Annotated in this window: 87 protein-coding genes and 7 pseudogenes (2 of these 94 only partly in view); 45 read left to right on the top strand and 49 right to left on the bottom strand. The window is 53.1% G+C overall.

The genetic code is table 11. From position 1 onward, the window contains the following. The 6 genes from K6K13_RS04105 to K6K13_RS04080 all read left to right on the top strand — a co-directional run. Nucleotides 1-1,034, top strand: partial view of a transporter substrate-binding domain-containing protein gene (locus K6K13_RS04105; RefSeq protein WP_252120418.1) — the 3' portion only. It extends 214 nt beyond the left edge of the window; only the last 1,034 of its 1,248 coding nucleotides appear in the window; its start codon lies beyond the left edge, outside the window; its stop codon occupies nt 1,032-1,034. Continuing rightward, entirely contained in the window at nt 955-1,587 is a 633-nt protein-coding gene (locus K6K13_RS04100) for a sensor histidine kinase (RefSeq protein WP_222159655.1), read from the top strand. The genes K6K13_RS04105 and K6K13_RS04100 overlap by 80 nt, the downstream gene beginning before the upstream one ends. Next, nucleotides 1,577-2,431 carry a sigma-54-dependent transcriptional regulator gene (locus K6K13_RS04095; protein WP_222159654.1) on the top strand — a complete coding sequence of 285 codons (855 nt, stop codon included), beginning with the start codon at nt 1,577-1,579 and terminating at the stop codon, nt 2,429-2,431. The genes K6K13_RS04100 and K6K13_RS04095 overlap by 11 nt, the downstream gene beginning before the upstream one ends. After that, nucleotides 2,412-2,930, top strand: a complete 519-nt coding sequence (locus tag K6K13_RS04090) for an AAA-type ATPase lid domain-containing protein (protein WP_222159653.1) — start codon at nt 2,412-2,414, stop codon at nt 2,928-2,930. The genes K6K13_RS04095 and K6K13_RS04090 overlap by 20 nt, the downstream gene beginning before the upstream one ends. Nucleotides 2,931-3,178: 248 nt before the next feature. Next, on the top strand, nt 3,179-3,430 hold the full coding sequence (locus K6K13_RS04085) for a hypothetical protein (RefSeq protein WP_222159652.1): 252 nt from the start codon (nt 3,179-3,181) through the stop codon (nt 3,428-3,430). Further along, nucleotides 3,402-3,734, top strand: a complete 333-nt coding sequence (locus K6K13_RS04080) for a low molecular weight protein tyrosine phosphatase family protein (RefSeq protein ID WP_222159651.1) — start codon at nt 3,402-3,404, stop codon at nt 3,732-3,734. The genes K6K13_RS04085 and K6K13_RS04080 overlap by 29 nt, the downstream gene beginning before the upstream one ends. 66 nt (nt 3,735-3,800) lie before the next feature. Here K6K13_RS04080 and K6K13_RS04075 read toward each other — a convergent pair whose 3' ends face one another. From K6K13_RS04075 to K6K13_RS04055, 5 genes are all read right to left on the bottom strand, one after another. Next, the gene (locus K6K13_RS04075; RefSeq protein ID WP_222159650.1) at nt 3,801-4,247 is read right to left on the bottom strand and encodes a hypothetical protein; all 447 of its coding nucleotides are present in this window, start codon (nt 4,245-4,247) and stop codon (nt 3,801-3,803) included. 1 nt (nt 4,248) lies between these two features. After that, nucleotides 4,249-5,481: an MFS transporter gene (locus tag K6K13_RS04070; RefSeq protein WP_222159649.1), complete on the bottom strand. Its 1,233-nt coding sequence runs from the start codon at nt 5,479-5,481 to the stop codon at nt 4,249-4,251. Nucleotides 5,482-5,486: 5 nt separating this feature from the next. After that, complete coding sequence (locus K6K13_RS04065; protein ID WP_222159648.1) at nt 5,487-7,928, bottom strand: TonB-dependent siderophore receptor; 2,442 nt, start codon at nt 7,926-7,928, stop codon at nt 5,487-5,489. A gap of 160 nt (nt 7,929-8,088) precedes the next feature. Continuing rightward, complete coding sequence (locus K6K13_RS04060) at nt 8,089-9,063, bottom strand: FecR family protein (protein ID WP_222159647.1); 975 nt, start codon at nt 9,061-9,063, stop codon at nt 8,089-8,091. Next, nucleotides 9,050-9,565 carry an RNA polymerase sigma factor gene (locus K6K13_RS04055; protein WP_222159646.1) on the bottom strand — a complete coding sequence of 172 codons (516 nt, stop codon included), beginning with the start codon at nt 9,563-9,565 and terminating at the stop codon, nt 9,050-9,052. Before K6K13_RS04055 ends, K6K13_RS04060 begins: the two co-directional genes overlap by 14 nt. Nucleotides 9,566-9,839: 274 nt before the next feature. Here K6K13_RS04055 and cbpA point away from each other — a divergent pair. Both cbpA and cbpM read left to right on the top strand, forming a co-directional pair. Next, nucleotides 9,840-10,767: pseudogene (gene cbpA, locus K6K13_RS04050) on the top strand (curved DNA-binding protein). Beyond that, complete coding sequence (cbpM, locus tag K6K13_RS04045) at nt 10,767-11,072, top strand: chaperone modulator CbpM (protein ID WP_222159645.1); 306 nt, start codon at nt 10,767-10,769, stop codon at nt 11,070-11,072. The pseudogene cbpA and the gene cbpM overlap by 1 nt, the downstream one beginning before the upstream one ends. A 60-nt stretch (nt 11,073-11,132) precedes the next feature. On the opposite strand, the gene K6K13_RS04040 is transcribed toward cbpM, so the two are convergent. From K6K13_RS04040 to K6K13_RS03995, 10 genes and pseudogenes are all read right to left on the bottom strand, one after another. After that, on the bottom strand, nt 11,133-12,038 hold the full coding sequence (locus K6K13_RS04040; RefSeq protein WP_222159644.1) for an Rpn family recombination-promoting nuclease/putative transposase: 906 nt from the start codon (nt 12,036-12,038) through the stop codon (nt 11,133-11,135). Between the two features lie 138 nt (nt 12,039-12,176). Next, a complete protein-coding gene (locus tag K6K13_RS04035; RefSeq protein WP_222159643.1) occupies nt 12,177-13,649 on the bottom strand; it encodes a glycoside hydrolase family 1 protein in 1,473 nt (490 codons plus the stop codon). Between the two features lie 20 nt (nt 13,650-13,669). Further along, complete coding sequence (locus tag K6K13_RS04030) at nt 13,670-15,580, bottom strand: beta-glucoside-specific PTS transporter subunit IIABC (protein WP_222159642.1); 1,911 nt, start codon at nt 15,578-15,580, stop codon at nt 13,670-13,672. A 103-nt stretch (nt 15,581-15,683) separates the two neighbouring features. After that, nucleotides 15,684-16,538, bottom strand: coding sequence for a BglG family transcription antiterminator LicT (gene licT / locus K6K13_RS04025; RefSeq protein WP_252120417.1), 855 nt, complete (start codon nt 16,536-16,538; stop codon nt 15,684-15,686). A gap of 216 nt (nt 16,539-16,754) precedes the next feature. Then, entirely contained in the window at nt 16,755-19,010 is a 2,256-nt protein-coding gene (locus K6K13_RS04020) for a TonB-dependent receptor domain-containing protein (RefSeq protein ID WP_222159641.1), read from the bottom strand. A gap of 24 nt (nt 19,011-19,034) precedes the next feature. Continuing rightward, nucleotides 19,035-19,891 (bottom strand): annotated as a pseudogene (modD, locus tag K6K13_RS04015) (ModD protein). Continuing rightward, entirely contained in the window at nt 19,888-20,700 is an 813-nt protein-coding gene (locus K6K13_RS04010; protein ID WP_222159640.1) for a class I SAM-dependent methyltransferase, read from the bottom strand. The pseudogene modD and the gene K6K13_RS04010 overlap by 4 nt, the downstream one beginning before the upstream one ends. 12 nt (nt 20,701-20,712) lie before the next feature. Beyond that, on the bottom strand, nt 20,713-21,468 hold the full coding sequence (locus K6K13_RS04005) for an ABC transporter ATP-binding protein (protein WP_222160958.1): 756 nt from the start codon (nt 21,466-21,468) through the stop codon (nt 20,713-20,715). Further along, nucleotides 21,468-22,451 carry a FecCD family ABC transporter permease gene (locus tag K6K13_RS04000; RefSeq protein ID WP_222159639.1) on the bottom strand — a complete coding sequence of 328 codons (984 nt, stop codon included), beginning with the start codon at nt 22,449-22,451 and terminating at the stop codon, nt 21,468-21,470. Before K6K13_RS04000 ends, K6K13_RS04005 begins: the two co-directional genes overlap by 1 nt. After that, nucleotides 22,448-23,473, bottom strand: coding sequence for an ABC transporter substrate-binding protein (locus tag K6K13_RS03995; protein ID WP_222159638.1), 1,026 nt, complete (start codon nt 23,471-23,473; stop codon nt 22,448-22,450). The genes K6K13_RS04000 and K6K13_RS03995 overlap by 4 nt, the downstream gene beginning before the upstream one ends. Before the next feature lie 208 nt (nt 23,474-23,681). Here K6K13_RS03995 and K6K13_RS23100 point away from each other — a divergent pair, with 208 nt between their 5' ends. Beyond that, nucleotides 23,682-24,401 (top strand): hypothetical protein, encoded by a 720-nt coding sequence (locus K6K13_RS23100; RefSeq protein ID WP_252120416.1) that lies wholly within the window; start codon nt 23,682-23,684, stop codon nt 24,399-24,401. Between the two features lie 29 nt (nt 24,402-24,430). Here the strand turns inward: K6K13_RS23100 and K6K13_RS03985 are convergent, their stop codons facing one another. Beyond that, nucleotides 24,431-25,393 (bottom strand): GlxA family transcriptional regulator, encoded by a 963-nt coding sequence (locus tag K6K13_RS03985; RefSeq protein WP_222159637.1) that lies wholly within the window; start codon nt 25,391-25,393, stop codon nt 24,431-24,433. Nucleotides 25,394-25,453: 60 nt separating this feature from the next. After that, on the bottom strand, nt 25,454-26,230 hold the full coding sequence (locus K6K13_RS03980; protein WP_222159636.1) for an MBL fold metallo-hydrolase: 777 nt from the start codon (nt 26,228-26,230) through the stop codon (nt 25,454-25,456). Between the two features lie 335 nt (nt 26,231-26,565). On the opposite strand from K6K13_RS03980, the gene K6K13_RS03975 reads away from it, so the two are divergent. The 21 genes from K6K13_RS03975 (at nt 26,566) to K6K13_RS03875 (ending at nt 55,392) form a co-directional block, all read left to right on the top strand. Beyond that, on the top strand, nt 26,566-27,675 hold the full coding sequence (locus K6K13_RS03975) for a 4Fe-4S binding protein (protein WP_222159635.1): 1,110 nt from the start codon (nt 26,566-26,568) through the stop codon (nt 27,673-27,675). Nucleotides 27,676-27,912: 237 nt separating this feature from the next. Then, the gene (locus K6K13_RS03970; RefSeq protein ID WP_222159634.1) at nt 27,913-28,140 is read left to right on the top strand and encodes a Flp family type IVb pilin; all 228 of its coding nucleotides are present in this window, start codon (nt 27,913-27,915) and stop codon (nt 28,138-28,140) included. Nucleotides 28,141-28,147: 7 nt separating this feature from the next. Beyond that, nucleotides 28,148-28,699, top strand: a complete 552-nt coding sequence (locus K6K13_RS03965) for an A24 family peptidase (RefSeq protein WP_222159633.1) — start codon at nt 28,148-28,150, stop codon at nt 28,697-28,699. 104 nt (nt 28,700-28,803) lie between these two features. Then, nucleotides 28,804-29,736 carry a Flp pilus assembly protein CpaB gene (gene cpaB / locus K6K13_RS03960; RefSeq protein WP_222159632.1) on the top strand — a complete coding sequence of 311 codons (933 nt, stop codon included), beginning with the start codon at nt 28,804-28,806 and terminating at the stop codon, nt 29,734-29,736. Between the two features lie 81 nt (nt 29,737-29,817). Further along, nucleotides 29,818-31,248 carry a type II and III secretion system protein family protein gene (locus K6K13_RS03955; protein WP_222159631.1) on the top strand — a complete coding sequence of 477 codons (1,431 nt, stop codon included), beginning with the start codon at nt 29,818-29,820 and terminating at the stop codon, nt 31,246-31,248. Nucleotides 31,249-31,272: 24 nt separating this feature from the next. After that, nucleotides 31,273-31,950: a CpaD family pilus assembly lipoprotein gene (locus K6K13_RS03950; RefSeq protein WP_222159630.1), complete on the top strand. Its 678-nt coding sequence runs from the start codon at nt 31,273-31,275 to the stop codon at nt 31,948-31,950. A gap of 14 nt (nt 31,951-31,964) precedes the next feature. Continuing rightward, nucleotides 31,965-33,164: a CpaE/TadZ family protein gene (locus tag K6K13_RS03945; RefSeq protein ID WP_222159629.1), complete on the top strand. Its 1,200-nt coding sequence runs from the start codon at nt 31,965-31,967 to the stop codon at nt 33,162-33,164. Between the two features lie 28 nt (nt 33,165-33,192). Further along, complete coding sequence (locus K6K13_RS03940; RefSeq protein WP_222159628.1) at nt 33,193-34,596, top strand: TadA family conjugal transfer-associated ATPase; 1,404 nt, start codon at nt 33,193-33,195, stop codon at nt 34,594-34,596. Between the two features lie 17 nt (nt 34,597-34,613). Then, complete coding sequence (locus K6K13_RS03935) at nt 34,614-35,594, top strand: type II secretion system F family protein (RefSeq protein ID WP_222159627.1); 981 nt, start codon at nt 34,614-34,616, stop codon at nt 35,592-35,594. 12 nt (nt 35,595-35,606) lie between these two features. Further along, entirely contained in the window at nt 35,607-36,566 is a 960-nt protein-coding gene (locus K6K13_RS03930) for a type II secretion system F family protein (RefSeq protein WP_222159626.1), read from the top strand. 100 nt (nt 36,567-36,666) lie between these two features. Further along, on the top strand, nt 36,667-37,455 hold the full coding sequence (locus tag K6K13_RS03925; RefSeq protein ID WP_252120488.1) for a tetratricopeptide repeat protein: 789 nt from the start codon (nt 36,667-36,669) through the stop codon (nt 37,453-37,455). 8 nt (nt 37,456-37,463) lie between these two features. Further along, nucleotides 37,464-37,991: a hypothetical protein gene (locus tag K6K13_RS03920; RefSeq protein WP_222159624.1), complete on the top strand. Its 528-nt coding sequence runs from the start codon at nt 37,464-37,466 to the stop codon at nt 37,989-37,991. Further along, nucleotides 37,984-38,580 (top strand): TadE/TadG family type IV pilus assembly protein, encoded by a 597-nt coding sequence (locus K6K13_RS03915; RefSeq protein WP_222160956.1) that lies wholly within the window; start codon nt 37,984-37,986, stop codon nt 38,578-38,580. Before K6K13_RS03920 ends, K6K13_RS03915 begins: the two co-directional genes overlap by 8 nt. 126 nt (nt 38,581-38,706) lie before the next feature. Then, the gene (locus K6K13_RS03910; protein WP_222159623.1) at nt 38,707-40,344 is read left to right on the top strand and encodes a pilus assembly protein TadG-related protein; all 1,638 of its coding nucleotides are present in this window, start codon (nt 38,707-38,709) and stop codon (nt 40,342-40,344) included. Between the two features lie 84 nt (nt 40,345-40,428). Beyond that, nucleotides 40,429-42,045, top strand: coding sequence for a lactonase family protein (locus tag K6K13_RS03905; RefSeq protein WP_222159622.1), 1,617 nt, complete (start codon nt 40,429-40,431; stop codon nt 42,043-42,045). 15 nt (nt 42,046-42,060) lie between these two features. Beyond that, complete coding sequence (locus K6K13_RS03900; RefSeq protein ID WP_222159621.1) at nt 42,061-48,552, top strand: beta-propeller fold lactonase family protein; 6,492 nt, start codon at nt 42,061-42,063, stop codon at nt 48,550-48,552. 105 nt (nt 48,553-48,657) lie between these two features. Continuing rightward, nucleotides 48,658-50,424, top strand: a complete 1,767-nt coding sequence (locus tag K6K13_RS03895; protein WP_222159620.1) for a TolC family protein — start codon at nt 48,658-48,660, stop codon at nt 50,422-50,424. Next, entirely contained in the window at nt 50,424-51,170 is a 747-nt protein-coding gene (locus tag K6K13_RS03890; protein ID WP_222159619.1) for an efflux RND transporter periplasmic adaptor subunit, read from the top strand. The genes K6K13_RS03895 and K6K13_RS03890 overlap by 1 nt, the downstream gene beginning before the upstream one ends. Beyond that, nucleotides 51,170-52,522, top strand: a complete 1,353-nt coding sequence (locus tag K6K13_RS03885) for an efflux RND transporter periplasmic adaptor subunit (RefSeq protein WP_222160955.1) — start codon at nt 51,170-51,172, stop codon at nt 52,520-52,522. Before K6K13_RS03890 ends, K6K13_RS03885 begins: the two co-directional genes overlap by 1 nt. Continuing rightward, nucleotides 52,522-54,651: an HlyD family efflux transporter periplasmic adaptor subunit gene (locus K6K13_RS03880; RefSeq protein WP_222159618.1), complete on the top strand. Its 2,130-nt coding sequence runs from the start codon at nt 52,522-52,524 to the stop codon at nt 54,649-54,651. The genes K6K13_RS03885 and K6K13_RS03880 overlap by 1 nt, the downstream gene beginning before the upstream one ends. Before the next feature lie 150 nt (nt 54,652-54,801). Beyond that, nucleotides 54,802-55,392, top strand: coding sequence for a hypothetical protein (locus K6K13_RS03875; protein ID WP_222159617.1), 591 nt, complete (start codon nt 54,802-54,804; stop codon nt 55,390-55,392). 42 nt (nt 55,393-55,434) lie between these two features. On the opposite strand, the gene K6K13_RS03870 is transcribed toward K6K13_RS03875, so the two are convergent. The 9 genes and pseudogenes from K6K13_RS03870 to K6K13_RS03835 form a co-directional block, all read right to left on the bottom strand. After that, nucleotides 55,435-56,766, bottom strand: coding sequence for an HlyD family type I secretion periplasmic adaptor subunit (locus tag K6K13_RS03870; RefSeq protein ID WP_222159616.1), 1,332 nt, complete (start codon nt 56,764-56,766; stop codon nt 55,435-55,437). Next, a pseudogene (locus K6K13_RS03865) lies at nt 56,763-58,420 on the bottom strand (type I secretion system permease/ATPase). The gene K6K13_RS03870 and the pseudogene K6K13_RS03865 overlap by 4 nt, the downstream one beginning before the upstream one ends. Before the next feature lie 456 nt (nt 58,421-58,876). Further along, nucleotides 58,877-60,787 (bottom strand): calcium-binding protein, encoded by a 1,911-nt coding sequence (locus K6K13_RS23425; protein ID WP_286206780.1) that lies wholly within the window; start codon nt 60,785-60,787, stop codon nt 58,877-58,879. Between the two features lie 150 nt (nt 60,788-60,937). Beyond that, nucleotides 60,938-61,549, bottom strand: coding sequence for a hypothetical protein (locus K6K13_RS03855; RefSeq protein ID WP_222159614.1), 612 nt, complete (start codon nt 61,547-61,549; stop codon nt 60,938-60,940). 32 nt (nt 61,550-61,581) lie between these two features. Further along, nucleotides 61,582-62,148: a hypothetical protein gene (locus tag K6K13_RS03850; protein ID WP_222159613.1), complete on the bottom strand. Its 567-nt coding sequence runs from the start codon at nt 62,146-62,148 to the stop codon at nt 61,582-61,584. Then, nucleotides 62,145-62,591, bottom strand: a complete 447-nt coding sequence (locus K6K13_RS03845; protein ID WP_222159612.1) for a hypothetical protein — start codon at nt 62,589-62,591, stop codon at nt 62,145-62,147. The genes K6K13_RS03850 and K6K13_RS03845 overlap by 4 nt, the downstream gene beginning before the upstream one ends. A gap of 378 nt (nt 62,592-62,969) precedes the next feature. After that, nucleotides 62,970-63,065 (bottom strand): annotated as a pseudogene (locus tag K6K13_RS23085) (IS5/IS1182 family transposase); the annotation flags it as partial. Between the two features lie 359 nt (nt 63,066-63,424). Beyond that, the gene (locus K6K13_RS03840; RefSeq protein WP_222159611.1) at nt 63,425-64,471 is read right to left on the bottom strand and encodes a calcium-binding protein; all 1,047 of its coding nucleotides are present in this window, start codon (nt 64,469-64,471) and stop codon (nt 63,425-63,427) included. Next, nucleotides 64,441-65,088 (bottom strand): hypothetical protein, encoded by a 648-nt coding sequence (locus K6K13_RS03835; RefSeq protein WP_222159610.1) that lies wholly within the window; start codon nt 65,086-65,088, stop codon nt 64,441-64,443. Before K6K13_RS03835 ends, K6K13_RS03840 begins: the two co-directional genes overlap by 31 nt. 619 nt (nt 65,089-65,707) lie before the next feature. Here K6K13_RS03835 and K6K13_RS03830 point away from each other — a divergent pair. Next, a complete protein-coding gene (locus tag K6K13_RS03830; protein WP_222159609.1) occupies nt 65,708-66,085 on the top strand; it encodes a cytochrome b562 in 378 nt (125 codons plus the stop codon). A 52-nt stretch (nt 66,086-66,137) separates the two neighbouring features. On the opposite strand, the gene K6K13_RS03825 is transcribed toward K6K13_RS03830, so the two are convergent. The 3 genes from K6K13_RS03825 to K6K13_RS03815 form a co-directional block, all read right to left on the bottom strand. Further along, nucleotides 66,138-66,629, bottom strand: coding sequence for a GNAT family N-acetyltransferase (locus K6K13_RS03825; protein ID WP_222160954.1), 492 nt, complete (start codon nt 66,627-66,629; stop codon nt 66,138-66,140). 227 nt (nt 66,630-66,856) lie between these two features. Continuing rightward, nucleotides 66,857-67,516, bottom strand: a complete 660-nt coding sequence (locus tag K6K13_RS03820) for a metallophosphoesterase (RefSeq protein WP_222159608.1) — start codon at nt 67,514-67,516, stop codon at nt 66,857-66,859. A gap of 310 nt (nt 67,517-67,826) precedes the next feature. Further along, on the bottom strand, nt 67,827-68,255 hold the full coding sequence (locus K6K13_RS03815) for a hypothetical protein (protein ID WP_222159607.1): 429 nt from the start codon (nt 68,253-68,255) through the stop codon (nt 67,827-67,829). A gap of 350 nt (nt 68,256-68,605) precedes the next feature. On the opposite strand from K6K13_RS03815, the pseudogene nifJ reads away from it, so the two are divergent. Next, nucleotides 68,606-72,139, top strand: a pseudogene (gene nifJ / locus K6K13_RS03810) (pyruvate:ferredoxin (flavodoxin) oxidoreductase). A gap of 60 nt (nt 72,140-72,199) precedes the next feature. Here nifJ and K6K13_RS03805 read toward each other — a convergent pair. Beyond that, the gene (locus tag K6K13_RS03805) at nt 72,200-73,531 is read right to left on the bottom strand and encodes an aminotransferase class I/II-fold pyridoxal phosphate-dependent enzyme (protein ID WP_222159606.1); all 1,332 of its coding nucleotides are present in this window, start codon (nt 73,529-73,531) and stop codon (nt 72,200-72,202) included. 165 nt (nt 73,532-73,696) lie between these two features. Between K6K13_RS03805 and K6K13_RS03800 the strand changes: the two genes are divergently transcribed. The 6 genes from K6K13_RS03800 (at nt 73,697) to K6K13_RS03775 (ending at nt 79,515) form a co-directional block, all read left to right on the top strand. Continuing rightward, nucleotides 73,697-74,653, top strand: a complete 957-nt coding sequence (locus tag K6K13_RS03800) for a substrate-binding domain-containing protein (protein ID WP_222159605.1) — start codon at nt 73,697-73,699, stop codon at nt 74,651-74,653. Between the two features lie 42 nt (nt 74,654-74,695). After that, nucleotides 74,696-75,499, top strand: coding sequence for a deaminated glutathione amidase (locus tag K6K13_RS03795; RefSeq protein ID WP_222159604.1), 804 nt, complete (start codon nt 74,696-74,698; stop codon nt 75,497-75,499). Nucleotides 75,500-75,577: 78 nt separating this feature from the next. After that, nucleotides 75,578-76,450, top strand: a complete 873-nt coding sequence (locus K6K13_RS03790) for an ABC transporter substrate-binding protein (RefSeq protein WP_252120486.1) — start codon at nt 75,578-75,580, stop codon at nt 76,448-76,450. Nucleotides 76,451-76,514: 64 nt separating this feature from the next. Then, nucleotides 76,515-77,417, top strand: coding sequence for an amino acid ABC transporter permease (locus K6K13_RS03785; RefSeq protein WP_222159602.1), 903 nt, complete (start codon nt 76,515-76,517; stop codon nt 77,415-77,417). Further along, nucleotides 77,417-78,217 (top strand): amino acid ABC transporter ATP-binding protein, encoded by an 801-nt coding sequence (locus K6K13_RS03780; RefSeq protein WP_222159601.1) that lies wholly within the window; start codon nt 77,417-77,419, stop codon nt 78,215-78,217. Before K6K13_RS03785 ends, K6K13_RS03780 begins: the two co-directional genes overlap by 1 nt. Nucleotides 78,218-78,477: 260 nt before the next feature. Beyond that, entirely contained in the window at nt 78,478-79,515 is a 1,038-nt protein-coding gene (locus K6K13_RS03775; RefSeq protein ID WP_222159600.1) for a L,D-transpeptidase family protein, read from the top strand. A gap of 89 nt (nt 79,516-79,604) precedes the next feature. Here the strand turns inward: K6K13_RS03775 and K6K13_RS03770 are convergent. Further along, nucleotides 79,605-80,887 (bottom strand): annotated as a pseudogene (locus tag K6K13_RS03770) (O-acetylhomoserine aminocarboxypropyltransferase/cysteine synthase family protein). Nucleotides 80,888-81,090: 203 nt separating this feature from the next. Here K6K13_RS03770 and K6K13_RS03765 point away from each other — a divergent pair. Next, nucleotides 81,091-82,581, top strand: a complete 1,491-nt coding sequence (locus K6K13_RS03765) for a mannitol dehydrogenase family protein (protein ID WP_222159599.1) — start codon at nt 81,091-81,093, stop codon at nt 82,579-82,581. Between the two features lie 41 nt (nt 82,582-82,622). On the opposite strand, the gene K6K13_RS03760 is transcribed toward K6K13_RS03765, so the two are convergent. Next, on the bottom strand, nt 82,623-82,832 hold the full coding sequence (locus K6K13_RS03760; RefSeq protein WP_222159598.1) for a helix-turn-helix domain-containing protein: 210 nt from the start codon (nt 82,830-82,832) through the stop codon (nt 82,623-82,625). 566 nt (nt 82,833-83,398) lie between these two features. Here K6K13_RS03760 and K6K13_RS03755 point away from each other — a divergent pair. Further along, the gene (locus K6K13_RS03755; protein WP_222159597.1) at nt 83,399-84,925 is read left to right on the top strand and encodes an MFS transporter; all 1,527 of its coding nucleotides are present in this window, start codon (nt 83,399-83,401) and stop codon (nt 84,923-84,925) included. Nucleotides 84,926-84,975: 50 nt separating this feature from the next. Here the strand turns inward: K6K13_RS03755 and K6K13_RS03750 are convergent, their stop codons facing one another. The 5 genes from K6K13_RS03750 to K6K13_RS03730 form a co-directional block, all read right to left on the bottom strand. Beyond that, the gene (locus K6K13_RS03750) at nt 84,976-85,986 is read right to left on the bottom strand and encodes an AI-2E family transporter (protein WP_222159596.1); all 1,011 of its coding nucleotides are present in this window, start codon (nt 85,984-85,986) and stop codon (nt 84,976-84,978) included. Nucleotides 85,987-86,180: 194 nt separating this feature from the next. Then, on the bottom strand, nt 86,181-87,116 hold the full coding sequence (locus tag K6K13_RS03745; RefSeq protein WP_222159595.1) for a DUF4880 domain-containing protein: 936 nt from the start codon (nt 87,114-87,116) through the stop codon (nt 86,181-86,183). Between the two features lie 8 nt (nt 87,117-87,124). After that, nucleotides 87,125-87,649 carry a sigma-70 family RNA polymerase sigma factor gene (locus tag K6K13_RS03740; RefSeq protein WP_252120414.1) on the bottom strand — a complete coding sequence of 175 codons (525 nt, stop codon included), beginning with the start codon at nt 87,647-87,649 and terminating at the stop codon, nt 87,125-87,127. A gap of 141 nt (nt 87,650-87,790) precedes the next feature. Continuing rightward, on the bottom strand, nt 87,791-90,139 hold the full coding sequence (locus K6K13_RS03735; protein WP_222159593.1) for a TonB-dependent siderophore receptor: 2,349 nt from the start codon (nt 90,137-90,139) through the stop codon (nt 87,791-87,793). A 291-nt stretch (nt 90,140-90,430) separates the two neighbouring features. Continuing rightward, the gene (locus K6K13_RS03730; RefSeq protein WP_222159592.1) at nt 90,431-90,829 is read right to left on the bottom strand and encodes a transcriptional regulator; all 399 of its coding nucleotides are present in this window, start codon (nt 90,827-90,829) and stop codon (nt 90,431-90,433) included. Between the two features lie 786 nt (nt 90,830-91,615). Between K6K13_RS03730 and acs the strand changes: the two genes are divergently transcribed. The 3 genes from acs to actP all read left to right on the top strand — a co-directional run bounded on the left by acs (nt 91,616) and on the right by actP (nt 95,881). Then, the gene (gene acs, locus K6K13_RS03725) at nt 91,616-93,577 is read left to right on the top strand and encodes an acetate--CoA ligase (RefSeq protein ID WP_222159591.1); all 1,962 of its coding nucleotides are present in this window, start codon (nt 91,616-91,618) and stop codon (nt 93,575-93,577) included. A 340-nt stretch (nt 93,578-93,917) separates the two neighbouring features. Beyond that, complete coding sequence (locus K6K13_RS03720; RefSeq protein WP_222160953.1) at nt 93,918-94,226, top strand: DUF485 domain-containing protein; 309 nt, start codon at nt 93,918-93,920, stop codon at nt 94,224-94,226. Further along, nucleotides 94,226-95,881: a cation/acetate symporter ActP gene (gene actP, locus K6K13_RS03715; protein ID WP_222159590.1), complete on the top strand. Its 1,656-nt coding sequence runs from the start codon at nt 94,226-94,228 to the stop codon at nt 95,879-95,881. Before K6K13_RS03720 ends, actP begins: the two co-directional genes overlap by 1 nt. A gap of 43 nt (nt 95,882-95,924) precedes the next feature. Here the strand turns inward: actP and gntT are convergent. After that, a pseudogene (gene gntT / locus K6K13_RS03710) lies at nt 95,925-97,237 on the bottom strand (gluconate transporter). Between the two features lie 297 nt (nt 97,238-97,534). Here gntT and K6K13_RS03705 point away from each other — a divergent pair. Then, on the top strand, nt 97,535-98,062 hold the full coding sequence (locus K6K13_RS03705; protein WP_222159589.1) for a gluconokinase: 528 nt from the start codon (nt 97,535-97,537) through the stop codon (nt 98,060-98,062). Between the two features lie 4 nt (nt 98,063-98,066). Here K6K13_RS03705 and gntR read toward each other — a convergent pair whose 3' ends face one another. Next, complete coding sequence (gene gntR / locus K6K13_RS03700) at nt 98,067-99,062, bottom strand: gluconate operon transcriptional repressor GntR (RefSeq protein ID WP_222159588.1); 996 nt, start codon at nt 99,060-99,062, stop codon at nt 98,067-98,069. A gap of 824 nt (nt 99,063-99,886) precedes the next feature. On the opposite strand from gntR, the gene edd reads away from it, so the two are divergent. Further along, nucleotides 99,887-101,701, top strand: coding sequence for a phosphogluconate dehydratase (gene edd / locus K6K13_RS03695; protein ID WP_222159587.1), 1,815 nt, complete (start codon nt 99,887-99,889; stop codon nt 101,699-101,701). Between the two features lie 27 nt (nt 101,702-101,728). Here edd and K6K13_RS23080 read toward each other — a convergent pair whose 3' ends face one another. The 10 genes from K6K13_RS23080 to arnD all read right to left on the bottom strand — a co-directional run. Further along, nucleotides 101,729-102,250: a sensor histidine kinase gene (locus K6K13_RS23080; protein ID WP_252120413.1), complete on the bottom strand. Its 522-nt coding sequence runs from the start codon at nt 102,248-102,250 to the stop codon at nt 101,729-101,731. 21 nt (nt 102,251-102,271) lie between these two features. Beyond that, complete coding sequence (locus K6K13_RS23075; RefSeq protein WP_252120412.1) at nt 102,272-103,228, bottom strand: sensor histidine kinase family protein; 957 nt, start codon at nt 103,226-103,228, stop codon at nt 102,272-102,274. Beyond that, on the bottom strand, nt 103,218-103,910 hold the full coding sequence (locus K6K13_RS03685; protein WP_222159586.1) for a response regulator transcription factor: 693 nt from the start codon (nt 103,908-103,910) through the stop codon (nt 103,218-103,220). The genes K6K13_RS23075 and K6K13_RS03685 overlap by 11 nt, the downstream gene beginning before the upstream one ends. A gap of 373 nt (nt 103,911-104,283) precedes the next feature. Then, nucleotides 104,284-105,930 (bottom strand): Na+/H+ antiporter, encoded by a 1,647-nt coding sequence (locus K6K13_RS03680; protein WP_222159585.1) that lies wholly within the window; start codon nt 105,928-105,930, stop codon nt 104,284-104,286. Between the two features lie 328 nt (nt 105,931-106,258). Continuing rightward, on the bottom strand, nt 106,259-107,626 hold the full coding sequence (locus tag K6K13_RS03675) for an NCS2 family permease (RefSeq protein ID WP_222159584.1): 1,368 nt from the start codon (nt 107,624-107,626) through the stop codon (nt 106,259-106,261). Nucleotides 107,627-108,350: 724 nt separating this feature from the next. Continuing rightward, nucleotides 108,351-111,026, bottom strand: a complete 2,676-nt coding sequence (locus K6K13_RS03670) for a hypothetical protein (RefSeq protein ID WP_222159583.1) — start codon at nt 111,024-111,026, stop codon at nt 108,351-108,353. Nucleotides 111,027-112,044: 1,018 nt separating this feature from the next. Continuing rightward, nucleotides 112,045-112,434 (bottom strand): 4-amino-4-deoxy-L-arabinose-phosphoundecaprenol flippase subunit ArnF, encoded by a 390-nt coding sequence (arnF, locus tag K6K13_RS03665; protein ID WP_222159582.1) that lies wholly within the window; start codon nt 112,432-112,434, stop codon nt 112,045-112,047. A gap of 15 nt (nt 112,435-112,449) precedes the next feature. Then, nucleotides 112,450-112,776, bottom strand: coding sequence for a 4-amino-4-deoxy-L-arabinose-phosphoundecaprenol flippase subunit ArnE (gene arnE, locus K6K13_RS03660; RefSeq protein WP_222159581.1), 327 nt, complete (start codon nt 112,774-112,776; stop codon nt 112,450-112,452). Further along, nucleotides 112,773-114,431, bottom strand: a complete 1,659-nt coding sequence (gene arnT, locus K6K13_RS03655; RefSeq protein WP_222159580.1) for a lipid IV(A) 4-amino-4-deoxy-L-arabinosyltransferase — start codon at nt 114,429-114,431, stop codon at nt 112,773-112,775. Before arnT ends, arnE begins: the two co-directional genes overlap by 4 nt. Continuing rightward, nucleotides 114,428-115,343: the 3' portion of a 4-deoxy-4-formamido-L-arabinose-phosphoundecaprenol deformylase gene (gene arnD, locus K6K13_RS03650; RefSeq protein WP_222159579.1), read on the bottom strand. The gene runs 5 nt beyond the window's last position; the window shows 916 of its 921 coding nt (coding positions 6-921); the start codon falls outside the window, past its right edge; the stop codon is at nt 114,428-114,430. Before arnD ends, arnT begins: the two co-directional genes overlap by 4 nt.

Raw genomic sequence — 115,343 nt, 5'->3', positions numbered from 1 at the left:
GGGCAGCGCTGCGTAAAAAGCGTGTCGCCATTAAACAAGCCTCTTCGGTAGAGATGTACCTTAAGGCTAATCCACAGGATTTTACCCTTGTGCCCGTCGTCACCAATGAGCAGGGATTTGAACTGTTATCCGCCGGCAAAGTGGATTTCGTCTTGGCCGAATTCTACTGTGCCCGTCGCCTGTTGCAGCAATTCCCAATGACCAAAACGGCGAGCAATCCATTATTTCTTAGTCAGTTTTATTTAGTCATGTCCGAAAAAGACCCGCTGTTCTCCAAGGCGGTAAGTGACGTTCTGGAGCAGAATTATCACGGTGGCTATTTCGATGATTTGATTTATAAATGGGTCGGTTTCGGCAAGGAAAAAATCGAATTAGGGCAAGTACGTAACGATTTTTTTCAATGGGCGCTATTTGCTGCCATCATCTCCAGCATTGGCTTGTTGATCACCCTTTATATCAGTCTGGTGCTTAAGCAAAAAACCCAATCCCTTAAACAAGAACTTTACCAACGACAAAAAGCCGAGGCTGAAATTAACCGAGTATCGGCCCAATTCCATTCAGTATTAGACGGCCTTCCCTGCGGCGTTATCCTGCTGGATCAATATCTGAAAATAATCTGGCAAAACGGTAAATATCAATGGCTGTTAGCACCAGAAAGGCTCGAACAGGCATATCCAAAGGTCGCGCTCACACAACTTATCCAGTCCGGGTTTAATGGTGAAGAATCACAATTGATTGAATTTTCTCTCGATAATAAACGCTGGAAACTGAATTTATACTTAATCTCCAGCAATATGATCGCCTTATTTATCGAAGACTACACCGAGCCCTTTGAGTTGAAACAGGTGAGCGAACTTTCCAGTCGCCTGGCATCCCTTGGAGAGTTGACCACGGGCATCGCCCACGAAATTAATAATCCTGTGGGGCTCATCAATCAATCAATCAATGAGTCTAATGCAGGATATTATCGACGATCTGAAACGTGCGTCGCCGTCCACGGCGTCGCAACCGCCCACGCTGCAACAAGGACTTGAAGAACTCAATTATACCAGCCAATCAGTGCAAGAATCCGCCCAGCGCATTGGCTGTATCATTCACGATCTTAAACACTTCTCACGCTATGGTCTCAGCAATGTTAAGCCTGTCGCGCTCAACCACATTGTTGAAACCGCCTTGCGGTTAACCCATAACAATGTCAAACGGTTGCAGTTGCAGCTTTCACTCCATCCTCAACTTCCTGCAATTAAGGGGGACGAGCTGCAACTCCAGTTGGTGCTTATCAATTTGATCCAAAATGCCTGTCTGGCGATGGACAAACCCCATCCACTGCTGACGATTGAAACCGGGATCGAAGAAGGACGGGTATACCTAAAAGTCATCGATAATGGCTGTGGTATGCAGCCTCACATTCAGGCACGTATTCGCGAACCCTTTTTCACCACTCGTCGTGAGCAAGGGGGGACTGGGCTTGGGCTTTCAACCACCAATAAAATTCTTGTCGAACACGGAGCCCAATGGCTTATCCATTCGCAACCCAATATTGGCACCGAAATGAAAATTTTGTTAGGAATGTGCAATGAAGCTTAGTCGCAATATTCTCGTTATCGATGATGAAACTCGCTGGTTGCGCACCATCGATATGTTGCTCAATCGGCATATTCCCGAGGCCAGAACTTACACCTGCGAAAATAGCCGCCAGGCTTTGCAACTTATCAATGATTTAGATATTGCGTTGGTGCTACTCGATCTCAATATGCCCGCCCTTGATGGTCGGCAATTACTGAGGGATATTCGCGAGCATGCTCCCTATGTGCGAGTGATCGTATTGACGGGACTCAATGAAACCGAAATCGCAGTAGAGTGCATGAAGCAAGGTGCCTACGATTTCATTACTAAAACCAGTTCAACCGATCAGTTATTGATAGGCGTGCGCCGCGCCATGGAGATGATTGGGCTGGAACGGCGTTACCATCAAATTAAAGAGGGTTTCTTTAATCGCATGAATCTGAGTGCGTTTGACCGAATCCTCACCACTGACATCAAAATGCACGACTGCTTTACTTTCGCGGCCGCGTTGCACGATAGTCGTGAGCCTATCTTAATCGAAGGGGAAATTGGCACGGGTAAACATATGTTTGCGGAGGCGCTGCAACAACAGGTTTGTCCAGAATTCCCCTTGTTAACACTGTCAGTGGCCGATATCTCCCCGCAGATGTTAGAGCAAAAACTGTTTGGCGTTACCAATCAGGCGGGCTTGCTCGATATGGCCGGCTCAGGCTTTTTGCTGCTCGCACATCTCTCATTGGCAAGTGAGGAAACCCAAAGAGTGCTCACTCAATTGTGCCAGCGCAAACGCTATTTTCCACAAGGCTCATTACGGGAAACCGCTCTCAAGTGTCGATTGCTGTTTAGTGCCACTGGAACAACTTGAGCAAAAGGGTTTTTCCCACGGATTGCTCTACTGCCTGCAACCACAACGCATCCGATTACCGCCGCTTAGGGAACGGATCGCCGATATTGGTTTGTTATTGCAGCATTTTAATGAGATGGCCTGCCAGAAGTTGGGGCGGGATTATCTCGCATTGCCCCACGATCTCGCAAGCCGACTGGAGCATTACGCCTTCCCCGGAAATATTGCCGAATTAAAGTCGTTAACCTTTACCGCAGCGGGGATCAGCAACGGTCAGGAACTGTCCCTCGCACCTTTCTTTAAGGCGCTAGAACAAACTCAACTGTTACTGCACAGTGAAAGGATTACCTTTCCAGCGAATTTGCCCACCATTAGAGAAATCACAGAGCAGTTGATCCATGACGCACTTATTCGCACCAATAACAACCAGAGTGCCGCAGCCAAACTGCTCGGGATAACGCAAAGTGCTTTGAGCCGCCGCTTGGGCAATGCGGGCATAAGCAAAGAAACGGGTACTTAAAGGCGAATAGCCAATCAAAACACCGGATACCGCTTAACGCACATCTGCATTGATGACGGGACTGAGGTTTCGTCAATTATTCTTTAGTACCCGTTTAATGGTTGTAGCCCCCTCGCTTTCCTCACTCAGGACATAGCATTTACAATCCACTCATAACATTACACTGGAATCACTCCCAGTAATCAAACCATTCGCTCTCTTCGTATTATCGCGGCTGCTGAACCCGATCAATCTGAGAGAGAAAAACAATGGTAATAACCCGCAATCAGGATTGGCGTATTGCTCAAAAGCAGCGCAAGAAATCTCGTGATGTTCATACCGCACTTTCACGTTTTCATGGCGAAAAAAACGGGAAGATGTTGTATACACGTTCCGACAAAGTAGTACGTGCCGCGCAACTGGGAATGGCGTATCCGCGCATGACAAACCCGTTACGGGCGAAGCGCGGTCAGGAAGAGTATCAGCTTGCCAATGAATGTTCTTTTTATATGCAGCCGTAATCAATGGCGAAGCCCCACGGCGGAACAGGTGTTCCGCCGCTATCCGTCACTTACCGTTCGTTCCGCTGGCACCCGCCGGAATGCCAAAAAAACGGTATCCCATGACCTGCTGCACTGGGCTGATGTTATCTGTGTGATGGAGCAACAACACAAGAATCGGTTAATAGCTGAATATCGTCGTATCATCGAGCGCAAGCCACTGCATGTGCTCGATATCCCTGATGATTATCGTTATATGGACCCTGAGCTGATCGCACTTTTGGAAGCTGTCGTGCCGGAAAGGTTAGGCATTAACGACCATTGAATCAATGTGCCGTTAATGACCACCTTATCCTTGCCAGTCCCACCCTGAGAACGGTTGGCAATGCACCTACTCAGCCACTGCCCCATCCAGCGCAAGAAACGCCGTCGCTTTTCGATAAGCGTCGTCCATATCGTCCGCTAACGTTTTGGGAAACGGCAGGATCTTTTTCACTTTAGGAAACATGGCGCTCAGACTCTCACGAACTTCAGGCTCACAGGTCAAATACACATAACCCGCGCAGTAATCCCGCAGCTCATTTTTATATTGCTTCATCCACCGCGATGCCTGTTTCTCTTGTTCATGGGGTTCTCTCTCATGACCATGCCGCGCTGGAATCCACACCAACGCCACGCGCTGCTGCTGTGTCAGAATGTGCGTCAATCCAGCCAGTAACCTGTCCGTGCGATTCGGCATCTCCAATGCAGGAAAGCGCAGGAATACCACGGGCCAGCGCGAACTGTCGAAAATCTCACTGTCCAGTGTCTCACCGGAATAATGATGTTGTTGGTTCATGTTATTCATCCTTTTCTGCCATGGGGGCACGCAATAGCCCCGTGATAATCAGTAATGCCAACGCACCCGATGCGTAGAACCAGGGCCAGCTAATCCAGCTCACCATTTGCGCCCCTGCAATGGTGGCCAGCGTGCTGGCAAACCGCCCTACACCGTAAAAAGCCGCGTAATCGGTGGCGGGTTGCGCACCGCGTGACCACCCCAATATTCTGGCACTCAGCGCCACAAAAATGCCGCTCACCGCCGCGCCCACCGCTATCGCTCCCGACATGGCGAGCCACGGCTGTCCGCGAACAAAACCGATTGTCATCGCGGCAAATGCCAGCAAGGCCAGCGCGGTGAACGCCATTAGCGCACCGGAAAGTCCGCACCGGCGCATTAACGGCATAGAGATAACAGCAGTGATCAGCATGGCGATGGGCCCGAGCGTACCGACGATCCCACCGATCTGTACTATTGGCACATTGAGGTCAAGCAGCATCAGGCGGTTCAGTCCCGCAATCGGGAAGATAACGCAGCACGTTAGCGTCAATAGTGTGAGTCGCTTGAGCTGTACGGGGTTACGCAGCAGCGCATTTAGGCTCGCGGCGTACCGGCGCATAGCGTTCGGTAGGCCAGCGTGTGGTACCTCTTTCATTAACAGCAGCACCGGTAATACCAGCAGTAAGAGAGAGGCCGCATAACACAGGAAGATGGCCTTCCAGCCATAGGAGTGAAACAACGCGACAAAAGCGCCGCCGCCAATCATCGCACCTGTGGATAATGCACCCAGTTTGCAGGCCGCAGCGCGCGGCCGCCAGGTTGAGTGAATGCGTTCTACCGCCACCCCGTCCAGCGCAATATCCATGGTTGCCATGGTGAATGCCACAAAGAGCCCCATCGAGAACAGGATGCCCATGGCGGCACCTTCTAACAGCGCCACCATGGCTACCGTCAATGCCGCCAGCAGTTGCATTGGCACAATCCACGCAAGCCGAGGCGGCAATAACGGTGGACGCCAGCGATCCACCAGCGGTGCCCACAAAAAGGCGACGCCTAACGGCAGATAGAGCGCGTAGAGCCACCCGGCGGCCCCCAAACTGATGCCCTGCGCACGCATAATGGCAGGGAAGCCTCCCTGAATTAACCCCATAGTCATACCAAAGCCGATGTACAGCGCGCTAATGCCCAGCAGTGTGGCTAGCTGCTCACGCGTGCGCGGTGGCAGCGTGTCAGACAGTGTTGCTTGTTCCATTGGCATTACCAGCGATAAGCCAGTGAGGCATACACCACGCGATCGTTGCCGTAGTTACAGAAGTTATTGGACAGGCACGTAACATAGCGTTTATCGAACAGGTTATTGACGCTGACCTTGCCGCTTAACCCATTAAGCGTTGGCGACCTTTTGCCGAAATCGTAACTGACTGACGCATCGAAAACGGTGTAGCTCGGCACATCCAATCGCGTGGCGTTGACGGTGTAAACGTTAGGCGAATATCCCCCCACCGTGCTGCCGACATAGCGCACGCCGCTGCCCACGGTAATCCCCTCCAGTAGGCCGGAGCGGAAGCGATAATCTGCCCACAGCGAAGCTGTGTAATCCGGAATGCCGATAGGTGCCTGCCCGACATCTGCCCCTAATCCTTTAACCACTTCGGCGTTGGTGTAGGTCAAGGCACCGGTCACGTTGATGTTGTCCGTAATCGCCATCTTGCTTTCAAATTCAACGCCGCGTGAACGCTGTTCCCCGGTTTGGTAGGTGGTGTAAGGGTTGGCGGAGGTCACGACGTTACTTTGTGTGATATCAAAATAGGCGAGCGTAAACAGCGCATTAAAATTCGTAGGTTGGTATTTTACCCCCACCTCGCGCTGCTTCGCCGTGGTCGGCTTAAAAGCACTGCCGCTTGCATCAGTACCATTGACCGGCAGGAATGACGTGGAATAGCTAACATAAGGAGCAATCCCCATGTCAAAGTTGTAAATCAGCCCGAGCTTACCGCTCACCGCTTCGTCATCTTGCACACTGCGGGTGTCATTCAGTCGGTTATCGGTTCTGGTCCGAAGGGTGTCATAGCGCATGCCACCCACCAACGTCCAACGATCGAGATCGATCTGATCTTGTGCGTAAAAGCCCGCCTGATTGGTGTGCTGCTTCTGATTGGTGATGCGCGCCAGCGTCAGGTTGGTCGCTACGCCATACACCGGGTTCAGGAAATCAATAGAGGGTGCGCCGCCGTAATCCCGAATTTGCGTCCAGTCAGATTGCTGATAATCAAAACCGAATAAGACCGTGTGATACAAACGCCCGGTATCAAATTCAGCCTGAAGTTGCAGATCGGATGTCAGACCGCGCAGCGTTTCATCCGTTCCCAGCGCGTAACGCGAGATAGTATGCCCATCGGCCCCCATGCTGGACGTCCCTACGCTTTTAGTCACCGTAGCGTGATCGAGATAGCGGAAGTTGTGGCGCACGCTCCAGGTGTCATTGATGCGGTGCTCAAACTGATACCCCACCATGCTCTGCTTACGATCGAACTGGTCAAACGCCGGATCGCCGTCGTTGAAATTACGGGGGATTTGCCCTGCCGGACTGGGCCACAGTGAACCAACCGTGGGTAACACGCCGTAGTATCCCCCTTCGGGATCGTGCTGATAGCTCATGTTCAGCGTGAATGAGGTGTCGGTATCGGGGATCCAGGTCAGAGAGGGGGCGACATAGATGCGTTCTTCTTTGGTATTAACCACCTGTGTATCAGATTTCCGGCCAAGCGCGACAACACGATAAAGCAACGAGCGGTCATCGTTGAGCGGCCCAGCGGAATCAACACCGAGCTGCATCCGGTTATGGCTGCCGTAGAGCACCTCAACCGCGTGCTGCGGCTCGCTGGTGGGCACCTTGGAAATCGCATTGATCAACCCGCCAGGCGTCACACCACCATACAGCGTGGACGATGGGCCTTTGAGGAATTCAATTCGCTCGATACCATACGTTTCAATCTGCGGAATGGCATAACCGCCACCGCGCAGTAAACGTAGGCCATCAAGATACTGGTTGCTGTCGGTCGGTGAACCAAAACCACGGACATAAGGCAAATCATAACGCGATGCCGAGCCGCGAACTTCTGCCGCCACGCCCGACGAATAGCGCAATGCCTGAACCAGACTTTGCGCGCCCTGCGCGTCAGCCTGCTCGCGGGTAATCACGCTGACCGACTGCGGTGTTCTCATCAGCGGGGTATTGGTTTTGGTACCAGAGGTACTGTTGCTGGCAACATAACCCACCACCGGGCCCAATCGGTTATTTCCCTGCGCCTGAACCACCATGGTGTCGGGCGTTCCCCCGGATGCAGTCCTCGCTGACGGAGGCAATACATAAATCTGCACCGTGGTTGCATTGCTAAAGCGGTAGCCCAACCCGGTGCCATTGAGCAGGGTTGCCAACGCCTGCTCTGCGCTCAACGTGCCACGCACGGGTTTGCCACTAACAGCCATTTCCGGCTCTTCACGGAAAACAACGGACAGGCCAGTGATACGCCCAATGTCGTTCACCGCCTGAGTGACGGGTTTCGCCGGAAGATTGAAGCTGAATTGCTGCGTGGCGTGCTGTTCAACCGGCGCTGCGGCGCTATGCGCACCACTAAAGCTGGTCACTAAAAGGGTGGCAACTACGTAGCCTACCTGGTGTGCTCTTTTTTGTTTCATTAGAAGAGATCCTTATCTCGTGTCATGAACTGCGAGCGCGTTAATAATAGTAATTATCATTTGCACTCTCACTACGTTCACGAATGAGAAAACGGATCACTGAACCCTGAAAATGAATTTTTTAATCAAAAAATCACAACACATTGTAAAACATACTATTTTATGGAGAGAGAATCACCAGCCGTTCAGTGACTTTGCGCATCTGAAACCCGACACTGGCCTGCAACGACGCCAATGCCGCCTCGCTATCCACCAGCAAAAAGCTGCCAGTCACCGTTTGATTGGCCAACGCCGATGACGGGATGAGAATACGACCGGGACGATAGCGTTCCACCTCACGTACCACATCCGCTAGCCGAGCGCGGTAGAACACATAACGTCCCTCGCGCCACGCCATTTCGTCTGCAACATTCACGCTGACAGGTGCATGGGTTCCGCTGGCGCTAAACCATACCTGCTGTCCGGGTTTAAGCAGGATGGGGGTCACAGACCCACCCGCTGTCACCGCGACACTCCCCTTTGCCAGGGTCACCAGAGCCGCGTTATCCATCATACGTACATCAAATTGGGTACCAAGCACCCGCACATCACCCGCTGCCGTCGCCACCACAAAGGGCGTTTGCGAAGGCGTGACATCAAAAAAAGCGGCACCGCGCAGCAAGTGAACGCGCCGCCCTTGCGGCGTAACGTCAACGTCGAACGCACTATCCGCATCCAGCAATACCCGTGAGCCATCTGCCAGCGTTATGTCTCGACGTTCGCCTTTGCTCGCCACATAGCTTGCCGTAACATCCTGCATCCAGTAAGGATTTTCCAGCCAAAGCACTCCCGCCAGCACCAATGCACAGCAAGCGCAGGCCGAGACCAACCACCGCCTTGCGCGTTGATGGCGTTTTTCCTGTTTGATTGCCGTGAGATAAACCGCCAACGCATCGGACTCCTTTTCTGCCAGTCGCTTGCCCGGAGCAGCGGTTGCCTGCCATACCGCCTCGACCGCGCGATACGCTTCATCGTGCACAGGGTTGCTCTGTCGCCACTGGTCGCAGGCGGCACGTTGAGCGCGCGAAGGATTATCCCGCAGAGTAATAAACCAGTCGCGCGCTTGTTCGCGGATCTGGATCTCAGTCGGTGTCATCGTGCTCGCCTCCTATGCGCGCTTCGCAGGCAGCTACGGCCCGCGCCATGTGTTTTGCCACCGCGCGTGATGAAATTCCCATCACCGCCGCGATTTCCGAAAAGCTGCGACCATGAACCCGATTGAGCAAAAAGATATGCCGCGTTTTTTGCGGTAAGGCAGCCAGGATTTCATCGATATGATGGATGTTCTGCTGGGCAGACACAATGTCTTGCGGCGACTCGACTTCCTCAGCGTAGTGCTCAGGCAGCACGCCTTGAAGGTAGTCTGCTTTGGTTTTTTCCGCCCGCAAATGGTCAATGGCCGCATTACGCGCACAGCGGGTGAGATAGGCGGCAGAGTCACCTTTCCACTCAACAGCCTTTTCCCACAAGCGCAGAAAAATATCCTGCACCAGGTCACTGGCGATATTTCGACACCCCACTCTGCGCCGGATCTGTCGTTCCAGACGCTCATGCTCAGTGAGGTATAACGCGGCGAGATCCTTGCTTTTGTCGGTCATGACGTCGAGCCCCGAACGGTAGTAAAACGGTGCCGAACCGCGCAAGGATCCTGAGCAACAACGCGGGAAGCATGGGCTGAACGGACGGCAATTATTGCTGATGTTATCAACCGTTTCCAGCAAATAAAAATGATAATCAATGCATTACGTTTAGTGCGGTTATCGTTCCGGTGGCTTGCAGTGGAGATATACATTGCATGGGATTATCCTACACTTAGCGGTGAAAACACGCGCAGGAATCCCATTTACCGATTGAATGACGCGAGATTACGTTATGGAATTAAAGGATTATTACGCCATCATGGGCGTAAAATCGACAGACGATCTCAAGACCATTAAGACCGCCTATCGTCGATTGGCCCGCAAATACCACCCGGATGTCAGTAAAGAGCCCGACGCCGAAGCACGGTTTAAAGCCGTGGCTGAAGCCTGGGAAGTGCTGAGTGACGAACAGCGGCGAGCAGAGTATGACCAACTGTGGCAACATCGTAATGATCCGCCGTTCACCCGACAACCGCAACAGGAAAGTGGCCAGCGTTATAAGGATGAAGACGTTGAGGATCTCTTTTCCTCTATCTTTGGTCAGCACGCACGCCAGTCACAGCAGTCCCGCGCGACCCGTGGTCATGACATTGAAATCGAAGTTGCGGTATTCCTCGAAGAAACCCTCAGCGAGCATAATCAAACCATCAGTTACCGGTTACCGGTTACCGGTGTATAACGCCTTCGGCATGGTAGAGCAGGAAATACCTAAAACGCTCAATGTGAAAATACCAGCAGGCGTGGGCAACGGCCAGCGCATTCGCCTCAAAGGTCAGGGCGTGCCGGGTGAGCATGGCGGACCGAATGGCGATCTGTGGTTGGTTATCCATATCGCGCCGCATCCGCTGTTCGATATCGTGGACCACGATTTGGAAATCGTCGTCCCGCTTGCCCCTTGGGAAGCAGCGCTGGGCGCAAAGGTCACCGTACCGACCCTGAAAGAGAGCATTCTGCTGACGATCCCTGCGGGCAGCCAAGCAGGCCAACGGTTACGTATCAAAGGCAAGGGGCTTATCGGTAAACACCATACAGGCGATCTGTACGCCGTGATAAAAATCGTGATGCCACCGAAACCGGATGACAACACCAGCACCCTGTGGCAACAGTTGGCAGACGCCCAACCCTCCTTTGATCCTCGCAAAACATGGGGGAAATCATAATGTCTACAGTAACCATCACCTTTACCGTTACTGAGTTTTGCCTACATACCGGCGTTTCGGAAGATGAACTGAATGAAATTGTCGGCCTCGGGGTGATTGAACCGCATGAAGATGAACACTCATGCTGGCAATTTGACGATCGTGCAGCCGCGATTATGCAACGCGCCCTGCGTTTAAGAAGGGAGTTAGCGTTAGATTGGCACGGCATCGCCGTAGCCCTGACATTATTGGAAGAGAACGCGCAGTTGCGCCAAGAAAACCGACGACTGCAACAGCGTCTGTTCCGCTTTATTTCACATGTTTGATAAAACCAGCCTGCGTAGCACGGTTTAAATCCGTAGTAGCCTGCTACGCGGCACAGTGCATCAATGATGAAGTTGCGCCAGATCGTCTTCAGTAAGGCTGGTCATTTCCATGATGATGAAGTGATCCATTCCTTTTTGCAGCATCGCCCGGGCGATTTTTAATCGGGCTTCGCGTTCGCCTTTTTCGATGCCTTTCTCAATGCCTTTTTGCTCCAACTGTTCCGCTATGGTCATCAGTTCATCTCCATGTTGCGGCACCCGTTGTGCCAGTTGCCTCACATAAGTATCGGCATCCGCCGTATTACCCATCTGTACCATGTAGTTTATCAGCGATCTGACCTGTTGTCTGGTCATGCTATTTGTCAGCATAATTGTCACCAATCTGTCCATTAGCTCAATCAAATCTCGCTGACGGATATGCTTCTGCACCAACGTCAGCGCAGCCATACTGCGATGTTGCATAATTTCATCATCGGGAATGACGGTGACATCAATCAGATAGAAATTTTCGGTGTAGAGTCGATAAGCAACTACCGGATCGTCAAACAGCTGCAACCAGTTAAGCGGATAGGGATATGGGCTTGTTTCACCGGCGTAAAACACCATCGGGATAACGAGCGGTAGCGTTTTATAACCCGCATCGAGATGTCGTTGCATCGCGGCAATAGCATATCGCATCAATCTGAACGCCATCATCTTATCCGGTGAACTCTGGTGTTCAATCAGCACATGGATATACCCTTCCCCTACCGTTGTCTGCACGCTGTAAAGCACGTCGCTGTAATACGCCCGCAGATTATCTTCAATGAAAGATCCGGACTCCAATTTTAGCGTATCCAGATCGCAATATTTCCGTAAGTGGTTGGGCAAATGCAGCTGCATGAAATCTCTTGCGGTGTCTGGATGAGTCAAGAACTGCTTGAACATGGCATCATGGGGAGTGGGGGTTATCGTAGACTTTTTCATCAGTGCAGGCTCTGAAATGTATCCGCAATGATTCTAATCATCCGTCCTTATCGGCTTATTCAATGGCAACGGTAAATGTTGTCATTCACGACGATCACGGGCGAGAAATGACTCACCCGTAATAGCCGCATTCACACCTTAGAGCGTTTCACCGTTAGTGGCGATAACATCCTGATACCAATAGAAACTCTTCTTACGGTAGCGGACCAACGTGCCGTTGCCGTCGTTATCCTGATCGACATAGATAAAGCCGTAACGCTTGTTCATTTCTGACGTCGATGCGCTGATAAGATCGATGGGAGCCCAAGAGGTATAGCCCATCAGTTCCACGCCATCTTTCACTGCTTCTTTCATCTCTTTCAGGTGCGACTGGAAGAAGGCAATACGGTAGTCATCATTAACCTGATGATCGTCGTCGATCTGATCTACTGCCCCCATGCCGTTCTCCACCACGAACAACGGGATCTGATAACGATCGTACATATCGTTAAGCGCAATCCGCAGCCCAACCGGATCGATCTGCCAGTCCCACTCGGTGGTTTTCAGGTAGGGGTTCTTCACGCCACCGGCAATGTTACCGCCCACTTTATCCATCTTGTCGGCATTGACGCTGGTGACCAGCGACATGTAGTAGCTGAAGGAGAGGAAATCCACCGTATGCTGTTGCAGGATCTCTTCGTCACCCGGCAACATGTCGATGTGAATGCCTTTTTCCGCGAAACGGCGCGTCATGTGGCGCGGATAACGTCCGCGAATCTGCACATCACTAAAGAAATAGTTGAGCTGGTTTTCGCGGTATGCCAGCAAAATATCTTCCGGCGCACAGCTTTCCGGGTAGGTCAGCAAGCGCGTCAGCATGCAGCCAATTTTCGCCTCTGGGCAGAGGCGGCGACAATGTTTCACCGCCAGCGCACTGGCAACAAATTGGTGGTGCAGCGCCTGATAAATCACGGTTTCAATCTCATCCTTCGAGAAGCGATCCGGCACAATCCCGCCCGTGGTAAACGGGTGACGGATGATGCTGTCGATCTCATTGAATGTGAGCCAGTACTTCACTTTATCTTTATAACGTTCCAGCACGGTAACGGCGAATTTTTCAAAACAATCCACCGTTTTTCTGCCATTCCACCCGGCAAAATTGTTGACCAGATAGATCGGCATTTCGTAATGGGACAGCGTTACCAGCGGCTCAATACCGTTGCTGCGCAGCGCATCAAACAGTTCGTCATAGAAACGCAACCCCTCTTCATTCGGCTGTTCTTCGACACCGGTGGGGAAAATACGTGTCCAGGCAATAGAAACGCGCAATACCTTGAAGTTCATCTCGGCAAACAGGGCTATATCTTCACGAAAGCGGTGATAAAAATCGATACCGCGGCGTTTAGGGTACGCACTGGCGTCAGTAGCGGCGATAGCATCGGCAATCTGTTCATCGGTGATTTTATAGTGCTTTTCATACTCTTCACGCTTCAGATTCTTTTTGTGAATCGCCATGTCTGCCGTGGAGAGCCCTTTGCCTCCCACATTCCATCCGCCTTCCACCTGATTGGCCGCCACGGCGCCGCCCCATAAAAACCCTTTTGGAAAACCGGTAATGGCTAAATCTTTCATGTTCTCTCTCCCCTTGATAATTAAGCGGTGGCGCTAAACAGCGTCATTAAGGTGTTGCTGTTATTTACGCGGTGTTGTTCGGTGGCTGAAATCGACTGATAGTCATCGGTATTAGCGATCACCACGGGCGTTGTCACATCGAAGCCTTTGGCGATCAGCGCCTCAAGCTCGAAGGTCACCAGCAGTTGCCCCGTGGTCACTCGATCGCCTTCATTGATGTGGCTGGCAAAATGCTCACCGTTGAGTCGCACTGTGTCGATCCCGACGTGCACCAGCACTTCCACCCCCTCATCAGAGGTGATCCCGATGGCATGTTTGCTGTGGAACAGTTTTGATACCACGCCGTTTACCGGCGACGTCACTACGCCCTCAGAGGGGAGAATCGCGATGCCTTTCCCCATGATTTCGCTGGCGAAGACCGCATCCTTAACCGAGGTGAGCGGCACGATGGTGCCATTGAGCGGCGCCACCAGCGTGATGCCCGGTAACAGGCTTTGGCTACCCGCTGTCGTCAGAGGGGCAGAAGGCGTTGTCGTTTTTGGCGTTTTTGCCGTTGCTGTCGACGACTCGCCGAGGGATTCGTCAAAGCCCAGCAGGTAGGTCAACAGCGCCGAGAGCGTAAACGACATGCCGATACCAATCAGGTAATAGGCAAACGTGGTGGTCATAAAGGCAGGCAACGTGGTCAACGCCGGGAAGACATAGGCCATAACCGTGGTGCCCATCGAACCGATAAAGCCACCTGCGACCGTCCCGGCAATCAGCGATGCCACCAGCGGACGCTTATATTTGATGGAGATACCGTAGACGATAGGTTCGGTCACGCCAGCAAACAGTGCAGGCACCATGCTGGACAGGGCAAAGGATTTCAGCTTTTTATCCTTGGCTTTCAGGAACACGCCAAACGCCGCCCCCGCCTGAGCAAAGGTCGCGGCGGCCGTCGCCGGTTTGATGGTGTCGAAGCCGCGCAGCGCCAGGTTATTGAGCATCACCGGCACCATGCCCCAATGCAGGCCAAAGATCACCAGCAGCGTCCAGCCACCGCCCAGGATCGCCCCGGTCAGCATGCCGCTCACGCCGTTCATGTAAGCAATACCCGCACCGATACCGTCCCCGAAGTAGACACCTATCGGCCCAACAGCAATAACAATCACCGGCACCATGATCAGCATTCCCAACATCGGCACAGCCACCATCTCGATGCTTTGGTGAATCAGGCGTTTGAGCAATCGCTCCAGATAGGAGTAGGCCCAGATAGCCAGTATCGCCGGAATCAGCGTGGAGGAGTATTTCATCAACACCACCGGAACGCCCAGAAACTCGACAATATCCCCCTGCTTTGCCATCAACCCGGTAAACGTCGGCTCCAACAATGCACCGACAATTGCCACGGAAACAAACGGATGCGCATTGAACGCCTTGGCACAGGAAAATGCCAACAGCAGCGGCAGGAAATAGAACACGCTGTTGCTCGCTGCCGCCAGAATCTTATAAGTACTGCCTGCGGTATCCATCAAGTGGTAAGTCGATAGGATCACCAGAAACGCTTTCAGCATCCCGGCACCGGCCAATGCAGGCACAATGGGCACTAATATGGAGGACATTTTATTGAACAGACGTCCGACAATATTGCCTTTCTTGCCATCGGATTCGCTGTCGCTGTCCGAAGGGGCATCACCTTTAATGCCAAACTCATCCACTAAAAGGCGATACACCGTAGAAACATCATTACCAATCACAACCTGGTATTGGTTATTGCTTTCGACAGCCAGAATAACGCCATCCAGCTTATCCAATGCAGCTTTATTAAATTTAGAACCATCTTTTAGTGAAAATCTTAAGCGTGTAATACAGTGAGTTAACGAACCAACGTTCTTTTCACCACCAATAAGCTCAAGTATTTCCCCGGTAAGTAAACGAAAATTACTCATGGGCTGACCTCGATAATAGTCATCGTCGTATTTTTTCACAAAATGAATAAGCAACTGTTTAAGCGCTTGTAGTAAAACCCATCATGAGAATGGTCTTTAAACGTTATTTCCTCACATGTTCAATATGTATAGACAGAAACATCATTTCATCGTCGGTTAGCGAGCGGCCATAATCATGGCTGATAAATTTATTCACACGTTTGGCGCATTCATAGGAGGCAGAGTATTTTAACGCCACAACATCATGCAACGAACTGTCATCGCTAGTGACATACGTATTACTCAGCAAGCGATGCGCGAAAAATTTCAGGTGAGTAACAAACCGTTGGAAATTTATTGAGTCTTCTTCATATTCGATTTTGAAATGGTATTTAACAATATTCAGAATATCCTGAATCACTTTCGACACCGCTTTTATATCCGGCATAGCGCCGTCTTTCTGCGAGTTCAGCAGATGCAGGGCAATAAATCCGGCTTCGTCTTCAGGCAACGCCACGTGGAGTTGGGCATTAATTTCTGCAATCGCCCATTGGCCGATAGTAAACTCATTGCGGTAAAGACGCTTGATATCCCACAGCAGCATATTTTCGACATAAGTACCCTGCCGGGTTCTTTCAATAGCAAAACTCAAGTGGTCGAGCAGAGAGGCATAAACGCTTTTGTGAATTTTTCTGTCAAGTTTGCTGGTTGCCTGCTTAACGATATCGAGAACAATATTAAACAGCGCATCAGGAACATCTTTAAATGCCTCACTGGTTTTATCGATGCTGTTTTCTTCATCGAGCCGAAATATTTTTTGAATACAGGCTTCATCGACCAGGTCATCGGCTTTTTTGTTAAAACCAACGCCTTTTCCAATAACAACGCACTCCTTGCCGCTAAAATCGCGAGCAACGATGACATTGTTATTCAGAACCCGTTGTATTCTCATATTCCACCCAAAAAAAAGGCAAAACATAAAAGAGTCTTGTATCTCTTTTAGGTTTTGCCTGTTATTCAAACAGTAACAATCCATGCCTGAGAATACACCATAACCCGGTATACCTTGCAAGCGGGGGATGTTTGATTTTCGTTTTATTGTGATGATTATCACGCATTAATAAAACGTTCACACCGCCCCACAGCCAGCATAAAACGTGGCAATAAAAACATCCTTGTCTCAGTGTCTTCGCGCTCAACGTGGGTCGAGCAGTGCCAATCGATCCCGAATCTGTTCCCGCCAGGTACTCGACAAAGTTTCAATCTGATACACCGCTTCCAACGCCTCACGGTCGGCGGCCAGATCGAAAATGGTATCTTGGACGCGACTGAGCGGCCATTGGCCGTAAGGTCGCTCCAACAGATCAAACGCGGCCCCCGCGTAAACCTCCCCCTCCTGCAACACGCGATAGAACCAGCCGTTGCGGGATTGCGCGTGCATCAAGGCCGGTGCAGCATCATCTTCCAGTCGTCCCGCCATGGTATTGCAGGCAATCCCCGCCCAGAAATTGCGCCCTTGTTCAATGAACCCGTCGTTATAGGCATACTCAGTATCGAACAGGTTATTGACCGAAGCATTGACGCTAACGCCACGGCCCACGTCGTAATCCGCACGCAGATTGGTCACGGTGAAGCCAGAAGCACGCTGTTTCGCGTCACTGCTGTTGTAAGCCGAGGAGCGTGCCTCCTGCGACAGGGTGAGGCTTAAGGGTTCCCAAGGCTTAAAGGTCATCCATGCCACCAGCGTATGCGTCGGCAAATCGGTCACTTTACCGACTTCATCCTGTTTCACATCCGCATGAATCAGGCCATAGTTCAGGCCAAGGTCCAGCAACTCTGTCACACGCCCTTTCACACCGAGATCCAGACCGGTGTAGTCCACGCGCCCACTGTTACGGTTTTGCAGGGTATTGGCATCAATGGTATGCCCCAGAATCGCATCATTGACGCGGTTATAATAGACGCTGACATCATAGCCCCAGTCGCGGGTAAAGGTGCCGTTCCAGGTCACATCAACCGTTTGCGCCCGTTCTGGGTTCAAGTGTGGGTTCACCAGTACCGTCTGGCCGTTATAAGCGGGTTTCGAGGTGGTGTAACGCTCTTTGAGCGTAGGGAAACGCGTACGATCCGAGAAAGAGAGCGACAGCGTATCTTCATTGGCGAAGTGATATTTGGTCATCAACTGCCAGTTAAAGGCATTCTGGCTATTGTTGGCGTAATGGGTAATATCGCCGCTTTTCTCGTGTTTCATGCCCTGACGGCTGTCGCGCCAGTCATAGCTGATACCGGCCACCACGTCGAGATTATCGGCCGCAGCCCATTGGTATTCACTCGCCAAAGACCAGGTGCGATCTTTGTAGCGATCAAACGGCGCATCGACAGCACCCCGTTCCCGATGCACATCGTCCTTCCAGTTCACTGCAAACGAGAGTAAATCACTGGTGCGCACATCGGCAGCAAGTTGCAGCCCAGCCCCGTTAGTGAAATCGGAGTAATGACTGTAATTTCCTTTACGGTTCTTCAGGTCGGCCAGCGATTGATACATCATCAGCGTATTTTCGAAGGTATCGCGATAGAGACGGCTCTTCAGGGTATAGCGATCGCCCAACTGCGTGGTGCCCTGATAGTAGTAGCTCTCTTTGTCATACTGCGGCCACTGCCAGTAGCGGGACTGCTGGCCGCTGGTGCCCGAGTAGGGAGGGTTCTCTTTGCTGCCGTCCTGATTGATGTAGGTAAACACGTATTCGTCATTTTCGCGCGGGGTAAAGCCCACTTTGACGATCCCTCGTTTATCATCCGCCGCAGAGTTGATCATCTTGCCATTCTGACCGGCAATCGGGTTGTCTACGCTGCGCGGCAGGCCGAGGAAATCCTGTTTTACCCGACTACAGCTGAGCTGGATATAGCCCATGTCATTACTGGCACCCAGGGATGCCTGGGTGTCGAAGGCGTTGGTTTTGCTGCGGCTCCAGCCCTGACGATATCCCACGCTGGCTTCCAGCGGTTTGGTTGGCTTTTTGCTGGTAATATTGATGGCACCGCCCATCTGATTCGGGCCTTGCAGCAACGATGAATAGCCTTTGGACACTTCCAACGACGCCAGATCGGAGGTGAGAAAGCGTCCTAAATCCAGATTGCCATCATATGGAACATAAACCGGTACTCCGTCAAAATAGACCGGCACCTGGCGGCTATCAAAGCCACGCACTTTGACCTGCTGCTCATTGCGTGCGCCCGATTTTTGCAATACCACGCCAGGCACCACGCTCAGCGCCTGCGCCACATTGCGTTTATCCAGCTTTTGTATGGTTTCCTGGTTAAGCACCGTGGTGGTAGCCGCAGGCACCGGGCTCGACCACACGGTCATGGTGTCGCTTTCCAGCCCAGCAACAGCGTTATGCGCGAAAGCAAGCGACAGCGCGGTGTAAAGATAATTTCTCTTGAATATCATTGTTATTATGTCCTTTTTTTATTGTCACTCATGCGGCGAGTCTGGCTCCAGACGCACCTTGATATCCGCTGGTGGCGCGTAATAAGGCGCCGAGGTCACAAACAGCGTGATGCCACAATCGAGATAATCCGGCAGGGTGGCGAGCGTGATGCCGCCAGTCAGCGCCAGCGTGCAGGCCGGCGCGAGGGTCGGGGCGAGGCGGACAATATTCGCCGCCTGCTCAGGGGTAAATTTATCGAGTTGTAGGCAATCCGGTGCCGCAAGCAGCGCGGCCAACGCCTCATCCGGCGTGTCCGCCTCCACCACGATCTTTCGTTCCGGCGCATGGCGGCGCAGTTGGCTGACCATGGCAGGCCAGTCATTAGCATTCGCGAGAAAACGGCGGTGATTGGCAAACAGCAAGATGGTCTCACTGCAACCAGCGCGATGAATCAACCCGCCAGCGGCCTGCACGGCCTGCGTGGCAAGCAGCTTGGTGCCGGGGATCATTTTACGCGTGCAGGCGATATGCCCGTCAGGATGGCGCTGGCGCAGCAGTCCCAGCATGCGCGCCAGATAGCCAGATACGCCGCAACTCCATTCCAGTACATTCTGTACCGCCTTCCATCCCTGATGCAGCGCCGCCGCTGAGCCGCTGGCACACAGCAAAGGCTGCCCGGCAACCACATACTCGCCATCATTTACCGAGGCCGTCACACTCACCCCGAGTGACGTGAGCATCTGTCGTGCAGCGACAATCCCACTGGCACCCCCCCCTGCCGATGAAAGAAGGTGATATGTCCCGGCTGTGCGCCAATACCGAGCGCTTGGGTCGTCAGATCGCCCCCCTGAATATCGTCGAGCAGCCAGGCGTCGGTGAGCGCTTGCGGAAGGAAAATCATGATGTCGCTCCGAGCGGCACGCTGTCCCAATAGATCAGCGCCCAGTCACGGCTTGGTGGCGCAATCGTGCTGGCATTCTGCTGCTGATACCAACGATACAGCCGCTCACGCTCCTCATCGCTGAGTGAGCCGAAGCTCCATTTCACGTTTTCTTCGAAGCGTGCATAAGTACGATTATCCTGCTGGCAGTTGGGTCCACGGATAAAATCGACTTGTGCATAAATCCCCATTTGATACAGCACATTGAGGGCATAAATATAGTTAGGCAGTTCCACTACCTCGCGCCCTAACGCCCGCTGAATCACCGGCGACATAAACGAGGTGCTGACCAGATGTGTGGTATACACACGCAGTCTTGCCTGCCGGTTCAACTTCGCCATGGCCTGTCGCATATCGGCCACCAGCGTCGAACGCGACGCCACCGCGATATCGCACATCGGCAGCTCATCCCAGTTATCTTCCCAGGCTCGGCGCACCCAGCTCACATTATCTACGCCTTGCTGCTGCGCACGGCGGGCTGCCACCGCCAGCATACCCGGGCTGTAATCCACGCCGTATACCGTCTCCAGGTTACCCGCCAGCGCCAACGCCACGGTGCCCGGACCGCATCCCATATCAAACAGCGACTGCGCACCGCGCAAATCAATTTTCGCCACCAGTTGTTGCAGATAGCTGTCCTGAGGCGAAGCGCAGTTTTCGGCCATCTTCTCCGCCCGTTTATCCCAGTGATCGGGCGTTTTTTCGGTGCGATGCGCCAGCGCCAATTGCTGGCGATAAAGGTCTGCGAAATCAATATCATCAATCAGCATTGCTATCCCTTCTTAATGAGTGCCATACAAATGGCGGTGAATCTGCGCGGGGGATACCCGGTACAACGCGGCGAGTCTGTCAGTGTGCAATTGCATTGCAGGTTCGCCCTGCGTCACTCGGCCATCGGGCTCCACCATCACCACGCTGTCAGCAATCGCGCGGGCATGAAGAGGATGGTGCGTAGCCATCAATAGCGTCATCCCCTGCTGTTTCAGCGCCACCAGCGTTTCCAACAGATCGATTTGGTGACCAAAATCCAAACTGGAAGCCGGTTCATCCAGCAGTAACAAACGTGGTTTTTGTGCTAACGCACGTGCAATCAGCACCAGTTGCCGTTCGCCGCCGCTCAGCAGGTTCCAGCGTCGCTCAGCCAGATGGGCAATCCCCAGCGCAGTGAGCTGCTGCAAGGCGGCGTCTTGCTCACGCTGGCCCGGCACGGCAAACGTGCTCATGTGCGGGGTTAGCCCCATCATCACCATATCGAGCACGCTAAACGCGAACGCGCCCTCATGCGCCTGCGGCACCCAGGCCATCACGCTGGCGCGCTGCGCATCTGAATAACGGTCCAAGGGGGTATCGGCCAGCACAATTTCGCCGGAAAGCAGCGGCAACACGCCAAGAATGGCGCGCATTAACGTAGTTTTCCCGCAGCCATTGGCACCCAGCAAACAGCAGGCACTGCCCGCTGGCAGGGAAAACGCCACATCGCGCAATACCGCGCGGTGGGCATAACCGACCGTGGCCTGCCGCACCTCGAGCAGCGACATCATCGGCCTCCTCGTAACAACAGCAGCAGGAAGAATGGCGCACCGATAAAGGCGGTCAGAATGCCGAGTGGAATTTCAGTCGCGCTCAGCGCACGCGCCAAGGTATCAGTCAGCAGCAGCAAAATGGCACCGATGCTCATGGCAACCGGCAACAAACGCTGGTGATTATTTCCCGTCAGTAGACGGCCAATATGTGGCACCACCAGCCCGACCCAACCGATAACACCGGACACGGCCACCGCGCTGGCGGTCATCAGCGTGGCACAGACAATCAGCCCCATGCGCAACCGTGTGACATTAATTCCCAGGGCACGTGCTTCATCGTCTGCCAGCGTCAGCAGATTCATGCGCCAGCGCAGCAGCAGCAATGGCAGCATGCCCAGCAGGATGATCGGTGCACACAGGTCAAGATCGGCGCGCGTCACTGTGGAAAGCCCACCGAGCAGCCAGAAGGTAATGGAGGGCAGTTGGGTGTAAGGATCAGCGAGGGTTTTGATCAGCGAGATCCCCGCGCCGCACACCGTTCCCAGCGCAATGCCGACCAGCACTAACGTCAACACCGGATCGTGACGCGTCACCTGCCGGGTGATCAGCCAAACCCCAGCCACCACCAGCAATCCACCAGCAAATGCCAGTAACTGGATCAATAGCAGCGGCAAACCCAGCCAAATCGCGACGCAGGCACCGAGGCCCGCCCCCGCTGCCACGCCCAGAATATCCGGTGAGACCAATGGGTTACGAAACATCCCCTGATAGGTAGTACCTGCCCCTGCCAGCGCAGCGCCAATCAGCAGAGCTGCCGCAATGCGCGGCAGGCGGATCTGCCAGAACACCACCTGATCTTGCGGCAAAAGGCTGTCAGGGCTGAAAAGCAGCCCGATCACCTGATGAAGACTCAACGGATAGGCACCGGAAAACATCGCCAGCGCAATGCACAACAGCGCCAGCGTACTTAACAGCGTAAACAGGGTTGCCGTTCTCATTTTGCGTTAACGGTACGGTTAAACTGGGCCTCGCTCAGCGGTGCATGCCAGAACAGCGTGGCAAAGCGCATCATGTCGGCTTCAAAGGAACGCGCCACGTCCTTATCCAGCCAGGCGTGCAGGCGTCGCAAGCCGAGCAGCCGATTGATGCCCGGCGGCGCATCCAGCCAGCCAAACGGCAAGCCGCTAAGAAACAGGATGCGTTTTTGCGCAACGGCCTTCACGCCCTGCCATACCGGATCCTGAGTCAATGTGTGCAGCGTCGCCGCTTCTTGCACCAAAATGATATCCGGCTGCCAGACCAGCAGATTTTCCAACGACACCTGCGCCAATCCCTGGCGTCCCGGCAGTTGCGCGACATTTCGCAACCCCAGCAGTTCGGCCGCTTCAGTATGCAGGGAACCGGCCAGTCCGGTTTCCAACCCACTGGCCCCGCGCGCCGCATAAAAGCGCACGTTAGCTGCATCCGAGTGGGCGAAGGACTGCGCCTCTTCAATAAACTGGCGCGCTAATTCCGCCTGCGGCTCGGTGCGAAACGTCACGCCGAGCGCGTTCCCGATCGCCTGTAACTGCTGCGGCGTGCGCGCCAGCGTGCCGTTGATCAATAACCACGGGGTTTGTGTTTGGCTGCTGATACGTTGCGCTTGTGAAGTCCAGGTTTCATCCGCATTGCCACAGTCGACAATCAGATCGGGTTTCAAGGCGAGCAGTTTTTCCAGTGACAGCGTGGTCGCACGCCCCGCCAGACGGCCCAACTTCGGTAAGCGGGTAATCACTTCCGGCAGCAGTTCGCTACCCGTTTGAGAAAAATCGAATGAAGAGAAACCCAGCAATTTTTCCGGTGCCGCCGCCATCAGCAACAAATAGGCAGGCGCGCCTGCACTGATCACGCGCTGAATATTCTGCGGTGCAGGTAAGTTTCCCACCGAAAATGTCATAGTATCGGCGGCAAAGGCGGGCCATCCTCGCAATAACCCTGCGGCAGCCATCGCCTGAAGTAAGCGTCGTCGTGTTACTGGCATAACATCATCCTGAATACGCAATATTTCGTTATATATTTACACACATAACGAAATGATCGTTGCTCAATGTCAACATTTGCTAACTCAGGTAATCATTCACTGCGTAACTTTTCAGATTCCACCGACGCTCAAAGACAGGAAATGCCAATACACTAACCTGGCCGTATTTAAGCTAATATCTTAAAAATAAATATAAAAGAGGGTGGTTATGGCATGTTATCAATGGCGTTCACGCGCCGTCATGGCGGCACTGATTGCGGTATCGCTCAGTGCCTGTGTACCGATGCAGCGCCAACGCGCCGCCTACACGGATCTTTGCCAAAGTGAGTACAGCTTTAAAGTACCAGGCCCACAGGGGGAAACCACCCTGACGCTCGAAGCCTATCTCTACGATCACGCGATCTCCTATGACCCTTCCCGCTACAAGCAAGCGCTATTCTCCATCCCTTACGTGAATGGGCCTGAAGCCAAACCGGAGTTTTATGTCCAACTGATCGCCTATAACAAAAACCGTCTGCGCCCTTCCCGCCCGGGTAAAAAAGGCGAACCCGCCATTCCGGTGATCTACGACAGCAGGCAAGCTTATGTCACGCTGGAGGATGGCACGCGGGTAAATGCGCGGCCTGAACTGTTTCTCGGCACGCTAACCTACGATTTTCCGATTCCCGATATGAAATACGCACGCCCGTCCCCTTACGACATCAACAGTGATGAAGTGCACCGTCGTATCCCGAAACTCACGAACAACGATGATTACGGCTCGGTCTATGTGATTTTCAAAACGCCACGCTTCACGGAAAATGCCAAGTGGACCATCCATTTAGGCGAAATGACGGTGGCGGGTCAAAAAGTGGCGATTCCGCCGATGCCGTTGTGTTATCACCCTCAGAAGGAGTGGATAGGCATTGAACCGCTAATGCGCCCGTAGCGAACCAAGCCCTGCGTATCACCGATGCATTAGGGGTGAGAGACAGGCCCACGAAACGCCCGACGCCATTCGCTCGGGCTTAGGTTAAAACGTGCTTTGAAACGTTGTCGGAATGAAATCGGCGAGGCAAATCCCGCCATATGCGCCACCGCCTCGACGCTATGATCGCTGCTTTCCAACAGCATCTGGCTGCGCTGCAACCGTTCCGCAGTAAGCCAGTCGCCCACCGTCATGCCGGTTGCCTTGATAAAGTGGCGGGTAAAGGTGCGGCGACTCATGCTGACAAAAGCCGCCAGCGCGTCCAGAGAGTGCGGCTGCTCGAGATGGCTGCGCAGATAATCCAACAGCGCATTAATATGCGTGTCTCGCGTGGTTTCCGGCACCGGACGTTCAATAAACTGCGCCTGACCACCGTCCCGATAAGGAGGCACCACCATGCGACGTGCCACGCGATTGGCCAATGCACTGCCACAATGACAACGGATGATATCCAGACAGCAATCAATCCCTGCCGCCGTTCCGGCCGAGGTGATCAGGCGATCGTCACGGGTATACAGCGCATTGCTGTCCAACTGGACATCAGGAAAACGACGGCTGAAATCGCGCTCAAACTCCCAATGGGTAGCCGCGCGTCGTCCTGCTAATAATCCAGCATAGGCCAGCACGTAAGTGCCGAGGCATAGCCCCACCACTTCCGCACCGCGCTGCCAGGCGCGAACCAGCGCCGCCAGCAGTTCAGGCGCGGGTTTCTCATCCGGATGATGCCAAAACGGAATAATAATGATATCGGCGGTTTCCAACAGCACCAAACCGTGCTCCACATCGATGGAAATCCCACTATCGGAGCGCACCTTTCCCGGCATTAGTGCACAAATCTGCATCTCAAACCGACCCGGCTCCGGCAATGCCTTGCCGAAGACCATACTGGGTACAGAGAAATGAAACGGGCTGAATCCTTCAGTGGCAACAATGACAACGCGTAACGCGGGCATAGGCTATTTCCTGTGGCATATCGGTTTGCGGGTTACGGGCCATTGTCGTCACCAACGCCTTCAAAGCGCGAGCATTTCCCCATCGTCGGGAATCAACACACGTTGTTCGATGCTGTTTTTATGACAGTATTCTCGCAGTTCGGCGCGGCTGAGCAGACAATGGTTCACCGCCTCCATGTGTGAGGCCACGACAATGCTCTGCGGCAGCAAATCGAGCGTTCGGCTGGCATCCTCTTTTCCCATAATAATCGGGCCAAAACCCTCCACGGTCGCGCACCCGATATTCAGCACGATCACCTCGGGTTGGTAACGCTCCAGACTGTCGACATAAGGGGGAGCCCATACGGTGTCCCCCGCAATATAAAGGCGCTTTTCTCCCGCACTGTCAAACACCAGTCCGCTGGTTTCTCCCATACGCGCAGCCAGACCTGGGTTAGCATAGAGGGCATCGCTGCCATGCTGCCCGCCGGTTTTCCAGAGGGTGATACCCGCCAAAGTATTCTCCTGTACCAATGCCTGCACCTGTGAGAACCCTTGCGAGCGGATCAACGCGGCATCTTGTAGATTCTGGGTATAAATCGGCATGTCTTTGGGGATATGACGTTGGGCAGCATCGTCCCAATGGTCAGAATGAGTGTGTGTCACGATCACCGCATCCACATCCAGCAGTGCTTCTAACGACAAGGGCAGCGACACCATTGGATTGCGCAGCCAGGAACGAGCCGTTCCGGCAAACCCCTCCCAGGCATCCTTCTCCGCCAGCATAGGGTCGATCAGGAAAGTGGTTCCGGCGTAGTCCAACTTCAGCGTGGCATTACGAATTTGCGTCAATTTCATGGAAAACTCCCGTGGATAACATCCAGCAAGACAGTGTGGGCTTCAATGATTTGCAGTGTAAAGCGCACAAAGAAAACGCGTAAGTTGCCCGAAGGCCATTGATCGATGGGATTGGGTCAATCCGATTGACACAGCGTGACGGCGTCATTTTTTCAATCCCTAAAAAGGTGTATTTTTATGCCTGAACGCCAATTTTAATTAAAAACAGGATAGAGATTAATAATTTGATTCACGCTGAATGCGCACACACATCAATTATTCTCCGACAGTGACATGATAATTTAACTTTACCTTTCCACAGTGTATTCACAGACCCGATAATAAAGAAAAGCGCAATGAGTGAAAAAACAAGAAAACGCTGGCAGCGCCGCCCCGGCACCACGGGGGGGAAATTGCCATGGAATGACTGGCGCAACGCGTTAACCTGGCGCAGAGCGACGCAAATACTGTTATTAGCCATCAACATCTATATCGGCGTGACCTTCTATTTCTGGGTGCGCTACTTTGAAACCGGCGGTGCCAGCGTTTATCTGCCCAGACCCGGCGGTATCGAAGGATGGTTACCGATTGCCGGACTAATGAATATCAAATATCTGTGGGAAATGGGACGTTTGCCACCGATCCATGTTGCCTCGATGCTGCTGCTCGTTGCCTTTATTATCAACAGCCTACTAGTGAAAAAATCATTTTTTTCCTGGCTGTGCCCTATTGGGACATTTTCAGAATTGATTGCTGCTGTCGGCAAGAAAATATTCAAACGGCATTTCACGCTGCCACCCTGGCTGGATATTCCACTACGTGGTCTTAAATATTTGCTATTAGGTTTTTTTCTTTATATTGCGTTATCCATGCCAGCACAGGGAATTTATATGTTCCTGATGTCCCCCTATGGTCTGATTGCCGATGTCAAAATGCTCGGTTTCTTCCGTAATATTGGCAACATCACCTTGGGCGTTATTATTGGTTTCACCGTTATCAGCCTATTTATCCGGCATTTCTGGTGCCGTTATCTCTGTCCCTACGGTGCACTGCTGGGCCTGTTCTCACTATTGTCACCGGTAAAAATCCGTCGTGATGCCAACCGCTGTATCGACTGCGGTAAGTGTACCAAGGTGTGCCCATCCCATATTCCCGTCGATAAACGCATCCAGGTGAGAACCGCCGAATGTAATGCCTGTATGACCTGCGTCGAATCCTGCCCGGTAGCATCAACGTTAAGTTTATCGCTGTTGAATGCCCCGCGCTCGGCGGCAAAAAGCGAGGATACGCATCGCCCGCTGTGGCAGCGGACTGCGCTCTCCGGCGCGATGATGGCATGCCTGATTCTCGGCATCCTTTTCGCCACCGTTGGCTTCGCCATGTTGATCGGTGGCTGGGACAGCCCCATCCCCGAACAGATGTACTTCAAGCTTATTCCTGAATCACAATCCATCGGTCATCCCTAACCTCAGTATCCCAAATCCCCCTTAAAACAGGGGGAATCCCCCTTCATTAAGCTTCACGTAAAGATTGCTTTACCTTCTGATTAATAAGGACAATTTTACGCAATAAAAGATGAAAAAATATTAATGTTACGTCACTTGCGATGTTTGATAATAAGTCTCATTATTGCTTTCGTTATCATCATGGCCGCTCAAGAATTAGCCATGATTTCTTTGGCTGCGAATAAAGAGAGTCTTCCCATGAGAAACATGAAAGCAAAATGTCGTTCTTTCCTGCGCGATGAGAGCGGTGTTACTGCCATTGAATACGGCATTCTGGCGGCAGCGATGGCAGCGGCCATTGGCGCTATTTTTGGCGGCGATGGCATCTTCGTGAAAGCACTGAATGAGAAATTCAGCGCTATCGCCGATCAGATCACTAGCGCTGGCACCAGCGCCGGTGGCGGCACGGCCTCCGGCGCGAAATAAACACGAGATGGCGGTCAACGCACAGTGGCTGCAAACGGCACTGCTGCTCGGGTGTCTGGCGTGGTGTATCAGTACCGATTTGCTCGTGCGGCGCATCGCCAACCGGGCGGTAGTGATTCTGCTGTTGGGCTGGTTGCTGTTTGGCATCACGGATGTGGTACGACTCGGCGGAGGAAACAACGCCGCGTTACAGGGAATGCTGTGGGCGCTACCGGGTGCCGCAGTGGTACTGGTGGTCGGGTTTATCCTGTTTCTCACCGGACGGTTAGGTGCTGGCGATGTCAAGTTGATGAGCGTGCTGTGCCTGTGGGTAGGCTCGGGCCATCAGATCGTTTTTGTGCTGGTGACCGCGCTGGCAGGGGGCGTTCTGGCGCTCACACTGCCGCTGTTCAATACCGTTCCCACCGCCGTGGCACTGGGCATACAGGCAACCAATCGGCTGTTTAACAGCCGATTACCGTTACCTCCCGCTCTGCCCGCCGATCTCTCTCAGGGCATACCCTATGGCGTCGCCATTGCCTTTGGCGCGATGTATGTCCTTATTTTCCCGTTGTTTTAATTTCGATTGTTTTAATTTCGATTGTTGTAACGTCGATCGTTTTAAATTTGAACGTTTTATTCCGTCGCAACATTAAAACGCACACGCTAAAGCAGGCAAGCTGAATGAAAGTAAACGCTACCTATGTACTGGCAGGCGCGCTGGTACTGGCAGGACTCGTTGCGCTAATGGTTCGCAGCCATCTCTCCGCAACGCCCCCCGCACCGCCGCCGGTGGTGATTCAAGCCCCGGAACAAACCGCTATTTTGGTGGCGGCCAAGGATCTGCATCCCGGTGATTTTATTGACACCGCCTCGCTGCGTTGGCAGGTGGTGGAAGGGACGGTTTCTCGCAATTTCAACTTTATCCGTGGCAAAGACCGCCAGTCAATGCTGCTGGGTGCCACGTTGCGTGAACCCGTTGCCCAAGGCGCACCGCTGACCAGCAATGTATTGGTCAAGCCCGGCGAACCGGGTTTTGTCGCCGCCGTGCTGCGTAAAGGCATGCGTGCCATCTCCATTCCGACCAATGCGGTAGCCAGCAACTCCGGTCTGGTGGCCGCGGGCGATCGCGTCGACATCATTCTGAGCCTGCGACGCGATGAGCAGCCGGAACTGCCGCCCAGCCGCACGCAGCCTGTCGTCAGACCGATGCTGGCCTCCCAGACCATCGCGCGCGATCTTCGGGTACTGGCGCTGAATAACCAAACCGACACCGATGTGCGTCCGCGCCGCGATGTGGAAGAGGACAGCGAGCAGGACGCCAACGTGCTCAGCCGCACGCCGGCCAGTACCAGCAGCACACGAACCTCAAGCTACCAAACTGTCACCGTTGAAGTGACCCCGGAGCAGGCAGAAGTGCTGGCGGTGGCGAAAGAGGTGGGGATGTTACACCTGGCGCTACGCAGTGCGACACCCGATGCCCAGGATGAGAAACAGGGCCACTCTCGCGTCACTACCCTGTCGCAAAGCACTACTATTTACAACGGGTTATCCAGCCATCAGGTGAAAGTCTATCACGGCGAGCAGAAAGGCGTTCTGGTGTTCCCCGCCCGCTGACGAACTGCATTCAGGCAGCCTGACAATGCCGCACGGCGGGCTGTTGATGGAACCATAAAAGCCATAACGGAATTAACGTAAATGACGATGTTTTTGCTGTATTTGAAATCGCACCTTCGGGAAACATGCAAACGATTACTCACTGCAAGTCTGCTCAGTACCGCGTTGCCCATCGCCGTCGTGATGCCCACCACCGCTCTGGCGGCTGGGGTATCAGAAGTGGCGGAAACCAATGTGGTGCACCTGACGGTTCATCAAGGACGCCTGTTGCAACTTGATGGCCTGCCGGACAGCGTACTGGTCGCAGACCCTAATATCGCCAGCTTCGAGCTGCCTTCACCGGGCAACCTGTTTGTCTATGCCAAAAGCGTCGGCACCACCACGCTCTACGCCATGGATGAAAACGGCACGGTGATCAACGCCATCCGTCTGGTGTCCGAGCACGATTTAAAAGCGCTGGGCGAGCGGATCAAACGCGAGTTTCCCGGCGCGGATATCCAGTTGGAAGCGTCTATTCCCAGCGGCGTGATTGTGCGTGGCAGCGTAGATACCCCGCAAGATGCGAAACGCGTCATCGACAGCGTGCAGGCCTACATCAGCGCATCCGCCGGTGCACAAGGTGGCGGCGGCGGTGGCGGTGGTGAAAAACTGCCGGGCAGCAGCGAATCCTCCGCCAAAGTGATTAACCAGCTCAAGATCAAAACCCCGTCACAAATCAACATTCAGGTGCGTGTGGTGGAAGTCTCACGCAAATTAACCAGCGAACTGGGCTTTAACTGGGCGGCCTCACTGAGCACCGGCAGCGGCAACATCAACGCGGGCAGCGGAACGCGATTGGGGCTGTTTGACTCGGCCACCGGGCGCTTTAGCAACCCCACCGATGCCGGTTTCTTAAGCTTTGGCCGCTCACGCTTAAGCGGCTTGTTAACCGCGTTAAACCAGCAGGGCATGGCAACCGTATTGGCAGAACCTAACCTGACCGCGATGTCCGGCGAGACGGCCGCTTTTGCCGCCGGTGGCGAAGTGCCTATCGTGCTTATCACCAACAACAGTGTCAGCATCGATTACAAATCTTACGGCGTGATCCTGCGTATGACGCCAACGCTGCTCTCTGCCAACCGCATCAGCCTGCACATTGCGCCGGAAGTGAGTGAACTGACGGACGTCGGTGCAGTAGATATCCCCGGCGGCTCGCGCGTACCGGCACTCAAAGTGCGCCGCACCGATACCACGGTAGAGCTGGCCAGCGGACAAAGCTTCGCACTGGCAGGAATGCTGCGCAGCGCCAACGGCCAAACCGTGACCGGCGTGCAGGGATTAAGCAGCATTCCTCTGTTGGGACGCGCCTTTGAAAACGAATCCACCAGCCATGAAGAAACCGAACTGGTGATCATCGCCACTGCCTATGTCGTCGAGCCGGTCAATGCCGGAGAACTGCAAACGCCAGGGCAAGGGGTAAGAACGTTGGATGCCGTTACACCGAGCTTCGGCTCCGTCGGCTACCTCTACTAACCCTGGATGACAACGGTGAAAAACATGAATAATCACACTACCACACGCACGTCGCGCACGCTGTTCTCCCTGTCGCTCTGCGCCTGCGCGCTGTTATTGGCGGCGTGCGGCGACAGCAGCATCAATAAAATGCGTACCGACCGTTTCGAACAACCGGCACTCAAACCGATCGAGGTCCGCCCGACGTCTCTGGCGGTCACGCTGGCGGTGGCGCCCAACGGACGCGGCTTTACGCCCGAATCGCTCAAGCAGCTTAATGTCATGCTGAAAGATCAAGGGCGTCTCGCCAAACAAACCCTGACGCTGATCCCGCATTCGGTACGCGGTGAGCAGATGGCAGATCGCCTGGCGGTGGTGCTGAAAAATGCCGGGGCTGACGCGCGCAACGTGAAGCAATTACGTCGTTCGACAGCAAGTGGCCAAACCGGCGATCTGGAAGTGATTTCAGAAGCGCTGGCGGTGAAAACCACGCGCTGCGAAGTGAACAATCCCGATCAGTTGATGGTGAAACCTTTTGAAGGCATTGGCTACCTGGGCTGCGCCACACAAAACAACCTGGCGAAGATGGTGGCTGAACCACGCGATTTGATCCAGGCCAAGGCGCTGGACGCTGCTGATGGCGTCACTGCGGTGAACAGCATCGAACGCTATCACAAAGGTGAAGTGAAAGAGCTCATCGACATTAACTTTGACGAAGATTAAAGGCGAGGCATTCCATGAGCGACATTACCCTTACCGATGGCGAAGCGTTGGCACAACCGCTGGTCGCCTTCGTGCATGACGCCCGCGAGGCGGCTGACGTCAGCGATCTGCTCTCGCGCCTGAACCAGCAGGCCGTGCCAGTGCTGTCCGGCGGCATAGCGGCTGCGCGCCAATGGTGCGAGCTAAATGTACCGCCGCGTATCCTGCTGGTGGACCTTGATGACACGCACTGGCCGCTGCCCGCGCTGGAAGAGTTGTTGGGCGTGTGTGGCCCGACGACCCAGGTGGTGGCGGCAGGCAAAACGCAGGATATCAGTCTGTACCGCGCCCTGCTCCAGATTGGCGTGGTGGATTATCTGGTCAAGCCTTTCACCCTCGATCTGCTGGCGACGACGCTCTCCAAATGCGAAGGCCAACAGGCCGGGCCGGAATACGCCCGCATGGGCAGAACCATCGCAGTGGTCAGCGCCAGCGGTGGCTGCGGCGGCAGCACCGTGGCGATGGGATTGAGCCGTTTGCTCTCCGGTGAACGCCATTTGCCCGTTGCGCTGGTGGATTACGACCGCCGTAACGGCGATCAATTGCTGCTGCAAGGACAAACGGAAGACGGTGGGCTCGCAGCCGTGCTGGAAACGCAGGAGCTGGATACCCGATTACTGCAACGCGCCCTGCTGCGCGTGGATACGCGCCTGCATATGCTGGCCCAAAAGCCAGCGCTGGGCGAGCTGAGTCCGGTTGAGGTGGATAACGTGCTCAATCTCGGCGGCGTGCTGTGTCGCATGTTTAATCAGGTAATTTGGGATCTGCCGAACAGCTACCCAACCGGTGCGCTGGAAGTCCTGTCCTATGCGGATCTGCGCATTATCGTTACCGAATTGACACTGCAAGATGCGCGCAATGTGCGCCGTATCCTGCACGAGATCGGTGATGAAAGCGAAGGCCAGCGCCTGCTGCTGGTACATAACCAGAGCCGCTTTGCCAACGCCGCCCCGCTCACCCGCGACCAGTTTGAACAGTTCACCGGGCGCAAGATTGACGTGGTGTTGCCGCATGCCGGTCACGCGCTGGCACACAGCCTGACGCTGGGTGCACTCAATCTGACCGCGGCCCCCGCGTTCTTGCAGGGCTTGCGCCAACTGGTCGATCTGGCCTGCGGCGTGCGTGCCAGACCGGCAGAAAAGCGCTGGTTTACACGCTGGTTAAAACGCGCCTGATGCGGCGTTTTCGAAAAGGTAACTGACCATGTTGATTCGCAGAAGCCAGCAGCAAAAGCAGGACGCCAGCAAAGGCGCACCGCAAGCCACACCGGCGGCCACCGTCACCGAGCTGAAAGCGCGTCCGGCAGCAGACGCTCGCCCACAAACCACCGCCAGCCCAGCGGCAGCTCCCAGCGCGGCCACGCGTCAAACGGACAACCGCACCAGCCAACGCCGTCTGATCCGCGCACAGCTCTACGATCAGATCGATGCCGGTAAAGCGGCCATGATGGGCCGCGACAAGCTACTGGCACAAATTGAAACGGTGATTCGCCGCATTTGCGACGAACAGCGCCTCCAGCTTTCGCGCCAGGAAGAGGAAGCCATCGCCGCCGAAATGCTGGATGAAATGACCGGTATCGGGCCGATCCAGCCGCTGCTGGCAGACGACACCGTCAACGATATTCTGGTGAACGGCGCACAGCAGGTATTTATCGAGCGTTTCGGCAAACTGGAACTGTCACCGATCACCTTTATCGATGAAGAGCACGTGTTCAACACCGCGCAGCGCATTGCGGCAGCAGTAGGGCGGCGTATCGACGAGGCCAGCCCGATGGTGGATGCGCGCTTGCCCGACGGCAGCCGCGTTAACGTCATCACTTACCCGCTGGCAATCGACGGTACCACCATTTCGATCCGTAAATTCATGCGGCGTAACCTGTCGCTGGAAACGCTGGCAGAGCGCCGCTGCATGTCCTACGCCATGGCGGATGTGCTGAACAAAGCGATGCAGGCCCGCGTGAATGTCATCGTGTCCGGCGGTACCGGTGCCGGTAAAACCACGCTGCTCAACGCGCTGTCGCAGAAGATCGGCAGCACCGATCGCATTATCACCATCGAAGATGCCGCTGAGCTGCAATTGCAGCAGGAGCACGTGGTGCGGCTGGAAACACGCCCGGTCAGCGCCGAGGGCACCGGACGCGTCGATCAGCGCGATCTGATGCGTAACGCGCTGCGTATGCGCCCGGATCGCATCATTCTGGGTGAAGTGCGCGGCGGCGAGAGTTTCGACATGTTGCAGGCGATGAACACCGGCCACGACGGCTCGCTCTGTACCGTGCACGCCAACACCTCGCGCGATGCCATCCAACGTCTGGAAAACATGGTGATGATGGCCAACATGCAGTTGCCGCTGATGGCTATCCGCCGTCAGATCGCCAGCGCCGTGCATTTGATTGTGCAGATTGAACGTATGCGCGACGGCATGCGCCGCGTGGTGTCGATTACCGAAGTGTGTGGCATGGAAAACGAAGTGATCCAGCTTCAGGATCTGTTCAGCTTCCAGATCCAGGGCATGGATGGCCAAGGCATGCTCACCGGTGAATATCTGCAGCACATTCAGCGCCCGCAGTTCTACAGCGACAAAGCGCACCTGTTTGATGCGCAGTGAGGATTGAAGGAGAGCCGATGAGTGATGCACGCCTGAATCTGATCACCCTGCTGATATTTTGCTGCGTTTTTGCGCTGGTGCTGACTATCGCCGCCTGGCAAAAAGCACGCCGGCAGCGCCAACAGCGTGAACAGCGCTGGCAACAGGTGTTAAAAGAGGTTAGCCCAGCCGCCGCCGAGATAACCTCCGACTCCATCCTGCGTGATGAAGTCACGACACCCTTTATGCGTGTGCCGCTGCTGGGGCGTGCGCTGGCGATCCTCTGGGCGCAGTTAGCGTTTATCGGCTGGAAAAAAAACCTGGTACAGCGCGCACTGTCGTTAGGCGCGGTCAGTCTGGTGATCGGCATGATCATGGGGCAGCGTACGCTGCTGCCGTTGACCATGGGATGGGTCTTTTCCCTGTTGCTGTTTGTCAGCACGGCCGTGTTGCTGTTCCGTTCCACGTTACAGAAGCACCTGAAAGCGCTGCGTGAAAGCCTGCCGGAAGCGATCGATGCCATTACCCGCAGTTGCCGTGCAGGCGTCCCGGTAGCGAATACCTTCGCCATCGTGGCAGAACACCTGAGCGGCCCACTGGCCAACGAATTCAAAACCATCGATCACTGGCTAAAACTGGGTATTCCCTTACGTCAGGTGATCCAGACCTCTGCCACACGGGTGCCGATGGCGGAATACCGCTTCTTCGTGGTGATCCTGATCATCAACCAGGAGGCCGGTGGCCGGTTGGGTGAGACGCTGGAGCGACTCTCTGCCACGCTGCGCGACAGGCGTGAACTGCAACTGAAAGTGCAGTCGAAAACCTCAGAAGCGCGCGCGTCCGCCAAGATTGTCGCCGCACTGTTCCCCTGCTGTCTCGCCTATTTGTATATAAAGTCACCGGAGGATTTCAGCTTTTTGTTCTCCGACCCGGTGGGCACTTCGGTGCTGATTTACGCCCTGTGCAGCGTTTCGCTGGGGATGTTGGTGACCCATTTGATGGTCAAGCGAGTTGGATAAGAGAGAGCAGAAATGACGTTATTGAGCGACCCCTTACTGCTGCTGGCCCTGATACTGATTATCACCGGGATCCTGCTAGGCCGTGCACAACATCAGGCACGCCAGTACAAGCTGCTGGAAAACCGCCTGCGCGGGCACCTGCCTGAGGTGAGCCGAGAGACAGATTCACAAGACTCTATCCTGCGCGGTCAGGGCAGCGCGTTATCTCCCTGGCTGGAAGCGCTGCTGCGCCCGCTCGCGCCACAGGGCGAGCGACTGGCAGGTTCAGAACGCGATCGCCGCAACCTGCGCCGCATGTTGGATCTGGCGGGTTTACGCCGCCATGAAGCGGTGGGCTGGCTGGTGATGGGCAAATTTATCACCGGTGCACTGATTGCCATACTGCTGGTCTGGGGATGGCTACCCGCTGCCGATCGCCTCGGCCTGACGGGCGTCGCCACCGGCCTTATCGGCTTTTTTGTCGGCACGCTGTTGCCCGAGTGGTGGCTACGTTGGCGTGCTACCAGCCGGGGCGAAAAACTGGCGCGCGCGGTACCGGACGCGCTGGATCTGATGGTGGTATGCGCCGAAGCGGGCTTGCCTATCGGGCGTGTCCTGCACGTGGTATCGAAAGAGCTGGGACTTTCCTCACCGGAAATGGCGGATGAACTGCACTACACCGCCGCCGAGTTGCAGATCTTGTCCGATCGTACCTTAGCGATGACGCATCTGGCAGAGCGCACGCGGGTCAGCGAAATTGAAAGCATGGTCGCTACCCTGATTCAGGCGGAACGCTACGGCACCCCGCTCTCTCAGGCGCTGCGCACGATTGCCGACGAAAGTCGAAAAACACTGATTTTAGGGCTGGAAGAGAAAGCGGGAAAACTGCCCGCACAGCTCAGCGTGCCATTGATGACGCTGATCCTGCCACCGATTATCGCCATTATGGCCGCCCCCGCCTTAGTGCGCGTGGTACGCCTGTTGTCACAATGAACCACCGATGGAGTCCGTGAAGATGTTTGGTCAGATAACCTTGAGTAACAAAACGGCTTACCGCCGCCGCACCTTCTCATTGACCGTGTTGCTGCTCAGTATGGTGCTGGCCGGTTGTGGCAGTTCAATGGCGATCAAGGGCAACAAAGACGAAGGTCTGCGCCTGGCACGTTTGCTGCGCGATCAGGGCCGGGTGGAAGCATCTACCGATGTCTATACGCGTTTGGACAGCCGCAACATGTTGAAAGGCAAGGAGATGCTGGAATATGCCAGCGTTGCCGCACTGGCACGCTCCCCACAGCAAACGCTGGAGCTGTATAGCCGGGCTCGTCAGGCATTAGGCGGCGACACGGATAAAATGTCGCCCGAAGAAGCACTGGCCGTGTGTCTCGGCATGGGTCGCGCCCAGCTCGCACTGGGGCGTAACACCATGGCGCAGAAAGATTTTACCTGTGCCCTGAAAGCGCAGCCCAACAACACGCTGGCGCTCAATGGCATGGGCGTGGTGATGGACAGCGCAGGGCAGCACACGCAGGCGCGTCAGATGTTCGAAAAAGCCTTGCAAGTGAATCCGGCTGATGTCTCCGCCATCAACAATCTGGCGCTCTCCTGGCTTGCCAGCTGCAACCCGGACAAAGCCATTCCGTTGCTACGCTCGCTGGATGACGGCAACACCACCGGCAAACTGAATCTGGCGCTGGCCTATCTCGCCAGTGACCGGGAAGAGGACGCACGCACGGCACTCGGTGCCATCGCCCAACCGCAGCGCATTGATGCCCTGATTGCCTCACTGCACCAGCGCTTGCAACAGATGCAGCAGGATAAAACCCGTGGCGAAACGCTGCTGGCTTCCAGCCGCCAACGCCTGCAACTGAGTAACCCGGAATAATGGCACGCATGCGCGATAAGTTCCGACATCACGCCGCGCGCTGGCGCGCCGCGCACGGCGTGGTCGCGACCGAAGTGGCCTTTTTGGTTCCGGTCGCGATGGTCGGCGTGATGATGCTGTTTGAGCTGGCGCGTATCGGGCTGGTGATCGCGGTCGGCAGCGCGGCGCTGGATAAAGCGGTGCAGAGTTTCCGCCTCGATAATCTCGGTGCCGCCAGCCCGGAACAGATGAGCACGCGCCTGAAAACGCGCATGGTGGATTCGGCCTATGGCTACCTTAGCGCGGACAACCTTACCGTCAACGTGCTGCATTTTGAAAATCTGAACCAGTTGGGCGGGTTTACCGCCAGCGGCACGGTATCAAACGACACGCAAAACGACGAAGAGAACACCACCACGCTGCCGGTGTGGTCCGTCACGGTGCAGATTGAAAAGGCGTTTATCACGCCGCTGCCGGAAGTGTTAACACTGGGCACCACCTTCCGTTACCAGTACAAACACGTGTTCGGCACGGAGTTACGCAATGACAATGACTAAGACGCTGTTGCGCTATGTGAGACGCTTTCGCGCCTCATGCCGTGGGGTTGCCGCCGTGGAAACCGCGTTGGCATTTCCGATTGTTCTGGCGATTGGCTCGCTATGTGCCGACATGTACAGCGTTGGTCTGGAGCGCTCTCGTATGGAGCAACGTGCGGGTGCCATCGTCTCAATACTGGCGATGCAGCAAGACCTGACAGAAACCGGGTTGCAGGGTTTGTTGGATACCGTACTGCCCATACAGGGATTGGGGAATTATCAGTTGCTGATCAGCAACGTGCGTCAAACCGGCGATCTCTATTGGCAGCTGAGCCGTGGCACGGCGACAGGGCTGTGCGTGGGAAGCGAAACCCAGCCGAATACCCCCTATTTGCCAGACCTGCCCGAGCGCAATGCCAAAGAGGGCAACAAGAGCATCTCCATGCTGGTGGTGGAAATTTGTCGCCAGGGCAAAGACGTCGGCCTGCTGGGCGGCATGTCATTAGGCGGTTTGTTGCACGCCACGGCAATCAATCGGGTTGCCATTGGCGTCGTGGATTTAGATGAAACCCTGAGCAAAGAAGCCGGGTTGGATAACGATAAAACATAACGACGCGTGACGGGCAAAAAGACCCACCATAACCACGCGCACTGATACAGAGCCATGTCGTCTTTTTTCCCGCTTATTCGGGCGGGATAGCTATGCACTAAATTTGGTCAATCAGGATAACAAACGATGAAAAAAGCGATTAAAAACAGTGAACTAAAAAAATACAGCCGTCGCATGTGCCCCTTTTGGCGCACCGCACTGTCCGCTTTTATGCATCAGGAAACCGGCGCTGGCACAGCGTTCTACGTGCTCGGCACCATGGCACTGCTGGTCAGCGCCGCCTTCATTGTCGATACCTCAACCGCCACTGGCGATGCCACACAGATCAAACGCGCAACGGACGCCGCGGCACTGGCTGTCGCGCATCAGGCTACGCTCAACGGCGACGAGTATGACCCAGAACAGATTAAAGAGCTGGCCTATCAATACGTCAAAAATAACCTCGGGTTGAATAACGCCCTCGATAACAAACTCACCCGTGAAGACGTCACCGTCACGGAAGGGCGTAAAAACAACACGCGCAAAACCTATACCGTCGAAGCCAGCTTCAACACCCAGCCCAGCCTGTTAAAACTGGGTGCCCGAAAACAGACGGTTTACTCCACGGCAGAAGTGATCAATCGCCCGACGGAAATTGCGATGGTGCTGCCCGTTATTAACGGTATGAGCGCGCGCGATCTTGCTGCGCTCAAGCGGCTGAGTAAGGATTTTGCCAAGCGTATGTTGGACAGCGCAGACGGCAAACGTGACAACCTGTGGATCTCGTTGGTGCCGTTCAGCCAGGCGGTGAATGTCTACGACGCACAGGATGCCAACCGTATTCGCCGTTGGGCAAGGCCAGGAGCGCTGAACCCGATAGAGCTGAGCTCGCTGTTTCGTACCGGTTACGCCAGCCTGGCCGATCGCCGTATTCCCGATAGACGCGCCAATCTGTTGTGCATGTATCGCGGGCTGGGAGAAGAAGAGAATTTCTTCTGGGATGAACCTCCGGTGGCGCAATTCAGGGTGTATTACCGCGCCGACTTGCCACAAAACGGTAGCCCCGGCGCAGAACCCATCTCATGGGTTGGCCCCAATCCTTTCTTTGGTCAAGCCACAGGGGTTAACGACACCCGCTGGATGGTCGCGGATAAAGGTTGCCCCAACGCCGCCCTGTTGCCGCTCACCAACGATCTGAACAAGGTGGACGAACGCGTCGATCAGTTCTCGATCCGTTTTAACGTCAACTACGCCATTGCGATGTCATGGGCGGGGGCGGCGTTGTCACCCAACATGCGCGGCAGCGAAGGCTGGGGCGACGCAAAACTGCCGCTGGACTTCAATGTCGACGGCAGCGGTGAAGGCCAGAAAGTGGTGATCATGCTGGCGGACACCTATTCCGATCCGGAAGGCACGGGCGGGCACGGCCAGTTCGACACCGACAGCTACAACTTCAATCCCGGCCAATTCGCCGGGGAAACGGGCAGCGACGGCTCACGTGAGTTCGCAAGGCGCCGCTTTGAGGACCAGTGTACCAGCTTTCGCGCACGCAATATCAAATTCTATTTTGTCGGTGTCCGGCCGGGGGACCCCGATAACTACGGTCAGAATCTGTTTGATGACATTGCCACACCTGGGTTGCTGATCTGCACCGAAGGCGATAAACGCATGAGTTTTATCGACGGTCGAGGGTTTGGTGCAGCGGAAGACCCGCTGGCAGCGCGTCTGGAACGTATCGCCGGCCAGATCGAAACGGAAGGCGGCTATGTGCGCCTGATTGAATAACCATCTGACGTTACAAGAAATGATGTGATTCATCCTCAACGTTGGCACGTTAATTTTGGCACTTTAACTACAGGACACGACACCATGACATTTTCCCGTTCCAAAGCCGGTAATACACCTGCGCGCCCACCCCGTCAGGCATGGGTGTTGGAACCGCGCATGATGTTCGACGCCGCTGCCGTCGCCACCGCTGATGCCGTCGCGGCTCAGGTTATCGCACCGACCGACAGCGCGCCGGGGGTGGATGCCACGCCCACCCACGGTACGGTAACCATCAACGAGGGAGAAACCGGCTTTGCCGCCGTGGATCTGTTCAGTAAGGTGACCGTGTCCACTGACACCGGTGCGGATAGCAGCGGCAAGGAATTGAGCGAGTTAGTGATCACCGTCGATCGCACCGGTGCCAATCAAGTGCTGATGATCGATGGCAGTGAAATTGCCCTGAAACCCACCACCACCGGAACCGAAGCCACCCTCAACAACGGCTACAGTTATAAGGTCACCGTCAGCGGTGACACCACCACCATCACGCTGAGTATTGCCTCGTCAGAGGCTTATCAACCCGCTGATGTTGCCACGCTGATCGACGGCATTGCCTATAAACCGCTGGACAGCACCGTGGCAAGTGGTGATGTCACCGTTACGCTTAAAAATCTGAGCGATCAGGATGCGACCGCTACACTAGACATTCACGCCACCGTAACGGTAGACAACAAGGTTAACGTGCCACCCGCGCTTTCCGGCAGCATATTACAGGAAGCGGAGGCCTTTACCGCAGGCACACTGGCGAAAGCGACGGAAATTGCCTACTCCGCAGATGGCAGCCACGTTTATGCCGCCGGCTCCGATAACACCCTCACCGTTTTCGCGGTTGACAGCACCGGGCGTTTAACCCAGCAACAGAGTCTGGTAGTTGAAGACCTCGGCACCGTAAACCATCTGGTGGTCAGTGCCGATGGCAAATCGGTCTACACCATTGCCGGTAACGGTAACCTGATTCAACTGAGCGTTAACGACGGCACGCTGACGTATGTCAGCACCACCAAGATGGAGGGCGGCGGCTCAACCGGCGGGCTGGCGATTTCGGATGACGGCAAGCAAGTCTATGTCGACGCCAGCAGCAATTCCGGGCGTGAGGTGTATGTCTACAACCGCGATGCCGACGGAGCATTGACTCAGGTGCAGAAACTGGATGCCCACCGTAACGGTATGATTGCCACCTCCGGTGACTATGTCTACGTGATCCACAGCGGCGCTTCGTTCATCGCTCCCCACGAGATCAAGGTGTATCAGCGTAATGCAACGACGGGCACATTGACGCTGATCGATGACCTGATTCTCACTAAAACAGGGCAAAGCGCCGTCGACTACGCGCTGACCACCGCCAACGGTGGCAAGCTGCTGTACGTCGGCGACCCGACCAGCGCCAATATCGCCGTTTACCAACTGGGCAGCGACAACAAGCTGGCCCTGATCAACACCGTCACCAGCGGCAACATTGGCAGCCTGACTCTGAGCAGCGATGGCACCCAGCTTTACGCCGCGACCACAACCGGCACGGTGAATATTTACGCCGTGGGCGAAAATGGCAGCCTGACGCTCACCGGCAGCAGTACCGGCACCACCAACGGCGGTGATATCGCCGTCTCCGCTGATGGCAACTCCATTCTGGTTTCTGGCAACGGCATCAGCCGCTATTAGCCCATCCAAACGCTGTTGCGCGGTGGCGAAATTACGCTGGCGCACGGCTTGACGCTGTCTGATGCCAACAATGACCGTCTGGCAGACGGCAATGGGGATTATAACGGCACCACATTAACGCTTTCGCGCGCCACCGAGGCCCAAGCCGACGACCAGTTCGGCCTTGCGCAAGGCAGTGACCTGCAACTGATCGACGGGAAAGTGATGAAAGGCGATACCGCTATCGCCACCTTCAGCCAAAGCGCAGGCACCCTGACCCTGACCTTCCTGGCGGGTGCCAGTAAGGCCGATGCCAACGCGGTATTGCATCAGATCACCTACAGCAACACCGGTACCGACACCAATGGCACGCTGGTGAAACTGGCCCTGCGCGCCAATGATGGCAAAGCAGACAGCCAAACAGTTACATTGGATGTGCTGATCACCAACAACACCGCCCCAACGCTCGATGCCATCCCCATTGGTAACAAGACCTATGATACCCACGGCACGGTGGTTAACCCGTTTAGCAACACCACGATCAGTGCCGGTGAGATAGGCCAGTCAATTATCGAACTGACGCTGACCATTGAGGGCGTAGACAACGCTGCAAATGAATTTATTGTCATCGCTGGCACACGCATCGATCTGGCGAGCGACAGCAGCGGTCAGGCCGGTGACTATCACTACACTTACACCCGTAGCTACGAAACCGGCACACTGACGATCAGCCATGAAGCAGGCGTAACCGCCGCTGCGGCACAAACACTGGTCAACGGTATTGCTTACGTCAATGACACCGAACAGGCCACCACGGGGACGCGCACCATCACGCTGACCAGCCTGCGCGATAACGGTGGCACCGAAGGTGAAGGTAACGACACGGGCGATCTGGCGATCGCAGCCACCATCACGTTAGCCATCAATAATGCACCTGGCTGGCAAAACAGCATCACCAACCCCGATGCTACGCTCTACTACAACAACGGTACGCTGAGCGGATACGGTGAATATGTCACCGCGATCACCGTGTCGGCGGATGGTAAAACGCTGTTGGTCAGCGGCAGCGACGGCGCCAATGCGGGCGGTAACAGTACCCTGCGTATCTATAGCCGTGACAGCACCACCGGTGAATTAACCCTGGTGCAAACCTTTATTCAGGGTGAGAGCGACAACCCGGATACCACAGCGATCGAAGCCAACGGCCTCAGTGGTATCACCACGATGACGATGCATGGCAGCGATTTGTACGTCGCCGGGCACAGTGGCGATACGACAACCTACTCACTGGTGCGCTTCACCTACGATGCCACCACGGGTCAATACACCTACGCAGGCATCGTCGCCACCCAAGGGGTGGACGGTGCAACAGGGCTGGATGCACAGATCACCGACATCGTGATTTCAGCGGATGGTACATCGCTCTATACCATTAATGGCCTGACGACGGTGGATGGCACGACCGGCAAATCGGTGTTGGCCCAATTCTCTCGCGATCCGAATACCGGTGCCCTCACCTATTTAGGGGAGTATCAAGGGGGTTCCGCAGCGCTCGGCATGAATGCACCAAGCGGTATGGTTATCTCGAACGATGGCAAATCGGTTTACGTTGCCAACAGCAGCAACAGCATGATCACCGTGTTTTCTCGCGATACGCAAACCGGCGAACTGACTTACGTCGGCCTGATCAATGATGCCAGCATTAGCGCCGACCCAAACAACGCCGCGCGCCCCAGCGATAATCGCTATTTAGCCAATCTGCAAGACATTACCCTCTCCCCCGACGGTAATTTTGTTTATGTCGGCTCCGGGCAGCAGGCCACGCTGTCTATTTTCAGCCGCAACACCAGCGATGGCAGTTTGACCTATGTCGGCACGCTGGATCTCTATAACAAGGGTTACACCCCCAGCAATGCGCTTTCCGTGCGCGAACTGGTTATCTCTCAAGACGGCACAGCACTTTATGCAGGCATGAACGGCGGCTCCGTACTGGTGTTCAGTCGCGATGCGGTTACCGGGGCGCTAACGTATGTCAGCGCCCTCAATACCGGATCGCGCACCAACCACATTGCGGTCAGTGCCGATGGGCTCAATCTCTACAGCGGACGCAGTTCCGGCGGAACCGGGTTGGCGATCGCGGCGGCATTGCCGCATGCGACTTACACCACCAATGGCTCAACGCGCTTCGCTGAGGGATTACACTTCTCCGATGTCGATGCCGATCAAATCACGGATTACAAAGGCACGACGCTGACCCTGAATCGCGCCAGCGGTGCCTCGGCAGACGATCAGTTCGGCTTTAACAATGGTTCCGGATTGCGTCTGGAAAACGGCACCATCATGAAGGGCAAGACAACCATTGCTACCTTCGCGACGCAGGATGGCGTACTGACCATCACCTTTAGCGCTAATGTGGACAACGCCACCGCCAATCAGGTATTGCAGCAGGTCACCTACCTTAACACTGGCACCGAAGCGCCCGCGCGGGTTGATTTGAGCATCGCCGTGCGCGATAGCGGCGGCAAATCTGCCACAACTACCGTGGCGCTGCTGCTAACCGCCCCACCGGTTGAACCCACGCTAAGTGCAGAAGGTAAGCAGACCACCGCCATCATCTCTACCAGCGGTCTGCCGGCGGCGATCGACCTGTTCGATAATGTGGATGTGCGGCTTGGCAACGCAGGCGCCGCGCTCTCTGAACTGACCTTCACCATCAACCGTTCCGGCCCCCATGAAACACTGGTGATTGATGGCACGTCCCTCTCGTTGACCAGCAGCGAGGGAGAGACCGCGCAAGGCCATCACTATAAGGTAACGGTCAACGATGGTACCACTACCATCACCCTCGCGCTGAAGGGTGGCAACAACACGACAGATGCAGTAAATACCCTGATCGACACGCTCCAATATCAGGTTACCAGCAGCGATGTCACCGTGGGCGCTGTCACCGTCACGCTGACACAACTGGTTGATGCCGAAGACAATACCACCACACTCGATATCCACAGCACCGTTGCCGTGCTCGACACACGTTTGACGCCACATCTGGGGGCCGAAACCGGCGCACTCGATTATGACAGTCTGTTCGATGTGAAAGATGATCAAGGCAATTCGATCTTTACCGGCGTTCAGGGCATCACGGTGGTGGGGGATAAAATTTACCTGGTTCGCACACACAGCGATTGGGTTTATGACGAAACAACAGGCACCGGACAGGACGTTGAGTCCAACGTTCTGTATCTGGTCGAGCGTGATACCGACGGCACGCTCTACATGACCAAAAGCACTAACATCACCGGCTTGACGGGCGCGGCACAAGTCCGCGTTTCCAGCGATGGCAACAGCCTGTATGTCATTGGTGCGGATAATATCGCTCTGTTCGATGCCAGCGATCTGCATGAAATGGGTACCGTTGGTGGCGATCTCGGCATGGTGCGCGATGTGTTGGCGCTGGGCGATAACGTCTACGTCACCAGTGGCGACAGCCTGCTGGTGTTTACCCGCAGCGAGGATACCTTAACGCTCAGCGCTACGCTCAACGATGCGGGAGACGATGGCATACAACTCGACGGTGCCAACGCCTTAACCCTGTCACCGGATGGCAAAACGCTGTATGTCGCGACATCCGGCGGCGATACGGTGGTAAGTCGATTCAGCGTGAGCGATGACGGCACGTTGACCTATCAACAAGCTATCGCCGGATCGACGGCCAGTGAAGAGGGTTACTACGCGTCTGCCATCACGGTTTCACCCGACGGGAAATCGCTGTATGTTGTGGATAACAACACCTCGCTGCATATCTTTGCGGTGGAACAAGATGGCACGCTCACCGCAACATCTACCTTACCGATTGGCGACGATGCCACCAGTGTCAAACAGGTGCTGGTCTCCCCCGATGGCACCTCCGTGGTGATCACCGGCGAACTGGGTCGCAGCGAGAATTACAACACCTACGGCGTCATTCTCTATGCACGCGCCGCCGATGGCAGCCTGACACAGCGTCAGGCGGTGGAGGGTTTTGGTGACTTTGCCAACTACAATGGCACAACGTTAAACGAGGTGCGCTACGCGTCATTCAGTGCCGACGGCAAGCAGTTGTACCTCACGGGAAGCCTGAATTACGGTACACCGGAAGGGATCATTGTTCTCGATCTCATTCCCAGCAGCGAAACCTTTACGGAAAAAGGCGATGCTGTCGCTCTGATCCCCGGTGGCACCTTGTCTGCCCCGGTCAACGATCAAAACAGCTATCAAGGCGCCACGCTGACGATTGAACGCACCGGTGGCGCGCAGGCAGGCGATCGGTTAGGACTTTCCACTGACAGCGGTCTGACCCTGGCAGAGAATGGCACGATCTCGCAGGGTGACAAGGCTATCGCCAATGCCACGACCGATGCCAATGGTAAACTGACCCTCACTTTCCTGGCAGACGTCACACAAGCGGAAGCACAGCAGGTGCTGCGAGCCATTACTTACCAATCCACCAGTAATGACCCGACGGCTGCGGGCACTGAGGCCACTTTCATTATCCATTTCAATGACGGGCAAGATCATACTGCGGAGTTCACCACCGTGGTAAATCTCGTCGGCATTAACGATCCGGCAGTGGTCAGCACAGAGCCCGTGAACGCGACCTACGTACCGGGCAACGATGCGGTCACGCTGTTCAAGAACACGGTCATATACACTATTGAAGCTGGCCAAAAAATCCATCGGCTTGAAATTTCTGTGTCCCCCGTCAGTGTCGGCGATGTGCTGCATGTAGCAGGTGGAGACATCTTGATCGACAAGACTATCGACTATCAGGCTTTTGTGGGTGAAAGCGGAATGGAATACCGCGTCAGTGTCAGCAACGGCGTTGCTACCGTGACGCTGTATGTTGCCCGTGATGGAGCCAGCACTGCGCAGTTGATCGATGGTATCACCTACAGCCACAGCGCTGCGGACGCTACGGGTAGCCGCACGATGGGCCTGACGGTTTATGAGGAAGGGGACTGGCGGCAGGATCTTAAGACAGAATTCAGCGAAAAAACCGTCATCACCTTCAAAGGCAGTGATGTCCCCGAAAACAGTGCCCCCGTCTACAACGATAACGCCGGATTGAACCTGGGCGCACTGCAAGCGGGCAGTCCGTATCGCTACACGTTGCCGGAAAACCTGTTTACCGATGCCGATAACGACACGCTAACCTGGAGCGCCAGCGGCTTGCCGGACGGGCTGAGCTTTGATGCGCAAACCCGTACGATTTCAGGTACACCGACAGCGTCCGGTCAGTTTACCGTGACCCTCACCGCCAGCGATGGCAACGCACAAGCCACCCACACGGTCGAGGTGACGGTAGCGCAAGCACCCGATATCGAACCGGACAACAGTGCACCGGAGTACAACGACCAAGCCGGATTGAATCTGGGCGCACTGCAAGCGGGCAGTTCGTATCACTACACGTTGCCGGAAAACCTGTTTACCGATGCCGATAACGACACGCTAACCTGGAGTTCCAGCGGCTTGCCGGACGGGCTGAGCTTTGATGCGCAAACCCGTACGATTTCAGGTACACCGACAGCGTCCGGTGAGTTTACCGTGACCCTCACCGCCAGCGATGGCAACGCACAAGCCACCCACACGCTCAACGTAATCGTCGCGCAAGCCCCTGTGGAGCCGCAACCGGAAACGCCAGATAGCACAGCGCCGGCACCGGTGATCCTGACCACCTCATCAGTAAGCGTGCCTGATGCGTTGAATGAGCAAGAGCAGGAACAGCCCTTAAGCGCGATCGTAGCGGCACTGTCTCAAACACCTTCACCGACAGCGGCACACGCTCAATTACCGGCGCAATTTTCGGCAGCACCCTCTCACTCGGTAGCAGAACGCACCGCCGCGCCCTGGGTGCTCGATCCCGTGATGCAAACGCTACTCCCGCCGCTGGAAACGGTGAATTTTGCCGCGCGGGGCAACGCGGTTCAGCATGACAGCTCGCCGGGACAAGTGACGGATTCATCGCTGTTCCAGCGCATTCCCAGTCAAACCACGTCATTGGAATCGGCCTACAGCAGCCTACAAGGGTCGTTGCAGCGCGACAGCGCTGGCGCACTGGTGTTTACCCTGCCGTCACGCCTGTTCAGTGCGCGTGATAACGGCGTAGCACTGTCGTTACAGCTCGCCAATGGTCGCCCTCTACCCGCTTGGATTCAGTTTGATGCCCGCAGCGGTCAGCTACGCATCACCGACCCTGACGCGGTGCAGGTAAACCAGATCCAGTTGGCGCTCAGCGCGCAGGCAGCCGACGGTGCGCGGCGCACGATACCCGTCACGTTGCAAACCGGACACGAGGCATCGGCAAGCCAGCCAACGGATCTCGGTGCTTCCACCGACCTGCCGCCGTTAACGAACGAAAGCGTGCAGGATAGCCGCATTGAAATCGCATTGCCCACGGGAAAAACCGCGTTTAGCGAGCAGCTTAACGCACCGCGTGCCGAGCAGGATGCCCTGCTGGCCGCACTGAGTGAATTGAGCCGTCTGCGCGCGTGACAGGTGCGGGACATATTGCAGCATTTAACCATACGTTCAGTCGGTTGCGAGCCGTTCAGCCCACAACCGACAGCGAATAAACCCATTACAAGAGGGAATAACCCGGTGAATCAGCACACAGCCACTTTCTGGGATAGCCAGCACCACCACCATCAGTCTGTCACTGCCGTGCCGCAACGGCTTTCTGGCACCAAAGCACTGCGTATCGCCGTCGCCCTTGCCTGTATCGGGCTGGCGGGCTGCGCCGTCAAACCAGAACCGATCACCACCGAGCAGCAGGTGACACAAGCCCTGAGCGACAGAACGCAGATGTTCGCCAATCAGGAGCCGGTGCGAGGCACCATTACGCTGGAAGAAGCCATTGCGCGTGCGTTGAAATACAACCTGCAACAGCGCGTTGCGCTGCTGGAACAGGCCATGGAAGATAACCTGCTTGGCGTCCAGAATCTGGATATGCTGCTGCCTAAACTGACGGCCCGTGCCGGGATGCAAACCCGCGACAGCGTTGCGGCGTCCAGCAGCAAATCGATCTCCAGCGGACGGGAATCGCTGGAACCCTCCACCAGTCAGGATCAAACCACGCGCACCGCCGATCTCTCGTTAAGCTGGAACGTGTTGGATTTCGGTATCAGCTACTTTAACGCCAAGGTGCAGGCCAACAAATCGCTGGCAGCAGAAGAGCGCCGCCGTCGCGTGGTGGCAGATATCACCCGGCAGGTGCGCACCGCCTACTGGGAAGCCGCCACCGCCCAGCGTTTACAACCGGAAGTCACCACCGCGCTGACGCAGGCCCGTCAGACGCTAGACTATGCGCGCCAGACCGAACAACAACGGTTGCTGGCCCCGGTGGAAGCGCTGCGCTTCCAGAAAAACATGCTGGAGATGGTGCGCCAGCTAGAGATTGTCGACAGCGATTTGGTGGTGGCGAAATCGCGTCTGGCTGCGCTGATGAACCTGCCGCCATCCAGCAAGTTTGACGTGGTGGTGCCGAGTGAAAGCAGTCTGGTGGCACCGAAGATCGCCTATTCACTCGACGATCTGGAAAACTTCTCCATGGTAAAACGCCCCGAGGTCCGCGAAGAGGGCTATCTGGCACGAAACAGCGTGCTGGAAACCCGCAAATCGCTGCTGCGTCTGCTGCCGGGCGTTTCACTGTTTGCCGGTGTGAACAGTGACAGCAACAGCTATCTGGTGAATCAGCAATGGGCCAGCGCTGGGGTTCAGGTCAGCGGCAATCTGCTTAACGTGTTGTCCTGGTCGTCAGTAAAACGTGCCGCTGAAGCCAATGAAGGTCTGGCCGAAGTACGCCGTCAGGCATTGCGTATGGCCGTACTGACGCAGGTGAACGTGGCCTGGCAGGAATACCAACAGAGCACACGCATGTTTGGTCGCTATCAGGAACTGGCGCGCATCCAGCGCGGTATCCTGAATCAGACGGCACTGAGCGTACAGCACCGGGCCGAAACGCAGATGGAGCAGGTGCGGGTCAGCACCGAAACCATTCTCACCACGCGCGCACGCGATCGCAGCTTTGCTGACGTACAAAATGCGCTGGGCGCGGTCTACCAAGCCGCGGGGCTGGACGTGCTGCCGGATAACGTCAATGATGTCAGCCTGGCCGCATTGAGCAACAGCATCGCCCGCACCACGGGGACGCTGGAAAAAGGCGGGGTCGCCGTGCCGCGCCTGTCGCTGGCAACGGCTGCGCCCGTGGCACCTGTCGTCGCGCCCCACCCAGCCTCTTTGCCAACCGCAGCCACGGTGATCACTCCGGCTCCCATAACAGCATCAGCCACAGCCAAACCGTATCGTGTGGTCAACACCGACATGTGGGATAACCTGCAATCCCTTCAGGCGGGAGGCACACGGTAATGATGAGCAGCATGATGCGACCGCTGCTGCTGGCAAGCACGCTGGTTCTGCCCCTGTGGGGGCAGGCCGCGCAAGGGGACATTCGCGTTCAGCTCAGCGCACAGCGCTATAGCGTATTATCGAGCGAAATTGCCGGTAAAATCACTGATATCACCGTGAAAGAAGGTGAACACTTTAAGCAGGGAGATACCCTGCTGACCTTCGACTGCACGGTGCTGCGTGAGAAATTGAACTACTCCAGCGCGGCGGAAAACGCCGCGCGTAAAAAGCTGGCTATCGCCGACCGCCTCGACAAGCTCAACGCCATCAGTCTGTCAGAGGTGGATCAGGCGCGCTCCACTGTCACCATGGCACAGGCGGAAAGCGGCGTGAATCGCGCGATGTTGCAACGTTGTGCCATCAAAGCGCCCTTCTCTGGGCGCGTCACCGAAACCAAGGTCAAACGCTGGGAGTCCGTGCCGGAAGGTAAAGAACTGCTGGCTATCTATGACGATAGCGCCTTTGAGTTGGAGATGATCGTGCCTTCTCGCTGGTTAGTGTGGCTCAAACAAGGCAGTCCATTTCAGGTAACGCTGGATGAAACCGGGTTAACTTACCCGGCAGAAATTAGTCGTATCTCCTCATCGGTGGAACCGGTGAGTCAGTCAGTGAAAGTATTTGGTCGCCTGGCCCAGCCAAGCGCAGGTTTACTGCCCGGCATGAGCGGTGTCGCGCAAATAGCGCCGCCAGACGGCATCACGCCATGATGAGTCCGAGCGACACGTCGACGGGGCATACTGAGCAAGACCCGCAGCTCAGGCTACTGTCCGAATTGCTGCAACTACAACGGCGCGCGCGTGCGCGTGAAACCGCGGATGAATTGGCGTTTTTCATCGTCAATGAAACCCATTCGCTGGTGAAATACCGTCAGGCACTGTTGTGGAGCCATGACCAGCAACGGTTACAGGCGGTCTCGGGATTGGCATCACTCGATCACAATGCGCCGTTTTGCAGCACCTTCAGCCGGTGGTGCCGCCAGTGGCAGGCAGAACAGCACCAGAGCGGCACGCTACGTTATCAAGACCTGCCGGCGGATGATCAGGCGCTGTGGCATGAGCATCTGCCCGAACACTTGTTGTGGCTGCCATTACGATCGGCTCAGGGTGAAACCACCCTGACGCTGATTCTGGCACGCGAAACGCCGTGGCTGGCCCCGGAGATCCTGTTGCTGGACACGCTGGCAGAACCTTACGCCCACGCCTGGTCCAGCTTGCATAAACAGCGCCGTCCCACGCCAACGCACCCGAAAAAACGCCGCATCGTGCTGTTTAGCGCGGCGACACTGGCATTAATCATGCTGATCCCGGTGCGCCAATCGGTGCTGGCCCCGGCAGAGATTGTGGCGCATCAACCAGTAATGGTGCGTGCGCCTGTTGCTGGCGTGGTAGACGATATTCTGGTGCGCCCCAATCAGCCAATCCGCGCCAATCAGCCCCTGGCACGGCTGGATGCACGCGAGCTAGAAAACCGCCTGGAAGCCGCACGCCAGACGTTTGCCACCGCCGACGCCCAGTATCGTCAAGCGCAACAACAGGCGCTGTTTGATGCCAACAGCAAGGCCAGTCTGGCGGTTCTGCAAAGCCGCCGCGAGCAGGCGCAAAGCGAGCGAGACTTTCTCCAGCGCCAACTGGAGCGTATGCAGTTGACCTCACCGCGCGATGGCGTGGCAGTGTTTGACGATGCCAGTGAATGGATTGGCCGTTCCGTAGCGGTCGGAGAGCGGATCATGATGGTCGCCGATCCGAAAGACGTGGAATTGGAGATCCAACTGCCCGCTGCGGATGCGATTGCGCTGGAAACCGGCGCAGATGTGCGGCTATTCCTGAATGTCGCCCCCAATGCCGCTCAAGAAGCACAACTGACACAAATAGGTTATCGTGCGGCACTCACGCCGGATAACGTAATGGCCTACCGCCTGCGTGCCCGCTTTACCGAGGACGATGTACAACGGCGCGTCGGGCTAAAAGGCACCGCCAAGCTGTACGGTAAACGCACGCTGCTGGTCGCTTACCTGCTGCGTAAACCGCTGGCGACGCTACGCGTCTGGCTGGGGGTCTGATGCTGCCGGGCTCCCCTTCTGCTTCGGCACTCAGCCCGTTACGGGATGAGCTGATTTTGCATAAAGGTCCAGCGAATCGCGATGGTTCCCCCAGTTGGACGCTGGAAGATCCGCTACGCGGCCTCTATTTTCGTATCGGTTGGCCGGAGATGGCGATGCTGTCTCGCTGGTCACTGGGTGACGCCGCACGCATTATTACAGATATCCAACAGGCGTCGACGCTGGCGCTGGATGAAAGCGATGTGCACTACTTCAACCATTTTCTGCAAACCAACAGCCTGACGCGCGTCAGCGGCGACAAGGCACTGGCGCAATTTTCTCAGCAGGTACAGCGCTCACGCGTATCACTGTGGCGCATGCTATTGAAAAGTTATCTTTTTTTCCGTATTCCACTGTGGCACCCAGACCGTTTTCTTAGCGCCACGTTGCCCTGGGTCTCGCTGTTTTATCGCCGCTCATTCTTAACGCTGACGTTGCTGGCTGGCGTGTTGGGGCTGTTCCTCGCCGGACGGCAATGGGACACCTTCACCCACACGTTTCTGCATTTTTTCACGCTGGAAGGTGCCGCGCTGGCCGGGCTCACGCTGTGCGTTACCAAGATCCTGCATGAGTTCGGCCATGCCTACGCCTGTAAGCATTTTGGCGCGCGCGTCGCTACCATGGGTGTGGCATTTCTGGTAATGATGCCGATGCTCTACACCGATACCTCCGGGTCGTGTAAACTGACGCGACGGCGTCAACGCATCACCATCGGTGCCGCCGGTATGCTGACCGAACTGGCGTTAGCCGCCTGGGCCACCTTGGCCTGGAGCTTCCTACCGGATGGCATGCTGCGCAGCGCTGCCTTTATGCTGGCCACCACCACTTGGATTATGACGCTGGCGGTCAACTTAAGCCCGCTGATGCGGTTCGACGGTTACTTTTTACTGTCGGATGCTTTGCAGGTGCCCAACCTGCAACAACGCGGCTTTGCCATGGGCCGCTGGCAGATGCGCGAATGGCTGTTTGGTCTTGGGGATGCACCGCCAGAGATCTTTCCCCGCTGGTTGCAGCGCACGTTGGTCGGCTATGCCTTTACCGTATGGGTTTATCGCCTGTTTCTGTTTACCGGTATCGCGATTCTGGTCTATCACATGGCCTTTAAGCTATTGGGCATGCTGCTGTTTGCCGTGGAGATCGGGGTTTTCGTGGTGATGCCCATCGTCAATGAGCTGCGTGCGTGGAGCCAACGCCGCAAGGACTACCGTATGAATCGCAATATGATAACCACCCTGACGCTCAGTGTCCTGGTGCTGCTTCTCCTGCTGTTGCCCTGGCAACGAAGCGTTTACGCCCCCGCTTTGCTGCGAGCAGAACAGCAAAGCAGCCTCTACACGCCGTTACCCGCTATGCTCGCCAGTATCGCGGTAAAGGTAGGTCAACCGGTACAGGCCGGGCAAGTGCTGTTTCAGCTCTCGTCGGAACCGCTAGCCCATGAGCGGCAGCAGTTGGAGCGACAAATCGCCACGTTGGAGTGGCAAAGCACATTCCAGTTATTCAACAAGGAGGCTGCTAGCGATCACCTGCGCGTCAAGCAAGAACGGGATGCCGCACAACAGCGTTTGCAGGTGCTGTTACGCCAATCCGAACAGTTAACGGTGCGCGCCCCGATGGATGGCGTAGTGGCAGATATGGCAACACCGCTCTCTGAAGGTGAGTGGCTTGGACAAGGTGAATGGCTGGCCGTCGTCACTCAGCCTGTCGGTGGGCTGGTAGAGGCTTTCGTTTCTGAAAAAGAGTGGCAGCGCTTGCGCATCGGCGATCCCGGTAGGTTTTACGCTCAGGATGTTAACCACGGGGCGATGCCCGTCACCATCGCCGATATTGACAGCACTGCCGCACGCGATCTGAACAACGTACCGGAGTTGGCCTCCCTCTACGGCGGAGCTATCGCCACCCTGAGTGACGGGCAGCGTAAACTCCACCCGGAACAGGCGGTATATCGCGTCCTGCTACGGCTGCCACCGGATTTTCATGCTCCGGGGCAAGTGCTACGCGGTACGGCGGTGATGGAGGGCGAGGCGCAAAGCCTGTTGGTGCGCGGCTGGAAACTCGCATCGGCAGTATTGATTCGTGAGCTCTCCTTTTAAATCATTATGTGGCCCCCCCCACTATAAGAAAAAACAGTGTAGCGCGTGATATTCCCCGTCAGCATCAGTGCCACATGGAACGTTTTCAGCAAGAAAACAAGTGGCTATAGCGCATACTGAGCGCTAATCACGAACAACAAGGAAGATGACATGATTATCATGCTCTACAAGCCCCCGGACCTCAGCCCTCGCATTGCATCGGAACCTTGCAGGAAAGAGCTAGGGCCGAAGAAAATAACGCTGCATCTGATGAAAAAGGTGGAAAACAGCCTGCTCACTCTGCTGACAACACAACGTGAGCGGTCCCTGTTTCACACCACCAGGAAACACCCTTGTTTGAAAAGCGTATACCAGAGTGCGGTTAAAGAAGGCTATCAGGGCCGCTATCAGGCGATGGGTATCGCGGTCACTGCGGTCGACGACATTTTTAAGAATACCAAACTGAAGGGAACGGCAACGCGTATCTGTCAACAAACGCCCTGTAACAACAAGCTCCCACCGGAAAAAGATCCGGCTATGGCGCTGCGCGGTAAAAAATTTATCGAGACTTTTTTGGTACACAAGACACCGCTGGACGAAGAAACCTGCGTAACCGCGCTTGGCATCGGCTACCAGCTCAAAAGGCTCAAGTTCGATCCGGTGCTAACGGATATGTTTGCTCAGGTATGGCACGAGCGGGAGCAGTTGTTAACCCCGGAGGCCATTGCGCAATCAAAGGCACGCTCGCGAAAACCGAAATAACGCACTCTGACCAATGACGCTATGGACAGTTAATGGCATAGTTTATCGCTGCTTGCCCACATCGTTCAGCGCTTCCATTGCCGGGCTGGTGAGATAGCTAAGGAATGTCCTTTTACCGGTTTTGATTTCCGCCGTTACCTGCATACCGGGTTCCAGTTGCCATTCATCAGATCCTACGCGCAACGTCCTGTTCTTTAGAGCAATAACTGCGCGATAGACCAGCCCGAGTTCTTTATCCTCTATGGCATCGGCAGAGATCTGTTGTAGCGTGCCATCTACCCAGCCGTAGCGAGTAAAATCAAAGGTGTTGATTTTTACCGTCACCGTTTGCCCTACCCGCAAAAAACCCACATCCTGGTTTTTGATCATCACTTCAGCGACCAGTTCGCTATCAACGGGGACAATCTTGAGCAGTTCCTGTGGCGGCTCGACAGCGCCTCCCGCATCGCGGAAGGCCAGCGAGTCAACGATACCCTCTACGGGTGAGCGCAAAGTATACTGGGCTATTTGGGCATTAACCTGCTTAAGTTGGCTCGCCAACAGGTGATTTTCATGTTCACGCTCTGCGATATTCTGGGCTATAGCATTGATTTTTTCCGCCCCTGCGCTGTGTTGTTCCTGTTCCAACTGTGCCAAGCTACGGCGGCTTTCCTCCAGGTTTGCTGTTACACCATCGACAGCATGATGTGCCGCCAGATAGTGCTTTTTAAGCTCTAGTAAACTGTCGCGACTGGCTATCTTTTTATGGTACAAGCTCTCAATCGCTTGATATTGTTCTTTAAAAACCATCAACTGCTCTTCAGCCAGCCGTTTACGAGATTGATGGCCCATGGTTTGCGCGTGTAATACCGCTTTTTTGCTTTGATATACCGCTTTCTCGTACCGTTCATTTTCTACCTCGGTCATCAGCAGCGCAGCGAGCTGATCGGCTAACAGAGCATCTTCACGCCGGTAGCGATCGGGAAATACGTTGGACCACCGTTGTCCGCTGTAATACCGACTCAGTATATCGAGGCGCACAAGATGAAAACGGTTTAGCTTCTGTCTCAGTCGCAGTTCTTCGGCACGCTCATCCAACTGCTGACTATTCAGTTTAATGAGCGCTTGTCCTTGCTTAACGGCCATACCGTCCCGAACCAACACGCTGGCAATTTCGGCGGTAACCGCCGTGTTGACAGGCCGAGACAGTTCCCTCACCGCCACCTTGCCATGAGTTACGGCCACTATATCGACCTTTCCGAGCGCTGCCCACGCCACGGCAAGCACCAGCGAAACCATAATCACCCATAATATTGCCCTGCCTACGGGAGAGGGCGGCGTCTCCTGGATTTCAATGACCGCAGGAAGAAATTCACGATAGCACGCTTTCATCATGCATCTCCCTGCTGCAAGGCATAAAGTCGGGCATACAGCCCCCCCAAAGCCAGAAGCTCGTCATGCGAACCTTGCTCGCTTACCTTGCCTGATGCCATGGCAACAATGCGATCGGCACGACGCACCGCCGATAACCGATGCGCGATAATAAATACCGTTTTGCCACGGCATATTTCGGCCATATTATTCTGAATCACACGTTCGGATTCATAATCCAGTGCACTGGTGGCCTCATCGAAGATTAATATTTTGGGTTGAGTGATAAGCGCTCGCGCAATACCGATACGCTGTTTTTGCCCACCGGAAAACAGGTTGCCTTGCTCACCGACCGGGGTGTCATACCCCAGCGGTAGCGTGCTGATAAACTCATGCGCGCCTGCCAGCGTGGCCGCTGCAATAACCTGCTCAATCGGCGAGTTCGGCAACGCTAACGCAATGTTGTCGCGCACGGTGCCAGAAAAAAGCTGAGTCTCCTCAATACCACACTGACACGTCGCCGCAGCCAATAGGGATCGGTATGAGCAATGTCGATGTCATCAATAAAGATCTGCCCAGACAAGGGGAGATAAAGGCGCTGTATCAGCCGCGCCAGGGTGCTTTTACCCGAACCTGAGCGACCAACAATGCCAATAATTTCCCCTGCCTGCACCGATAAGTTGAGACCATCCAATACCGGAGGCGCATCAATGCGGTAGGAAAATCGGATATCGACAAAACGCACGGCCCCCTGTATTTCCGCAAGCGTTACGCCACTTTGCTGCTGTTGCTCTGGCGGGACATTCAGAATGTCTCCCAGGCGTTTAACGGAAATAGAGACCTGCTGCACATCTTGCCACAGTTGTACCAGGCGTAAGATGGGGCCGGTAACGTGTCCGGCAAACAGATTAAAGGCAATAAGCCCACCAACCGTCATTCCCCCGTCAATCACCAACCGAGAGCCATACCACAAAATAACCACGCTGGTGATTCTGCTGATAAAACGCGATATCTGATTCGCGATATTGCTCAAATTGCCGGTTTTAAAGCAACTGCTGACAAACGCCGCCGTCTGTTCATCCCAGCGACGCGTCAGGTGATGCTCAACGGACATGGCCTTGACGGGTTCAATGGCCGTAATGCTCTCAACCAGAAAAGCCTGATTTTTCGCCCCCTGACGAAACTGATCCTCTAATCGATTCCGTAGTGGTCGTGTAATGACAGCCGACAACACAAGATAAGGCAGCAGGGATATCAGAACGATAACGGTCAAAGACAGGCTATACGTCGCCATAACCACAAAAAAGACGACCGTGAATAACAGATCCAAGCCTAGCGTCATTGCACTGTCGGTCAAGAACTCCCGTACCGTTTTGAGTTCATGCACCCGTGCGACGGTCACCCCGGTCTGACGCCCACGAAACCATCCTAAAGGGAGCGACAACAGGTGACGATAAAGCAGCGAACTCAACGTGGCATCAATACGCTGCGAGGTATGTGCCAACTGGTAGTTACGCAACCCATCCAGCACCACATCCGCCAGCGTGACACAAATCATCCCCAGCGCCAGCACATCCAACGTCGACACACTTTGGTGTGCTAATACCTTATCCACGACGATCTGAAAAAATAAGGGAAGAATCAGCGCCAGTATCTGAATAAAAAACGAGGCGAGCATTACCTCAGCCACCAGTCTTTTGTAGCGAGCAAATGCCTGAGCAAACCAGCGTAAATTAAACTCCCGCGCCAGTCCGCCAGAGAAAAAACGCCGGGTGAACATAAAACCGCTTATCAGTTGCGCCTGAATGGGGTGGTAAGTTTCAGAGCGATCGCAAGAGATATCGTGTATCAGCCACTTTCCCGCTTTAACCGCCAGCAGCAGGACATACCCTTTTTCTGGCAAACAAATCAAAGCCGGTGTAGGCATGTCTCCTGACACAGAGATGCGGGGAGAGTATCGACAGCGTAAACCGCAGTGACGCGCGGCGCGGACCAGTTGCACGTTGATATCATGGTATGCATCGGTGCCGAACTGCGCTTGCAATGCCTCGATGTTGACGGCATTACCATGGTATCCGGCAATCAATGCCAATCCTTGCCACACGTATTTGTCCTGAGACATGCCCTGCCTCCATTAATACGCGAGAGAAGATTGCTGGATATTTTTATGCGATGGTGCCGTTGCTAGCGGCAGCGACACGGAGGAGGCACTGGCATCGTCTTCTTCATCCCAGCTCATAAACTGGGCGATATCTTGTTTCATCAAAGCGATAGATCGTTGCGGACGCCCTTTCTTACTTGCAGGCAATGCTTGCCCGGATTCGATATGATTGAGGATATCTTTTGACTGCCATTGCGTACCGTTAGCAAATTCAATGTGTTCTATCTGATATCGCGATGCGCTAAAGAAATCTTTGATTGTCACCCTCTCATCACCGGACCTAAAAACGAGTTCCAAATCGCCATAATTGGAGCTTGTCGAACCGCCGCGCCGTGCCACCGCCACCTGTTCCGGGGTTATTCCCTCACCGAATCGCAGTACGTCCACATCACCAGATTCACTGCTGTATTCGGCAATGACATCCTTCCCATCTTCCCTGTTGAACAAGTAGATATCGCTGCCGTTTCCTCCATTTAACTGGTCATCACCTTTACCACCCACCAGAATGTCGTCCCCTCGGCTTCCCTCAAGCGCGTCGTTTTCACTCCCTCCGATAAATGTCCGCTGCGGCGGGAATCCAATACGTTCTTGTTCGGCACTGAATGTGGGCTGATAAGAAAAAAAGGAATGGAATGCATTGCGGAGCCTTAAATGCGCGACTACGTCAGTCCCTTTAAGTTGGTTGATATGTGATTCAAACGCGTCAAAATTCAGTGTCAGGCCACTGAAATCGGGTTTTATATCCACAACGATCAAAGCAAATTCATTGCGGTACAGGGTCTGTGCCAGCAGACACGCTTCGGCGTGCTGGGCAAATTTCCGGTATTCTGCTTTTAGCAATTCAGCAGAACCAATAAAGGGGTTGGTATCGCCACTCCACTGGTGTTTAAAGCCCTTGCCCGTTGCCTGTTCCAGCACTGCCAATTGGCGTGCATCAATATAACGACCACGACTTTTAGGATCGATATCCGTAACACCGGCCCAGGAAAAGAGTATTTTATCCATTTTTCCAGGCTGTTGAGCAGCTAGTGGATCAGCGACATAGTCTTCAACCAAAGCGCGCAGCGCAGGGCTCTGACTCATCGCCACATGCAGTTCCGTCATATTGCCGAAACCGCGAATGTGCGGCAGTCGCCGAATGTCTTCACCGACGCTGATGTCTCCGGTATATTTCGTATACCCTTTATTGGCAGTAAACCAGACATCACTTGCCTGGCCTTTTGTGCCATCACTGTAAGTGATACTGCCGACCTGCCTGTGCGCATGGTCTTGAGCGTCGACGAAAGAGGAGGCTTTCCAGTGAGTGTCTATAGACGTCACGCCCACCTGCTGAGGTGAAAATAACTCGCCTTCATCCACGTTGGCATCACTGTTAAGATCGCGCCATACCTGAAGTTTCTGCCAACTGGCGTCCGTGGCATTCAGTACGCCATCCCCATTGTCATCCTGTTCCTTAAGGGCCAGAAAACCATGGTCTGCCAGCTTGCCGTCTTTCAGGCGGGCATGATTACCAAACAGTTCACGACCCGTATCAATACGCCCATCGCCATTACGATCCAGCACCAACAAACCATCATCCGGACTCACCCATCCGGTGCTTTCCGCAAACATATTCTCATCGTGATCGAAAAAAACACCTTTCGACAGGGGAAGTGTTTCTATTCCATCGCCGTCAAGATCGAGAATGATAGGGTCGATTGCCGCTTCGGAATCCCCAGTATCAGGCCCCTCTGGTGGCCCAAAAATATCGGGCAGCCCGTCCAGTGGTGGCAGTCCCCCCCCGGGGCCGAAAGGGCTGGCATTCCCCCCCTTTACTGCGCCGTCAAGAAGGTTGTTCATTGCCTCCTGTAGCGGGCCGTTCAGTAGACTGCGCAGATATCCCAACGCTTCTTGCAGGTATTTGCGCGCGGATGGGCTCCCTTCTTGTGCCATTGGGGAGAGATGATTCCCGATCCTGCCCAGTTGGTGCTGCAACTGACTGATCAGATGTTTTGACAGTGCCGCTGCCGCATCGATGTTCGCCTGTGGACGAGGTTATTTTAACGATTTCAGATGGTTTTCCAATTGATCCTGAACGGCATCACGCGCACCGTTCAGGATATCGTTGACGGCACCACTCAGGCTCTTTTGGGCCTGTGTGCCGAGTTGTTCCACGCGCTCATCCAGTCTATCCTTGGCATCCAGAGTATCTTCCAGCGTATTGTGATTATTCAGCCCCTTAATGCGATCGGCCACGCCAAAAGGCGTTTGCAGCCCCTCTAAATAATCGATTCCACCACTTTGTAATATCTGGTTTGCTGCAGTGGTGCAGTTTGCATCACCGTTTCCATCCGGAGTGAGATCGTAGCCAGACAGGTGTCCCTTAAACTGCTGAATGCTTTGCATCATCTGCCGGTATTGCGTTTCGGTCAGGGGAATGGTTTTGGTTTCTGTTGGAGGTCTGTGTTTTAACACATTTCTCTCCTCAACAAGCCCTTCCGCATCTTTTCCCCTGATATTATTGTCAAACCTGCCATTTTTGGGTGTAAAACCAAAATAATCTGCATCAGCAGAACCATTATCGAATTTTAGCCAGCTATGAATAACCCCGCCATCAGGATTATCCAGAACCTTTGAATCATTCATTACGGTAACTGAATAGGACATAGATTCACCTCAATAGTTTAAGGATAAATAATTTATTTGTACCTGAGGCGTACAAAATAAAGCGTATAATCGGTAAATCCAGGGTAATGACTGACAATTTCAGGACGAATCAGGTAACGCCCTGGATGCGGTATATTAACAATAGGATAGAGTTCACCCAATTCATCTTCATCAATGATATATAGTGACGAAAAGGTTTTAGTCTTCTCCTGAGTAGGAATAAAAATCTCCTGAGCCAGGACATTTTCCTGTAAATCAAAAACAAGAATACGCCCTTCTAAATCGTATAAAGCCTTTCTATGAACCTCTCGTTCTTTGGTAAAGCGTTCATTAAAATCCACAATATTATTAATTTCCTCCCCAGCAGAAAAAAGAATATCCACTTGATATTCCCCAGGTTTTTCCGCATAAACCACAAACTGCCTGGCCAATATTTTTTCTGCCTTGGGCGGTGCCGATACGATAGGAGAATTGATATCCTTACTCCCCCCTTCTAACGGTGTCATTAACGCCATAAGAAATAATAAAATATGTAAAAAGACACGCCAGGGGAAATAGTTATCCAGCGCTGACTCCTCTTGTCCGGTGAGGTTTATCATTGCGTCTCCTTACGCAGAAAGGAACCGCGTAAGAAGTCACGCACTTTGGCATAAAAGGAGGTTGAACGGCCCACGGGTTCAAAAATCAGGGTATAATCAGTAAATGCCGAGTCCTGGCTGATAATTTCCGGGCGGAATATATAGCGCCCGGTGCGAGATATCTCAATCACATCATAGCTAGCGCCGAAGAGTTCCTCATCAATCAGATATTCAGAAGCAGGGTTCCATTTATTGTCTTTTGCAGGGAGCGTAATTTCTTTAAATAGGGTTCTGTAGTGAAAATCATAGAGGGAAATTTTCCCTGAAAGTGCTTGAATCACCTTACTATGCACTTCTCGTTTCTTTTTTAATCGTTCCTCTTTATTTTCAATTGCATTGAAGTCAACGCTGGGGGAAACAAGAACACCAATACGGTATTTTCCGGGTTTTTCCGCCTCAACCACTAATTGCCTCCCCTGCAATGTGTTATGCTCATTTACATTTTGTATAATTAACTGTGCATTTTTTGAGCAAATAGTGGACACATAAATATCAGTAAGAACATAATGGAATATAAAGACTGGCTCCACATCAAAGAGTACACGTTGATGATTTTCATAAATACCATAGACATCCCTTTAAAAAGAGAATTAACTTCGCATCTGATTTATGCGTTAAGCAAATCAAGGAAAACGCCATTTCCTATTTTTATTATAATTACGCAACATTATTAAATAACGATAAAACAAATACCATAAAACGCTAAAAAATAAAAAACACAGCTCCATCAATGAGTTTATCGATAATGGGCTGACTTTCATTGACGTCAATAGCACCACGATAAAACACAGTTTTACCTCAACGTTTTCGACCTTTTTCTCCCAACACACCTGTACTCGATGGAAGCGATTCATCCAACTAAGCATTCTCTCCACGACCTATTGATGCGTTTTAAACCTTTCGTTCAGTGGGTTTTCTATTCTTATATCCATGACATTACGGGCAGTTGATAGCATATTTTTAACGTCACTTGCGCACGATGTTCAGCACCGCCATTGCCGGGCTAAAGAAATAGCTAAGGAATGGTTTTTGATTTCCGCAGTGACCTGCTTACTGGGTTCCCATTGCCATTTATTCAGCCCGACTCGTAACGTCCTATTCTTTAACACAATAACCGAGTCATAAACCAACCCATATGTAACTGCAATGCCTCTATATTGACGGCATTACCATGGTATCCGGCAATCAATGCCAAACCTTTCCACACGTATTTGTCCTGAGACATGCTCTGCCTCCATTAATGCGTGAGAGGAGATTGCTGGATACTTTGATGTGAGGGTGCTGTTGCTAGCGGCAGCGACACGGAGGAGACGCTGGCATCGTCTACTTCACCCGCAGCCATAAATTGCGCCACCTCTTGATGCAGTTGCGGGATCGCCCCCCCCACATTCGGCACGGCAGGTTGTGCAGTTGGTAAGGGCGCCCCTTCCCGGAAGTGTTTTATAATATCCGGTACAGTCCACACTGTACCGTCATAAAATTCTGTCGTACTCGTGCTGTCAGAACGTGGAAAATCATGAATTTCGTTTTCGTGTGATGAAACGCCTTTAATTTCCATAATCAAAAAATTACTAGCAGAATTGCTAGAAAACGTATAGCCGTTATAATAAACACCGTTCTCGTTTGGAGGCGATTTTGCTTCTTCAAGCCTGACATCTGCTGGTGTCATCCCGTAGCCATAACGGACCGTTTTATCACCTTGGCCATGCTCCAAGGTGTCGACTGTGACCGTCGCTTTTTTCCCAGTCAGACAGGAACGATTAATGCCTTCAATGTCATCGAAACGCTCATCGCAGACGCCACTTGTTGATGGGCCTTCAAACGCAGCACAACGATTTTGACCTTGCGTTCCGCCCATCATATTTGCGCGAATTTGGCTTATATCTCCAACACCACCATACTTCTGGGCAAACGCCGCCATATCCCAATGAGCCCCATCAGAAAACTCTACACGTTCCACTTGTGGTCCAAGCAGCCCAAAGAAATCTTTGATGGTAACGCTATCGTCACTGTCCCTAATCCCAAGCGTCAAATCATTCCTGTTTTCACCGTTACTACGCTTTAAGATCACTTGCGACGGTAATATTCCCGAACCAAATCGTAATATATCTACATCATCAGGTGTTCGTTTGCACTCTGTGATGATATCGCTGTCATCTCCTGAACAAAAATGATAGATATCGGAACCACTTCCTCCTTGTAAAAGATCGTTGTTGGCCTCCCCAATTAATTCGTCATTTCCTATCCCGCCATTTAAATTGTCATGCCCTGCTCCGCCATACAAAATATCATTACCTTCTCTTCCTCGCAGTAGATCATTACCGCCCCCCCATATATTTTGTCATTATGACTCGTACCCATAATGCTATCATGTCCAGTAATACCAACCAGTGTTACAATATCAACACCGGTTCTTTTATCTTGTTCTGATAAAGAACCGCGGGGAGGCAGTAACCACTCAGTTTTATCAGAACCACGAATTCCACGCTGGGTTACTTCAGAATGTAACTTATAAGCCAGATCTCTATACGAGTTTCTAAAGTGTGAAATGTTATAAACATCTGGATATCTGGCGCATATAAACGATGCAACCCCGCTCATTGCAGCGTTACTCGTCAAGGCAGGGTTATTCATATGCTGATCAGCCAAGCGTGTACCCTGACCGATTACATCAATCCAACCTTCGAAATTATGGTCGTTATCCTTAAGCCTGACCACTGACTGCCTAAAGCTGTCGTCACTATTAAGTGAAGACTCAATAGCGTGTGAGTGCTCGTTATAATTTTTGAAGAAATGTTGTAAACATGACTTAAATGAATCTTGAAACGTTTGGTAAAACTGAGCTTTTTCCTTTTTATCTCTGTCTATTAAAATATTATCATCATTCCATGAGTCTTTCACAAAACACTCCTATTATGAATTAACATTGAACATCAGATAATTTCACCACCTCATTTACGTTAAAAATAAAAAATCACAAAAACCCTAACCATAGAAAAACGAATCAAAGATGATGAGATAAATGAATAATATACAACAAGCTTTATCGTGAAGATGTTAATCATCACCAGTAAAAAACTACATTATCGACATCATTAAATATATAATAAAACGCTTCGCTAATTTTAAATAAATGACACAACGTTTAGATAGCGACTTATTTTTTTACCAATAAAATTAATAAAATAAAAACAACAAAGAGGTTCTCCGCACTACAATAAAACAAAATGCCATTGATTCATTTATTTTTCATTTAATATAAACCTGCATTATATAGACGAAGTCCATTCATATTATGGACCTATAAAAAATAGGGGAATCCCATTTTTAAAATATTCTTTTGCATTAAATTAACATCGGCACACGCTAACCTTACCCATACTGACCAGATTTTCTTTGTTTATTAAACCAGATATACCATTTGACCGCGCTCACAGACTCATGAATACTCTTTCACATAACAATAACAAAACGGCAAGGGAATCCTTTTCGCTAAAGCATCCCCCAACAGGAGTAAGCAATGAAAAGAGCAATGATTGCAGTAAGCATCGCATTGGCGAGCGTCACGCTGGCACTGCCGGTAGCCAGTCAGGCATCGGTGAAAGAGGAAATGCGTGCCATGGCGGGCAGCTATAAAGGTGCCAACAGCGCCAGCGATGCGGCTACGCTAAAATCTGAGTTACAGACCATGAAGGAACACGCCACGAAAGCCAAGGCCGATCCTGAGTTTAACAAAGGACCTGACAGCCTGGTGTTCAACGAAGGTCTGGGCAAGTTAATTACACAAATCGATGATGCGATTGCGCTGGTGGATGCAGGAAAATTATCTGAAGCGAAAACGGCGACAGATAATCTGAAAAAAACCCGCGCGGAGTACCACAAGAAGCTCGGTGTATAACAGTCGTCCGGTGGCCTCTCTTCGGGCCACCGGATCGCTAACTGGTTTCAATTCACGCTTTTACATGTTTGCGCAAAAAATTTTCGATGCCTTTCTCGTCCAAACGGTAACGAATCCATTCACTTTGTGCGTTAGCACCAATACTGTCGTAAAAATCGATAGCTGGCTGGTTCCAATCCAGTACACTCCACTCCAAACGACCACAGCCGCGATCTTTAGCCAATTTTGCCACATGTGCTAACAACGCTTTGCCCGCACCATGCTGACGGAAACGTTTGGCTACATAGAGATCTTCAAGATAAATACCGTTTTTGCCCAACCAGGTGGAGTAACTCATAAAGAACACCGCATATCCAACCGGTACGCCATCAATAGCGCAAATCAAGGCTTCTGTACGCGTATCAGGGCCAAACAGCGTTTTCTCAATGTCTTCACGCGTCGCAATCACTTGATTACGGGAAAGTTCATATTCCGCTAGCTCAATAATCATATCCAAGATCGCGCACGCATCTGCTTTCTGAGCGGGATAAATGGTTATATTCATCATCCTTTCCTGTTATAAACGCCAACATTGCTTCCCGATGCTACCTTAGAGCGGTTACAGTATGAACAGCATTTTGTTCATTGGGCGATAATAATCACGTCACGACGCTATTTCATTAGGCCATGACGTGATCACGAACGCGCATAAGCACGTATGCAAGGGTCACCGTCGCGGAGGCAGATAACAGGGCGTACAAGGAAGACACTAAAGCGCGAAAAGGTGTCCTGCTAGAGCAAGCGCACCATAGAAAGGGGCCCACCGTACACAGCCCCTGTATCGAGATAGATCTGATTGGCATAGGCGCACACCTTTTTAAGCGGCGTGTGTCCGAAGATAAAACGGTCGGCCCCCTCGATCCGCTGATAGTCGCCAGACTGTGCTTGCAACAACCGCCTGCGCCCCCACACGACATCACCCACGTTGACGGGCAGGCCCCATTCATAGCGCGCAGAGGGATAATCCGCATGAGCAATCACATAACAGCGCGTTTGCACGTTAACTTCCAGCACATGGGGTAGCGACGCCGACAGATGGATCAGTCGATCGATGGAATGACGATGTATCGGACTCAACTCGAAATACCAGTCACCGCCATTGTTACGCCAGTGGTCGCTGTTTTCTCCTTGCACCACAGCGTATGCCATACATTCATGATTACCGATCACTGAAATGAACCAGGGAGCATCCAACAGCGCCAGACATGCCGCGCTCTCGGTTCCTCGATCGATAAGATCGCCAACAGCAATCAGCAAGTCACAACGTTCATCAAATTTCCGTGCAATCAGTTGCTGCTTCAATTGTTGATAGCAACCATGAAGATCCCCAACTACCCACACATGGCGATAGTAATCTCCACAAATACTGCGGTAGCGAACAGCCTCTCGCATTTTCACCTCCAAAACTGCAATGACGCCTTAAAGTAATGTCGCATGCCATGGGCGCTGTTCATGCAATCAGGGAGTAAAACCACAAAATCGCAAAATCACACAGACACACATAATTATGCGTAACAGATTGCCGTCGATCAGCACGAAAAAGATCTGAGACCAGAAAAAAAGCGATTTTCGTAACAAATAACGCAGGATTATGCGGTGTTGTTAGTCACGATACAGCTCGGGATAGTAGCCTGGGGAAAGTCGGTAAAGGTATTCACACCGCCACACCGGAAGCCGGGATGGCGGCAACACCGTTGCAGCGCTATGCGGAGTAAAGCGCCTCCACCGCCTGATCGCATTCAGGTACAGCGAATTTTGCATAGTGCAACGCGTGGTGCACCTGTTGTTTTTCACTCTCGGGGTAAACCTGCGTATCCAGCAGCAGCGCCCCAATGGCTTGCGCATCCAGCGTGGTAAAGGTGGTCCGAAGCGCCAGAGCGATATCAGGTCCGCCATAACACATATTGCGCAATAACACCGCCAGCTCATGGGCGTCGATCTTTCCCTGATGAACCGTATACAGCACATCGGCAATCAGCTTGGCATTGAATACACTAATGCGGGAAATATCATGATAGTGTCCGCCCAATGCCTGAATCATATGCTCGACGGCCTGTGTCGGCGTTTTCCCCTGATCGCGCAGAGACGTTAACGCCGTAACGAGTTTGTTCTGCAACTCATCTGCCATCATCCTGTCCTCTTATTATGCCCCTGTTCAATGGCTCTGCATCGCCGGGGTTCAGGTAACATATCGCATTTTCTGTCAGGGCAATATCGGTTTGAGAGAAAAATTAACAATTTTCAATATAGCGACGTTACTCACTGATTTCTATTAATATCCTTAGTTGTTATGTGGAACAGAGCCCCTGCGTAAGATAGTCGATTACCCACTTATGTGATAGATTCGTCTGCAAAGATGCTCATTTACACGAATTTATACATCTGAGCACATTATGATTCATTCAAACCCATTTCTCTGATGCGATAATGTAAAAAAGCAATCGTATTTCATTCTGTGAGCAAGCAAGTTAAGGTTAAATCATGATCACCACTGACGGTAACAGCGCAGTCGTTTCTGTGGCCTGGCGAGCAAACGACGTCATCGCCATCTACCCGATTACCCCAAGTTCTTCCATGGCCGAGCAGGCTGCCGCATGGTCGAGCGATGAGCGTAAGAACTTGTGGGGAGACACTCCCCGGGTGATCGAAATGCAGTCGGAAGGCGGTGCGATTGCTACCGTGCACGGGGCGTTGCAGACGGGTGCGCTGGCGACATAATTTACTTCATCACAGGGCTTGCTGTTGATGATCCCGACGCTCTACAAGCTGGCCGGACAGTTAACCCCTTTCGTGCTGCACGTTGCCGCCCGTACCGTCGCGACTCATGCGCTCTCCATTTTCTGCGATCACTCCGACGTGATGGCGGTACGCCAGACAGGCTGTGCGATGCTGTGTGCCAACACCGTGCAAGAAGCGCAAGATTTCGCCTTGATTGCACACATCGCTACGCTCAACAGCCGCGTCCCCTTTATCCATTTCTTCGACGGTTTCCGCACTTCACATGAAATCAATAAAGTGGAACCGCTCAGTGATGACGTTTTACTGAAACTGCTGCCTCAGGACGCCATTGCCGCGCACCGTGAGCGAGCGCTTACACCAGAACGCCCAGTGATCCGTGGAACGGCCTCCAATCCGGACACCTTCTTCCAGGCACGCGAAGCCACCAATCCGTGGTACAACAACACCTACTCTCACGTTGAGCAAGCGATGGATGCCTTTGCCGAGGTCACCGGGCGTCGCTATCAGCCGTTTGAATATTACGGCCACCCGGAAGCGACGCGTGTGATTGTGCTGATGGGATCGGGCGTAGGCACTTGCGAAGAAGTGGTGGATTCCCTGCTGACCCGTGGTGAAAAAGTGGGCGTACTTAAAGTGCGTCTGTATCGTCCGTTCTCGGCGCAGCATCTGCTCGCAGCCCTTCCGCAAACCGCGCAGAGCATCGCTGTGCTCGATCGCACCAAAGAGCCCGGCGCGCTGGCAGAACCGCTTTATCTGGATGTGATGACCGCACTAGCGGAAGCCTTTTCCCGTGGGGAGCGCACAACGTTACCGCGTACCATTGGTGGCCGTTACGGTTTATCGTCCAAAGAGTTCACTCCGCAGTGCGTGCAGGCTATTTTTAATGAGTTAGCGCTTGCTAACCCAAGACCGCGTTTCACCGTCGGTATTTATGATGATGTGACCCACCTTTCCCTACCGTTGCCGGAGCAACACTTCCCCTCCAGCGCCGGACTGGAAGCATTGTTCTATGGACTCGGCAGCGATGGCACGGTCTCCGCCACCAAAAATGCCATCAAGATTGTCGGCTCCAGCACGCCGATGTTTGTGCAGGGCTATTTCGTCTACGACTCCAAAAAAGCGGGCAGCCTGACGGTATCGCACATGCGCGTTGGCCCACACCCGATCAATTCAGCCTATCTGATAGATCAGGCCGATTTCGTCGCGTGCCACCAGTGGCAGTTCATTGAGAAGTACGCCATGGTGGAGCGCTTGAAACCCGGCGGTATCTTTCTGATAAACACCCCTTACAGCGCCGACGATCTGTGGCACCGCCTGCCACAAGAGGTGCAGGCAGGCCTGAATCAACGTCAGGCAAAGGTCTATTGCATCAATGCAGCCAAAATTGCCCGTGAATGTCAGTTGGGTGCACGTATCAACACCGTGATGCAAATGGCGTTCTTCCACCTCTCACAGATTTTGCCTGGTGATGCCGCCGTAGAGAAACTGCGGAGCGCTATCGAAAAGAGCTATGGTAGCAAAGGTGAAGAGCTGGTTACCCGCAACTGGAAGGCGCTGGAAGCCACACTGGCGGCGCTGGAATCCGTTGCACTGGCAGCGGTTAACCCTGAAAGTCCACAACGTCCACCCGTGGTATCCGACGCCGCGCCAGACTTCGTTAAAACAGTGACGGCAACCATGCTGGCTGGACTGGGGGATACCTTGCCCGTTTCCGCCCTGCCGCCCGATGGTACTTGGCCCACCGGCACCACCCAGTGGGAAAAACGCAATATTGCAGAAGCCATTCCGCTTTGGAAACCAGAACTGTGTACGCAGTGTAACCACTGTGTCGCCGCCTGTCCGCACTCGGCTATCCGAGCCAAAGTGGTACCGGCTGAGGCCATGAGTAACGCCCCTGATTCACTGCAATCGCTGGATGTCAAAGCGCGTGATATGCGTGGTCAGAAGTATGTACTGCAAGTCGCCCCGGAAGATTGCACGGGATGTAACCTGTGCGTCGAGGTGTGCCCAGCGAAAGACCGTCAAAACCCCGAGATCAAAGCCATCAACATGGAGTCCCGCCTGGATAACCTGAGCGTGGAGAAAACCCACTTTGATTTCTTCCTGCAATTGCCGGAAATTGACAAAAACAAGCTGGAACGTATCGATATCCGCACGTCACAGTTGATTACGCCGCTGTTCGAGTACTCGGGTGCCTGTTCCGGTTGTGGCGAAACGCCGTATATCAAACTGTTAACGCAGCTCTACGGCGATCGCTTACTGGTCGCTAACGCTACCGGCTGCTCGTCTATTTACGGTGGCAACCTGCCCACCACGCCGTGGACCACCGATGCCAACGGGCGTGGTCCGGCCTGGGCCAACTCGCTGTTTGAAGATAACGCCGAATTTGGCTTAGGTTTCCGTCTCAGCGTGGATCAACATCGCCAGCGCGCCTTGCGTCAGCTCTTGCAGTTGGCACCGCAGCTCCCCGCCGATCTGGTGAGCGCCTTGCAGGAAGAGAACATTGCGCCGGATCTGCGCCGCCAGCAAATTGCGCAGTTGCGTGAACGACTTGCCAGCCTCAATGAGCCGGTGGCACGTGAACTTAGCCTCGATGCCGATCATCTGGTAGACAAATCCGTCTGGCTGATTGGCGGCGACGGCTGGGCCTATGATATTGGCTACGGCGGTCTGGATCATGTAATGAGCCTGACAGAAAACGTCAACGTGCTGGTGTTGGATACCCAGTGTTATTCCAACACCGGTGGCCAGCAATCCAAGGCGACACCGTTGGGTGCGGTCACCAAATTTGGGGAAAAAGGTAAACGTAAGGCACGTAAAGATCTGGGCATCAACGTGATGATGTACGGCCACGTCTATGTCGCACAGATTTCACTGGGCGCACAGCTTAACCAAACGGTGAAGGCGATTCAGGAAGCGGAAGCCTGGCCGGGTCCGTCATTAATCATCGCCTACAGCCCCTGCGAAGAACACGGCTACGATCTGGCATTCAGTCACGATCAGATGCGTCAACTGACGGCGACTGGATTCTGGCCGCTCTATCGCTTCGATCCGCGTCGTGTGGAAGAAGGTAAACCGGCGTTGGTTACCGATTCCCGCCCGCCTTCCAGCAGCCTGAGTGAGACGTTGTTAAAAGAGCAACGTTTCCGCCGGTTAAATACGCAAATGCCGGAAGAGACCGCACGGTTGTATGAAGAAGCGGAACAGGATCTGCGTCGCCGTTTTGATTTCCTGACGATGATGGCAGGTAAAGCAGAGAAGAACACGCAAGAATAACGCCACGATACCCGACGAGATCCTCGGTGAACGCTGAGGATCTCGAGAGGAACCGGCACGCTAGCGAAAGATCTGGCTGACGGCGTCGGCCACGGTCTCAACCTGATGCTCCTGCAACTGGCTGATACTGAGCCGGATAAATTCCCCGCTTTTTACCCCTGCCCCCACGCCTACCCTCACGGCAATACCACGCACGGCCAGGGTTACCAGAGCATGGCGCTCCGAAGGCACCGGCAACCAGATACACAGCGCATCGCTTTCTGGTACCTGAATGTCACGTCGAGCAAGCGCATCCACTAACGCCTGACGTCGCTGGTGATAGACCTGTTTGGCATGTGCAATATCGTGTTGTGCCTGCGCATCGTTCAATAAATACGCCAACGCGCCTTGCAGTATCCGGCTACTCCATCCGACGCCAAAATGGCGGAAGGATTGGAGCTGGTCCATTCGGGTTTTACTGCCCGAGATCACGGCCAACCGTAAATCCGGTCCATAGGCCTTGGAGTAAGAGCAAACATGAACCGTACGTTCAGGATAATAGCGCCCCAAACTGATTGCGGGACAGGTTGATAATTCACCGATGCCATCATCTTCCAGAATCAGCACATTTTCATGTTCAGCCATTACAGCGGCCATGTCTTCCAACCGCTCAGGGCTAACGGCACACCCCGTGTGTGAATGTGTTCTCGGCTGGAAAATAAACGCCACTGGCTTTTGTTGCAGCGCCTGTTTCAGTTCCTCAATGTCAGGCCCATTGGCATCGCAGCCCACCTTGATGGCATTCATTCCCAGCAGATCGAGTAAATCGAGTAAGCGAGCCGTAGTAGGGCTTTCGATAGCCACCGTCGAGCCGGGAAAGATCAATGCTTGCAACGCCAGGAGCAGCCCATCAAACCCGCCACTTGAGGTAATAAACGCCTCAGCCGGATAAGGCCAGCGTTTGCGCACCGCTTCCTCCAATTCAGGGACAATGGCAGTTCGTTGATAACTGTTCAACGTGGGCTGCGATAAGGCATGTTGTAATGCGGCAGCCAGATTAGGCAATAACGCGGGATCCGGTGAAGAGAGCTCCATGTTAATCTGGATCGTATCGCCAAAGTTGCCAATCCTTTCAAAACGTTCCGGGCGGGGCGATATACGCTGACTACAGACCCATACCCCCGTCCTTCCACGTCCGGTCACCACATTCTGTCGCTTTAATTGGGCCCAGGCAGCCGAAATCGTTGCCGGGCTCACTCGCAATATTTCCGCTAACTCCCGAACTGACGGTAATTGGCTGCCAATGGCGATGTGTTCTTCACGAATCAATGCGGCGATATCCATCGCAATCCCGCGAATCGAGGGATCAGTCAGCATTCCAGCCAGCCAAACGGGATCAATTTTTGCTGTCATATCAAAAACTTTTGTTCAGTAACAAAAATATGATTGTACACACACAAATGAGCCACTAGTATCAAAAAAAGCCACATTACGTATAAAAATTGTACAACTGTACAATTGTAAGCAGGGAAATAATGAGCATGATGTGGATTAGTTAGCCTTCACCGGGGAAATAGCGTGACGATAACAATTAGATTGGCAGTGCGCGATTGGGACTATTTTACTCCACTTGCTTTGGGCGATATCAAACCAAAACACTTTACATTGATGATCGACCGGGTGGGGGCGTTGCCCCAAAATTTGGCCAACAGCCCACATTACGATGCGGGTGAAGTCTCTTTCAGCCGTTACGCGAGAAATCGCGCTGGTAACGATGAAAGTTTGCTGGCACTCCCGCATTTCTTGATGCGGGGGTTTCGCCAGCGCTGCATTTTAACCACCGAAAACAGCCCATTGGATGCGTTATCACAGCTCGCGGGCAAACGTATCGGTGTGACAGGCTGGCATCACTCCGGCAGTGTCTGGACACGCGCTTTGCTGCGACGTGAAGGCATAGAGACGAAGGATGTCCATTGGTATGCCGGCCGTTTGGCAGACACCCACCCGATCATGGACAGGCTGGGGAATTTTGGTCGACCGGGAAATATTGACGCGGCCCCCGGCGAGCAGTCGCTGATAGCGTTGCTGAAAAACGGCGAACTGGATGCAATATGCACCCCGTTTATGCCGGATGGGTATTTCAGTGAGACCTCAGGGCTACGCCAATTACTGCGCGATTTTCGGCAGGCAGAATTGGATTACTTCCAAGCCGTTGGTTACATCCCGGGTATTCACGTTCTCGGCATGAAACCTGAGATAGCCCAGGCGCACCCTTGGCTGCCTCAAGCGTTGAGCGAAGTGATCGATCAATCCTACGCCCTGTGGATGCAAAAACGGATCAAATATACCGATACCACGCCGTGGCTACTGGACGATCTGCGCCGCACTGCGCGGGATTTACCCGCCAACTGGAATGAAAATGGCTTTGAGGTGAATAAAGTGATGATCGCTGATTTCGCCCAAGAACTGTATGAGCAGAAGATCACGGAGAACTGCTTAACCCCAGAAGCGTTGTTCCCCTATTCATGTCGGTAGCGACATTGCACCTTAATGACGTGATGGATAACAGAGGTTGCTATGAAAGTTGCATTGGGACAATTTGCGGTAGAAAAAGCGTGGCAAAACAATGCCATCACCACCGTCTCACTCATGGAACAAGCCGAGCAGGCAGGTGCCGAACTTCTGGTACTGCCTGAAGGCATTCTGGCACGTGATATTACCAATCCCAAGCTGGTACTGACCGCAGCACAACCCCTCGATGGCCCGTTTATGATGCAGGTGCTTGCCGCCAGTCAAGGCAACAGCATGACCACCATCATGAGCATCCACGTTCCTAACGGCAGCGATAAAGTCTGGAACACGCTGGTTGTCGTTCGCAACGGCGAAATCATCGAGCAGTATCGCAAATTGCATCTGTACGATGCCTTCGCCATGAAAGAATCTGATAACGTGATGGCAGGAGATGATGTTCCAGCGTTGGTCAACGTTGCCGGATTGAACGTGGGATTGATGACCTGCTATGACATCCGCTTTCCTGAACTCGCGCGTCGTCTGGTACTGGATGGCGCCGATCTGCTGGTGCTGCCCGCCGCCTGGGTCAAAGGGCCGCTGAAAGAGGCGCACTGGGAACTGCTGGTCCGCGCCCGCGCATTGGAAAACACCACCTATGTAGTGGCGGTTGGCGAGTGCGGTGTGCGCAACATCGGTAACAGCATGGTCGTAGACCCGCTCGGCGTCGTGATAGTGCAGGCACCCGAAACGCCGACGTTGGTCTATGCTGATATCGACCCAAAACGAACCGCCTATGCTCGCGATGTTTTACCGGCACTGGCTAACCGCCGCTTTGTTACACCACGTTTGCCCCATGAAATACAAGGATAGTTTTCACCGCTAGTACTGATTTTCTCACTATCACTGACATCTGCATTCCCCAAAAGCAGAGGAGAACACGGCATGACAATGAAAAAGCTTGGATATACCACGCTACTTATCGGTTCACTGTTTTCGGCAAATACCTTGGCGACCGCCATTCCAACCCAAACGCTAAACAAAAGCCTGCACGAACGTTTGCCGGAAGATATAAAAAAAACCGGCGTCTTAAACGCGGCCAATAACGGTTCCTTTCCGCCTTATAAAATCGTCAACGGTAAAGATGCCATTGAAGGCGCTAGCGTTGATCTCGCTAACGCATTGGGTGAACTGCTCGGTGTCAAAATTGAACATTTCACGGTGGCCGGATTACCCGGCATACTGAGCGGTATTCAATCGGGGCGCTACCAATTCGCTATCGGGCCCACCGGTGATTTTGCGCCGCGTCAGGCAAAAAACGATTTTGTGGATTTTGTCCGTGAATTCGTCGTCTTTGCGGTAAAAAGTGGCAACCCTGAAAAAATTAATACCCTGGACGATACCTGTGGCAAACGTATCGCCGTATTGGCTGGCGGCTCTGCCGAGCAGGTGATGGTCAAACAATCGCAAGCCTGTACCGCTGCCGGAAAACCGGCCGTGACGGTACAATCCTACACGGACCAACCGACCTCAATCCTGTCTGTGCGTTCCGATCGCGCGGATGCCTTCTTCTCCTCTCAGGCACCGCTGACCTACTTTGTGCAACAAACCAATGGGCAACTTGAACTGGCCGGTACCGGGCAACACAACGGATTTGACGATCTGTATCAGGGGTCGGTCTTTGAGAAGGACTCACCGCTAACGCCGGTTATTCTGGCGGCGTATCAGGAGCTGTTTGATAACGGCACCTATGCCACCATCATGAAGAAATGGAATTTGTCAGACAACATGCTGCCTGCACCGGGCATCAATTTAGCCAAGTAATCGACGTTTCTTCGCAGAAACCACGCATTACATCGTCAATCACGTTGAGAGGCATTTTTTTGCCGTGGACAAATTGAGAGATGTTGCCAGAGCCCTGCCCCCCAGCCGCGTTAGCCAGCGGCTTTCCTGGGGCTTCACGCTGATTGTCGCCTTTTATGTGCTTTGGTCCATTGGGACCAATAAACACTTTGAATGGCATGTGGTCTATCAGTGGTTTAACGAAAAAACCGTGCTCAACGGGTTAGCGATGACGCTGGGTCTGACCGTGGTGGCCATGATCATCGGCATTATAGTGGGGTTATTGCTGGCTATCGGGCGCATGTCCAACAATCGGCTGCTGAGCGGACTTTCCGGGCTTTATATCTGGTTTTTTCGCGGCACGCCGCTGCTGGTGCAACTGATTTTTTGGTATAACCTCGCTACGCTCTTTCCCCGCGTCTCACTGGGCATTCCTTTTGGCCCGGAGTGGGTGAGCTGGAAGACCAACGATCTGATCACACCGCTTACGGCCGCCATTGCCGGTCTGGCACTGAATGAAGCGGCCTATATGGCGGAAATCATTCGTGGCGGCCTGCTTTCAGTCGATCACGGTCAGGAGGAAACCGCGCAGGCATTCGGCATGAGCCGCAGCCGTGCGTTGCGCCGCATCATTATTCCGCAGGCGATGCTTGCCATCGTTCCCCCTACCGGTAACCAGTTAATTAGCATGATCAAAGCGACGTCACTGGTCAGCGTCATTGCCATGGGCGATCTGCTGTATTCGGTACAAGCCATTTATAACAGTACCTTTGCCGTTATCCCGATGTTGATGGTGGCGGTGATGTGGTATCTGTTTATTACCTCGCTGCTGAATATTGGGCAATCGGCCATCGAACGCTATTACTCCCGGGGTGAGCGACTCCCGGCATCGGAAACCCGTCGATTGCCCCCGGTAAAACCCCGCGTGCCTGGCCAAGAGGAGCCTTAATGAGCAAGCCGCATTGCGACACGACAATACCCCATGAGCAAACACCGCTGGTGCACGCACGCAACGTCCACAAATATTTTGGCGACAATCATGTGCTGCGCGGTATCGATCTGGATGTAAACAGCGGCGAAACCGTCGTGATTTTAGGGCCATCGGGTTCGGGAAAATCCACCTTGCTGCGCTGCATCAACCATCTGGAAACGATGGATGAGGGGTTTATCATGATGGGCGATGAGCAAATTGGCTATCAGTTGCGCGGTGAGAAACTCTATCCCTTGTCGGCACGCGACATTGCCCGCCAACGTAGTCACATCGGCATGGTGTTCCAACAGTTCAACCTCTATCCCCATATGACTGTGTTGCAAAACATCATTGAAGCACCGGTCGGTGTGCATAAGCAGGACCGCCAGGAAGCACAGGCGTATGCCATGGCGCTGTTAAAGCGCGTTGGGCTGGAGCACAAAGCGGATGCCTACCCGCGTCACCTGTCTGGTGGGCAGCAGCAGCGCGTCGCCATTGCGCGTGCGCTGGCTATTCGCCCGACGGTGATGCTGTTTGACGAACCCACTTCAGCACTCGATCCCGAACTGGTCGGTGAAGTGCTGGCCACCATGCGTTCTCTGGCCGAGCAAGGCTTGACCATGATCGTCGTCACCCATGAGATCAGTTTTGCTCGCGAAGCCGCTGACCGAGTTATCTTTATGGATGAAGGCGCGGTGGTTGAGCAAGGCCGCCCGGACGATGTGTTGGTCACCCCGCAGCACCCGCGTACCCAAGCCTTCCTGAGTCGTTTTATCTAATGCCTGTCATCCTCGGCGCAAGCCGGGGCCCCCTGACAGAAGAAACGCGTTTTGCCTGCACAGGGATGACATAATCACGGCCAAAATGACCGCGAGCCCCCTCTTTTTTTCATGCCGGAGGCAAAAAATGTGATTCATTGCACATGCTATTTCCCTCCGAGGCCGTTCTGACCATATAATGCGCATCCGGGCGGTTCAACCGCTAACAACAAATGACATCAGAGCCCTTCGGGCATCACACACTCAATAAAGATATGAAGATGAGTATTCGCGCGATCTTAACCACCCTTCTGGCCGCTGCTGCTTTCAGCCAATCAGCATTCGCCGTTGTTTATCCGCTGCCGTCGGCCAACAGCCGTCTGATCGGGGAAAACCTGGAAATTACCGTACCGGCGGACAGCACGCTGCCGTTGGAAGCCTTTGCTGCCCAGTACCAAATGGGCCTGAGCAACCTGATGGAAGCGAACCCCAATGCGGATGTCTACCTGCCGCAGCCGGGCAGCAAGATGATTATTCCGCAGCAGTTGATCCTGCCAGACGCGCCGCGCGAAGGCATCGTTATCAATAGCGCCGAAATGCGCCTGTACTACTATCCGAAAGGCAGCAAAACCGTCATCGTATTGCCTATCGGCATCGGTGAACTGGGTAAAGATACGCCGGTTAACTGGACCACCAGCGTACAGCGTAAAAAAGCGGGTCCAACCTGGACGCCAACCGCCAAAATGCATGCGGAATATGCAGCACGCGGTGAGTATCTGCCAAAAGTCTATCCGGCAGGCCCGGATAACCCGATGGGGTTGTATGCGCTCTACATCGGCAATCTGTATGCAATTCACGGCACCAACGCCAACTTCGGTATCGGTCTGCGTGTAAGCCACGGTTGCGTGCGTCTGCGCGCTGACGACATCAAATTCCTGTTCAACAATGTGCCGGTTGGCACCCGCGTTCAGTTTATCAATGAGCCGGTGAAAGCCACCGTGGAGCCAGATGGTTCACGCTATGTTGAAGTACACGATCCGCTGTCTCGTACCGTAGAAGAGTTCCACTCCGACGCTCCGGCCCCGATCAGCATCACTGCCAAAGTCAGCAAAGTGATTGCTGACGTGAGCGTGAACACCAGCGATGTCGATAGCGCCATCAGAACGCGTTCTGGCATGCCGACCAAGATCAACGGCGCGCTGGAACCGGCACAACCGTTGGAAACGCTGGCGCCGCAAGATGCACCAGTTGCCGTACCGGATGACGTACAGCAGCCAGTTGAGACGGCGGCACCGCAAACGGATGCCAACCACTCCTGATTGGCACTGTTGCATTCCTGCATTCCCCGGCATCCGCCGGGGAATTTATCAAGCATCCCTTCTCGCCCTACGCTGTCTGCAACGCCCTGTTACGCTCCGCGCTGTGAAGCCTCAAGCGCCTGCGACACATCCGCAATAATATCGTCAATGTGCTCAATCCCGACGGAGATGCGCACCAAATCTTCACTCACACCGGCGCGTGCCAGCTCTTGCGATTAAGCTGACGGTGCGTGGTCGTGGCTGGATGGCACGCCAGTGATTTGGCATCGCCAATGTTTACCAATCGCAGGATCATCTGCAACGCATCGATAAAATGGCCACCAGCCGCTTTGCCGCCCGTGATGCCAAAACTGATAATCCCAGAGGCTTTGCCGCCAGAAATTTTGTCGCATGTCGGTTTATACGGGCTGTCCGGTAAGGCCGCGTAGTTCACCCAGGTGACCAGCGGATGAGACGAGAGATAACCCGCCAGCGCCTCGGCATTGCTGCAATGCCGCTCAATGCGCAGACTGAGCGTTTCCAGGCCTTGCAATAACAAAAAGGCGCTGTGAGGCGACAAAGCCGCGCCAGTATTGCGCAACGGGACGACGCGGCAGCGGCCAATATACGCCGCCGGGCCGAAGGCCTCGGTGTACACCACGCCGTGGTAAGAGGGATCTGGCTCGCTGAGCAGTGGGAAGCGCGCCTTGTTGGCAACCCAGTCAAATTTGCCGCTATCGATAATGGCGCCACCAATCGTGGAGCCGTGCCCACCGATATATTTGGTCAGGGAATGTACCACGATATCAGCCCCGTGTTCGAACGGGCGGCACAGCACCGGCGTTGCCACCGTGTTATCGACGATCACCGGCACGCCGTGGCGATGGGCGATAGCGGCAATCTGAGCAATATCCACCACGTTGCCCGCCGGATTGCCGATGGACTCACAGAATACCGCCTTGGTGCGCTCGTCAATCAACGCGTCAAGCGCGGCGAAATCTTCGGCAGAAAACATACGCACTTCAATCCCCTGACGCGGCAACGTATGTGCAAACAGGTTATAGGTGCCACCGTACAATTGACTGGTGCTAACAATATTGTCACCGACCTGCGTCAGCGCTTGCAGCGCATAGGTAATCGCCGCCATGCCCGAAGCGAGTGCCAATGCGCCGATCCCGCCTTCAATCGCTGCCAAGCGTGCTTCCAGCACCGCGTTAGTGGGGTTCATGATGCGACTGTAGATATTGCCCGCCACCTTGAGGTCGAACAGGTCAGCACCATGCTGCGTATCATCGAACGTGTAAGAGGTTGTCTGGTAAATCGGCACGGCAGCAGATTTGGTGGTTGCTTCCGAGGTGTAGCCATGGTGTAACACGAGGGATTCCAGTTTCATCGCGCAGACCTTTCTATGCGTGTGGATGGTGGGTATCTTCCTAAAATAGAAGACAAAAATCGCCGCGACTGAGCCACAGCTAGAAGAAAACGCGATAAGTTAGGAGAAAGGAGCATAAGTTTTCTCCTCCTGGGAGCGCCAGTTGCGCCAGTGCAAAATCGCAGCTACCTTTAGCTCATGATCACCTGCAAAAAAACAAATAAATGACTGATAAAAAGCAAAATATCGCCACTGTAACCCTGCCGGGTAATGTCGATGTACCGCGCTATGATCGCCGTGCCCTACGCCCGCGTATGGTGCATATCGGGTTTGGTGCTTTTCACCGTGCGCATCAGGCATTGCTGACGCACCGCGTTCTTAATCAGGAAGGCGGCGATTGGGGACTGTGCGAAGTGGTGTTGTTCAGTGATGACAGCCTGATTTCAGCGTTGCGTGAACAGCAGCATCTGTTTACCGTGCTGGAAAAAGGGGAAAGTGGCAATCAGGCCATCGTAGTGGGCGCGGTGTGCGCCTCGCTGCACGCCGCCGTTGAAGGCAAAGAGGCCATTTTGGCGCAGCTTGCCGATGCTCAAACGGAGATTGTCTCCCTGACCATTACGGAAAAAGGTTATTGTCTGGCGGGTGCTCACGGCAATCTGGACACCAATAATGCCCATATTCAGCATGATTTGCGTTATCCGCGCGAGCCGCTGTCGGTGCCGGGCATCATTACCGAAGCGTTACGTCGCCGCCACGCGCAGGGCATTCCCCCTTTTAGCGTGCTCTCCTGCGATAACATGCCAGAAAACGGCAAAGCGGCCCAACGCGCGGTACTTGATTTTGCCCGCCTGATTGCACCCGCGCTGGCAGCATGGATTGAACGTGAAGTGGCTTTCCCTTCCACCATGGTGGATCGCATCGTACCTGCCGCGACGGCGCAAACGCTGCACGACGTGGCGGAGGTTGTCGGCGTTGACGATCCCTGCGCTATCGCCTGCGAGCCCTATATTCAGTGGGTGGTGGAGGATCATTTTACGCAGGGCAGGCCGCATTGGGAGGCTGCCGGGGTACAACTGGTCGAGGATGTTGCACCTTATGAAACCATGAAGCTCAGGATGCTGAACGGCAGCCACTCGTTTCTGGCCTATCTCGGCTACCTTGCGGGTTACGCCCATGTCAGTGACTGCATGTCCGACGCGCACTTTCGCCGTGCCGTGCGCCACCTCATGCTGGCAGAGCAAGCGCCGACGTTAACCATCACCGGCGTTGACCTGACAGACTATGCCGAACGCCTGCTCACGCGCTTTGCCAACCCCGCACTACACCACCGCACCTGGCAGATAGCCATGGACGGTTCGCAAAAGTTACCGCAGCGCCTGCTCGACGGATTGCGCTGGCACCGACGCAATGGCAGTCGTTGCGAAGCGCTGATCCTCGGCGTGGCCGGCTGGATGCGCTATATTGGCGGGAGCGACGATCGTGGCGAGGCTGTCGATATTCGCGATCCGCTGAAGAGCACCTTACAGAGCATAGTGGCATCCACCCCGGACGATGAGGCTCGCGTACAAGGCTTGCTGGCGCTGACGGCGGTATTTGGTGATGACCTGCGCACCGACCCGTCGTTGGTGCACGCGTTGACCGACGCCTACTTGCGCCTGCGCGACCAAGGTGCCTTGGCCGCTGTCACCGCGCTGGCCCAAAGCCTGCCCGACTAATTCCACACGCGATTACCACAGGCAATCGCCACACCGCATCGCTACCCTTCCCGGCGACAGGCAAGAATGTCGCCGGGCTGGCACTCCAGTACCTCACAGATTTTTTCCAACGTAGCAAAGCGAATGCTTTTCACCTTACCTGATTTTAATAGCGACAAATTTTGTTCGGTAATGCCGATACGTTGGGCCAGCTCGCGCGATCGCATCTTTTTTTGTGCCAGCACCACATCCAGATTTATTATTATTGGCATAAAGGTTTTTAATTGAATTAATTGGCTGTGTTATTTCCGCTGCTCCCAGACAGCAACGAATTCTGCCCTCTGATGGTATCAGTTTGTAAGTAAAAACGATTGCGATCCTGGTAGCAACTGCGACACCGGTAGCATTTGCGACAAATGCATTTTTCCCACTGCCTCCTCCTGCCGCGCCCAACCTACTCCCTTCTCATGACCGCACAGGCTGAAGGCGGCTTTCGCGCATGAAATGTCACTTATTCGCATTCATCTGTTTTTATGATGAAGATCACCTTTTTTTTAGCAGTTAATAGCGCCATAGGTTCTTCATTCAGGAGGAGATAAAAGTAAATTTTATTGTGTTGCGATAATAAATTATCGCATTGCGTGATTATAAATAAGGATTTATATAAAAAACAATCGGTCAAATTAGAAAATGTAATTTCATGATCAAGTTGACAAATTGCCATTAAATCGCCCTAAAAGCGTGATCGTCAGTTTACTTTCACAGGAACAGAGCAAATGATAGGAATATCGGTTCACACCAAATGAAATATTGTTTTAAACATGTAGGAAAATTGATCATGAGTAAACCTATCACCTTTAAGCACACGTTCTGCTACGGCAGCGCAAACCTGCTCGGCAGCGGCGCGTTGGCGATCAGCGGCGCATGGCTGATGTATTTCTATACCACCTTTTGTGGACTTACGCTGGTTGAAGCGGCGTCCATTTTCTCCGTTGCCAGTATCATCGATGCCATCAGTAATCCGGTGATGGGGTATGTCAGTGATAACTTTCACAATACCCGGCTAGGCCGCCTGTTTGGGCGTCGACGCTTCTTTATTCTGCTGGGTGTACCGCTGGTGTTGGTCTACCCGTTGCTGTGGGTCAGTGGCTTTGGCTTCTGGTACTACATGGCGACCTACGTGCTGTTTGAGCTGATTTACACCTCCATTATGGTGCCATACGAAACGTTGGCGACCGAAATGACGCACGACTTCAAGATCCGCTCCAAGCTGACCGGCTCTAAAGCCATTTTCGGTAAGTTGGCTAACTTCCTGGCCGCCTTTATCCCCGGCCAGTTTATCGCCATCTACGGTAAAGACTCCGCCACGCCGTTCTTTTACACCGGCCTGACCTACGGGTTCATCATGTGTGCGGCAATGATTGCCCTGTACACCACCTCTTGGGAACGCCCACTGAATGAACTGGTGCATGAAAAAACGGCCAATCTGTGGCAAACGCTGAAAAAACTGAGCGTGGACATGCTTTCCACCTTCCGTTTGCGTATTTTCCGCAAACACCTGGGAATGTACCTGTTCGGTTTTGGCGCTGAATGGTTATTCGCATCGGCTTTCACCTATTTCATCGTCTTCGGGTTAAAGCAAAACACCGCATTGGTCTCGCAGTTGAACAGCTTTAGCTCCATCATGCAGCTTATCTCTACCGCCGCATTCATCGGCATCTGCGTGAAAATGGGCTTTGCGCGTCCGTTCCGTTTGGCACTGATGGTGGTTATCGTGAGCGTTATCGCTTATGCAGCGCTGTACTTTGCCAACTGGTCAGACGGAGCCACTATCGCCGTGCTGTTTGGGATCACCGCCATTTTTGGTCTGAGTACCGGCGGCATCTACTACATTCCGTGGACGGTCTACACCTTCCTGGCCGATGTGGATGAAGTGCTGACGGGCCGCCGCCGTGAAGGGATTTACGCGGGTGCCATGACGTTTGCAGGCAAAATGGTGCGCTCGGTTATCGTGTTCGCCATGGGATGGACGCTGACGCAGTTCGGGTTTATTTCAGGCCATGCCGCACAGCCTGAAAGCGCCGTGCTGGCAATTGTTGGCGTGTTCTCACTGGGGGTTATCGGGCTGGCTCTGGTCGCCATCTACTACACCACGCAAATGAAACTCGATCGTGAAAATCACGCCATCCTGCTGGAAGAGATTGAGCGTATCAAAGCCGGTGGCGCTATCGGCGATGTGCCGGCACACGCCAGAGCGGTCGCAGAAGAGTTGACCGGCTGGAAGTACGAGCAGTGCTGGGGTAATAACCCACTGGGCGTGCAGCCGCAGACCACTGAACCTCAGGTTGCCACTTCCGAACGCTAATCCTTACCTTACTGTCAGCCCGCCTGCGCGGGCTGACGTATTTCCCCACCTTAAATCAGCGCCGCTTCCTTCAATTCACTTTTCAGATAAGCATAATAAATCGGCGCAGCAATCACGCCCGGAATACCAAACGCCGCTTCAAACACCAACATCGCCAGTAAAATTTCCCACGCGTGCGCCTTGATTCGGGTGCCGACAATCTGCGCATTGAGGAAGTATTCCAGTTTGTGAATCAACATCAGATAGACCAGCGCCGCCAGTGCCACCGGCAGGGAGATCGACAAACCAGAAATAAACACGATGGAATTGGATATCAGGTTGCCAATGACCGGTATCAGACCAAAGATGAAGGTCAGCACCACCAGCGTTTTGGCAAACGGCAGGTGCACGCCAAAGCAGGGCAGTACACCGAGAATAAACACCGCAGAGAGGATGGTGTTAACCGAGGAGATTTTCACCTGGGCGAACACGATATTGCGAAAGGACATCGACAATAGCGAAACGCGCCGCATCAGTTCCGATTTGAGCAACGGTTTTTCCATATCCTCTTGCACGTTGTACAGCGACACGATCGCCCCCAGCACCATACCAATCAACATGGTGACAAAACCGTGCAGAAAATCTTTGCCCATGGTTTGCAACATCACGATATGTTCCTGCACCCAGCGCATAAATTCGTGTTGCAGCTCTTCGACACTCACCGGCAAGTAACCCGGTAAATAGACCATGATGTGCCGTTGGACGTCATTGAGAATCAAGCCAATACGCGCATTGAAGGCCGAGGTGTCACGCATTTCCTGCATGACAATCCCAGTCAGGCTGCCAAACAACAGACTGAGCAGGCTCACCACCAGCGTACTTATGATTGCCACCACCGCCCAGCGCGCGCGTTTCCCACTGATAATTTTTTGGAAATGGGGCGTCAGCAAATTGAAGATTTCATACACCAAAAATCCGGCAACGAAACACGTTAACAGCCGTAGTGACAACAGCAGCAGCAATCCCCCAAACATGAAACCCAGGCTCAGCCATCTGGCCTGTTTTAAATTCAATAACTGCATGACGACATCCTGTATGCGTAATGATCGGACCTGTGCACGTACTTACGACACCAAGAATAGCACTCGGTTTATCGCACTATTCTCTGCGCACAAGAAAAGGCGCATGAGAAAAGCCACACGAAACAAGCCCGGTAATGAATCTGCTTTTTCTCCGTTCTATTCTTAGCGTTTTTAGCATGAAAAACCAGAAGGGATTAGCGAGCGCGCAGGGTTATCCACCAGGAAAAACGTCGTTCTGCAATAATGGGGAGGGTGCGAGTCAGGGCACTGAAAAAACGCGCATCATCCTGCAAGGGAAAAACGCCGGAAATACGCAACGCTGCCGCCTTGTCATCGAGGGAAAAGTAGCCATTGCGGTAGCGCGCATATTCACGCATCAAGGTATCCAGCCGCATATTGTCCGCCAGCACTACACCATCCAGCCAGCTTTGGCGAAAGCCTTCCACTGGCTGCGGAGGCTGACTCACCGCATCTGTAAAGGTCACTTGTTGCCCGGCGCTAACGCGCACAGACGCCTGCGATTGCTTCGTTGGGCGCAGCAACACGTCCCCCTGAAACACCGCCAGCGTGCTTTCACCGGTCTCACTGCGCACATCAAACCGACAGGGTGAATTCAACGTCAGAATCCCCTGTGGCGTAGAAAACGTCAACGGATAGGCCACTGCGCTTTCCAGCAAGCACTCCCCTTTCAGCAGGCGCAACGCGACAATCTTCCCGTCCTGGTCGTAACGTGTCAGCGCTGAATCGGTATTCAGGTTTAGCGTCAGCCCTTCTGCCAGCACCCAGCGCCGGTTTTCTCCCTTGGCGGTGCGATAGTCCGCGGCATAAGTTTCCCAAGGGACGCTATAAGCACCACCGCCCAGCAGCGTCATCAACGCCAACAGTTTTAACAGGTGGCGTCGTTCGGTTCCCTGACGACTCAATACGCTGGACGCCACGGCGCTATCGACAGTATGAAAACGGGTGTGAATCTGCTCAACACGCTGCCACGCCTGCTGGTGCAGTGGATGGCTATTCAGCCATTGCTGCCAGGCATGGCGCTCATTTGCAGTGCAATCATCCGCGTAAAGAATGGCATACCATTCAGCGGCATCATAGAAAACATCCTGAGGAATATCGTCAGATCGCATGGTAAAAGCTAGCGTTCCTGACAGGTCAGGCAAGCGAACATTGCCTGTGCCATGTATTTTTTCACCATACGATCGGAGACACCAAGGCGATCGGCCACCTGCTGGTATGTCAGTCCATCAATGTGCACCCAAAGAAATGCCTGCCTGGCCTTGGCAGGCAACGTACTGAGCATGCGATCTATCTCCAACAGCGTATCAATAATGATGGCCTGCTGCTCCAAAGAGGGCTCCGCCTCAAACTGCTGTTCCGCCAGCACCTGCAAATAGGCATTTTCAATGTCGCGCCGCCGCCAGAAATTCACCACCAAACCGTGGGCGACGGTGGTCAACCAAGCGCGAGGTTCACGCAATTGCGTAGCCTGATGCGTACTGACAAGACGCACAAAAGTATCTTGCGCCAGATCGGCCGCCTGCTGCGAGCATCCCAAACGCCGACGCAGCCACGCCTGTAACCAGACATGATGCTCGTGATAAATTCGCTGTACCGCCAGGGATTCGACGGGGTCAGCATAGGTAGCCGCGTGACCGTTCACGTTGTGTCTCATTTAATGATAATGAAATGATTTTCATTATCATTAAATGCAAAGTCAACCACTATCGGCAAATGCACGATAAATGAAAAAACCCCGCTTATGAGCAGGGTTTATTATCAATCAATGTCATCGATCCCGTGATTACCAGCGGTAGCTCAGGTTGGCATTGAACACACGCCCTTCACCGTAGTAACACCAATAGTCACACACGCTGACATATTCGCGGTTGCTGAGGTTGGTAGCATTAACCTGCAAGCGCCAATCTTTGGTGAAGTCATAGGCGATCATGGCATCCCACAGGGTATATGCCGGGACTTTCAGATTAGGATTTTCCGTTTTGTCGCCATATGAACTGCCAACATAACGCACCCCGGTACCTACGGAGAGGCCGCTGAGTGTCCCCTGAAACGCATAATTTACCCAACCGGATGCCTGCTGTAAGGGCTGCTCAGGGAAGCGTTTACCAATTTCTGCATCCTCACCCGACTTACTAATCTCAACTTTGCCATAGTTATAGTTGGCCAGCACCGTCAGGCCGCGCGCCACCTCACCGCTCATTTCCAACTCGATACCGCGTGAGCGAACCTGCCCGGTTTGCGTCGACGTGCCGGGATGCTCACGATCGGTGGTCGATACGTTATCCTGAACCAGGTTATACAGTGCGACGGTCGCATAACCGTTAAAGCCGTGAGGCGTATACTTCATCCCCACTTCGGTCTGCTTACCCATGGTCGGTTTATAGGGATTTCCTTTACCGTCATCGCCTGCCAGCGGCATAAAGGATTCAGAGTAGCTAATATAGGGAGACATACCGTTATCAAACAGGTACATCAGCCCAGCCGTTTTGGTGAACTTGTCGTCATCCTTACGGCTATCAGTGCCACTGGTCAGATTCTGATCGCGCGATTTGGCTTTGTCATAACGGCCGCCAATCAGCGCAATCCAGCGATCGTCATAGCGGAACTGGTTCTGAATGTAGTAACCCATTTGGTTACGCCCAGTGCGATAATCATACAATTGGTCGAGCGGCAGAACCGCGTTACCATACACCGGGTTAAACATATTGATAGTGCCAATACCGTAGAAATCACCATCACGGCTCTGTGAATTGGCGCGGCGATAATCAACCCCCAGCAGCAGCGTGTTCTCCACATCGCCCCATTGCCACTCCCCAACCATACGGTTATCTGTCGCCCAGTTTTGCGCAAAACCATCGCGGTAGGTCATACCACGATCCACCCTGCCATCCACAACATCCCCCATGGCGTAGGCAGTACGCAGATCCATATTCAGGTAGTTGTAGTTGGTGTTCTGATGGAACGTCCAGGTATCATTGATACGGTGGGTGAACTCATAACCCAGCGTGAATTGACGGGTATTGTTGCGATCGAGGCCGGGTTCACCCAACGAAGTTCTGTAGCCCACCTTGCCGAACGGTGTGTGGTGCAGTGTACCCGCAGGCATTTTAAAGCCGCTGGTGACATCGGAATCGGTATCCATGTAGCTTGCCAGTACGGTCAGTTCCGTGTCTTCCCCCATCAGGAACGTCATGCTGGGTGCCAGATAGAGACGATCGCTCTTGGCATGATCCATTTCGCCCGAGGTACCGCGCGCGAGACCCACAACACGATAGAGCACCGTGCCATCATCGTTAAGCGGCCCTGCGCTATCAATCCCCAGTTGGCGGTAATCATTGGAGCCATAATCCAGCGAGATTTGCCCCTGCGGCAACCGCGTTGGGCGCTTGGTGATCACGTTAACCAGACCACCCGGCGGGTTCTGTCCATACAGCACCGATGCGGGCCCTTTTAACACTTCAATTCTGTCCACACCAAAAGCGTCAAACTGCTGAACAAAGAAACCGCGTTCGTTAATGGCCGCAAGTCCGTTTTGGAAGCGCGACTGATCTTTAAAGCCACGAATGGAGAGCCATTCGGTCTTATTATCCGGGCCGTAATAGGATGCCAACACACCGGGACTGTAGCGCAAGGCCTGATCGACTTTCTTGGCACCGCGCTCTTCCATCTGCTGCTGTGTCACCACGGACATCGCACGCGGCGTTTCTGATACCGGTACATCCAGCTTTAACGCGGTATTGGGAGGCGCAGTGACGACGATTTGGTCATTACGCACTGGCGCCGCAGCCGTTGCCGGTGCTACCGGTTGCGCCACAATAGAGACGCTGCCATCAGCGTGGCGTTCGGCGCGCAGACCGCTGTTGGCCAGCAGTTGTGCAAATCCTTGTTCCACCTCATAACGCCCTTGCAATCCGCTGCTCTGTTTACCCACCGTCAGTGCCGGATCATAAGACAACAGAACGCCGGATTGCTGTGCCAATTGGTTTAAGGCCTGAGCCAGACTGCCCGCAGTGACATGAAACTCCTGTGCTGCTGCCGAAACCGCGGTGACCGACGCGGCGCCCCCCAGTGCCATTCCCCAAAGTGCGGCTCTTAGCGCCAACGTTACCGGCCCGGTTCGCCATGATTTCATTGTTATACCCCTGTCAGTTTTTCATTGTTGTTAATGGGTATGCCAATGGAGCTCACGAAAAGGGGAACCACAAAAAGAAAAAAATTTAGGGTATCAGTAAGGTGAGTGTATTTGGGGGCGTAGGGAGAACTCAATTGTTATCGAAACTTGCAAGACAAAATAAATCTGCAATAATTTTGGTTAAGGCGCATTAATCCAATTCGCTACGCCCGACACAGCGCAGCTTATATTGTCACAGAGGCGCAATAATTTCGTAATATTATTGGTTTCGAGCGTCCTTGCTTTATTGACCTAAGAGACGAGGTTAATGGCAGGAGCAGGTTCGTTGATCTCTTGATTCAAAATCATCAGAGAAAACACACGGTTCTCAACATTCAGCTTAGAAAAAGAGAGCGTGCTTAGCTGCTTTTTCGTGAAGCCATCCGACAGAAGATCCGACACCACGCGCGTACTCATCACGTCGTTGTTGGTCAGAAAGTCCTGATAGGCAAACTTCACGTTTATCGGCAATACGTCATCAATAGAGACCGGGTTATTCGTTTCAGAATGCAGCCCGAAGTGGGCATTAAATGCAGAGTTAGCACAGAGAACCTTGCATTTATCATCAATAACGGCGACGGCACGCCTGTCATTTTGTACAGGTTTGCTCAGCATGCCTATGATTTCATTTTGTCCAAATATCAGACTCATCGTTTCCTCTGCTTCATGCTATGACAAGATAACTCCACGGACACACTGAGAAGCTGTCGTCAAGGCCCCTATCGATCTGCGCAACTTACACACAGGATCGCAAGGCATTGAGTAGATGCTTTCGATAGTCCGAAACCGCAAACCGTAATTAATCAATAAAAACAAATAGATATAACATCTTGTACTTCCGTTAGCGTAATGATCAAGCAGCGCGACGTCGTGTTTTGATCTCGAACGATCAGGCAGAAGCCTACATCGTCAAATTCCTATTCAAGTGTAGAAATAAAAGGCCAAAAAATCCCGTAGGCCCGAACCACATTAGTCGCTTATACCGCTCTCATTTTTTTACATATGTACTAAAATTTTAACGTAGCTGCCGATCAAACGATCAAAAAGCCTCTTCTGGATCAAAATATACCCGTGTTGGTATGCACACTATCGGCTGAATAAGCAGTATCTTTATGCTATTTGATCGTAAAGGACGATCAAATAATAAAAAATAATAGTTGTAATCTATTGAAAATAATAAATTGATCGTTATATGCTTTACGATCATGTGAACGAGCAAGTCAGTCACAATAATGTGATGCACGTCACAAATTATCTTTTGATTTATTTTTTCATAAATCGCAGTAAACGCTTCAGGCCAGCCATTCTCTACGCATTCCCTTTCACTGTGTTACTCCTTATTGCGTGATCCATCGCTCAAAAAAGAAACAAACTCAGGCGCACCACTACACTTAACGATTTGTTGACATATATTTAACAAGGTTTAAGGAGAGCGCTATGAGCCAATATAATAAACACACCATACCCGCCTCGGTGGCGGAGAACGCCCTGATTAACGCAGAGCAGTATCGCGAGTGGTATCAGGCATCGATCAATGACCCCCAAACCTTTTGGCGGGAGCATGGCAAGATCGTCGATTGGATCAAACCGTACACTGCGGTTAAAAGCACCTCTTTCGATCCAGGTCATATCCGCATTCGCTGGTTCGAAGATGGTACGTTAAATGTTGCAGCCAACTGCCTTGATCGACACTTAACCACCCTTGGCGATCAAACCGCCATTGTGTGGGAAGGGGATGACGCGACCCAAAGCAAAGCGGTGACGTACCGCGAGCTGCACCAAAGCGTCTGTCGTTTTGCTAATGTATTGAAATCACTAGGCATTAAAAAAGGCGATGTGGTTGCTATCTATATGCCCATGGTGCCGGAAGCGGCGGTTGCTACGCTGGCATGCACACGCATAGGTGCCATCCATTCCGTTATTTTCGGCGGTTTTTCTCCCGAATCCATTGCCGGGCGCATTATCGATTCCAGTGCCAAGCTGGTAATTACCTCTGATGAGGGTATCCGCGCGGGGCGCACTATCCCGCTGAAAAAGAATATTGATGACGCGTTGCGCAACCCTGGTGTTAAAACGGTGGCACATACCATTGTTTATCAACGCACGGGAGCCGCTATCGATTGGCATGAAGGACGCGATCGCTGGTGGCACGATCTGATCGCCGGTGCAGACGATCACTGCCCGCCAGAAGCGATGAATGCCGAGGATCCGTTATTTATTCTCTATACGTCCGGATCGACCGGTAAGCCCAAAGGTGTGTTGCATACCACCGGCGGATACCTCGTCTATGCGGCCATGACCTTCAAATATGTGTTTGACTACCATCCCGGCGATATCTATTGGTGTACTGCCGATGTCGGCTGGATCACCGGACACAGCTATCTGCTCTACGGCCCACTGGCCTGCGGTGCCACCACGCTGATGTTTGAAGGCGTACCCAATTGGCCGGATGCGCGCCGTATGGGACAAGTGGTCGATAAGCACCACGTCAATATCCTGTATACCGCCCCCACCGCTATCCGTGCGCTGATGGCTGACGGCGATAAGGCCGTCGAAGGCAGCAATCGGCGTTCTCTAAAGGTAATGGGGTCGGTGGGCGAACCCATCAACCCGGAAGCCTGGGAATGGTATTTCAACAAGATCGGTAACGGCCAATGTCCGATCGTCGATACCTGGTGGCAAACGGAAACGGGCGGGTTAATGATCACTCCGCTGCCGGGGGCTATCGAAACCAAGCCGGGCTCGGCAACGCTTCCCTTCTTTGGTGTGCAGCCTGCATTAGTCGATAATCTGGGCGTGCCGCAAAACGGCGCCACAGAAGGCAATCTGGTGATCACCGATTCCTGGCCTGGTCAGGCGCGTACGCTGTTTGGCGATCACGAACGTTTCGAACAAACCTATTTTTCGACCTTTAAAGGCATGTATTTCAGCGGTGACGGTGCCCGTCGCGATGAAGATGGCTACTACTGGATAACTGGCCGCGTCGATGACGTGTTGAACGTGGCGGGTCATCGTCTGGGCACGGCGGAAATAGAGTCTGCTTTGGTGGCCCATCCAAAGATTGCCGAGGCCGCTGTGGTGGGCATTCCGCACAGTCTGAAGGGTCAGGCGATCTACGCCTACATTACGCTTAACCACGGTGAAGAGCCTTCCAGTGCACTTTACACAGAAGTGCGTAATTGGGTGCGCAAAGAGATTGGCCCGATTGCTACGCCCGATATCTTGCACTGGACAGATTCGCTGCCGAAAACCCGCTCAGGCAAGATTATGCGGCGCATTCTGCGCAAAATCGCGGCGGGAGACACCAGTAATCTGGGTGATATCTCTACGCTTGCCGATCCTGGCGTCGTTGAAAAACTGCTGGAAGAGAAACAAACCATGGACACGCCACAGTCTTAAACATCTATACCCTAAATAATTCGAGTTGCAGGAAGGCGGTAAGCGAACGCACCCCGAATCACTTACTTAAGTAAGTGATTCGGGTGACAAATCTGCCGGGAGCAGATTTGAACGCCGTGTGCGGCGGCCTCGTAAGAGGTGAGGCCCAGGGATGGGCCGAATAACGAACGCAGCCAACGCATCTGCAACTTAAAGTATGACGGGTATAACGCAGTACGCGCTAAGCGAACCGATAGCAGATAACGCCAGACCCAGCGGGTCTGGCTTAGCGAGCTGTACCCTGAAATTGGCAACGCTTTTACTCACAACCGGATACAGGCTCACTTACCGGAGATTTATGATGAATGACGTCCTCTACCAACGCATTGGCAACCACTCGGTGTTTAAGGAACTGGTGCGCAAACGTCAGCTTTTTGCCGTCTCGCTTTCTCTGATTGTTCTGGTGTTATACGTCAGCTTCATTTTGCTGATTGCTTTCGCCCCCGCCTGGCTGGGTACCCCCATTTCTCCCGGCGCAACCATCACGCGCGGCATTCCCATCGGGATTGGGCTAATCGTTATCTCGTTTGTCTTGACCGGAGTGTATGTCTATCGCGCCAACGGCGAATTTGACCGTATGACCAAAAAGCTGCTGAGTGAGGTTAAGTAATGAAAACCCGTCTGTTATTACCGCTTATTGGTCTGATGCTCCCCGTCATGGCCTACGCGGATGCCCTCACCGGCGACGTTCAACGCCAACCGTTGAATATACAGGCCATTGTTATGTTTCTGTTGTTTGTCGGCGGCACGCTTTACATTACCTATTGGGCCTCAAAGCGTACCCGCTCACGCAGCGACTATTATACGGCTGGTGGCAATATCACTGGCTTTCAGAACGGGTTGGCAATTGCCGGTGACTACATGTCTGCCGCGTCGTTCCTCGGCATTTCAGCGCTGGTATATACCTCCGGTTACGACGGGCTGATCTATTCGCTGGGCTTTCTGGTCGGTTGGCCCATCATCCTGTTTCTTATTGCAGAACGATTGCGTAATCTCGGGCGCTATACCTTCGCAGATGTTGCCTCTTACCGCCTGCAACAAAAACCGATTCGCACCCTCTCCGCCTGCGGTTCATTGGTGGTGGTGGCGCTATATCTCATCGCCCAAATGGTCGGCGCAGGTAAACTGATAGAACTGTTGTTCGGTCTGAACTACCACGTTGCCGTCGTGCTGGTCGGTATTCTGATGGTAATGTACGTGCTGTTTGGCGGCATGCTCGCTACCACCTGGGTACAGATCATCAAAGCCGTACTGCTACTGTTTGGTGCCACCTTTATGGCGATCATGGTGATGAAGTCGGTCAATTTCAGCTTCGACGGCTTGTTCAAAGCGGCGGCGGCGGTCCACCCGAAAGGCATTGCCATCATGAGCCCCGGCGGACTGGTTTCGGATCCAATTTCGGCGCTATCGCTCGGGTTGGGTTTGATGTTTGGCACCGCGGGCCTACCCCATATTCTGATGCGTTTCTTTACGGTGAGCGATGCACGCGAAACACGTAAAAGTGTGTTTTACGCAACGGGGTTCATGGGCTACTTCTACTTCCTGACCTTTATCATCGGCTTCGGTGCCATCGTACTGGTCAGCGCCAACCCTGCCTTTAAAGATGCCGCTGGCGCACTGATTGGCGGCAATAATATGGCAGCGGTGCATTTGGCCGATGCGGTGGGCGGCAACTTTTTCCTCGGTTTTATCTCCGCAGTGGCATTCGCCACCATTCTGGCGGTGGTGGCCGGGCTGACCTTGGCGGGCGCGTCAGCAGTGTCACACGATCTGTACGCCAATGTTATTAAGAAGGGGCAGGCCACGGAGCGTGATGAACTCAAAGTATCAAAACTCACCGTACTGGCCCTGGGCGTAGTGGCCATCGGGCTTGGTATCTTGTTTGAAAAACAGAACATTGCCTTTATGGTGGGGCTGGCCTTCTCTATCGCGGCGAGCTGTAACTTCCCCATCATCATCATCTCAATGTACTGGTCGAAGCTGACCACGCGTGGGGCAATGTTGGGCGGTTGGGCAGGTTTGCTGACGGCCATCGTGCTGATGATCCTCGGCCCCACCATTTGGGTGAAAATTCTTGGCCACGCCACACCTATTTATCCGTATGAATACCCGGCGCTGTTCTCGATGCTGGTGGCGTTTATCGGGATCTGGTTCTTCTCGATTACCGATAATTCTGAGGAAGGCAAGCAGGAACGCGATCGCTTCTATGCACAGTTTGTTCGCTCACAAACTGGCGTAGGCGCATCACGCAGTGTGTCTCATTAAGTGATTCGGTTGCCTCCGACATGGAGGCAACCCAACCGACCGTTTAGATAACCATACTCAGCAGCAAGCACCCAATCAGGCCACACACCGCAATAATGGTTTCCAACGCCGACCACGACTTCATGGTTTCACCAATGGTCAGGTTGAAATACTCTTTGAACAGCCAGAAACCCGGATCGTTTACGTGGGAGAAAATCACGCTACCGGAACCGACGGCAAGCACCATCAGCTCAGGGCTCACCCCGGTAATGGTGAGCAAGGGCGCAACAATACCGCCCGCCGTCATGGCCGCAACGGTCGCTGACCCCAGCGCCAGACGCAGCGCAGCAGCAATCGCCCATCCCATCAGTAACGGAGACAGCGTACTGCCCGCCATCAGCGTTTCGATATACTTCGCAACGCCACCGTCCACCAGGATTTGTTTGAACGCACCGCCACCACCGCTCACCATCAGCATCATCGCGATGATCTTGATGGAATCGTTGATGGTATCCATCACCTGATCCATGCTGCGACCGCGATTAAGCCCGAAGGTAAAGATCGCTACGACCACGGAAATCAGCGTTGCCATCACCGGATCGCCCAGGAATTCAGCATAACCCAGCACCGGATGGCCTTTTTGCAGCGTCATTTCTGCTACTGCGCGGCCAGTCATCAGGATAACCGGAATCAGGGTAGTGAATACGCTGATACCAAAGCCCGGCATCTCATGATCGGCAAACACTTTCGGGTTATGCAATCCAGCAGGAATCGGTTTATCGATGCTTTTCAGGAAGCGCGCATAGACCGGCCCCGCCAAAATCACGGTTGGAATCGCAATCAACGTACCGTACAGCAGGGTCTTGCCCATATCGGCTTTGAACAGAATAGCGATAGCCGTCGGGCCCGGGTGCGGAGGCAACAGGGCATGGGTTACAGACAATGCAGCGGCCATCGGCACGCCGATGAACAGTAAAGGGATGCGCGCAGCGGCAGCAACAACACAAAGCCCACTTCATAAAACAGCGCAAAACCAACGGTGAAACCGGTTAATACCACCGCCCACTGAATGCGTCCCTTACCAAATTTATCGATAAGCGTTGTCGCAATGCGCTGAGCACCGCCGCAGTCCGCCAGCAGTTTACCCAACATGGCACCAAAGCCCATGATCAGGGCCAGACTTCCCAGCGTGCCACCTACCCCGTTTTTGATGGAGGTGATAACGCCATTGACGTTAAACCCACCCTGGGAGGTGTAGCCCAATGCCAAACCCACGGCCAGCGACACCAGAATCAATGAAATGAACCCGTTCAATTTGCAACGGATCATCAATAGCAGCAGCAGGGCAACCCCGATTGCTACAATGATTAATGGCATAATAATTCTCCGATATAGGAATCGTACAGATGCTGTCAACGAATACAGTCAGATCTATAAATGCTACTTTTACATCAAGATAGCGTTCTTTTTGTTACCTGGAAGCGAAAGCTGCCGAGCTTTGGGGGCCAAAGCCTGACGCCTCGGAGTAGCGATTTATGCCCTCGTCAGCCTCATCGGTAATCTGTGATTTTTGTCACACCGCTGCTTGTTACCGGTATCATGATACCGGTAACGTGATAAAATGCGAAACTATCATATGGGCTTAAATATTCATTTTGAGATAGAGATCAAACTATGCCGGGACAAAGCATCATCATCATGGGCGTATCTGGTTGTGGTAAATCCAGTTCTGGAGCGGCTATTGCCAATGCGCTGGGCGCTAAATTCATTGATGGCGACGACCTGCACCCGCGCGCCAACATTCAGAAAATGGCAAGCGGTCAGCCTCTAGACGATAACGATCGTGCGCCGTGGCTTGAACGTCTTAACGATGCGGCCTACAGCCTGCGCCACAAAAATGAAGTGGGGTTGATCGTCTGCTCATCCTTAAAACGCCGTTATCGCGATCGTCTGCGTCAGGACAATCCTGATATGTTGTTCCTTTATATGAAGGGCAGCTTTGACGTTATTCTGGAACGCCTGAAAGCGCGTGCCGGGCATTTCATGCCCACCGATCTGCTCAAAAGCCAGTTCGATGCGCTGGAAGAGCCAGCGGCAGATGAAACTAACGTGGTGAGTATCGACATCGATGGCACCTTTGATGAGGTTGTCGCTCGCGGTCTGGCGGCATTGCGCAACGCAGGTGTCGTTTCTCGTCGCTAACGGCTTAAATACTGTCGCCATGCAGGATCGTAAAGCCCAAATCCAGTCGCGGTGGGGTAACCACCTCTCCGCGCAGTCGGGCCAGCAGTCGCTCTGCGGCCACCTGCCCCATGCGTTCACGCGGCGTCAGCACACTGGCCAGTTTGGGTTCCATAGACTGGCCGATATCGTGCCCATGAAAACCGGCGATCGCCATTTGATCGGGGATGCGCAATCCTTGCCGCTGACACTCAAAGGCCGCACCGATCGCAATATCATCATTGGTGCAAAACAGGCTGTCGGTCTCCGGGTAGCGCTCGCGCGCTTCTCTCATCAGTTCACCGCCCAGGCTGTACGACGAGGGGCGATCGGTACTGACGTCTCGCGGCGTCAACCCGGCATCTCGCATCGCTTGTTCATACCCTTGCATCTTGATCAAGGTACGTTCATCCAGACGCGAGCCGAGATAGACCGGAAAACGGTGCCCACGGGCCAACAGCACCTGAGTCATCTGGTAGGCTGCTTCAAAGTTGTTAAACCCCACCGCCAGATCGATACAGGGCGACTCGCTGTCCATGATTTCAACCACCGGGATGCCCGCCACTTCAATCATCTTGCGCGTACGCTCCGTGTGGGAGCGTTCAGAGAGGATCAGACCGTCAATATTGTAGGAAAGCAGAGACATCAGGCGCATCTCTTCACGCTCGGCGTGGTAACCATAGTGTGCCAGCATCGTCTGGTAACCGTGCGCATCCGTCACGCGTTCAATGCCGCGCAGTACTTCGGCAAACACCTGATTGGTCAATGAAGGAAGCAGAACGCCAATCGCCCGACTGGTGGCATTCGATAAAATCTCCGGCGCCCGGTTGGGAATGTACCCCAACTCATCCAGTGCAGCGGCGATGCTGTCGCGCAGGGCCGCCGATACCTTCTGCGGATCGCGCAGGTAGCGGCTAATGGTCATTTTAGTGACGCCAACACGATTGGCCACATCTTGCAAACCTGGTCTTTTCTTCTTCATTTTCAATCGATTGAAATATTGTTGGCCGGTCCTCTAGTGTAACAAAGAAAACCTGCGCTGTCTGTGTGGCGGTGATAGGAGAGTCACCAGTACAATGCCTAAGCCAACATAGCAATCCAACAACAAATAATGGTGAAACAACTCTACGCTTTCCTTATTTACCGTGAAAAAAACGCCACTAAAAATAATCAAGCATGCCCGCTGATAAAAAGTACGTCACGGCCCGCGGTTAATACCGCCCTGTTTCTCTTATTTGTTTAAAAATAATATTTATCCACAGCCAATAATATTAAAAAACCTAAACTAATTTTTATTTCTTCCATTATTATTTTAGATATCTTCGCCCGTTACCGCAGCGTCGATATCGCACGTTTTGCACCGCGCCGCTCCGCACAGACAACAACGTGATCTTCATCACAAAATAATTTTCACCTTGGCTGAATCGAGTAAAGCGTGACCGTAAAACCCATTATTACCGGTATCATTTGAGTATATAGTGGTCTCATCACCGTCAGGGCGTCCTGATGTAGAGCCTATTGGAGAGATACACTAGCGGCAAAGATGAACGTCTGGATCACATGAGGCTGCGATGAACCCCATCTGCACCCCTTAATGCGCCCATACCCTTTACGGTAACTCACCGTATTAACGGGCACGTAAATTATTGACGATCTGGTATCGTGCGTTTATTTGCACGAGCACTTTTATCATCTTAAAAATAATTAAAACACCCGCTAGCCACAGTAGCCCAATTATTTCGATCGACGTCATTGGCATTTGATTTAATTAAGCAAAGCATCAATGTTAAACACTTGGGGCATAGCATGAATCCTATTGTTGCACGCGTTACCCACAACATCCTGTCTCGTTCTCACACCGAGCGTAGCCGTTATCTGGCTCGGATTGACGCCGCCAAAAGCAAAACCGTACACCGCTCTGAGCTGGCCTGCGGTAATCTGGCACACGGCTTCGCCGCCTGTTCGCCTGAAGACAAAGCCGATTTGAAGAACATGATCAAAAGCAACATCGGCATCATTACCTCTTACAATGACATGCTCTCTGCCCACCAACCCTATGAACGCTACCCTGATCTGATTAAGAAGGCGCTGAACGACGTCGGCGCTGTCGGCAAGGTCGCGGGCGGCGTCCCTGCCATGTGCGACGGCGTGACACAAGGGCAAGATGGCATGGAACTCTCCCTGCTTAGCCGCGATTTGATTGCAATGTCGGCGGCGATCGGCTTGTCACACAACATGTTTGATGGCGCGCTCTTTTTGGGGGTATGTGACAAAATTGTCCCGGGGCTGTTTATTGCCGCTCTCTCATTTGGCCACCTGCCTACCGTTTTCGTGCCCGCAGGTCCGATGCGCACCGGCATCTCCAACAAAGAAAAAGTGCGCATCCGCCAACTGTATGCTGAAGGCAAAGTCGGTCGCGACGCGCTGCTGGAATCCGAGGCCAGTGCTTACCACGGCGCGGGCACCTGTACCTTTTACGGCACCGCCAACTCAAACCAAATGGTAATGGAGATCATGGGGCTGCATCTGCCCGGCTCCTCGTTTGTCTACCCCGACATTCCGCTGCGCGATGCGCTGACAGAAGCCGCTGCGCGTCAGGTCACTCGAATGACGGAAAATGCGGGCGATTATCTGCCTGTCGGGCAACTGGTAGACGAAAAGGTGATCGTCAACGGTATTGTCGCCCTGCTGGCGACCGGCGGCTCAACCAACCACACTATGCACCTGGTGGCCATGGCGAAAGCCGCCGGCTTTACCGTCACGTGGGACGATTTCTCTGAACTGTCAGAGGTGGTGCCGTTGTTGTGTCGCATCTACCCCAACGGACCTGGCGATATCAACTATTTTCAGGCAGCAGGCGGCGTGTCGCTGCTGGTGCGAGAATTGTTGCGCGGCGGCTTACTGCATGAGGATGTCCACACCGTGGCAGGTTTTGGTTTGCATCGCTACACCCAGGAACCGTTCCTGGAAGACGGTAAACTGGTCTATCGCGACGGCCCGCAGGTGTCGCTGGATGCCGAGGTGATCGCACCGCTGGAAACACCGTTTGCCAAACACGGTGGCACCAAAGTGCTTTCCGGTAATCTGGGACGCGCGGTAATGAAGACCTCCGCCGTGCCGCAAGAACGACAAACGATTGTTGCACCAGCCATCGTATTCAACGATCAGAACGACGTCGATGCCGCCTTTAAAGCAGGCCGTCTGGACAATGATTGCGTGGTGGTCGTGCGTTATCAGGGGCCCAGAGCGATAGGCATGCCAGAACTGCACAAACTGATGCCGCCTCTCGGTGTGTTGATGGACCGGGGCATCAACGTGGCATTGGTCACTGATGGTCGTCTGTCAGGCGCATCCGGCAAAGTACCTGCCGCCATCCACGTCACGCCGGAAGCCTACGTCGGCGGACTGCTGGCAAAAATTCAGGATGGCGACATGATCCGCGTTGACGGCATCACCGGTGAGATCAGCCTGCTGGTGGATGACGCAACGCTGGCACTGCGTCATCCTGAGCAGCCGGACTTATCTGCTTCCCATGTAGGGATGGGGCGCGAACTGTTTACCGCGTTGCGCGAGAACATTACCGGTGCGGAACAGGGTGCCAGCGCGATCCCTTACCGTTAGGCTCAGTAGTCCAGACGCTGTGCGATGTCAGGTAGGTTTTAAGCACAGATAAACGTGTAAACCGGGATTGGCCGATGCCATGCAGAGTTGACCACCGTGCAATTCGGCGATGGCTTTCACCAGCGACAGGCCAAGCCCGAAACCGGGCTGCTGCTGCGACCCTTCAAGGCGTTGAAATCGTTCCAACGCCGTGGCGTGCAGGTTGTCGGGAATACCGGGGCCGCGATCGGAAACACGCAGCGCCGTCCAGCCGCGATAAAGGGTGACGCTCAAGGTAATCACTTTACCTTGAGCAGCATACTTCAGCGCGTTTTCGATCAGGTTTGCCAGTGCCTGAAACAGCAACGCCCGATCGCCAAAAAGCGGCGTCCCGGCAGGTGCATCAATCAACAATTGGCAATGGTGTGCATCGGCTAACGGTTGATAATATTCCGACACCTCTTCTAGTAACGGGCGTACCTCAAAGCGGGCAAACTGATGAACACAGCGCCCGCTTTCAATCTCACCGATACGCATAACGGTGCGAAACAGCCCCAAAATCTTGTGCACCTCTTCCACCGCCTGATGCAACTACTCGCGCATCTCATGCTCAAGCCCCTGACGTTCAGTTAGGTTATACAAGCGATTTTGCAAGTGCGTCAGCGGCGTGCGTAATTCATGGGCGATATGGCTTGAGGTGCTGCGCACCTGTTCCATCAGGCGTTCGATGCGTTCCAGGTTCTGGTTAATGTCGTGACTCAGGCTGTGGAAATCGTCATCACGCGTTGAGAGCGGCATGCGAACATACTGCTCGCCGGCGCTGTAGCGGTGCAACGCGGTGCGGATCCGCTCTACGCTGCGCAGGCTACGTAAACTGAAGTGTCGGCTGACAACCAGCGAAAACAACAGCACGACAAACAGCCCAGCCCCAGCCACCAGCGGAATAGTGCGAATACGTTCCAGCATCGGACGCAGATTATAGGCGGTGAACAGCACCCCTCCGTCATCCAACGCCACTGACATGCCGACCAGGTTGCTCTCAGGCGCGCTGCGGCGCTGGTCGCTGTCCTTCAGCGCCCCCTTTTCAACCAGTAGCGCCTTCAGGCAAGGAACATCCATTTTGCACGCGGTATGATTTGGCCCAGACAGCATCCAGCCCGCATTGTGGTAGAGGATCTCGCCCTGCTTGCTCATTACCAGAAACAGAGGTAATTCATCGGTTTTGGCCTGATTATCACGTTTGAGCTGGGCGATCAGCGTAGAAGTGTCGGTCAATCGCGATTGGGTAGCATGGTCGTGGATATTGCCCAGTATGACGTCGCGCACATGGGTACGGATCAGCGTTTCACTCAACACGCTGAAACCAACAATGCAACACAGCACCATCAGCAAAAACAGGAAGACCAGCGTAATAAACTGGCGAAACTGCGAGGTGCGCAGAAACACCGGATAACGGTTTGCACCGTGTACGTATAAATGGCGAATTTTCTCACGCCATCCGTTACCCGGCCATCTCAGCGCAGGCTCATTGTGTGCGCTACGCGGCATCCGTTTTTTCCACTGCACCCAGGGCGTAGCCCATCGATCTCAATGTTTTGATCAGCGGCCGGGGAAAACCTTTGTCAATCTTGGCCCGTAACTTGGACATATGGACATCGATCAGGTTGGTCTGCGGATCGAAGTGATACCCCCAGACGCGTTCCAATAACAGCGTACGCGTGATCACCTGCCCTGGGTTTTCCATCAAAATGATCAGCAGTTTGATCTCTTTATCAGTAAGATCGATGCGTTGACCGCTACGCCAGGCAACCCGTTGCAGACGATCAAGTTGCAGATCCTCAAACGTCAGCAGTGATGACGGTGCGTCCTGCGGTTTTCCTCTGCGCACCATAATTTCTAAGCGCAAACGCAACTCATTAAAATTAAATGGTTTACCCAGATAATCTTCGGCACCCAATTCCAGCCCCATCACGCGATCCACATAGCGATCCAACGCCGAAAGCAGCATGATAGGTGGGTGACGCGACCCTTTCAGCTCACGCAGTACGCTAAAACCGTCTAGCGTTGGCAGCATCCGGTCCAGCAGCACCACGTCATAAATGTCATCTTTAATGGCTTTGAGCGCATGTTCGCAATCATGAACGATATTGCAGGCATAACCATGTGAGTGCAACTTTGCACCCAGCCAATGGCACAACACCGAGTCGTCATCAACCACTAAAACGCGCATAGTTTTCCCTCTGTCAAAGTGATGGTTGCTTACACCACAACACGCATACTGACGTGCTGCCGATCCACAAAAACAGGATCTGAGCCACTCTGACATAGGCAATAACCTGTCTGGCAGCTTCTTATGCGTCAATGCGTTATAGGATAATAACAATCATTATCATTTAATGACAAGTAGTTTACAATGCTGACAATTAGCCAGAATTTGTAGGGTTTTTCCGCGATCGTGGGGTTTTCGTGCATTCCTGATGCAGAGACGGTATCTGACTGGCTTTGAAATGCGCTATCGAAGGAATTAACAAGGTTCTGGTGCAGGCTCAACCTAAGCAGAGCCTGCATCAGCGAAACAACATCATGGCTAGGCCAACGCCAGGCTACACTTTCTCACTCAGCACGGCTTCAAGCAGATCGAGATCGTGCAGCATCTTTTTCAGGGTTTCATTACTGATCTGCTGCGTAGCGCGCAGGTGATAAAGTTCACCGCGTTCAGCGGTGACGGCGGTCAAACGGAAACGGCGCTCCAGATTTTCAATCTCCAGGCTGTGTTCCAAATCACTCTCGCCGACGACGCGACGCCGCAGATTACCAATGACACGCGCACTGACTTCACGCACCACCTGCTCATCGATATTTTCTTCTCGATCCGCCGCCAGACGCTCTTCCATTTTCTGCAAGCTGCGGATCGCTACTTCAGCAATCGCCATGCGCGCCATCCGCTCTTCTTTCTTATAGAGCGATTTGTCCACCACCGTCACCCCGCGCAGCAGTAACGGCAGCGTCAACACCCCGCACAACAAGGAAAACAGGATGACGCCGGTGGCAATAAACACCAGTTGATAGCGGGAAGGAAACGCGGTGCCATCGTTTAATAACAGCGGAATGGACAGCACACCGGCCAAGGTAATCGCTCCGCGCACCCCGGCAAATGAAGCGATCCAGATTTCACGCGTGGTGTACTGAGCGAACAGCATCGGGCGTTTCTTTTGAAACAGACGGCTGTAATATTTCATAAACCACAGCCAGCAGAAACGCAGCAGCAGCAGCGCGCCGTAAATAATGGCGATATCGGTAAACAGCATCCAGGTTTCAACGGTGGGATCCAGCTCCGCCTGCGTCACCGACGTTTCCAAAATGTCAGGCAATTGCAGCCCCAGCATAATAAACACCATGCCGTTAAACACGAACTCCAGCATCGACCAAACGCTGTTGGCGCGTAATCGCATCGCCAGCGGGGCGTTACTGATCACGTTAGAGTGGCTGATGGTCATCCCTGCAGCCACCGACGCCAAAATGCCCGACACGCCAATGTGTTCCGCAATCAGATAGGAGGCGAACGGCAACAGCATCAGCAGCACAATCTGTGTGGCCGCATCATCACCGCTCCAACGGTTAATGATGCGCAATGATTTACTGTAAAGCCAGGTGACACCTACACCAGCCAGCAAGCCGCCAACCGCGACCTGAACAAACTCCAGCGTCGCGCCGGACACGGTAAACACCATGGTGCCCATCGCCACCGCGACGGCAAATTTAAGCGATACCAGACCCGAAGCATCGTTCATCAACGCTTCGCCCTGCAAGATACTCATCAGTTTTTTCGGAATACGATCTTCGCCCACAATCCCTGACAGCGCTACCGCATCCGTCGGCGATAGCACCGCTGCCAGCGCAAAAGCCGCCACCAGCGGCATCCCTGGGATCATCCAGTAAATCAGGTAACCCACCCCGGCGACAGTGATTAACACCAGCACCAGCGCCAGCCCAATCACCTCACGGCTGTGTTTGATAAATTCGCGCGTTGGCGTTTTCCAGCCATCGGCAAACAGCAGCGGCGGGATGAACAGCACCATAAACAGTTCAGGATTGAAATCGACATGCAAACCAAACTGGGGCCAGGCCAAAATAGCCCCGAGGACGATTTGCATTAAGGGCAGCGGAACTTGGAAGGGTAAAATACGTGTAACAACCCCTGATAGTGATACCACCAGGGTTAAAATCAGAATGGTAAAAAAGATTTCCATGCTTTCCTTAGGAGATTTCCAATAATGACCTAACTGCGTGCTGAGCTGCCCTTTGTACGTTATGAGATAGTGCCCCATTATTTTTACATGAAAATATCGCTCAGCGGGGCAAAATTTCAGGGTAAAACGCATATTTTTTGCATGATTACCCTGCAAATAATTGCATCAAAAAATCACCGAGACGAGACACTTCAGGGAAAACATGGGAGGAAGAGGAAAAACGATGCGTACGTTATGGAGAAAACACTTTATGACCACAAGCGCGAGCGAAACCGCAGGCATAAGAAAGGGGAGCCAAGCTCCCCTTAATGACTCACGCACACAATAATCAGAGCGCCCAACCACCGGCGTAAAACACCACCAGCGCGATAGCGATAATCACGGTGCCAATATTCAGTTTGCGCCATTCACCTGAGAAAATACGCCCCAGTACCAGTGCGCCAAAGCCCAGCATAATCCCGGTGACAATATTGCAGGTCAGCACGATAAACACCGCACACACCAGACCCGACATGGCATCAACGATGTCATCAAAATTCAGCTTGGCAACATTGCTCAGCATCAGCAGGCCCACATACATCAATGCTGGCGCAGTAGCGTATCCCGGTACCAGATAAGACAGCGGGGAGAGGAACAGCAGGCACAGGAACAACACGCCGACCACTGTCGCCGTCAACCCTGTTTTACCCCCTGCCGCCGTACCAGCAGCAGATTCAATGTAGACCGCCGCCGGAGACGTCCCGACCAGGCTGGACAACATGCTGCTCACGGAATCCGCCGTCAGTGCTTTCCCACCGTTAACGATTTGCCCGTCCTTATCCAGCAGGTTCGCCTGCCCAGCAACCGCGCGGATGGTACCGGTGGCATCAAACACCGCCGTCATCACCAGCGCCAGCACGCTTGGCAGCACCGCCAGTTGCAGCGCCCCCATGATATCCAGGCTAAACATCAGCGAGTGACCGTTTTCATCGGTCAGGCTTGGCAAGCTGAACCAGCCCTGGAATTTCACGTTCGGATCAAAAATCAGGCCGATAATGGAAATCGCCACAATCACCAATAGGATGCCGCCAGGCACGCGACGTTTTTCCAGACCGATGGTAGCCGCCAGCCCCAGTAAAGACATGATCACCGGGAACGACGTGAAGTTACCCAGAGCAACAGGCAGCCCATCGATCGGGTTTTTGATCACCAGACCCACGCCGTTGGCAGCGATGATCAACAAGAACAGGCCAATACCGATGCCGGTACCCTGCACCACGCCCAACGGCAGGTTGCGCAGGATCCAGGAACGGATGCCGGTCACCGAGATCACGGTAAACAACAACCCCATCAGGAAAATCGCCCCTAACGCTACCGGAACGCTGATTTGTTGCCCCAGCACCAGGCTAAACGCAGTAAATGCGGTAAGCGAAATAGCACAGCCGATTGCCATAGGCACATTGGCCCACAGTCCCATCAGCAAAGAACCCAGCCCTGCAACCAGACAGGTTGCCACAAACACCGGCGTGTGCGGAAAACCCGCCTTGCTCAGCATGCCAGGCACAACAATGACCGAATACACCATCGCCAAAAACGTGGTTAACCCGGCCAGCACTTCCTGTCTTACATTACTGCCGCGCTGTGTGATGTGAAAAAAAGCATCAAGTGAGCTTTGCGGACGCGCCGCATTGCCAGCCTGACGAGAGCTATTTGACATGGTGATATCCCCTGAGATGTCATTATTTGTAAAAGTAAAACAGGAGGGTGCATATGGCCTTGCCTGCCATGACGATCTCCCATCGCTGCACGCACCCACAACAACGGCGCTTCCGCACCGCAGCGCAAATCTCTGACGCCTCCGAACACATTTCACACCGCGCCGGGGCACGCAAACGATTAGCTTGCGAGGCGCATCACAGGTGTATCTGGCAGGTCGGAGGAGAAACGGGGGATTATCCTGCTTCTGGGCCGTGTATTTCAACTGATAATCCAGACAATTTATCTATCACTCGGCAAAACAGAACGGCGTTTCATGCACAGAAAACCTTGGAACCATTTTTTTGTGATTAGCTTCACAAAAAAGTTGACCAACGCTGCCAACCGGCGTATCTTTAAAAACGTGAAGAACATCACATAAAAATGAACAATCACTCGGAGAGAGACAAATGAAACTGATCAAAAAAATCGTTGCCATGTTCGAAAACGTTAGCGTTAACTTCAACATGTTCACCAACCACTAAGATTCAAGAAAGCGTAGGAATAAGAAGATGAGTATTGTCCGTAATATCAATAAAGTAATAAAAGCGTTGGGCAAAACCTATCGCGGTCTGGCTCCCTACGCTATCTTCCGTTAATCGTTAAGATTATCAGAATAATTGGTTACATCAACAGTAGCCAGTGCAGAAAAAGCAGGTATTTAATATATCTGCTTTTTTTATATTTTATTTTCGTATCCTTTTCCTGGTTATAGATTCCGGTGGTGTGCTGTTAACAGGCTCATTGATAAAGTCGGTAACGCTGCCTCTAGTCACGAACACCTCTCGCTGTTCACCTTTTACGTTAATTCCCTGTGCCACAGATATCAGGCTTTCGTCCAAAAAACCAAAGTCAATTGTCAATAACCTTTTTTTATTTATCGTAGGTTCCGTTGTAAGTATCTTTGGGAAATCGCTAATAATAACCTCTAGAATCCCTCCATTTCCTTTAAGATAATCCTTCACAAAATTTATCTTTTCTTCTTCAGTTTTTAGTATGGGTATTGTATCAGGGTTTATATTTCGCATCGTTCTATCCAGTAAACGAACCGGTTCTTGATCTCCCCCCCTACTCGCGAAGATATAATCATATGCATGAACATATTTATTATTCCATGGAGTGAATGTCAAACTATGTTTATTGTGTTCATACATATTAGTCTGAAATCGCCAAATATGATTATTATCGTTACATTTAATAACCTCCTTCCATTGTATATCTGGTGGTTCGACAAAATCTCCAAATTTTATTGGCAGATATTCCATTCTAATTAAAAAATCAATTTTAGAACCTGTAAATTTAGCCGTTTTATAGTTCTGACTCAGTGCATTAAAATGAATAAATTGCCAATGATCATTTAATGAAATTATCTTTCTATTTGTCCAACCATTACTTGAGTGCAACGCCAATTCTTCTTTGACCTCCTGTGGATTAAGTTTAATCCCACCTACCTCACGCTCGACGCGAGTTAATTCAATTTGGTTTTCTGAAAAAGTAAAATAAAGACGCCCATTTTTTTTGAAGGTCATATAAAACACACCTCCTTGCTCATTAACTTTTATGTGCTGATTATCAATTCTTAAATACAAATGACCGCCATTATCAACTTGAAGACCATGAGAATTGGAGACTGATAATTGTGTTAACTCATCACTATTAATGAAATCATAACTACTAAGAAAATATGTCACAGCACTCTTCAACTCACTCGAAACATAAATAGACGTTGATGGTTCAAAAATCCACTTTCTTTTATAGAAATCGACTCGATAGGACGAAGCCTTGTCATTGATATCATAAATTCTACAAGAAATTTTATTACCATGTACGAACGTTGCCTTAATCGGCACTAGCTTCCCATTCATTTCGACTGCATGGTAAAAAGATGATGTTAATTTATTCTCTGAACGAATACGATATATCACCCAATCACTTGAAAATGTCAGTTTATCTACACAATCAGCCATGGTTGTGATACCAATATCCAGCCTGTTTATAATTGCGTCCTCACTACTTGTAAACTGATGGACATAGGTGGAATCCATATCATCCACGCGCCCAGAAGATCCTGATTCATCATAAGAAAGATCGCCACTAATATTCAGACGACTACACATTGTCCCCAAATTATTACCCCGTCGAACTCTCGACTTACACATATTATAAAAAGGGTCATCATTGACATCTTTTTTTTCTTCAAGTTTCTCGTGCATACTCCAGACTTCTGTATCCTCATCATAGCTTATTCTGTAAGTGGCATTATCTCTTGTTGCATATAAATTGTTGTTTTTCATAGAAAGTCGCCACAACTTATTATTTACATTGATATAAAAGTCACCATCCTTTAATAAGATAAATTTAGGAATAATTTTATTTTTTCTTCCCGAGGAATGAACTGATTTACTGGTGGATATTGAAGCAATGCCACGAGCGTAAGACAATATGCTGTCATTTATTTTTTCAAAGTTATAAATAGATACTTCCTTGTTGTCAAGGTCATCCAATATCAATTTTATCGTTGGCACAATTATTTCCCGAGTTAAATATATTGGAGATAACTCAGGAAAAATCACCATTAAAAAATTAACACATTCATCAATAGTCATCGAGAATTTTTTTACTTTTACAATATCAGTGGGTGTTGGGCAGACACCATACCTTTTAACAAAAAAAAGCACCTGAGCTTCCACTATTAACTCAGTAATAGGTAATGATAATGTATCAAGTACTTTATTAAAAAAGTCCAAAAAAGTAAAATTTGTTATTGCTATAATGCATTCATAATTATCATTAACCGTTTTTTCCGTTTTCACATAATCAAGTGGCATCACCGTTGTCGTTTTAATAGCAACGGCTGCATCAGCCCCGGGAAAAACTAATGGATCGTAGTACCTCAATGCATGGGATATTTTTTCAACACTCATCCTTATAAAATTATCAAAGCATTCCCTTGTCTGTACTAATGACATAGTACAAGAATAATCTTGCATTCGATGATGATGTAAATCTTTTAAAAGAGATGAATCATCTGAACTAACAACCCCAAGGTAAATATTATTTACCCGGCGAAAATCAGTGACATTATCGGTAACAGTAACCGCTTTCATATTTCTTTTTACGCAGCTACCATTGGTATCAGCATGGAAATCTAACTGACGGTCATTTCGCAATACATAGGTATCTGATATAAAACCTAGTAAAGCCAGAATAGTCAAAAAACCAAACTGCTGTGGAACTTTCCCCGATTGACTTGAAGCAATTCTATTTAATTGTTTTTGGATGCTTTTATCAGTAACATTCTCTTTTACCCGTGAGTCATAATCTCCATTTACGCGCCTAAAATCCTGTGCGCTTATAGGCATATTTTATTCTCCCTTTCATAAGTCAGTGATAAAATTAGTAACAGAAAAACCCTATACAAAATGGCAACGCGAATCTCATACAACAACTGAAAGCGATTAATGTAACCTATTTTTCGAACCTTTTATTTGGTTTTAATCCTGCTATCAGTTTGTTAGATACAACAGAGTCAGTTGAGAAGGCAAAAAAATATCTATGATGTGGTGTACGTTATCCCGACAAGTTCAAAATTGAAAGCGACGGAAAAGGTTGTTGACTACGCCATTTCGTTTATGCGCAGTGACTCGTTCAGATATCACCACTCATAGTCTCAATGTGCAAATAAAGAAGTAAGGCTAACATTCTTCATCTATCAATAGGCTCAGACTGAACTCAGAGGGTGCCAAGAGGAATTTAAGCGTGTTATGCGTGAACGATATATATAATAAAATCGTGGTTATCTTATAAAACTGTCCGACCGAAATACGTCTTTATCTGTGACAACGGTCATGACTTTGCGGTTCGTTTGCTTTGCTATGTATGGATATTCATCTTATGTAGAAGGATTTCAAACTGGATGCATTGCTAATAACGCTGTGAAGACGTAATTCACAACACGGATGCTGATAAGCTCGTCCCCTCGTCGGACAATATACAAGTTACAAGGGTTGGAAGATAGGATTAACAGAAGTGGCAACTGTCATTCTAGCGCCGTTTCCGAAAATTTTTACTAACATCTAAATGTGAATGGATAAAGGAAAGGCTCTACAGAACCAGGAGAAATCCCGAAGTAATATTTTTGACGACACTGAAATGCTTTATTTCAGCAGACGTCGGCATGGCTCAAGCAATCGAGTGTCGCCGAATGAGTCTTAACTGCCGAGTGATCAATGCCTCAAACTTTTCTAGACTATATCTTGTACAATCAAAACCCGAGTCAGGGGATGCTATGACCTATCTCACACGGTGCTATTACGATAAGAATGACAAGAAATTACACCTGAAAATGTTTGTTTTGTTTGAACCCGATCGACTCTTGCGCTATGACGAGGTCGAGGTTTCCTCTTCACGTGACGGCCAACAAACCAACAATACGCCCACCATAATGGCGAACACGCCGATGCACGCCAACCAGGAAAAATGCTCTGAATAGTCGGGTAAGAGAAGCGAGCCAAACCACACCAGCACATAGCTTAGGCTCAAAAACGCATAGGCTTTTCCCAGCGCCAGACGCTGTAACGCAAATTGCCAGACGATCAGCGACAGCAGGTAACACCCCAGCCCAGCGGTCAGCAACAGCCACGGGCACGCGTTACCGTCCCACAGCGTGCGTATCGACCATACCGGTGGCAATCCGGACAGGGCGTATTTAATCGCCAGCTGCGCGATGCTGACCAACATGACGCTGAGGCACGCCGCTAGATATCCCATGCTATCACCTCCACGTTAAGCCGTAACACCGAGCAAAACGACGCCCGAGATGATAAACAGAATGCCGAGGATATGCCGCCACCCCATAGGCTCCTGCCAAATCCAACGTGCGGCCAGCGTGATCCACACCAGATTCAAGCTCAACATCGGATAGGCAATGCCAACCGGAAGCTGTTGCAGCACGACCAGCCACAGCAATAGCGCAAGCGCCAGCAGCAGCAGAGCAACACACAGCCATCGTGCGGCATTGGCAGGACGCGCCGCACCAGCCGCCTGTTTTTGGCACATCTGCCCCATGCAGCTCAGCATGCTGACCAGCAAAACCCCTACCCATGCACTCACTGCGCGCGATACTCGACAACGGCGAAGCGTCCTTGCTGATAGACACAGTCCGGCACGGGCAACGTATGAATCGTCTTTCTGTCATCATCGTCAAGCAGCAGCATCAGTGTAATATTGCCTTGTTGACGGTGAGCTGCGAGCCAACCGGGGAAGGCATTTTCAGAGACAAACCGTTCTGCGCTGTCCTCAAACGCCAATCCCCAGGCCAGCTCACCGCGACGGCTATAGAGAAAAATATCGTCACGCTGTAATTCCCAGGCGATAGCCGAAGCGACCCCTACGCTGTTGGACAGCACATAGCGGCTCGCTTGCAGTTTCCCGTAAGCTGATTCAATCATGGCCTGCGGCTGTTTGGCATTCTTCACACGGTCGGGAATGGCCGCGCCCACCAACAGCGCCAATGCCAGAGGGCACAGCGCCGCACAGGCCCAGCGATTACGCGGTTGCACCAGCGACAGACTCCCAATCAACGCCCAGGAGAGAAAGATCACCGCTGCCGCTAGCATCTTGCCATACTCCTGCGGTGTATAGAGCGGATAGATAGCCAACCGATGAGGGGCCAAGACCAGCACAACCGCCAGCAGCCCCATAACACCAAACAGTATGTTGATGAGTGCGTTGGCGCGCAGCGCTTTGGCACCCTCGCGAGCCGCGCACAGCACATGATGCGCCAGCAACGCCGCCAGCGGCGCGTAACAAGGCAGTATATAGGTCAGCAACTTTCCCTTCGCAAGGCTGAAAAACAGCAGCGGCATGAGCGTCCAACCCAGCAAATAGATCAGGCCACTGTTCATTTTCCGATCTCGCCAGCCCTGACGTAGTGCACCGGGAAGAAAGCCCAACCAGGGTAACGCCCCCAACAGGAACAGCGGCAGGTAATACCAAAACGGTGCCCGGTGCTGCGCGCCTTCCTGGGCAAAACGCTGGATATGCTCTACCCAGAAAAAATAATGCCAGAACGTCGGCTCACGCGCGGCAATGGTTAGCGCCCAAGGCAATGTCACCGCCGTCGCACTTAACACGGCCAACGGTCCATACATCAACAGCGATTTCCACTGTTTCTTTTCTGCCACCCACGGCAGTACGCTAATAACAGGTACCGCCAGCGCCAAAAATCCTTTGGTCATCACCCCCATGCCGCAAGCTATGCCCAACACCAGATACCCGATAGTTTTTTTACCTACGGACTCGGATTGAGCGGCATACCAGAAACTGCACATCGCGAGCGAAAGCCACAGCGCGAGCATGGGATCGAGCACGGCATAAGTCCCGACGCCGTAAACCAACAAGCAGGAAAGGTAGATTACCGCCGCCAGCAGTGCAGTACGTTTATCCCGCCAGATCTGCCAGGAGAGCCACGCGACCAGACAAGCGGTCAGCGAAGAGGAGAATATTGCCCCCGCACGCACCGCAAAGTTGGAGTGACCAAAAAGCCATTGACCGAGGTTGTTGATCCAGTAGCCGGCGATCGGTTTTTCAAAGTAGCGAATACCTAAAAATCGCGGTACAGCCCAATCCCCTGAGGCCAGCAAGCTGCGGCTGATTTCGGCATAGCGGGTTTCATCAGGCTGCCAGAGCAAGCGGTATTCAATAGGGATAATGTAGTAGAGCGCCCACAGGGCGACCAATGCGAGCGTGTAGGTGACTGTTTTCATGGCTGACCGACCTGATATTGTTGATTATTCAGCCACTGTTGACAACCTAGCCATCCTTCACGCCCATCAATCGAGTGGCGCACAACGTGCCCAACGGGCAAATCGGCCTCGGATTCTGGAAGCAACGCCCCCAGGGGACAAAACTGAAGTCCCTCAAGATGCGCCATAGCGAGCAGCGCCGAAAATTCCCGCTGGAAGGCGATGCCCTCTACCTCTGCGTGCACGGTATACACCGGTGTCCCTCGCGCGCTGTGCATGGCGTTGAGCAGATAGCGGTTGAACTGTTGCGGTTGCACGGTGGAGCCGATAACCTCATCCCAGGTAGGCAGTGAAACCGGAATCTGAACGGTACCTAGCGTACCGTCTGCCAGACGCGGCCGAAATGGCGTGCTTCCGCGACAATCGCTGTTATAGCGGAAACCAAAGCACTGCTTAGCCTCAATGACGCGCTGATCCGCCCGCCATCCAGCCACGGCGGAACAGGTGACAGCCTGACCCAGTAGATCTTCCAACGCGGTCTTACCAAGCGCAATATGGTGATGTAGCTGTGCCGGATTCCAAATGCCCGCCCAGGTTTGCCAGGCAAAGTGATCCCAAGCATGGAGCCCCACCTCGTGGGTACGCGCCGTTTGCCGCATGACGTCCGCATTACCGCGCCCAATCAAGCGGCCCGGCCAGGCCGTACCCGCCAACAGGATGTCCCAGCCATACAACGACGCGGCCTTGGAGCGCAGCATCTTGCGTAAAAAGGCCGGTTTGGCCAGACGCCAGAGGTGTCGCCCCATATTATCTGGCCCGACGCTGAAAAAGACGCTTGCCTGAATCCCATGTTGCTCTAACGTCTCCAGCAGGCGCGGCATACCCACTCGCGTACCACGCCAGGTGTCGACATCAATACGCAGCCCGACACGC

It is taken from the genome of Symbiopectobacterium purcellii, from assembly GCF_019797845.1.
GTDB lineage: Bacteria > Pseudomonadota > Gammaproteobacteria > Enterobacterales > Enterobacteriaceae > Symbiopectobacterium > Symbiopectobacterium purcellii.
Note: the sequence above shows the minus strand (reverse complement) of the source record. Positions and strands in the feature narration are given on the sequence as shown.

Excerpts from the sequence above, each read along its gene's own strand:
- K6K13_RS04100 (WP_222159655.1), top strand. The coding sequence starts at position 955 with ATGCAGGATATTATCGACGATCTGAAACGTGCGTCGCCGTCCACGGCG.
- K6K13_RS04095 (WP_222159654.1), top strand. The coding sequence starts at position 1,577 with ATGAAGCTTAGTCGCAATATTCTCGTTATCGATGATGAAACTCGCTGG.
- K6K13_RS04085 (WP_222159652.1), top strand. The coding sequence starts at position 3,179 with ATGGTAATAACCCGCAATCAGGATTGGCGTATTGCTCAAAAGCAGCGC.
- K6K13_RS04080 (WP_222159651.1), top strand. The coding sequence starts at position 3,402 with ATGAATGTTCTTTTTATATGCAGCCGTAATCAATGGCGAAGCCCCACG.
- K6K13_RS04075 (WP_222159650.1), bottom strand. The coding sequence starts at position 4,247 with ATGAACCAACAACATCATTATTCCGGTGAGACACTGGACAGTGAGATT.
- K6K13_RS04070 (WP_222159649.1), bottom strand. The coding sequence starts at position 5,481 with ATGGAACAAGCAACACTGTCTGACACGCTGCCACCGCGCACGCGTGAG.
- K6K13_RS04065 (WP_222159648.1), bottom strand. The coding sequence starts at position 7,928 with ATGAAACAAAAAAGAGCACACCAGGTAGGCTACGTAGTTGCCACCCTT.
- K6K13_RS04060 (WP_222159647.1), bottom strand. The coding sequence starts at position 9,063 with ATGACACCGACTGAGATCCAGATCCGCGAACAAGCGCGCGACTGGTTT.
- K6K13_RS04055 (WP_222159646.1), bottom strand. The coding sequence starts at position 9,565 with ATGACCGACAAAAGCAAGGATCTCGCCGCGTTATACCTCACTGAGCAT.
- cbpM (WP_222159645.1), top strand. The coding sequence starts at position 10,767 with ATGTCTACAGTAACCATCACCTTTACCGTTACTGAGTTTTGCCTACAT.
- K6K13_RS04040 (WP_222159644.1), bottom strand. The coding sequence starts at position 12,038 with ATGAAAAAGTCTACGATAACCCCCACTCCCCATGATGCCATGTTCAAG.
- K6K13_RS04035 (WP_222159643.1), bottom strand. The coding sequence starts at position 13,649 with ATGAAAGATTTAGCCATTACCGGTTTTCCAAAAGGGTTTTTATGGGGC.
- K6K13_RS04030 (WP_222159642.1), bottom strand. The coding sequence starts at position 15,580 with ATGAGTAATTTTCGTTTACTTACCGGGGAAATACTTGAGCTTATTGGT.
- licT (WP_252120417.1), bottom strand. The coding sequence starts at position 16,538 with ATGTTTTGCCTTTTTTTTGGGTGGAATATGAGAATACAACGGGTTCTG.
- K6K13_RS04020 (WP_222159641.1), bottom strand. The coding sequence starts at position 19,010 with ATGATATTCAAGAGAAATTATCTTTACACCGCGCTGTCGCTTGCTTTC.
- K6K13_RS04010 (WP_222159640.1), bottom strand. The coding sequence starts at position 20,700 with ATGCTGATTGATGATATTGATTTCGCAGACCTTTATCGCCAGCAATTG.
- K6K13_RS04005 (WP_222160958.1), bottom strand. The coding sequence starts at position 21,468 with ATGTCGCTGCTCGAGGTGCGGCAGGCCACGGTCGGTTATGCCCACCGC.
- K6K13_RS04000 (WP_222159639.1), bottom strand. The coding sequence starts at position 22,451 with ATGAGAACGGCAACCCTGTTTACGCTGTTAAGTACGCTGGCGCTGTTG.
- K6K13_RS03995 (WP_222159638.1), bottom strand. The coding sequence starts at position 23,473 with ATGCCAGTAACACGACGACGCTTACTTCAGGCGATGGCTGCCGCAGGG.
- K6K13_RS23100 (WP_252120416.1), top strand. The coding sequence starts at position 23,682 with ATGGCATGTTATCAATGGCGTTCACGCGCCGTCATGGCGGCACTGATT.
- K6K13_RS03985 (WP_222159637.1), bottom strand. The coding sequence starts at position 25,393 with ATGCCCGCGTTACGCGTTGTCATTGTTGCCACTGAAGGATTCAGCCCG.
- K6K13_RS03980 (WP_222159636.1), bottom strand. The coding sequence starts at position 26,230 with ATGAAATTGACGCAAATTCGTAATGCCACGCTGAAGTTGGACTACGCC.
- K6K13_RS03975 (WP_222159635.1), top strand. The coding sequence starts at position 26,566 with ATGAGTGAAAAAACAAGAAAACGCTGGCAGCGCCGCCCCGGCACCACG.
- K6K13_RS03970 (WP_222159634.1), top strand. The coding sequence starts at position 27,913 with ATGAGAAACATGAAAGCAAAATGTCGTTCTTTCCTGCGCGATGAGAGC.
- K6K13_RS03965 (WP_222159633.1), top strand. The coding sequence starts at position 28,148 with ATGGCGGTCAACGCACAGTGGCTGCAAACGGCACTGCTGCTCGGGTGT.
- cpaB (WP_222159632.1), top strand. The coding sequence starts at position 28,804 with ATGAAAGTAAACGCTACCTATGTACTGGCAGGCGCGCTGGTACTGGCA.
- K6K13_RS03955 (WP_222159631.1), top strand. The coding sequence starts at position 29,818 with ATGACGATGTTTTTGCTGTATTTGAAATCGCACCTTCGGGAAACATGC.
- K6K13_RS03950 (WP_222159630.1), top strand. The coding sequence starts at position 31,273 with ATGAATAATCACACTACCACACGCACGTCGCGCACGCTGTTCTCCCTG.
- K6K13_RS03945 (WP_222159629.1), top strand. The coding sequence starts at position 31,965 with ATGAGCGACATTACCCTTACCGATGGCGAAGCGTTGGCACAACCGCTG.
- K6K13_RS03940 (WP_222159628.1), top strand. The coding sequence starts at position 33,193 with ATGTTGATTCGCAGAAGCCAGCAGCAAAAGCAGGACGCCAGCAAAGGC.
- K6K13_RS03935 (WP_222159627.1), top strand. The coding sequence starts at position 34,614 with ATGAGTGATGCACGCCTGAATCTGATCACCCTGCTGATATTTTGCTGC.
- K6K13_RS03930 (WP_222159626.1), top strand. The coding sequence starts at position 35,607 with ATGACGTTATTGAGCGACCCCTTACTGCTGCTGGCCCTGATACTGATT.
- K6K13_RS03925 (WP_252120488.1), top strand. The coding sequence starts at position 36,667 with ATGGTGCTGGCCGGTTGTGGCAGTTCAATGGCGATCAAGGGCAACAAA.
- K6K13_RS03920 (WP_222159624.1), top strand. The coding sequence starts at position 37,464 with ATGCGCGATAAGTTCCGACATCACGCCGCGCGCTGGCGCGCCGCGCAC.
- K6K13_RS03915 (WP_222160956.1), top strand. The coding sequence starts at position 37,984 with ATGACTAAGACGCTGTTGCGCTATGTGAGACGCTTTCGCGCCTCATGC.
- K6K13_RS03910 (WP_222159623.1), top strand. The coding sequence starts at position 38,707 with ATGAAAAAAGCGATTAAAAACAGTGAACTAAAAAAATACAGCCGTCGC.
- K6K13_RS03905 (WP_222159622.1), top strand. The coding sequence starts at position 40,429 with ATGACATTTTCCCGTTCCAAAGCCGGTAATACACCTGCGCGCCCACCC.
- K6K13_RS03890 (WP_222159619.1), top strand. The coding sequence starts at position 50,424 with ATGATGAGCAGCATGATGCGACCGCTGCTGCTGGCAAGCACGCTGGTT.
- K6K13_RS03885 (WP_222160955.1), top strand. The coding sequence starts at position 51,170 with ATGAGTCCGAGCGACACGTCGACGGGGCATACTGAGCAAGACCCGCAG.
- K6K13_RS03880 (WP_222159618.1), top strand. The coding sequence starts at position 52,522 with ATGCTGCCGGGCTCCCCTTCTGCTTCGGCACTCAGCCCGTTACGGGAT.
- K6K13_RS03875 (WP_222159617.1), top strand. The coding sequence starts at position 54,802 with ATGATTATCATGCTCTACAAGCCCCCGGACCTCAGCCCTCGCATTGCA.
- K6K13_RS03870 (WP_222159616.1), bottom strand. The coding sequence starts at position 56,766 with ATGATGAAAGCGTGCTATCGTGAATTTCTTCCTGCGGTCATTGAAATC.
- K6K13_RS03855 (WP_222159614.1), bottom strand. The coding sequence starts at position 61,549 with ATGTCCTATTCAGTTACCGTAATGAATGATTCAAAGGTTCTGGATAAT.
- K6K13_RS03850 (WP_222159613.1), bottom strand. The coding sequence starts at position 62,148 with ATGATAAACCTCACCGGACAAGAGGAGTCAGCGCTGGATAACTATTTC.
- K6K13_RS03830 (WP_222159609.1), top strand. The coding sequence starts at position 65,708 with ATGAAAAGAGCAATGATTGCAGTAAGCATCGCATTGGCGAGCGTCACG.
- K6K13_RS03825 (WP_222160954.1), bottom strand. The coding sequence starts at position 66,629 with ATGAATATAACCATTTATCCCGCTCAGAAAGCAGATGCGTGCGCGATC.
- K6K13_RS03820 (WP_222159608.1), bottom strand. The coding sequence starts at position 67,516 with ATGCGAGAGGCTGTTCGCTACCGCAGTATTTGTGGAGATTACTATCGC.
- K6K13_RS03815 (WP_222159607.1), bottom strand. The coding sequence starts at position 68,255 with ATGATGGCAGATGAGTTGCAGAACAAACTCGTTACGGCGTTAACGTCT.
- K6K13_RS03805 (WP_222159606.1), bottom strand. The coding sequence starts at position 73,531 with ATGACAGCAAAAATTGATCCCGTTTGGCTGGCTGGAATGCTGACTGAT.
- K6K13_RS03795 (WP_222159604.1), top strand. The coding sequence starts at position 74,696 with ATGAAAGTTGCATTGGGACAATTTGCGGTAGAAAAAGCGTGGCAAAAC.
- K6K13_RS03790 (WP_252120486.1), top strand. The coding sequence starts at position 75,578 with ATGAAAAAGCTTGGATATACCACGCTACTTATCGGTTCACTGTTTTCG.
- K6K13_RS03780 (WP_222159601.1), top strand. The coding sequence starts at position 77,417 with ATGAGCAAGCCGCATTGCGACACGACAATACCCCATGAGCAAACACCG.
- K6K13_RS03775 (WP_222159600.1), top strand. The coding sequence starts at position 78,478 with ATGAGTATTCGCGCGATCTTAACCACCCTTCTGGCCGCTGCTGCTTTC.
- K6K13_RS03765 (WP_222159599.1), top strand. The coding sequence starts at position 81,091 with ATGACTGATAAAAAGCAAAATATCGCCACTGTAACCCTGCCGGGTAAT.
- K6K13_RS03760 (WP_222159598.1), bottom strand. The coding sequence starts at position 82,832 with ATGCCAATAATAATAAATCTGGATGTGGTGCTGGCACAAAAAAAGATG.
- K6K13_RS03755 (WP_222159597.1), top strand. The coding sequence starts at position 83,399 with ATGAGTAAACCTATCACCTTTAAGCACACGTTCTGCTACGGCAGCGCA.
- K6K13_RS03750 (WP_222159596.1), bottom strand. The coding sequence starts at position 85,986 with ATGCAGTTATTGAATTTAAAACAGGCCAGATGGCTGAGCCTGGGTTTC.
- K6K13_RS03745 (WP_222159595.1), bottom strand. The coding sequence starts at position 87,116 with ATGCGATCTGACGATATTCCTCAGGATGTTTTCTATGATGCCGCTGAA.
- K6K13_RS03735 (WP_222159593.1), bottom strand. The coding sequence starts at position 90,139 with ATGAAATCATGGCGAACCGGGCCGGTAACGTTGGCGCTAAGAGCCGCA.
- K6K13_RS03730 (WP_222159592.1), bottom strand. The coding sequence starts at position 90,829 with ATGAGTCTGATATTTGGACAAAATGAAATCATAGGCATGCTGAGCAAA.
- acs (WP_222159591.1), top strand. The coding sequence starts at position 91,616 with ATGAGCCAATATAATAAACACACCATACCCGCCTCGGTGGCGGAGAAC.
- K6K13_RS03720 (WP_222160953.1), top strand. The coding sequence starts at position 93,918 with ATGAATGACGTCCTCTACCAACGCATTGGCAACCACTCGGTGTTTAAG.
- actP (WP_222159590.1), top strand. The coding sequence starts at position 94,226 with ATGAAAACCCGTCTGTTATTACCGCTTATTGGTCTGATGCTCCCCGTC.
- K6K13_RS03705 (WP_222159589.1), top strand. The coding sequence starts at position 97,535 with ATGCCGGGACAAAGCATCATCATCATGGGCGTATCTGGTTGTGGTAAA.
- gntR (WP_222159588.1), bottom strand. The coding sequence starts at position 99,062 with ATGAAGAAGAAAAGACCAGGTTTGCAAGATGTGGCCAATCGTGTTGGC.
- edd (WP_222159587.1), top strand. The coding sequence starts at position 99,887 with ATGAATCCTATTGTTGCACGCGTTACCCACAACATCCTGTCTCGTTCT.
- K6K13_RS23075 (WP_252120412.1), bottom strand. The coding sequence starts at position 103,228 with ATGCCGCGTAGCGCACACAATGAGCCTGCGCTGAGATGGCCGGGTAAC.
- K6K13_RS03685 (WP_222159586.1), bottom strand. The coding sequence starts at position 103,910 with ATGCGCGTTTTAGTGGTTGATGACGACTCGGTGTTGTGCCATTGGCTG.
- K6K13_RS03680 (WP_222159585.1), bottom strand. The coding sequence starts at position 105,930 with ATGGAAATCTTTTTTACCATTCTGATTTTAACCCTGGTGGTATCACTA.
- K6K13_RS03675 (WP_222159584.1), bottom strand. The coding sequence starts at position 107,626 with ATGTCAAATAGCTCTCGTCAGGCTGGCAATGCGGCGCGTCCGCAAAGC.
- K6K13_RS03670 (WP_222159583.1), bottom strand. The coding sequence starts at position 111,026 with ATGCCTATAAGCGCACAGGATTTTAGGCGCGTAAATGGAGATTATGAC.
- arnF (WP_222159582.1), bottom strand. The coding sequence starts at position 112,434 with ATGGGATATCTAGCGGCGTGCCTCAGCGTCATGTTGGTCAGCATCGCG.
- arnT (WP_222159580.1), bottom strand. The coding sequence starts at position 114,431 with ATGAAAACAGTCACCTACACGCTCGCATTGGTCGCCCTGTGGGCGCTC.